Source organism: Klebsiella sp. R445 (assembly GCF_051131755.1).
GTDB classification, from domain to species: Bacteria; Pseudomonadota; Gammaproteobacteria; order Enterobacterales; family Enterobacteriaceae; genus Klebsiella; species Klebsiella lignicola.
In genome coordinates, this window is record NZ_CP180446.1 from 630,841 (window position 1) to 744,711 (window position 113,871).

The following is a 113,871-nucleotide window of genomic DNA, read 5'->3' on the forward strand; positions in this document are numbered from 1 at the left end:
AGTTCAGAGCATCGTCGATCGACACCAGCGCGGCGGTGGTCTGGTATTGCTGTTCCACGTCAGCGGCATCGTCGCCGACAATCACGCTGACGCCCTGGAAGATGTGCAGCTGATCCGCCTGCCGCCCTTGTTCCGCCAGCTGGCGTTTAACATCGCGATAAAATACCTGAGCTTCCGCCAGGGTGGCCTGATGGGTGAAGATGGCATCGGCGTGACTTGCCGCCAGTTTTTTCCCGTCATCCGAAGCGCCTGCCTGAAAGATAATCGGACGTCCCTGCGGCGTGCGGGCAATATTTAACGGACCGGCGACCTGGAAAAAATCACCGTGATGGTCAAGGGTGTGCAGTTTGGTGTTATCAAAAAACTGGCCGGTGGCTTTATTGCGGATAAAAGCGTCCTGTTCCCAGGAGTCCCAGAGCCCTTTAACTACTCGTAAATATTCATCGGCGATACGATAGCGCAGCGCATGGTCAGGATGCTGCGCACGGGAGAAGTTCTTTGCCGAGCCTTCCAGCGGCGAGGTCACCACGTTCCAGCCGGCACGTCCCTGGCTCAAATGGTCGAGACTGGCAAACTGCCGCGCGGTGGTGAAGGGCTCGCTGTAGGAGGTCGATAAGGTACCGACCAGCCCGAGGTGGCGGGTCACCGCCGCCAGCGTCGATAATACCGTCAGGGGTTCGAAACGGTTTAAAAAATGCGGGATAGATTTTTCATTAATATATAAACCGTCGGCGACAAATATAAAGTCCAGCTTTCCCTCTTCCGCTTTTAATGCCGTTTGTTTGACGAAGTCAAAATTAATACTGGCATCGGCCTGAGCGGCCGGATGACGCCACGCGGACATATTTCCTGATGCGCCGTGTAATATGGTTCCCAGGCGCAATTGCCGTTTTTCAGACATAACAACCCCTTTTTTTGAATTTACCGGTCATGTTTCAAATTGCATGAGCCCTGGCTAAATACCCCTGACAGGGCGCGGTATACAACGTTTAACTCTGCTGGAGCGCCCGTTGTGCCAACGCCGCGAAATAACGGGCCGCCGGGGCAATTAAGCGGTCATCCGGGTTATAGGCCGGATGATGAAGTCCATATTCACTGGCGCTGCCGATGCTGACAAAGGCGCCTGGAATATGCTGCAAATAGACGGCGAAATCTTCGCCCCCCATATGCAAATCGGCTTCATGAGTGCGGTAGCCGGTTTCTGCGGCAACCTCGCTGGCAAACGCCGCCCAGCGGTCATCATTGACCAGCGCCGTCGGGCCGGCATACCAGAACACATCAATCTGGGCGCCAAAGGCGCTGGCAAACCCGGCGGCTATCTCGCTGACCCGCGCCTTCACGCGCTGCTGTACCTCGCTGCTGTGGGTCCGTAAGGTACCCTCCAGCTCAACGCTTTCCGGCAGCACGTTCCAGGTATTTCCGCCCTGAATGCGCGTCACGCTGAGCACCACCGAATCGAGGGTATTCACCTCGCGGCTGGCGACGCTTTGCAGCACGGTGACCAGTTGGCTTGCCAGCAAAATCGCGTCTTTGCCTTCATGGGGACGCGCAGCGTGCGCACCTTTGCCGGTCACCTTAAACACAAAACGATCGACGTTGGCGTAGAAGGCGCCGCCGCGGGTGGCAAACTCGCCCAGCGGCAGACCGGGTTCATTGTGCATGCCAAAAATCGCCCGCACGCCTTCCAGCGCTCCGGCACGAATCAGCGTTTTCGCGCCGCCGAAGTTCTCCTCTGCGGGCTGAAACAGGATCCGCACCCGACCTGGCAGCTGCGCTTCTGCCTCTTTCAGCAGAAGCGCGGCGCCGAGCATCACGCTGGTGTGAATGTCGTGGCCGCAGGCGTGCATCACCCCTTCGTGCTGCGAGCGGTAAGGCAACCCGGTGTTCTCCTCAATGGGCAGAGCGTCGATATCGGCCCGCAGGGCAATGATGTTGTCGCCGCTGCCCACCTCCACCACCAGTCCGGTTTTCAGTTCGTAGGGCAGCACCCGCAGGCCGCCGCTTTCCAGCCAGTCGCGAATACGGGCGGTGGTTGCCACCTCTTGCAGCGAGAGTTCCGGGAACTGATGCAGTTCGCGGCGCCAGCCAATCAGTTGTTGTTCAAAACTCATGACAGCACCTCCGCGCGATGGTGGACCTGAGCCAGCAAGCGTAACGAATCCAGTCGCGCCTGCCCTTCACTCACTGGGGTATCGATAATAAATTCGTCGATCTGCCAGGCGGCGTGCAGCGCATCGAGCTGGGCTTTCACCTCGTCGGCGGTGCCGGCCAGCAGCGATGATTCCCGACGGGCAATGTGCGTCGGCGGGCTTCCGGCCTGGCGGGCAAAAGCCAGCGCCTGGGCCTCGCTCCCGACGGTCACCCGTTGGCCGTTTTCCAGCTCCACGCCCCACACTTCAACCTGTTTTGCCAGCGTCAGGGCCGTGGTCCGGTCTGCGGCAACGATCGCCTGCACCGCCACGATAGTCTGGCGACGGCTCAGGGCCCGCCAGCGGGTCAGTACATCGCGCAGCAAGGTTTTATCGCCGTTCAGGTGGGCGGCAAACACGAAATGCCAGTCCAGCCGGGCGGCCAGTTCCGCGCTTTCGAGGCTGGCGCCCAGCAGAAAGCCGTCTGCGCGGCGTGGGGGAACCGGCGTCGCACGCAGGCTCTCTTCGCCGGTGTCCTCCGTCAGCGACAGCCAGTTATCCAGTTGGGCGAGGCTGTCGGCAAAGGTCCCTTTCTCTTCGGCGTGAACGCCTTGCTGCAACGCCCGGGTTGACAGCGGCAGGCCGCCCGGCGCTTTACCCACCCCCAGATCCACACGACCCGGAGCAAGCGAAGCCAGCAGATTAAAGTTTTCCGCTACTTTATACGGGCTGTAGTGTTGCAGCATGACGCCGCCGGATCCGACGCGAATCTGCCGGGTCTGGCCGAGGATCCAGGCGATCACCACTTCCGGTGACGGGCTGGCAAGTTGATCGGTGTTGTGATGTTCGGCAACCCAGAAGCGGTGATAGCCCCAGGTTTCGGCCTGTTGCGCCAACGTTAATGTACGCGTCAGCGCCTGTACGGCAGTTTCCCCCGCCGCCAGCGGACTTTTATCCAGAATACTGATTCGATAAGACATTTCGCAGGCTCGTATTAACTAACATGCCTGCATTATTAGAATCAGCTGCGGTCGTTGAGAAACAATTTATTTACATGTGCTCTGCCGGAAAATAGATATACAGGCTTTGCGCCTGTCTCTGTCGGCCTGTCAGTCTGGCGCCAAGTGCGCGGCAACCTGCTGTTGCAGCTGACGCACGAAGGCCTCGGTCTGCTGCTGGTTGCGCAGACGAATAAAGCGGATGTGCTGCCAGGTCGGGTCGGCCATATCCATTTGATAACGCAGGCGGTTCTTTTTCCAGGTGGTGATGGTCCACCAGAGAATGGATTCGCGGCTAAAAAAGGAGCGGCGGAAGCTTTCGCGGTTGCCGGTACCCGGCCACAGCTCCTGCTGTGAGCGCGCGCGGGAAATGGCGCGGAAAACGGCCTGCCAGAGGGTCCGCCAGAAACCGTAGTCAACCCAGATGACCATGTCGACGTCACGCCACTTCACCGGACGACTGCGGTTGTAGTTGCCGTCCAGCACCCAGTCGGGGCGGTCGATGGCCGCCGCCAGTTTGTCAAAGAAAGCGTCATCCGGCGTGCCCTGCCAGTGCGGCTGCCAGTACAGGGTGTCCATCTCAATACAGGGAACCGATAGCGTCTGCGCCAACCGGCGCGCCAGGGTCGATTTGCCCGAGCCGCTGGTACCCACTATGTTGATTTTCATGGCTGTCTCCCGGCCATTTTTGGGGCCGAATATCTTAGCCTGGAAGGGAAATGCGCGCTATCAGCTCGCCCGCAAAAATGTCGTGCTGGCAGGCCTTCATCGGGCCTTTTCAGGATGCAGAGAGCCGCTGCGAGTAATCTTCATCATCGTTTCTCTCAACATGAGCTGTGTGTTGCAAGTAGCGAAAAACCACGGCGCTGATTAGACTACAAAATAAGAGAGCAACCATGAGCAGAATTCATTAATCTGGAAAACCGATGTTAAAAGATAACGTTAACGACCTGCTGTCGTTTATGGTGGTGGCCCGCGAGCGCAGTTTTACCCGCGCGGCTGCCCAGCTTGGGATATCTCAGTCGGCCCTCAGCCACGCGATGCGCAATCTCGAATCCCGCCTCGACGTGCGTTTGCTGTCCCGAACGACCCGCAGCGTCGCCCCGACGGAAGCGGGAGAAAGGCTGTTCCAGCGTCTGAGCCCGCATCTGATGGAGATTGAGCAGGAACTGGCCACCCTGCGCGATACCCGTGACCAGCCTGCGGGTAACATTCGCCTGACCGCCGGCGAGCATGCCACCAGCGCCCTGCTGTGGCCGGCGCTGAAAACCTTCATGCTGCAATACCCGGATATCAATATCGAAATTACCGTGGATAACGGCCTGACCGATATCGTTGATGGCCGCTTTGACGCCGGGGTTCGCCTCGGCGAACAGGTGGCCAAAGATATGATTGCCGTGCGTATCGCCCCCGATATGCGCATGGCGGTGATCGGCTCCGCGGACTATTTGCAGCGCTATGGTACCCCGCAGACCCCTCACGATCTCGAACAGCATCGCTGCATCAATATGCGTCTGCCGACCCTCGGCGGGCTTTATGCCTGGGAGTTTGAACAGGATGGCCGCGAAGTGCGCGTGCGCGTAGAGGGGCAAATCATCTTAAACAGCCTCCCGCAGCGTATCGACGCCGCTGAATCCGGGCTGGGTCTGGCCTACGTTCCTGAGGATAGCGTCGAGGAGGCGCTGGCGAAGGGACGGCTGGTGCGGGTGCTGGAAAACTGGACCCCGTCTTTCTCCGGATATCACCTCTATTACCCTGGGCGTCGGCAGCATACCACTGCCTTTAGCCTGCTGTTAGCACACCTTCGTCGTTGAACTCATTGATATTTAAGCAAGTGCGGTGCAGTGATGTTTTACGTGCGTGACTATCTCGTTACGTGTAGGATGCTGCGCCATGCTCTGCTTATCTCCTACGTCAGAATGATGGGAAAGCCAGCATAACGCACTGCGTCTACGCAGTGCGCAGAACCACTCATGGACATTGACAGGAAAATGGGTACTACAATGAATACTAAGCACAACACAACGGCGGAACATCACGCCGCCAAGCGTCACTGGCTAAACTCTCAGGAAGCGGGTTATCACAAAGCGATGGGTAACCGTCAGGTACAGATGATCGCCATCGGCGGGGCTATCGGTACCGGTCTGTTTCTCGGCGCTGGTGCGCGTTTACAGATGGCCGGGCCAGCCCTGGCGCTGGTTTATCTGGTCTGCGGCCTGTTCTCATTCTTTATCTTACGCGCCCTCGGCGAGCTGGTATTGCATCGCCCCTCCAGCGGCAGTTTCGTCTCCTATGCCCGCGAATTCTTAGGTGAAAAAGCGGCCTACGTGGCGGGATGGATGTACTTCGTTAACTGGGCGATGACCGGGATTGTCGATATCACCGCCGTGGCGCTGTATATGCACTACTGGGGTGCCTTCGGTGATGTCCCGCAGTGGGTCTTCGCCCTCGGCGCGCTGGCAATCGTCGGCACCATGAACATGATCGGCGTGAAGTGGTTCGCCGAAATGGAGTTCTGGTTTGCGCTGGTCAAAGTGCTGGCGATTGTCGCTTTCCTGGTGGTGGGGACGGTGTTCCTCGGCAGCGGTAAGCCGCTGGACGGCAACGCCACGGGTTTCCATCTGATCACCGATAACGGCGGCCTGTTCCCGCACGGCCTGATGCCGGCGCTGGTGCTGGTTCAGGGCGTGGTGTTCGCCTTTGCCTCTATCGAACTGGTGGGCACCGCCGCTGGTGAGTGTAAAGATCCGCAGACCGTGGTGCCGCGCGCAATCAACAGCGTGATCTGGCGTATCGGCTTGTTCTACGTCGGTTCAGTCGTGCTGCTGGTGCTGCTGCTGCCGTGGAATGCCTATCAGGCCGGACAAAGTCCGTTCGTTACCTTCTTCACTAAGCTGGGCGTGCCGTATATCGGTAGCGTGATGAACATCGTGGTGCTGACCGCCGCGCTGTCCAGCCTGAACTCCGGCCTGTACTGCACCGGGCGTATTCTGCGTTCGATGTCGATGGGCGGTTCTGCACCGAAGTTCATGTCGAAGATGAGCCGTCATCACGTGCCGTACGCCGGGATTCTGGCGACGCTGGTGGTGTATGTCTTCGGGGTGTTTCTGAACTATCTGGTGCCGTCGCAGGTGTTTGAGATCGTGCTGAACGTGGCATCGCTGGGGATTATCGCCTCATGGGCCTTTATCGTGGTGTGCCAGATGAAACTGCGTCAGGCGATTAAGCAAGGGAAAGCGGCGGATGTGAGCTTTAAAATGCCGGGTGCGCCGTTTACCTCCTGGCTGACCCTGCTGTTCCTACTCAGCGTACTGGTACTGATGGCTTTCGATTACCCGAACGGTACCTATACCATCGGTTCGATTCCACTGATTGCGGTATTGCTGGTAGCTGGCTGGTTTGGCGTGCGCAAACGCGTTCATGCTATTCATAGCGAAGCGCCTGGCGTGCAGACGTTACAGAAGTAAACCGGTTGTGGTTTGCCCGGAAACGGGCAAACCACCTGCTGTCACTTAATTATCTTCCACCAGCTGCGATACCTCGCTGCTGTTAATCTGGCGATGGTTGCCAGATTCATCGACATAGCTGGTCATACCGGTGTCTTTATCCAGGCGCGGCTTGCCCTGAGTCACAATGGTCTGCCCACTTTTCGTTGTCATGACGTAGTTTGAACTACAACCTGCGAGCAGTGCCAGCATCGCGCCAGCGCACAGCACCATAAATGGCTTATTCATACTTCCTCCTGAATGATAACCATTGCCCCGCAGCGGCGGGGAAAGTATTGATTGTAATGTCATTACATTCTTCAGGCCAATCGGTGTTTGTAACAGAGGGTGATTCAGGCGGGTGGGAGGGGTTGCCCCCTCCTCAAAAACGATTTACAGCGCAATACGGATAACGTCATCCGGCTGGGTGGCTTCTTTCTGACGGCTGGATTCCTGCTTCACGCTGACGTACAGCGTTTTACCGTCGGCGGAGAGCGCCAGGCTATTCGGGTGAGTCGGGGTTTTAAAGGTTTTGACGACTTTGTAGGTTTTGCCGTCAATCACGCTCACTTCACCGGCTTTACGATGGGTCACATAGGCTTCGTTACGCGTCGGGTTGAACAGCACCGCCAGCGATTCCGGCGCGGCAATTTTCTGCAGCACTTTGCCATCGCGGATATCGACCACCAGAACTTCCGGCTGTTTGCCGTCGGTGATAAAGGCGCGATGACCGGCGGTATCCAGGCTCAGGTTCAGATAGAAGTGCTCTTTGCCGTCATCCTGCAGCTTTTTACGGCTGATGATTTTGTTGCTGTCGCTGTCGATGGTCAGCAGTTCGCCATCGGCATTGGTGGTGTAAATACGCTTGGCATCAGCATCTACCGCCAGGCCAGTAGCCATAGCGCCGGTATTGCTGATGGTATCTTTCAGGGTCAGCTTGTCGCCGTCCACAACCCAGATAACACTCTCTTTACCCAGACCAGTGATGTAGACGGTGTTGGTTTTTTCATTGACCGCCAGTTCACGGGGCGCCAGCGGGCGCACGGTTTCGCTGCGTTTGCGGTCGTCAAGCACCAGACGGCCTTTCACGGCGCCGGTCTTCGCATCAATTGCGGTGACGGTGCTGTCGGTGGTGTTACCAAACCACAGCGTTTGCGTGGTGGTGTTGATGGTCGCGCCGAACGGCTTCAGATCGTTATGAATGATCTGGGTAACTTCGAGGGTGGTGGGATCCAGACGGTAAACAATCCCGCCTTTATCCAGCGCGCGGCTTTGTGACGTAGCGACCCACAGTGCATTTTCCTGCTGGCTGTAAGCCATTTCGTATGCGCCCTTACCCACAGCCTTGCGCAGCATTTCGTCTGCCGCATGAGCGCTAAAGCTCCCCGCCAGCAGTAAAGAGGTTAACAACAGTGAACGGCGCAGACGCGGCGCGGACAGATGACGTAATGACATGACGACTCCCTTTGATAAAACAACTATATGCCTGCTCAACATGGCTTCCGTGATGCAAAGTCATGGCTTTGCGTTATTTTCAAATGCGAATAGTAATCATTATTTGAGGTAAAGTGGAGCGCTATTCTGCATCCACGACGCGAAAATAGCCATTCGGTGCCATTATTTAACTAAAATGCTGTTAATAATTTTCAAATAATTACAAAAGGATTAACATGTGCGTATATGTTCCGTTTGGTTCGTTTTACGAGTAGCTGTCATGAAAACCCTTTCCGTGCGCACGGTTGCGCTTCCTGCCCTCCTGTTACCTCTCTTTGCCCTGGCCGAGAGCGACGAGCAAACCATGGTCGTCACCGCCGCACCGACCACGGTGTCCGAACTTGATACCCCCGCCGCCGTCAGCGTGGTTAACGGGGATGAAATGCGTCAGGCCGCCCCGCGGGTGAACCTTTCCGAGTCGCTGGGTGCGGTGCCGGGGCTGCAGGTGCAGAACCGACAGAACTACGCCCAGGATCTGCAATTATCGATTCGCGGTTTTGGTTCCCGCTCAACCTACGGCGTGCGCGGACTGCGTATCTACGTTGACGGCATTCCGGCCACCATGCCCGACGGCCAGGGGCAAACCTCGAATATTGATATTGGCAGCGTGGAGAGCCTTGAGGTCCTGCGCGGTCCCTTCTCTGCCCTGTACGGGAACTCCTCCGGCGGGGTGATCAATGTGTCGACCCAGACCGGCAGCCAACCGCCGACCATCGAAGCCAGCAGCTATTACGGCAGTTTCGGGACCTGGCACTACGGCCTGAAGGCGACCGGTTCCGTCGGCGACGGAACCCACGCCGGTGACGTCGATTACACCGTCTCGACCAACCGCTTCACCACCCACGGCTATCGCGACCACAGCGGTGCCCGTAAAAACCTGGCCAACGCCAGGCTCGGCGTGCGCATCAATGATGTCAGTAAGCTGACCCTGCTGTTTAACAGCGTGGATATCAAAGCCAATGATGCCGGCGGGCTGAGCTACGATGAGTGGCAGAGTAATCCGCGCCAGTCGCCTCGCGGTGACCAGTACAATACCCGTAAATCGACAAAACAGACCCAGGCGGGGCTGCGCTACGAAAGAGCGCTCAGCGAGCAGGATGACCTGAGCGTCATGATGTACGCCGGGGAACGTGAGACCACGCAATATCAGTCAATTCCCCGGGCGCCACAGCTCAACCCAACCCATGCCGGCGGGGTTATCGATCTGACGCGCCATTATCAGGGCATTGATACCCGCTGGACCCACCGCGGCGAACTGCTGGTGCCGGTCACCTTTACCACCGGGCTCGACTATGAAAACATGAGCGAGCGCCGTAAAGGCTATGAAAACTATGTGATGGTCAACGGCGCGCCGCAGTACGGTGAAGAAGCCAGCCTGCGTCGCAATGAACGTAACCTGATGTGGAACCTCGATCCCTATCTGCAGACCCAGTGGCAGTTGACGGAGAAGCTCTCCCTCGATGCCGGGGTACGCTACAGTTCAGTATGGTTCGACTCCAACGATCAATACATTACGACTGGCAATGGCGATGACAGCGGCGAGGCCAGCTACCACAAATGGCTGCCGGCAGGCTCGTTGAAGTACGCGGTGACCGATGCCTGGAACGTCTATCTCTCCGCCGGTCGCGGCTTTGAAACGCCGACCATTAACGAGTTATCTTACCGTTCGGATAATCAGAGCGGCCTGAACTTCGGCCTGCAACCATCGACCAACGAAACGGTCGAGATCGGCAGCAAGACGCGGATCGGCAACGGCCTGTTTACCGCGGCCCTGTTCCAGACCAATACCGATAACGAGATTGTGGTGGATGCCAGCAGCGGCGGGCGTACCAGCTATAAGAACGCCGGTAAGACGCGCCGTCAGGGGCTGGAGCTGGGGCTGGATCAGCAGTTTGCTGAGAACTGGCGCCTGAAAGCCGCGTGGACGTGGCTGGATGCAACCTACCGCACCAACGTCTGTGACGACAGCAACTGCAATGGTAATCGTATTCCGGGCATCGCGCGCAATATGGGGTACGCCTCATTCGGCTATCAGCCGGACCGCGGCTGGTACGCCGGCAGCGATATCCGCTATATGAGCGATATTATGGCCAACGATGAGAACACCGCCAAAGCGCCATCGTGGACGGTGGTCGGTCTCACCACCGGGTATAAATGGAGCTACGGCAAGATGGATATGGATCTGTTCGGCCGCATCGACAACCTGTTTGACCGCAGTTACGTCGGTTCGGTTATCGTCAACGAGTCCAACGGCCGCTATTACGAGCCAGCACCAGGGCGTAACTACGGCGTCGGCCTGAACCTCGCCTGGCGGTTCGAGTAACGCTTTTGCCATCCCGGTAAGCGCAGGCCACCGGGGAATAACACAAAAAACCCGGATAGCTGGCGTTATCCGGGTTTTCTTATCATCGTTTTGCGAAGCGTGGCGCGAAGTTAATCGTCGGGCGAAACGCGGACCACCACTTTACCGAAGTTCTTGCCCTTCAGCAGGCCGATCAACGCCTCGGGCGCACGCTCCAGCTCATCGATCAGCTGCTCGCGATATTTGATTTTACCTTCCTGCACCCAGCGGCCCATTTCAGCCTGGAACTCGGCAATACGATGGCCGTAGTCCTGGCCGATGATAAAACCCTGCATACGGATGCGTTTTTTCAGCAGCGTCCCCATCAGCAGCGGCAGACGATCCGGCCCTTCCGGCAGGCTGGTGTCGTTATAGCCGCTGACTAAGCCACAGACCGGCACGCGCGCCGAGGTATTGAGCAGCGGCAGAACGGCATCAAACACCTTACCACCGACATTTTCATAATAGATATCAATCCCCTGCGGGCAGGCCGCAGCCAGCTGGGCGGCAAAATCTTGCGCATGGTGATCGAGACAAACATCAAACCCGAGCGTCTCCACCGCGTAGCGACATTTTTCACTGCCCCCGGCGATCCCCACCGTACGGCAGCCTTTGAGCTTAGCAATCTGCCCGACCGTGGCGCCTACTGGCCCGGTCGCGGCAGCCACCACCAGCGTTTCACCGGCCTTCGGCTGACCGATATCCAGTAGCCCCATATAGGCGGTAAACCCAGGCATGCCGAGTACCCCTAGCGCCCAGGAAGGATGCTGCGGGTCGGTGCCCAGTTTTACCAGCCCGCTCCCGTCGGAGAGTTCATAGTCCTGCCAGCCGCTGTAGCCCAGTACCCATTCACCAGCTTTAAAATCAGCGTGATGGGAGACTTCAACACGGCTCACCGTACCGCCGACCATCACCGCGCCAATTTCCACTGGTGGCGAATAGGATGGCGCATCGCTCATACGGCCACGCATATAGGGATCCAATGAGAGATAGACCGTGCGCAACAGCAGCTGACCTGGGCCTGGGGTCGGCACATCGCCCTCTTCCAGACGGAAATTATCCCCGGTCGGTTCACCGTGCGGGCGGGAAGCCAGCACCAGTCGACGATGACGCTGTGGATGAAAAGCCATAGCAAACTCCTCCAGTTAAAAGCCTGTACCAAGGCTAGTCGCAATTGACGCCGCGCACATTGGCATTATGAGGCAGATTGATTTAACCGCACCACCAGGTAGGTACAGGATGCGTTGGATTCATTGATAAACCGGCAGTCGTTTGGCGGCCCCAGTTCGAGGCAGTCGCCGGCCCGCATCTCGTGCCGGGTGGCACCCTCGACAAAAACCAGCTCCCCCTGCTGCAGCCAGATAAGCTGACGCGCCAGCGCATATGACGCCGCCGGCATCGGGACATCGCTGCCGGCCGGCAGCTCCACCTGCACCAGATCGATCGGCAGATCGCTGCGCGGAGAGACGTGACGCCGCAGATAGTGGCTTTGCGGATCGCGCCAGACCGGCTGCTGGGCAAAACGCAGCAGTTTCCCTTCCTGCATTTCCGCTCTGGCAATCAGGGTGGACATACTGATGCCAAAGGCGCCTGAAAGCCGCCCGAGCATCGAGGCCGTCGGGCTGCTTTCGCCGCGTTCGATCTTGTGGATCATCGCGCGGGAGGCTCCGGCGCGCTCGGCCAGGTCGCTAAGCGACCAGCCGCGAGATTCACGTTCGATGCGTATGCGTGCGCTAATGCGCTGATTCATATTGTCTTCAGTCGTGTTCATAGCGTAGTACTATAGTGTATGAATTGACCCGCAACAAGATGATGCCCTACGAAATCCTTAGCCTGTCCCATTGCACGAAAGCCTTTACACTAGCCGGGATGAGAAATTTTTCGCTAAAACAGATGACAGCGTTACGTACAGTATTGTAATAATATCGTACTACTATAGTGTACAGTCACTGAGGTCTGCTATGTCCATTCGTTACGCTGGCAAAGAAGATTGCGCTGCGATCGCCGAAATCTACAACCACGCGGTCCTGCACACCGCCGCTATCTGGAACGACAAAACCGTCGATACCCATAACCGCCTTGCGTGGTTTGAAGCCCGGCAGCTGGCCGGTTTTCCGGTGCTGGTCAGTGAAGAAGATGGCGTGGTTACCGGCTACTCCTCATTTGGCGACTGGCGCGCTTTTGACGGTTTTCGTCATACCGTCGAGCATTCGGTCTATGTACACCCCGACCATCAGGGTAAAGGGCTGGGACGCGCCCTGCTGGTAGCGCTGATCGACGAAGCCCGTCGGCTTAATAAACACGTGATGGTGGCCGGGATCGAAGCGCAAAATCAGGCCTCGCTGCATCTCCATGAAACGCTGGGTTTTGTCACAACCGGGCAGATGCCGCAGGTGGGGACTAAATTTGGTCGCTGGCTGGATCTGACCTTTATGCAGCTACAGCTTGACGATCGCCGCGATCCGGACGGCAGTGCATGAACCAGTCGTTGACCCTCGCCTGCCTGATTGCCGCGGGTATCGGGCTGGTGGTGCAGAATACCCTGATGGTACGCATCACCCAGTCTGCATCCACTATCCTGATCGCCATGCTGCTTAACTCGCTGGTCGGGATTGTTATTTTCGTGACGATCCTGATGCTGCGCCACGGGGCAGCAGGATTTCAGGAGCTGGCGGTCAGCATTAAATGGTGGACCTTGATCCCGGGCCTGCTGGGGTCGTTTTTTGTCTTCGCCAGTATCAGCGGCTATCAAAACGTCGGCGCGGCCACCACCATTGCGGTGCTGATTGCCAGCCAGCTGGTAGGTGGATTAGTCATTGATATTATCCGAGCGCACGGGGTGCCATGGCGGGCGTTGCTGGGGCCGCTGTGCGGCGCGGTGATGCTGGTAGCAGGCGCCTGGCTGGTAGCCAGACGCCAGTTCTGAGGCGGTCGGTCAGAGAATGGCGCCACCCTTATTTAACTGCTCGCGGCGCGCCTCCTGCTCTTCATGGTGCTGACGCCCATGATGTGCAATGGTGGTGCGCAACCGCTGCTGCTGGGTAAAGCGCTCGTCGCGGCTCAGCTCAGCGTCATCGCTAAGAGCGATCAACAGTTCATTCATATGGGTGATGACCCCTTCGGCAATCGCCGCGTCCACGCGGGCGATAACGTCATCCAGATGCGCCATTCTGTTCTCCTTTCGCTTTAATTCAGTTTTACTTTAGAAAAATCGCTGCCCATCAGGCTCACGCTATAGCCCGTGACGTTGCTGCGCGTGGCGTAGAAGGTTTTGCCTGTTGCCAGAGTGATCCATGGTGCCTGCTGGTAAAAGATCTCCTGCGCTTGGCCATACAGTGCGGCTCGCTGCTGCGGGTCGCTGACCAGAATCGCTTTTTTCACCAGCGCGTCGTAGGACTTATCACACCAGCGGGCAACGTTAGAGCCGGTCTTAATATTATCACAGCTCAACAGGGTGCCGGCAAAGTTGTCCGGGTCGCCGTTGTCCGACATCCAGCCAAACAGCGCGCTATCGTGCTCCCCTTTGCGCATGCCGGAAAGGTATTCACCCCATTCATAAGTCACGATGTTGGCCTTGATGCCCACTTTGCTCCAGTCACTCTGGATCATTTCAGCAATGCGCCGCGAATTGGGGTTGTACGGCCGTTGCACCGGCATTGACCACAGGGTCACCTCAGCCCCTTTCTCCAGCCCCGCCTGTTTCAGCAGTGCTTTAGCCTTTTGCGGATCGTAATCGTAATCCGGCAGATCTTTCTTATAGCCGAGCATGTTTGCCGGCAGCGGCGATTTGGCGACGGCGCCAGAATCTAAAAATACCGCGCGGACGATCGCCTGTTTGTCGGTGGCGTAATTCAGTGCCTGACGCACCAGCACGTTATCAAACGGTTTTTTCTCGGTATTAAATGCCAGATAGCCGACGTTCAGTGCTTCAACCGAATGTAGCGCCAGATCCTTATTCCCTTTGATGACCGGGAACTGTACCGGCGACGGCGCCGGGATAATCTGGCATTCGTTGGTTTGCAGCTTCGCCAGACGCGTCTCGACGTTCGGGGTAATAGAGAAGATCAGGTGTTTTGTCGGCACCTCACCGTCCCAGTAATGCGGGTTGGCAATATAACGAATCAGCGAGTCGACTTTATATTGCTGTAACGCGTAAGGCCCGGTGCCAATTGGCCAGGTATCGACGTACTCCGGCGTGCCTTTTTTCAGCATGGCTTCGCCATATTCCGCCGAGAGAATTGAGGCAAAATCCATCCCCCAGTCGGCGAGGAAGGCAGCATTCGGCTCCGCCAGCACAAACTGGACGTGGTAGTCGTCGACCTTTTTCACCTCTTTGATCAGCTTATCCAGCCCGACGTCGTGGAAATACTCGTACTGCCCCTGCGACACGTTGTGGTACGGATGTTTGGCATCCTGCTGGCGCAGCACGGAGAACAGCACGTCATCGGCGTTAAAATCGCGGGTCGGCGTAAAGTATTTGTTGCTGTTGAACTTAACGCCTTGACGCAGGGTGAAGGTCCAGGTTTTGCCATCCGGGGAAACAGTCCACGCGGTCGCCAGCGACGGGACCGGCGTGTTTTTCAGCGGATCGAAGGTAATCAGGCGGTTATACAGCACCTGTGAGCTGGCAACAAAAGAGGGACCGGAGCTGGCAATTTGCGGGTTAAAAGATTCCGGTGAAGCTTCGGAGCAATAAACCAGCGTGTCGTTACCGGCCGCCCACGCGGCACCCGCCGGCAGTAATGCGCTTAACGCCAGCGCAAGTAACGTTTTCCCTGTAGACATGGTTATAAACCTTTTCGATTTGTTATATGTGCTCTAATAACAGCACAGCAGAATCCAACCGGCAAATAATCAATTGGCATCAGGTTATGCGGAAAGCGGTGTTTTCGTTGATTAATTCAGCACCCCGTCCCCCCGGTTCGCAGAAGTTGTGAACTGCCTACAAAACCAGGAAAAAAACGTGCGATAACCGCCCTGCTTTTACCGCACGCTTGCGCCACCCGGTACACTCGGGAAATCGCAGACCAGTGAGGCTTCCCATGACAATTACCTGCACGTTATACACCAACGGCCAATGGCACGATGCCGAAGGTCAGGCCACCTTCAGCCGCCATCATCCGCTAAGCGAAGAGACAGCTTCTGTCGCCTCAGCGGCCAGCCTTGCCGATGCCCGATGCAGCGTCGAGGCCGCAGCGGCGGCCTTCCCGCAATGGCGTGACACGGCGCCAGTTGAGCGACGCCGTCTGCTGTTGGAGGCGGCGGAACAGCTGCTGCTACGTGAGGCGAAGTTTATCGCCGCCATGGCGGCAGAAACCGGCGCCACGGCCCACTGGGCCGGTTTTAACGTCCATCTGGCGGCCGATATTCTGCGTGAAGCCGCCGCCCTCACCACCCAGATCGAGGGCCAGGTCATTGCCTCGAACGTGCCGGACAATCTGGCGATGGCGGTGCGTCAGGGCGCTGGCGTGGTGCTGGGCATGGCGCCGTGGAATGCGCCGTTGATCCTCGCCACCCGCGCTATTGCCACGCCGCTGGCCTGCGGAAACACGGTGATCCTTAAAGGCGCAGAAATATCGCCTGCCAGCCAGGCGCTGATCGTCGACGCGCTGGCGGCGGCTGGGTTACCGGACGGCGTGGTGAACTATCTGACCTGCGCTCCGGCAGATGCCCCGGCGCTGGTCGAAGCGTTGATTGCCCACCCGGCGGTGCGTCGTGTCAACTTCACCGGATCCACTCCCGTAGGCCGTATTATTGCCCGAACCTGCGGTCAGTATCTGAAGCCGGCGGTGCTTGAACTGGGCGGCAAAGCCCCGCTGCTGGTGCTCGACGATGCCGACCTCGACCAGGCGGCGGCCGGGGCAATATTCGGAGCCTTTGCCAATGCCGGGCAGATCTGTATGTCGACCGAGCGGATCATCGTCGATGAGTCTATTGCCGAGGCGTTTATCGCGCGATTAAGTCACCGGGCGGCAACCCTGCCTGCCGGACTGATAGGCCCGGTTGTCGATATGAAAACCGTGGCGCGATGTAATGCACTGATTGACGATGCGCTGGCAAAAGGCGCGCGGCTGTTAACCGGCGGTAAAGCCGACTCTCCACAGATGCAGGCCACCCTGCTTGATGGCGTCACCCGCGAGATGCGCATCTGGCAGGAGGAATCCTTCGGGCCGGTGAAAGCGATAATTCGCGTCAGGAGTGAACAAGAGGCGTTGGATGTTGCTAACGAAAGCGAATACGGGCTCTCCTCTGCAGTCTACAGCCGTGACAGCGCCCGGGCGTGGAACGTGGCTCAGGCACTGCAAACCGGAATCTGCCACATTAACGGCCCCACCGTGCACGATGAGGCCCAGATGCCGTTTGGCGGCTGTAAAGCTTCGGGCTACGGGCGCTTCGGCGGTCGGGCAGGCATTGCTGAGTTTACCGAACTGCGCTGGATAACTCTGCAGACCCGCCCGCGCGAACTGCCGTTTTAATCATTCCGGCTGAGTGTGGTTAGCAAATTCCCATAGGCGGTTATAGGCCACATCATTCAGCTGACGTACTGCGGCGGTATTGCCGCGGAACGGTCGCGATGTGGTTGCGGCAGCACCCCACGGTGCAAGCTTATCGTAGCTGCCGTCAATGGTGCTGTGCGCAATCACCAGTTGGCCATTGGCGGTGTTGCCCGGCAGATAACCGGTCTTCCCTGCACCCTGATCCCAGGCTCGCCCCAGCTTCGCTTTGAACGACCCCTGATAGCCGCTATCGCCGGTAAAGCGGCTGTTCAGCACCAGGAAACCGTAAGGGTTGTCCGGTAAGGTGTTGGGCGCCAGCACATAGGCTTCCGGCGAGTGACGCGTAGAGACGGTATGGAAATGCACCTGATCAAACACCACATTCGCCCGACCAAAAACATAATCAACATCCCCTTCGACGTAGCTGTCTTTGATATAGACCCGGCTGATCCGGTCGGTGACGGCGGCGTTACGTTGATCGCTGGTATTCAGGTAGAGGGTATCCTGACGCCCCAGCAGGCGGACGTTCTGCAGTTGGACCCGGTCGCCATCAGTGCGTAATGCCACTCCCTGGTGGGTTCCACCATCGACGTTGTCGAGCAGGCTGTTCACGATGCTGATATTCGCCAGCTGAAAATCGGCGCTTTGCGCCCACATCACCGCCGCGCAGTTGGTGCCAATCATCGGGGTGGTCCGCTCGGCGCACAGCGCGTACTGGTACCAGGCAGGATCTCCCGGACCGTATTGCTGTTGCGCGTTAACCACCTGACGATAGCGTTGTGGCGAGAATTGTGAATCCAGCGGCAGTTCGATTCTCACCGCTTCGGGAGCGGCCCCGCTGCCGTAGATGGTGACCGGCGGAGCGTCGGCCGGGATATAGACCGTTTCCTGGTAGACGCCCGGCTCCACCCGAATGGTAATGCGCTGGCGATCTCCCGCCTGCTGGCGGAGCGCGGCATTTAACGCCTGCTGAACGCTGGTGTATGGGGCGCCGCTGTGGGCCACCCGCCACGGCGTGTCCTGTGCTTTCAGAACCTCCGGCGACGGCGTCCACGGGCCGTCAGGAGATGCCAATAAGCCGCCGCGCGCAAAATAGTTCGCCTGGGTAAAGGCGCTCGCTTCTGCGGCGGTGAGTAACGGACGCGTTTCACTTCCACGCTCACTTCCGCCAGGCGTCGGGGTTGAACATCCTTGCATAACGAAGGACATGCTAATCAACAGGGAGAGCGCAGGCATCGGGATCTTCGGCATTTATCGGGCACCATATATTATTGGAATGAGTGACCAATATTAATGAAATACCGTTTCTATAATCATGCCAGGATCACGCTTTACGCTTCTGCTTCCACCCGTGCGCAAAAACTGGCAACCCTGTCAGCCAACGCGGCGGGGTTTTCCCAGGCCATCGAATGTCCGGCATCCGGCACCGTCAGCAAGGCAATACCCTCGGCCTGGGCGTCATCGGCTTCCTGCGCGGGTAATGACAGCTCGCCGTAAATCAGGGCCTTACGGCAGGTCAACTGTTGAAAACGGTTGAACCATGACGGCGCCACGCCGGCTACCAGACTGCTGGCCCCCCGCCATACCGCCCAGGGTGCGCTGTTTTGCAGGCACCCGGCCCAGGGAGAGGTCTCTGCTGCCAGCATGTCGGCATAGCCGCTGGCGACAAATTCAGCTTCCGGTTGTGCGGCGATAACCCGGCTGAACATTCCGCCTCCGGCATACAGATTAGGCTCCGCCACCAGCAGGGCCAGAATGCGATCGCCGAGTTGCTCAGCCACTTCAATGGCAATACTGCCGCCCATACTGTGGCCGTACAGATAGCAGCGGCTCAGTTGAAGATGATCGAGTAGCTCCACCACCACCTGCGCCTGCTGATGGGTACTGTAGCCAAACTGCGCGGGCTTATCGCTATAGCCATACCCCGGCAGATCGATAAGCAACGCCCGTCGCCCATGAAACGCCGGGTCGGTCACCACGCGGGGGTAATCGTAGGAAGACGCGCAGCCCAGGCCATGAATAAAGACCACTGGTTCGCCGCGCCCAGGGAGATCGAGCCAGCGCACGGTCGCGCCAGCCAGGGAGGAGAAAAAGCCGTTCATCATATCACTCCATCAGTATAAACTGTATTTTTATACAGTTTATACCCGGCATACTTCAAGCTGCATGAGCGTTGACAATACTCGGCCATCCATGGGCCTCACCACTTCGGGGCCAGCGCAAGCGCTGTTCAATTCGGCTTCGCCTCTTGTCCTGCAACTCGAATTATTTAGGGTATAGATATACCGATTGCCAGCGGCTTTATAAGATCAGAACAGTGATACCATCAGCGCCATTGGGAAACTAAATGGCCATGTTGCACCGATCAACAAGGCCGCCAGCAGGCGGATAAATCGGCTTTCTTTGGTTAAAAACCAGCTTATTATTGCGCAGATACATCCCATAACTGCGTAAAAGACCAGCATTTTCTGGTATAGGGTCATTCTTATTCCTTCCCTGACAAGCGCCATAAAGGTACATACTTTATATACTCAAGCGGTACCAGACTATTCACAACACCACATAAATATTACGGTATTTCACGCCCAATTCATCCTTGTCTGATAGCACTTCCTTTCACCTCGTACTATACCTGTAGAGGCTTACTCATAAAGGTGGCGTTATGGATGTTTCCAGCAAAACCGTAATTCTGATTAATGTCGGTGCAGCGTTTGCGCTTATCAGCCTGTTATCTGTTCGTTTTGGTTGGTTTTACTGATTTACTCAGCAAAGAAACCTAAAAAAGCAGCCTCCATGGGCTGCTTTTTTACGATTTTATCGCGGCTGTTTTATCAACACTGGTCTGAGACTGGGCCTGTTGCACAGCAATAACCCGGTTATAATCAGGGTCATATTTCGGTAGCAAATTAACTTTTTCGCTATCCCACTCCGCTGCAACGCAAACGGCTTCACTGGCCCCTTGCTGTTCACAACCCCGAATATGCTGTGCCGGTAAATGACCGTATAGCAGTGCCGTGGCGCAGGCCACCGACAGGAGAAACACTATCTTTTTCAAAACAAGTTCAACGTTAAAGTAACAAATTATGATAAATGTTCGCATGCGGGTGTGTGCAAAGTCAAACTTCAAACGCTCTCTTTTCCGTGCAGTATCGGACTCGCGAGATATTTTTTAACATTTTCTCTACATTTTCTTTTTTGGACAATGCGCAATCGTCGCCACTATTTCCTGTCGGCTAACCATTTCCGTTTAATTATGAAATGCGAATAATCTGTAAGCCTGAATAAAATTGTGCACAATTGATTCTTTTAGTTTAAAAGCAACAGAGTCAACATCATGCAATATAAAAATGGTTATGTCGCTTCGAAAAACGCCCCATTAAAGCCATGGACGTTGGCAAAAAAACAATAACAATGACAATTGCGTGGGTTATTTTGCGTTCATAATCCCTTGTAACTCATGTTGTTGATGTCGTGACATAAACCAGCACAAAAATCGATGTGGCGCCACGAGTTAGCACTACCTTGTTAATAAACTGTTGTAATAAAAATAGCGAAAAATAGTATTTGCCTTATTCGGCTTGTAAATTTATATTCAGGTGCGATTTTTTTCACTTTTTTATTGTTCATTTAATTTTCGAGGTGGTTCATGTCCGGAACTATTGTGCTGGTTGTGGCGCTAATATTGCTGGTCCTTGCAGTATACAATCTTTATTCATACATTCGCGAACGTCGTCACTCTACCCTGCCGACTAAAAAGAACAAACGCTAGCCTGAAATACCCACAACGTCATCATTGTCTCCCCAGGCTCAATAATATTGCCACGTTCCTTTTATCCATAATGAATCAGACAGTTACCCGGAAAAGTCATTTAATTGCTAGCATCAGCGCCCCCTCAGGGTACGCTAACTCTGTAAAACGAGCTTCCGATAGAGTAAAAAAAACCCTGCAGAATATGCAGGGTTCTTATACAGGTTGCAGCTCTGGCAACCTCAAATTGGGTTACGCGCCCCACCCGGCGCTTATCTCCGGCACTCACTCTGGCTTAGCTCTTGAAGGGGCATAAGAATCATCTCATATCTCTTCATATTTGTTTTAGCAATAACTGCCATTGTGATTATTAGCAAGCTAATGAGCATGATGCGTGATAGTCTCACCCATGACAAGATGTTGGCCCGGAAGACTGTTGTGCGCCTTCAGCACCATTGCTATCCCCTTTTTCGTGGTTTCAGTGACTTTGCTGGTTCTGGGTGCTTTCAGAAGAGAACGAACATGCCTTATCATAGGCAGTGTATTGATGGCTTCTGACGTTGTTAACACGGTCATTGGCCTCTCGCTGTAGCGCGGACCCGGCAGCATAAGCCGTCTGCGAACCATGGATAGTTAAGGTAATTAAATGAGTTTTGTCTGGTATATGACGCTGATCTGTATTCTGATGGCCTACCTGATGATGAGCGTCCTGCCGATGTAAGCCTGTCTCGCCCGCAGGTATGTCGCCCCCTTCCTGCTCAAACACGTTAAAACCAGAACAGGGGTATCACCGGAACCGACGGGTAAAAGTATGACTCGTCGGCCGATACCGCTTACAACCTTTACGCCAAAATCCTGCAACAGCTCTGGCCCTATTAAGTTTTAGGGGCACCAGCAGTGAACTTTCATAGGCATCTAACGTCTGACCGATGAACTCAAGCCAAGCAGGTTTAATCACATGAGATTTATTTTCCCGGTTCTTGCCATGATAGGCATCTCTGGTTGCGATGATGCCAGACAATCCCCGCCGCCGTTTCCAAACGAACAGCACAGTAAATTCGAAAATCAAACAGGCACATGGCAACTCATTGATAAAAAGAAAGGCCCTGGCGGAGATGTCATCGAGGTTCTTTTATTTAATACCGCTGATGGTGAGGTGTGTAAAATAACCACAACATCTGATAAAGACAGGCCATCAGATACATCACCGGTCCGTTGCTACTCTGTAAATGACCATGAAACAGACCGCACACCACCCGCAGAGGATGACGATATCAATAATGACAAGGATCAGTAAGTAAACATAATTAGCCCCCCACTGCACACAAGCCCAGCAACAGACTAACGATCATCGATAAAAATGGCCCGCTAATGCGAGCCATTATAAGTCCTGCTATTCACTTATCTGAATGCCGTGTTAACAGGAACTTCCGCATCAGGTTCATGCGTAATTCTGTTTCGGAGATCCCGACGGATTATCTCAATCGACCAGAACCAAACTAAGTGGCCCAGTATCTCAGAAACGTTTTCATACCATGGAAGGTCGAAAAGAGGTGGAGTTAAGCCCATCAGCGGGAATGAAATCATATGAACGAATAATTGAGCGAGTGCACCGGCTAGTAGCCCCTGCCATAACTTAATTTTAGGGAATACTTCAGCAACAACACAATATCCAACGGCGAACACAATGGAAAATATGATGTGTGTTACGCCCACCCAGTTGAACACATGCCCTGCGAAGGTATAGACCGCTGCGTTAGGATCTGCCAGCCCCAGCCAATCACGTAGAAAAATATATGGCGGGTTGAGAAAGTTCCTGGAGCAGTCAATTTGTCCGGCAGCCCGAATTAATGATTCTGGCCCACACGCACTGGTAAACATGTCCACAGGACTACGCGGAGGAAGAGGTACTTCAGCACCCCATTTTACGAATGCCGATACCACCCCTGAGATAAGCCCAACAAACAATGCAACACCATAACGCCGTCTGCGAGGTTCAGTCTGTACAAAAAAGTCTCTTAACGCCATAAACCCACCACTCATAAGGAATATTTACAGTTCCTTAATCTTCCTTAAGTTGGATGCGTATCATTTTGATTTAGATCACTGTTTGCATTCCACTCCACAAAATTTGTTTTCATAGGCAAAAAACCCGCCAGATGGCTGACAGGTGCACTTCCCGGTTGAACGAGGGATGCGAATTGAGCTTTACTCACCCACTCATACCCCACATAAAACGGCTGAAATATGAATACATCACATTACAGCCGCTTACTTATCGATTAGTGTTTGATCATCACGTGGCGCACCACCGTATAGTCTTCCAGACCATACATCGACATATCCTTGCCGTAGCCGGAGAGTTTCTGCCCGCCATGCGGCATCTCGCTCACCAGCATAAAGTGGGTGTTTACCCAGGTGCAGCCGTACTGTAAACGCGCGCTCAGTCGGTGAGCTCTTCCCACATCCTGAGTCCACACCGATGAGGCCAGGCCATACTGCGAATCATTGGCCCATGCCAGAACCTGATCTTCATCGCTGAACGAGGTCACGCTGACCACCGGGCCAAACACTTCCCGCTGGACGATCGCATCTTCCTGTTTTGCCCCTGCCAGCAGCGTCGGTTGATAGAAGTAGCCTTTGCCATCCACCTTGCTACCGCCCGTGACCACGTTGATGTGTGCCAGGCCACGCGCGGCCTCGACGGCAGCGCTGACCCGCTCCAGATGGGCCTGGGAGCTGAGCGGCCCCAGTTCGGTTGCCGGGTCGTCCGGTTGGCCGACCTTGAGGCTGGCCACCGCGGCGCCCAGTTTCTCGACCAGGCGATCGTAAATCCCCTGCTGGGCGTAAATCCGGCAGGCGGCCGTACAGTCCTGCCCGGCGTTATAGAAGCCAAAGGTGCGAACCCCTTCCACAACCGCGTCGATATCCGCGTCATCGAAGACAATCACCGGTGCTTTGCCGCCCAGCTCCATATGAGTGCGTTTTATCGAGGCAGCGGTATGCCCGATAATATGCGCCCCGGTAGCGATCGAGCCGGTCAACGACACCATGCGCACCTTCGGGTGCGCGGTTAACGGGTCGCCCACGGTTTGTCCGCGGCCGAACAACACGTTCAGCACGCCGGGCGGCAGAATATCTTTCGTCAGCTCGGCCAGCTTCAGCGCCGTTAATGGCGTGATTTCTGAAGGTTTGATCACCACGCAGTTGCCAGCGGCCAGCGCAGGCGCCAGCTTCCACGCCGCCATCATCAGCGGGTAGTTCCACGGTGCGATAGAAGCGACAACGCCAACCGGGTCGCGGCGGATCATTGAGGTATGCCCTTCGAGATATTCCCCGGCCGCCATCCCCGGCAGGCAGCGGGCTGCCCCGGCAAAAAAGCGGAACACATCGGAGACAGCGGGCAGCTCGTCGTTAATCACGCAGTGCAGCGGTTTGCCGCAGTTTAAGGATTCCAGTTTCGCAAGAGTCTCGGCATGGTCGTCGATGGTATCCGCCAGCTTCAGCAGATATTCCGACCGGCTCTTCGGCGTGGTCTGGCTCCAGCTGTCAAAAGCCCGGTCCGCCGCCTCAACCGCTGCATTGACTTGCGCTTCAGTGGCTTCGGCGATCTCGAGGATGGCCTCACCGTTGGCAGGATTGAATACCGGCACCATTTCGCCTTCACCTGCCACTAACTCACCGTTAATCAAAAGGTTATGTTGCATAGTATTATCCTGTACATGAGAATTATTTGCCGTTTTCAGCATTCGTGTCGCCGTCACGGGTGAGCCACCAGGCGCCCAATATAGGGATCATCGTCACCAGCATGACCAACAGCGCAACCACGTTGGTGATCGGTACATCGCGCGGGCGCCCTAGTTGATTGAGCAGCCACAGCGGCAACGTGCGCTCGTGTCCGGCGGTAAAGGTGGTGACGATAATTTCATCAAACGATAAGGCAAACGCCAGCATGCCGCCCGCCAGCAGCGCCGACCCCAGATTGGGGAGCACCACATAGCGAAAGGTCTGCCAGCCCGTAGCGCCTAAATCCATTGACGCCTCCACCAGGCTCCAGGAGGTCCGGCGAAAGCGGGCAATCACATTGTTGAACACCACCACCACGCAGAACGTGGCGTGCCCCACCACGATAGTCAGCAGGCCGGGTTCCAGATTAACGGCCTTAAACGCCGTCAGCAGCGCAAGCCCGGTGATAATGCCCGGTAGCGCAATCGGCAACAGTAGCAACAGCGACACGGCGTTCTTACCAAAAAAGGTGCTGCGCCACAGTGCTCCTGCAGCCAACGTGCCAAGTACCAGCGCAATAGCGGTAGACAGCGCTGCAATTTTTAGTGACAACGTCACCGATTCGATAATATCGCTGCGTCCTGCGGCCTCGCTGAACCAGCGTAGCGTCAGCCCCTGCGGGGGAAAACTAAAGGCCGCATCTTCGGTATTGAAGGCATACAGGGCGATTATCAGCAGCGGGAAATGAAGGAAGATCACCCCGCCCCAGGTGGCTATTTTCAGAAACAACGGTGCGCGTTCAGAGTGCATCAAATGCTCCCAGGCGTTTCACGAACGCCAGATACAGAGCAATCAACACAATTGGTACGAGGGTAAAGGCGGCGGCCATTGGCATATTGCCTATCGCCCCTTGCTGCGAATAGACCATGTTGCCGATGAAGAAGCCCGGCGGCCCCACCAGCTGCGGCACGATAAAGTCCCCCAGCGTCAGCGAGAAGGTAAAAATCGAACCGGCGGCGATGCCGGGGATCGCCAGCGGCAGCACCACGTAACGGAAGGTCTGGCGCGGGCGGGCACCAAGATCGGCGGAGGCCTGCAACAAAGACGGCGGTAAACGCTCCAGCGCCGCCTGTACCGGCAGGATCATAAACGGCAGCCAGATATAGACGAACACCAGGAAACGCCCCAGACCGGAGGTCGATAGCGTATTGCCACCGACTGCCGGGATCGTCAGCACCAGGTTCAGCAGCCCTTCCAGCCCCAGATGCCCGAGAAACCACTGCGCCACGCCATCTTTCGCCAGCAGCAACGTCCAGGCGTAGGCTTTAACAATGTAACTCGCCCACATCGGCAGCATCACCGCGATGTAAAAGAAGGCTTTCATTTTGCCGTGGGTATAGCGGGCCATATACCACGACATCGGCAACGCCAGCACGGCGCTGGCAACGGTCACAGACAGAGCCATCACCAGAGTACGGATAATGATGTCGTAGTTTGCCGGGTTAAATAATGCCTTGAGGTTCGCGAGAGTCAGGTCGCTGGTCACCGACATGGTGAAATCGTCAAAGGTATAGAAGCTTTGCCACAACAGCGTCAACAACGATCCCAGATAGACAATCCCGAACCACATCAGCGGTGCCAGCAGCAGCAAAAACAGGCCGAGCGACGGCTTGCGCCAGAACAGCCCGGAAAGGCGCCCGGACGAGGGGCGCGGAATGACCATCGTCATATCAGCCTCCCCGTTCCAGCGGCACCATCGCCGCCCGCGACCACGAGGCCAGCACCGTTTGCCCGGCCTGCGGAGCGCTGAGCGCCATGCCGCTATCGCTGTTCGCCTGGCTGACCAACAGCTTGCCGCCGCCCGCCAGTTTCAGTTCGATCCGCGTGGCGGCGCCCTGGTACTGCACCGCCTGCACGGTACCCTCCACCTGCACTTCTCCTTCCCGGTTAAGGCAGATATGTTCCGGGCGCAGAGACCAGACGCCATGCATCCCGCACAGGCGTGAAGCCAGATCGCTATCAAACACGTTGGCAGTGCCGACGAAACCGGCAACAAAAGCGGTTTTGGGACGTAGATAAAGGTCGTGCGGGGCATCCACCTGCTCGATGCGCCCGTTATTGAAAACCGCCACCCGGTCAGACATCGACAGCGCTTCGCCCTGATCGTGGGTGACAAAAATAAAGGTAATCCCCAGCGCCTGCTGGAGCTTTTTCAGCTCCAGCTGCATCTGTTCACGCAGTTTTAAATCCAGCGCCCCTAGCGGTTCATCAAGCAGCAGAACCCGTGGTTCGTTGACCAGTGCCCGGGCAATCGCCACCCGCTGGCGCTGGCCGCCGGAGAGTTGTGACGGCTTGCGGGTATGGACGAATCCCAGGGCGACCTTTTCAAGCGCTTCCTGCGCACGAAAATGGCGCTCTTTTTTGCCGATCCCTTTCACCATCAGCCCGTAGGCGACGTTATCGAGGATGGTCATATGGGGAAACAGCGCATAGTCCTGGAAGACGGTATTCACATCGCGCTGCCACGGCGGCAGTTCGCTGGCCTTGTGGCCAAAGATTGAAATCTCCCCGCCGGAGAGCTGTTCGAAACCGGCGATCAGCCGCAGGCAGGTGGTTTTGCCGGAGCCTGACGGCCCCAGCATTGAGAAAAACTCGCCATCACGGATCCCCATGCTGACGCCATCCACCGCGCGGACATCGCCGTAGAAACGCGAGACGTTATGAAACTCTACTGCATAGGTCATGCTCAGCCTCCGGCCAGTCAAATACCGCCCATAATGGCGATATAATCCTGTGTCCAGCGGCTGTAAGGTACGAATTTGCCCCCTTCGGCAACCGGTGTTTTCCAGAAGGCGATTTTCGAAAACTCATTGTAGCCATTGGTTTCACAGCCTTTATCCCCCAATAGCGTGCTGGCTTTGCAGCCCTGCGGCACCACCGGCAGCGAACCAAACCAGGCCGCTACGTCACCCTGCACCTTCGGTGTCAGCGACCAGTTCATCCATTTATAGGCGCACACCGGGTGTTTGGCCTCGCTGTGCAACATGGTGGTATCGGCCCAGCCGGTGACCCCCTCTTTCGGGAAAACGGTGGCGATCGGCTGGCCTTCGCTTTTTAACCCGTTGGCCTGGTACGGCCAGGCGCTAGAGGCAACCACGCCTTCGTTTTTGAAGTCGCTCATCTGCACGGTGGTGTCGTGCCAGTAGCGGTGGATCAGTTTGCGTTGATCGCGCAGAACCTTGAGCACCGCCTGATACTGCGCTTCGGTTAACTGGTAGGGATCGCTGATACCCAGCTGCGGCTGCGTCGCTTTGACGAACAGCGCCGCATCGGCGATATAGATCGGGCCGTCATAGGCCTGAATGCGCCCGCTGTTGCTTTTACCGTCAGAGAGATCCTGTTTGACAAAGACCACGTTCCAGCTGTCCGGCGGGGTCGGGAAGACCCGGGTGTTGTACATCAGCAGGTTCGGCCCCCACTGGTACGGCGTGCCGTAAACTTTTCCGTCGACGTTAAACCAGGCGCCTTTTTCGACTCGCGGGTCGAGGGTGTGCCAGTTAGCGATAAGCGCGGTATTAATCGGCTGCACTCGCTTGCCCATAATCAGGCGCAGGGAGGCGTCACCAGAGGCGGTGACCAGGTCATAACCCCCTTTCGCCATCAGGCTGACCATTTCATCAGAGGTCGCGGCGGTTTTCACATTCACCTGGCAGCCGCTCTCTTTTTCAAACTGGGTCACCCAGTCATAGTTTTTGTCGGTCTGGCCGCGTTCGATATAGCCCGGCCAGGCAATAATATCGAGCCGACCTTCTCCTTTATCCAGCGACGTTGGCGGTTGCGCGGCCTGCACGGTCAGGCAGGCCATACCCAGTGCATAGAGGCTGCCACGGGCTATTTTTTTGCTCATTGGGTGTTACTCCTGTCACAATAAAATTAGCGGCAGCCATGCCGTAAAAATATCTCCCTTAAAAAGGGTAGACGGCGCCCTGTTACCTCCTGGAGAAATTTATTCAGGTTGTGACAAGGGGCGCATTCCGCAAACCCTGGGGAACAATATGGATTATAGACAAGGAGTTAGAGGCTGAATATGACTATGCATATTTCCTATGGCCGGTGCCGGTAAAATATTTACCGACAGGCTTTGATAATAATATTTATACCCGTCGTCTTTCAAAATTCAGGGATGTTGGCTGGGATTCAGCTCAGCAGCTCGCGAATAAGTTCACCGAGCCGTTTCACCCCTTGTTCTTCTCTTTCTCCCCAACCCCACGCGGTATTAAAGCGGAAAAATGAGGCCCAGTTGGCGGTAGTGGAGAACATTTTACCCGGCGCGATGCTGATATTATCCTGCAGCGCACGGGCGCTCAGTTCGCCAGCATCAGCGCCTTCCGGCAGCTCCAGCCACAGAAAATAGCCGCTATCACTATGATGGATTTTGACCTCGGCGGGTAAATGGCGCAGCAGCGCCTGCCAGGCCAGCTGTTTGCGTTCGGCAAGCTGGCGGCGCAGACGGCGAAGATGCGCGTCATAACGCCGGGTAGAGAGATAATCCACCAGCGCCAGCTGCATCGGCGAGCTGGTCGAGAGGGTACTCATGAGCTGCAACTGCTGAATCCGTCGGGCGTGTTTACCTGCCGCCACCCAGCCAATGCGAAAGCCCGGCACCAGACATTTTGAAAATGAGCTGCAGTGCAGCGTCATCTCATTGTGATCCCAGTATTTCGCCGGCAGCGGCTTTTCCCGGCCAAAATAGAGCTCGCTGTAGACATCGTCTTCGATCAGCACCACGTTATAACGCGTCAGCAGCTCCACCAGCCGGGCTTTTTTCTCGGCGCTGAGGGTAAAGCCGAGCGGGTTTTGCCCGTTGGTCATCAGCCAGCAGGCTTTGACCGGGTAGTTCTGTAGCGCCTGCTCCAGGGCGTCTAAATCAATCCCCTCTTTGACGTCTGTCGCCACCGACAGTGCTTTTAAGCGCAATCGCTCCAGCGCCTGCAATGCGCCGTAGAAACAGGGATTCTCCACCACCACCCAGTCGCCCGGTTCGGTCACCGCCTGCAGGCTGAGATTCAGCGCCTCCAGGGCGCCGGCGGTGATCACAATATCATCCGGCGAGATATTCATCCCCTGCAGGGCATAGCGACGGGCGATCGCGTGGCGCAGTTCGCTATTTCCCGGCGGGAGGTTTTCAATGACGCTCATCGCCGTCGCCGTTTTACTCACCTGCGCCAGCGAGCGGTTTAGCTGCTGGAGCGGGAACAGGCGCGGGTCGGGAAAGGCCGAGGCAAACGGCAGCATCGAGGCCCGGCGGCTGGCCTGCAGCACCTCAAAGATGTAGGTATTGATATCCACCGCTTCATCGCGTGTCACCTGCGCGGGCGGTGCCGGCTGGCGTAGCTTGACCGGCTTCGGCGCCACATAGTAACCGGACTGCGGCCGGGCAATAATCCGCCCCTGACTTTCCAGCAACTGGTAAGCATGGCTGACGGTCATAAAACTCATCCCGCTGCTGACCACCTGTTCACGCAGCGACGGCAGGCGGTCGCCGGGTTGCCAGACGCCAAGCGCCATCTGTTCGGTTAACTGCTGCGCAAGCTGCTGGTATTTTTTCATGGCACGATCCGGGAGAGCTGAGATGCCTGACAGTATATCAGCCATAAAAAAATAGTCGTTTATAAAAACTGTTATAGCTCTGACCGTCTCAGCCGCTTCAGCGCCGGGGCCCGGTCTGAAACCATGGCCGCCATTCTCAGCGGGTCATCTGCCAATATGCGCTGGACTATCTCCTGATGCGTCATTATTTTCCCTGGTTAAAAATTCGCTTCCGCCTGCTGAGAGTAACCTGTCGGTATCCTGGCGCCACAATGTCACCAGGCGACCAACAACACGTAGGGTCTGACAAAATAACGCCCTTACACCCGAAAATCATTGGCCTTTTATATAGTTAAGTACCTGAGCGATGGTCGACCTGGCGGGACGATTTATCTCGCCCAAATGTAGCCGCGATAAAGCCGTTATCATCCCAACACCGCCCATTCATCAAAAGACCATGAAGCATGATGACTAAGGGGCCTTCCCCTTCTGCACGATAGAACAACGGTGGCATTCCTGGCACTTCCGACATAGCTGCTCCTGCAAGATTTTATGTGGATGTAAAGCATACATCTCCCAGGTCATCGTACTCAAGATGACCTGGGAGATTCAGACTGCCTTGCCACCAGCGATCGTTCCTGCCGGGTCTTTCTTTTCCACGAGGCTTTTAATTAAGGTTGCAATCATTGAATGATATTGGTAATTATTATCATTTGCATTAATGAGTTATCTGGTACGGTATACTGGCATCGCAGGGGAACACAACATGGCCGGAACGACGATACCACCAGCAGAAAAGGAATAATCATCAGATGTATGCCCGTGAGTATCGTGCAACACGCCCGAGCAAGGCGTTGTTTTCTCTTGTTTCTTGTTTGACCTTAATCGTCAGCACGCAGAGTCTGGCGAGACCGGATATGCAGCCGCTGGGACCAAGCATCGCGGATAAGGGCTCCGCGCTTTACCACTTCAGCGTTAATCAGTTCGATTCTGCCGACGGCTCCCGCCATTACAGGGTCTGGACCGCCGTCCCGAATAAAGCCGCGCCGGCTTCGGGCTACCCGGTGTTGTATATGCTTGACGGCAATGCGGTCATGGACCGGCTGGATGAAGCCCTGCTCCGGCAGCTGGCAGACAAATCACCGCCGGTGATCGTGGCGGTCGGATATCAGACCAACCTCCCCTTCGATCTCAATGCCCGCGCCTATGACTATACGCCAGCAGGCGTACAAAGCGGCAAAGCCAGTACCAGCGGTGAGCGCGCTAATCGTAAAAGCGGCGGTAGCAACGATTTCCGCCAGTTACTCGAAACGCGCATAGCCGTCAAGGCCGAGCAAGGGCTGAACATCGATCCCCAGCGCCGCGGCCTGTGGGGGCACTCCTTCGGCGGTCTGTTCGTCCTGGATGCCTGGCTGTCGTCCTCCCTGTTTCAGCGGTACTACAGCGCCAGCCCGTCATTGGGCAGAGGCAATGACGCACTGCTGAGCCGTATTACGGCGGTCAATCCGTCACAATACTGCGCAAAACACCTGTCGATCATGGAAGGATCGGCGATGCCGAACGATAACCGTGAAAAGCACCTCGACGGGATACTGACGAAAATTCACACCTCGCTCACCACCCTGAAAGAGAAAGGCGTCAATACCGCCTACCGGGATTTCCCCGGTCTGGGCCATGGCCCGATGTTCACTGCCTCTTTCCGCAGCGCGCTGGTGGATATCAGCGATGAGAACATGGTGGGTAGCGCTGGCTGTCAATAATCCAGCGGTTAAATACTGCCCGCAATGTCGCGGGCAGTCGCGTCAACGGCGGTGTTAATTCAACTCTCGCAGAAGCGTATTCTGTTGCCAAACGGATCGTACACCTCGAGAATTTTGCCCCACTCTTGCTGGCCGATTTCGGGCCCGCCATAGCCGTATTGTTTAAGATTTAACTCATCCCTGAATAACGAGAGGTAACTGCTGAGATATTATTTGTGCAGAGCGATCCCTTTTATCACCTTATCGACCTCTTTTTTGGGGCCACGCAGACCAATTCCCACCAGATCCAGATTATCGCCATCTGCCGCGCGGAATACTTCCCGATTAGCCTCATCATGGCCGGTGGAAAACATCGCATGAATGTAAGGAATAAGGGTTACGCCCCGCTCAAGCGCTTTGCGATGCACCGTTTTCAGCTTGTCGAGATTCGCCTCAAATATCAGCATCGGCTGCCCGGACATATTGCCGTAGGTCCGTCCCAGAGAATCAATATAGGGTTGACCCATTATCTCTGGCGCCGCAGATGCGATCCCGGTGGCCAGAAAAGCGACCACATTAAGACGCTGCCAGGTTGGCAAATCGTCGCGCAGAATATAGGCAATCTTGGTATCAAACATGTTTAAAAAGTCCCGTCTGTCATACGAAAAAATATCTTCGCTCAGGGACCGGTGATCAGTATAGAACGTTTGTGCAGTTGCTCTGGAAGGTGGCCGGAGTGATCCGGTAGGCGCGTTTAAACCAGCGTCCCAAATGGCTCTGATCGGCAAAACCGGTTTGCGAGGCAACCAGCACCGGGGAGAGACCGCTCGCTAACAGTTGGCGGGCAGTACGCAAGCGTAGCCGGACGAGATAGGCATGGGGCGATTGACCGAAAGCGGCCTTAAACTGCCTGCTGAGCCGGAAGCGATCGATACCGCTGATGTGGGTCAGTTCATCAAGCCCCGGGTTCCAGGCGAGATGTTCATGCAGATAGTCCCGCACCCGGTTCATCTTCAGCAATGATTCGGTGAGCGCTATGGCCGGTTTCCGTTCGACATGCGGCATAAGGTGCGCCATCAGGCGATCCAGCCCTTCATCACGAGCGAGTCGGCCTTCATTGTGGTGAATGGCGTCAAACGCCTGCGAGATGGCGACGATCAGCTCGCGATCTTCGGTCAGCGTGTGGCGAAATGCGGCCTGAATGACCGAGATATCCCCCATTCCGTATCGGCTCAGACTATCGGCGACGTAGTTCTGGGGGATATACAGCATGGCATAGGTAAACCCTGTCGGCTGTGCCGCATAACCATCATGCACAGCACCCGGCTCAATCAGAATGGCTTTACCGGGGGTACTGGTATGGACGGCCCGATGGCAACTGAATCTTTGCGCTCCCTGCAGCGTCACCCCCAGAAGCAGTTCTTCGTGATCGTGGTCATCGTACGCATGCCCTTTGAAATGGGCGTTGACGCTCTCAATCCCGGTCTCCGAATCACGACGAAAATCTATCCAGTCGCCAGACATCGGGGATTCAGCTATTCCTGACATATTTACTCTCAGACCCATTCATCGAAACCATCACCTGAATAGTATACATTTTCGGGTATAAAGGGATAACCCGGGTAATTCTGTCAGACAGGCCAACGTCACCGCCTCGCCAGAATCGGGTATACTGGCCCTCTTTCACTTCGGTCCATGTTGTTCCGCCCTATGAATCTCAATCGCTTCTGTTATCTTCTGCTGGGCCTCGCGGCGGCTGGCAGCCTGTTCCTGCCCCACCCGCTCATCATGTGGTTCCTGCTGGTCAATATTCTGACGCTGGCGCTCTACGGGATGGATAAAACCGCTGCCCGCAAAGCATGGCGACGCGTCCCTGAATCCACGCTGCTGGTATTTGGCTTCGTCGGTGGATGGCCCGGCGCAATAGTGGGTCAGCAGTGTTTTCGCCATAAAACCCAAAAACAGCCCTTTAAAACCTACTTTATGATCAGCGTGATACTGAACATTATCGTGCTGGCGGGCGGATACTGGCTGTATGCCTGGGGCACCGTCGCGGTGTGATCCCCGACACTCGCTCACGCCCGTCGCGATGTCAATCGCTGACCTGGCGCGGGCGCTGTTCCACCGTTAGCACACGCGTAAAATCATAACAGTCACACAACTGTTATCATAAAAAAGCCCGCTTCTGCCTCTGCAACCTCCTGCTGCCGCCCTTTAAAATTGCGCTGAATCAATTTTCTTGCGGAGTACTGCATGTTCGGTCTTGATGCATTCCACCTTGCGCGAATCCAGTTCGCCTTTACCGTCTCTTTTCACATCATCTTTCCCGCCATCACCATTGGGCTGGCCAGCTATCTGGCGGTGCTGGAAGGATTATGGTTAAAAACCAAAAATCCGGTCTGGCGCTCGCTGTACCACTTCTGGTCGAAGATTTTCGCCGTCAACTTTGGCATGGGCGTGGTGTCAGGCCTCGTGATGGCCTATCAGTTCGGCACCAACTGGAGCGGTTTCTCTGAATTTGCCGGCAGTATTACTGGCCCGCTGCTGACCTATGAAGTCCTGACCGCCTTCTTCCTCGAAGCCGGCTTCCTCGGCGTCATGCTGTTCGGCTGGAACCGGGTCAGCCCCGGAATGCACTTCTTCGCCACCTGCATGGTGGCCCTCGGGACGATCATTTCAACCTTCTGGATCCTCGCCTCTAACAGCTGGATGCAAACCCCCCAGGGCTTCGAGATCGTCAACGGTCAGGTGGTCCCGGTCGACTGGTTTAAGGTTATCTTTAACCCGTCGTTCCCTTATCGCCTTCTGCACATGACGGTCGCCGCCTTTCTCAGCAGCGCGCTTTTTGTCGGCGCCTCGGCGGCGTGGCACCTGCTGCGCGGCAATAACATCCCGGCGATCCGCGCGATGTTCTCCATGGCCCTGTGGATGACGCTTATCGTCGCCCCCATTCAGGCGATGATTGGCGACATGCACGGCCTGAACACCCTGAAGCATCAGCCGGCGAAAATTGCGGCCATCGAAGGCCACTGGGAAAACCGTCCGGGAGAACCCACTCCGCTGCTGCTGTTTGGCCTGCCGGACATGGAGCAGGAACGTACCCGTTACGGCCTGGAAATACCGGCGCTCGGCAGCCTGATCCTGACCCACAGTCTCGATAAACAGGTACCCGCCTTGAAAGAGTTTGCGCCGGAGGATCGCCCGAACTCAACCATCGTCTTCTGGTCATTTCGTCTGATGGCCGGCCTCGGCATGCTGATGATCCTGCTCGGGGTAATAGCACTGTGGCTGCGCTACCGCCATCGTCTGTACCAGTCCAGGCCGTTCCTGCGCTTCGCACTCTGGATGGGGCCATCCGGGCTGATCGCGATTCTGGCCGGCTGGGTCACCACCGAAGTGGGCCGTCAGCCCTGGGTGGTCTATGGCGTACAGCGAACCGCTGATGCCGTCTCCGCTCACGGCGACCTGCATATGACCGTCAGCCTGCTGACCTTTTTCGTGGTCTACAGCGCGGTGTTCGGCGTCGGCTACAGCTATATGTTGCGCCTGATCCGCAAAGGTCCGCAGGCGGTCAATCCACCGCATTCCGGCACCCCTGCTCGCCCGCTCTCCGCCGCAACAGAAGGTTTTCAGCATAAGGAGTCCCGCTAATGGGGATCGATTTATCGGTTATCTGGTTTGTGATCATCGTCTTCGCCACCCTGATGTATATCGTGATGGATGGTTTTGACTTAGGGATCGGCATCCTGTTCAGCACCACCCGTGACGGTGAAGACCGTGACGTGATGGTCAATAGCGTCGCCCCGGTTTGGGACGGCAACGAAACCTGGCTGGTGCTCGGTGGCGCCGCGCTGTTCGGGGCATTTCCGCTGGCCTACGCGGTGATTATCGACGCGCTGGCGATCCCGCTGACGCTGATGCTGATTGGCCTGATTTTCCGCGGCGTGGCGTTTGAGTTTCGCTTCCAGGCCACGCCATCACACCGCCCGTTCTGGGATTCGGCGTTCCTTGGCGGCTCGCTGCTGGCCACCTTTACCCAGGGCATCGTTGTCGGGGCAGTGATCAACGGCTTTTCGGTGAGCGGACGCGCCTTCAGCGGCGGGATGTTCGACTGGCTGACGCCTTTTACCCTGTTCTGCGGCCTGGGGCTGACGGTGGCCTATGCGCTGCTCGGCGCCACGTGGCTGGTGATGAAAAGCGAGAACCCGCTACAGGATAAGATGCGTCGCACCTCGCGCGGCCTGCTGCTGACGCTGCTGGCAACGATCGCCATTATCAGCCTGTGGACCCCGCTGGCGCAGCCGGCCATTGCCGCCCGCTGGTTCAGCCTGCCGGATCTGTTCTTCCTGCTGCCCGTTCCCCTGCTGGTGGCGGTCATCGGATTCTGGTTATGGCAAGTCCTGGGCAACCGCAATAGCCACGCGCGGCCCTTTATCCTGACCCTCGGGCTGGTGTTCCTTGGCTTCAGCGGTCTGGGGATCAGCATCTGGCCCTATATTATTCCACCCAATATTACACTGTGGCAGGCCGCCGCTCCGCCGCAGAGCCAGGGCTTTATGCTGGTGGGCGCCCTGCTTATTATCCCGGTGATCCTTGGCTACACCTTCTGGAGTTATTACGTCTTTCGCGGCAAAGTCCAACATGGTGAGGGGTATCATTGATGAATCAATCCAGGCTCAAACAGTTATTGTGGATGGTCGCGTTGTGGGGAGGGAGCGTGCTGGCGCTGGCGGCAATCAGTATGCTTTTTCGACTGCTGATGACGGCGGCGGGACTGAAAGTTTAATCCTGTACGGATAAGACTATTCTGAATAACAGAACCTCCATTTTGTCTCCACACTTTTTTGCTGAAATCTAAAGGCACATAAAAATAAAGGATGTAGTGATGAAAAAAATTGTTTTGTTATCTGCCGCGATGACGTTTGCGCTCTCTTCTTTTGCGTTTGCGGCCAATAACCCGCCACCACCGCCGGCAAACGCGGCTAACAGTCAGCACCATGACGGTAAGCAACCACCAAAAGACAGCCAGCACAACGGCAAACAGCCACAAAACGGCGGTCAGCACGACGGCAAACAGCCACAAAAAAACGGTCAGCACGACGGCAAGCAGCCACAAAAAAGTGGTCAGCACGACGGCAAGCAGCCACCAAAAGATGGCCAGCATAACGGCAAGCAGCCGTCAAAAGACAACCAGCAGAACGGCAAACCGTTACCGCCGAAAAAATAACGGCCTCAGCCCGGCGATTCATACCGCCGGGCTTTTTTTCGCCTTTCGTCAGGACAACCTGACACAATCTTTGCCCTTCTTTGATAACGCCACAATAAAGCTAAAAAAATCAGAGGCATAGTAGCCTCACTCACCTGCCACTGGTACAGGATATGCTTAAGAGATGCGTTTCGACGTTGGTACTGATGTGCGCGTTATTTTCCGGCCACCTGCTGGCCCGGCAACAGGGACACGAATACTTTCCGGTGCAGAGCCTCGAACAGCAATTGCTGCACGAGGCCGATAGTGATGAGTTGCGCAGCCAGTGTGACGAGGCCGCTGCCGATCTCCGTGAACGTCACCACTGGCAGAACGCGCGAAAGCCGCAAACGTTCTTTCGCCAGTAGCGATCGTCGGCGATCAGGCGCCTTTGCGCTTAGGTAAGGTCTTCAGCAGTTCATCCGGACTGACGGAGGCCACAATGCTTCCCGGCAGCGGCATCTTCAGGATGTGGTTTTTCATCTTGCCGATCACGTGCATTTCGCAAGGACGGCAGTCAAATTTCAGCGTCAGTACTTCATCGCCATGAATTAACTGCATCGGCGTGGCTTTCCAGCTCTTAATCGAACCTTTTGCCTGTTTAGGGCACAGATTGAAGGCGAAACGCAGGCAGTGCTTGGTGATCATCACCGGCACGTCACCCTTCTCTTCATGTGCTTCATAGGCCGCATCGATCAGCTTCACGCCGTAGCGCTGATAGAATTCACGCGCTTTATGGTTATAGACGTTGGCAAGGAACGACAGATGAGTCTCAGGGTACACCGGCGGCGGTACGCAAACCGCTTTACGCTGGCCACGCGGAGCGGCGCTGAGACGCGCTTCGTCGAGCAATTCTACCGTTTCCCGGCGCAGTTGGTTCAACAGGCTGTTTGGCACAAACAGCGCACCAGGCAGATTGACCTGCACATCGCGGGCAAAATAGATGGTCTGCCCCAGCTTCGCAATACCGTCGCGCAGGTTCGCCAGCGCTTTGTCGGCCTGAGTCGCCTCGGCAAACTCGCCGTCCAGGGTGTGGGTCGCGCTGACGCCGTCCTCACAGGTCATGGTCAGCACCAGCTGCTCCTGCCAGCCGCTGAGCGTAATGTCCACCGCAATCCGGCGTTCGCTGGAGGTTTTTTGCAGCGCCTGCTGCCAGTTATGGTCGAGGTTACGGTTCAGCACCTGATGCGGACGCACTTTATACAGATCTGCCGGCATCTCATTCGGCCACACGCGGTAGCGATTTTGACCGGTTTTTTCTACCGTATTGGCGCGGAAACCGACGATTTCGCGCTTAATCATTACGTTCAGGCCATCGCCGTTGGTCAGCGCTTCGCTGACTTCAACGTCGAGATGGTCTTTGCCCACTTTCAACACTTCCCCCACCGGCAGGCCGATAAATTTCGGCGAGTCAAAAGCGCCGATGTCGTCTTTGCGCGCATTGACGAAATAGTCGGTGCTGCCGCGATGGAAGGTCTTATCGGTGGAAGGCACGAAGAAGTGTTCGGTACGCCCGGCAGACGAACGCACCAGATCACCGCGATCTTCAATAATGGCATCGAGCATCTGGCGATAGTGCGCGGTGATATTTTTCACGTAGCTCATATCTTTGTAGCGCCCTTCAATTTTGAAGGAGCGCACTCCGGCGTCAATCAGTTGTGCCAGGTTGGCCGTCTGGTCGTTATCTTTCATCGACAACAGATGTTTTTCATAGGCCACTACCCGCCCCTGATCGTCTTTCAGGGTGTATGGCAAACGACAGGCCTGAGAGCAATCGCCGCGGTTGGCGCTGCGCCCGGTCTGCGCGTGCGAGATATTGCACTGGCCGGAATAGGCCACGCACAACGCGCCGTGAATAAAGAACTCGATGGTCGCATCGGTGTTGTCGTAAATCGCTTTGATCTGCTGCAGATTCAGCTCGCGCGCCAGCACGATCTGGCTGAATCCCACGTCGGAGAGAAACTTCGCTTTCTCCACACTGCGGATATCGCACTGGGTACTGGCATGAAGCTCAATCGGTGGAATATCCAGCTCCATCACCCCCATATCCTGCACGATCAGCGCATCAACGCCGGTTTCATACAGGTCGGTAATCAGGCGCTGCGCCGGTTCCAGTTCATCATCGTGAAGGATCGTGTTCAGGGTCACAAAGATCTTCGCGCCATAGCGATGGGCGAAAGGCACCAGCGCCGCGATATCGCTGAGGCTGTTGCTGGCATTGTGACGCGCGCCGAAGCCTGGCCCGCCGATATAGACCGCGTCCGCACCGTGTAAAATCGCTTCACGGGCGATCCCGACGTCGCGGGCTGGGCTAAGAAGTTCAAGATGATGGTTTTGCAGGCGCATACGCTCGTTGTTATCCGTTATAGGGGGTCGAAATGGCGGCTATTGTAGTCAGAAGTGGCCGGAGACGAAAACATTTTCCACCACCCGCAGTGGGTGAATTTTCACTTCCCGGCAAAGCATTGAAGAAAAAGGTATTTCCCTCTTAAGACTACTGGCGTTACTCTCATCACGTATTCCGGATTTTCCTCGTCACGTTGTGAGTGGTTATTATCGATCGTTTTGATTGGCCGCAGGTTAAACCCCTGCGGCTTTTTCTTTTGGGTAATGGATCAGCGAATGAAAATGAGCGGTTTGCCCACCGCTGTTGCGGTAGGCATGCGCCAGATCCCCGGCAAACCGACGCCCCTCTCCCGGCGCTAAGACGTGCCATTCGCCCTGCAGACACAGATCCAGCACCCCGTCGATCACCACCACGTGTTCAATGACCCCTTTTTCGTGCGGCGTCGATTCGCTCAGCGCGCCGGGGGCGAGGGTTATCGAGAAATGGTCAAAACGTAGCTCCGGGTCCCATGGGAAAACCGGGGTCACCACCATAGCCTGCTGTTGCGGGTCAAAGGCTGACGGCGTGGTTGATGCGTCCGCCACAATAAAGGTCGAGAACGGCACATTCAGGCCGGTGGCGATTTTCCACAACGTGGCGACCGTCGGGCTGGACTCATTCCGCTCTATCTGTCCCAGCATCGCTTTCGATACGCCGGTCTCTTCCGCCAACCGCGACAGGCTCCAGCCGCGCTGTTGGCGCAGTGATTTCAGGGTTGTCGCCAGATGTTGCGCAATATTCATTCCACCTCCAGATTATCTCAGGGGAAATTATACGCGCATTGATATGATTCTACAGGGCATTTAATTGCGAAAACCGTTTGCGGTATTCGCGAGGCCCGACGCCAAACTGCTGATTAAATAAACGTGAAAAATAGAGCGCATCGTCATATCCCACCAGTTGGGCGATGTGCGCTATCGTCAGTTGCGCATGCTGTAAAAGCAGCGAGGCGCGGTTCATTCGCTGTTTTTCCCGCCACGCGAAAATCGTCATGCCGGTCTCCTGGCGGAACAGATGCGCCAACCGGGAAGGCGACAGAAACGCCCGTGCCGCCAGCGTATCAATGGTGATTTTCTCTTCAAGATGCTCATCAAGAAACTGACAGATAGCGATGATCCGCGGGTCGAGCGAGAGGCAGTTACTTCCCGGCTGCAATTTAAAGCAGTGCAGCAGGATCCGCTCCAGGCAATTTACCGCCAGAATGGCATCCAGACGGTCTGACGACGAGTACAGGCGAATGACCTCTTTGAAGTCAGCCTTTAAGCGTTGCAAAAAATCCTCGTCGACGCTTTGCGTTATCCCCACATCATGCCACTGTCGATCCCACTTCAGCCAGTCAATCCAGTAAGGCCGGGGCATAAAATAGATCCACAGATGCTGCCAACTATCGCTCGTAGGCTCGCGGCCATAATGATGAGGGCAGCCTGGAGGAAACAGCAGGACATCGTTGGGGCGACAAATAAAGGTCTCATTATTACGATGCACTACGCCGGCGCCACGGAGCGTAATATTAATGATGTACCCTTTCATGCCCAGCTCTCTCTGGATAAAGGTATCCAGTTTATTGCCCTGTACGATCGGCGTATAGCCTGCCACCAGCCAGGCGTTAAAGGTAAAACTGCGCATCAGCGGCGAATAGATCACCAGATCATCATCCGCCATTTCGCTATTCATTGTCGGCAACCACATTGCTTTCTAGACCATTCTGCCATTTTGCCTGGTTGAGTGGATGGCGCAACCCCAGGATTGCGCCCGCCGGTTATTGCGCCAGCTTCCCTTGAGAAAGATCTTCAGAGACCTGCTCGTACATCGCGTCCAGCCGGTAGAAATACATGATGACCATGTTGATGAGCGCCAGTGCAAAGGGAAAGGCGATAAACAAAAACTCAATCATAGTGATCACCTGCGGTGACTGAACCGCATTGCCGCCGCTGACAAATCCGGCAGCGCCCAGCATCCAGCCAACGCTTGCGCTGCCCAGCCCCATTCCCAGAGTCTGCCCCAGGGTACCCGCGCTAAACAGGATCCCTTCAATCCGCAGACCGGTTTTCCACTCCCCGTAATCGATGGTATCCGCGAGGAAGGCAAACATCGTCGCGCCGATGCCGCAGAAACCGACGCTGCGCACCGCCGTCGCCAGAATGATATACAGCGAGTTGGTTTTATCGAGTAGCGGCAGCAAATAGGCGATGCTGCACACCGTCAGCCCCAGCAACGCCAGGTTACGTTTGCCCAGCCGTCTGATAAGCCACGGGATAATCAACAGCGTGATCAAGCCCGGGGTGTATTGCGCCAGACTGATCCACGACATCAGAGAGACGTCCTGCAGGATATAGCGTGAGTAGTAGACGCTTACCGTGGAAAGCGCGGTCAGGCTGGTAAAGGTGATCAGCAGATAGAAGAAGATCATCAACCAGTACCGATTGCCGACGATCGAGCGGATCACTTCCCGGGTCTGAATATGGTGGCGGTTTTCCTGATTAACCGGCTTGATACGTTCGCGGGTCCAGGCGCCGGTGAGCAACAGACACAGGGCGGTGAAGAAGCCAAAAATAGCGAAGACAATGATCCACGCCGTCTGGCCGTTGCCCAATGCCGCCACCATCGGCAGCGTAAAGACGCCAACGGTCAACGAACCACAGGTCGATAACCCTTTGCGAAAGACGCTGAGCACCCCACGCTGCCAGGTATCACGGGTGATCAGTGCCAGTAATGAGCCATAGGCAATATTGTTGGCGGTGAAGAAAATATTCGCCAGCAGGTAGGTCACGCAGACATAGATTATTTTGCCATTGTCGCCAATGCCAGGAACCGTCGCCATCAAAAACGCCGATAAGCCAAATGGCACCGCCGTCCACAGCACCCACGGCCGCGCTTTACCCAGCCGGGTATCGGTTTTATCAATGCGGATCCCGACAAACACGCAGATCACGCCGTCCACGACGCGAGCAAAAAACATTAACGAGCCGATCAGGGCGGCCGAGATACCGACAATATCGGTATAAAACCAGGCCAGGAATGTCACCATCATGGTATAGGTCAGGTTGGTACCGTAATCCCCTAAACCAAATGCCAACCGTTCACGAAAACCGGGCTGTTCGTTGGTCGACTGCGCCTGCGCTATTGATAAGGAACTCATGCTCTGTTCTCCAGAAGAATAATTTGCACATCCCAATCACTTAAGAGAATGTCATCTCCGGCATGAACCGCATCGCCAGTAAAGAGCATTCGCCCGTGAGGCTGGTTAAAGGTAACGCGTTGTGGTTCGGCACTATAATTAAAGAAATAGATCAGCCCCTTATTATTCTCATCAACGCCATGACGCATAATAATGGGGAAGGTGATATTGTCATCTGGTACTGCCGCTGGCAGCGTTTCTTGCAGTATATAGCGCATCATTTCACGTAATACCTCAGTAGATAAATGACAGCCGATATACGTCGCACTACCCTGCTGATAACGGTTAAATGTGGCAGCAGCATATTTATTCCAGTAAGGATGTTGGTAGCGAGCCAGTACTGTCGCGTTATCTTCTGGCACCAATAATTCCATCCAGTCGTTAACGGCGGTATCCAGTCCGGATAACGATAAACACTCTGAGGTCAGGGTCGTGCGATCCGGTTCAACAAATAATTGATAACTCGCCCCAACGGCCGCGGAGATAATACCTGGCTGCTCGCAGGTTCGCACCTTCATATTTTCATCCGAAAATGCCGATTTAAAGGAGAAGATGGCATGGCCGCCCGCTTTAATATAATCATTAATCTGCTGTAGAATCTCATCGCAGACCGTATAAAGCAGCGGGCAGATCAGCATTTCATAGCTGAATATCCGCGGATCGTCGACCGCCAGAATATCCACTTCGATATTCATGCGATACAGCGTGTCATAATAGAGACGGAAAATATCATTATATTGATGCAGGGTATCCCGGCTAAATTGATGCCCACGCCAGGGATGCCAGTCAATCGCCGTAAGACATTCATTACAGACCACCAGGGCGATACGACTTTTGCGCGCATAGGCCATCACCTGCGGGGCGAAGTCACGTAGCTCTGCCCCTGTCTGGCACACCTCCTGATAAATCGGATTGGGTTTCAGGTCATGGCTCAGAATCCCTTTCCAGTAGGTTTCATACGAATTATGCAGAGAGTGCCAGTGCCAGTACCCCAGCAGGCAGGCGCCGCTGGCGACGTGGCTCCAGGCCTGTAGCCGCAGCTGGCCGGGGAACGGCGTCCAGTCCTTAAATGCCTGAGCCTGAGTTTCCAGCACCATATAACGGCGGTCTTTTGTCACCCGCGCGATATCGCCGCTAAAGGCAATTTCCGCACCCGTCAGGTGAAACTGGCTGGGATGATAAACATCCACGCCGGTAATATCGACCACCGCCGAGGTTTTAAAATGGTCGACTTCTGCGCGGATCCCGTACGACCAGTTGCGCCAGTCAAAATCAAAGTTATGCGTAATAAACTGTTGGTCGTTTTTATATTCTCTGACCAGTTCAGCCTGCCAGCTAAGAAAACGCGTCACCAGCGACCGCTGGAACGTTTTAAAGGCGCTCCCGAGGCTGGCGTTGATGGTGCCGTTCATCGACGGAAAATCTTCCCATGCGCCAATGCGGTTACTCCAGTAATCAAGGCCGAAAGCGGAGTTAAGTTCATCAAGATTATTGTTAAAACGTTTCTTTAATGATTGCACAAATTCAATTTGTACATTCTCCGAGCAGGTATCGTAGTATTTTGTTTCATTATCAATTTGAAAGCCAATAACGGCCGGATGCTGTGCTGTCGCCTGTAATAGCTGGCGTATAATGCGCTCGGCATACCATAAATAAGTCGGGTGGGTGATATCCATCTTTTGTCTGTGGCCATACAGATTTTTTCCCTGCGGGGTCGTGGCCATCACTTCAGGATATTTTTTAGCAAGCCAGGCGGGGATCGCATAGGTCGGCGTACCGATAATCACCGCAATATTATTGTGGTACATTGCATCCAGTACCGTAGTTACCGAACTAAAATCGAACTCGCCTTCCTGCGGTTCAAAGGTGCTCCAGGTACTTTCCGCGATACGCACATAGTTAATACCCGCCTCTTTCATTAAGGCAATATCTTCCTGCAGCCGCTCTTCCGCTAAATATTCTCGATAATACGCAGCACCATACCAAAATTGATTCATTATTCGCTCCTTTGTGTTACCGGAAACATAACGCAGAATCATCGGGAACGGATGAAATTAGCTGCTAGCAACATAGAGCAATCTGCTATCGCCGTGGGGAGTCGATAGCGATCACATTTTTCAGCGGGCCGTATCAGGGTAAGCACAGCCGGCGGAAGACGATTGTGCGTTATAACGGCCAGTGCTACAGTGTGGCGGATGTTATAACGCACAAGAGGTCACTATGCGCTCGTTTTCACTCCCCCTGCCGACGCTGCTCGCCGGATTTATCGCCGTGCTGGTGGGCTATGCCAGCTCTGCCGCCATTATCTGGCAAGCCGCCGCCGCGGCCGGGGCCAACGCACAGCAGATAGCCGGCTGGATGACGGCGCTGGGGCTGGGCATGGGGATCAGCACTCTGGCCCTGACCTTGTGGCGCAAAGTGCCGATCCTCACCGCCTGGTCGACGCCCGGCGCGGCGTTGCTGGTCAGCGGGCTGCAAGGGGTCACGCTGAACCAGGCGGTTGGCGTCTTTATCTTTGCCAATGCTTTGATTGTGCTGTGCGGGGTCACCGGTCTGTTTGCCCGGCTGATGAAAATCATCCCGCATTCGCTGGCGGCAGCGATGCTGGCAGGGATCCTCTTGCGCTTTGGTCTTCAGGCTTTCGCCACCCTCGAGGGACACCTGCTGCTGTGCGGCGGGATGCTCGCCGCCTGGCTGCTGTGTAAAGCCTGCTACCCGCGCTTCGCGGTGATTGCGGCGCTGCTGGTTGGCGGGGCTATCGCCGGGATGTCCGGTGAGATCGTCGGCGGTCATATCACGCAACTGCTGGTCATGCCGGAGTATATCGCGCCGCAGTTTACCCCTTCTCTGCTACTCAGCGTCGGGCTGCCCTTCTTCCTGGTGACTATGGCCTCACAAAACGCCCCCGGTTTCGCCACCATGCAGGCTTCCGGCTATCGGGTGCCGACGTCGGCGCTGATTGTCGCCACCGGCGCGCTGGCGCTGATTCTGTCGCCGTTTGGGGTCTATTCGATCTGTATTGCCGCTATTACCGCGGCCATCTGCCAAAGTCCGGAAGCGCATCCCGATCCGCAGCGGCGCTGGCTGGCTGCGGCGGCGGCAGGCGGTTTTTATCTCCTCGCCGGGCTGTTCGGCGGTTCGATCACCGCGTTGATGGCGGCGCTGCCGACGGCGTGGATCCAGATGCTTGCCGGGCTGGCGCTGCTCGGCACCATTGGCGGGAGCCTGTTTCAGGCATTGAATCAGGAAAATGAACGGGATGCGGCGGTGGTGACGTTTCTGGTGACCGCCAGCGGTATCACCTTAGCAGGGATTGGTTCTGCCTTCTGGGGGCTGGTGCTGGGGGGATTGAGCTTCGCGTTGCTGTCAACGCTGCGCCGCACGTAGCTGCGACGGTGTCAGACCCGTGGCGCTCTTCACCCGATTGCTAAAATGGCTGGCGGAGCTGAACCCACAGGCCATGGCGATATCGGTCAACGACTGAGTGCTGCGGCAGATCAGCTCCTGGGCCTTAATCATTCGCCGCTGCATCACATACTGATGCGGCGCCATATTCATCGACTGGCGGAACATGCGCGCGAAGTGATACTCGCTGAGTGCCGCTTCCTGCGCCAGGTCCGCCAGGGTGAGCGGTTGATCCAACTGCTCTTCAATCCGCGCCAGCAGATTACGCAGCACGTGCGGTGCCAGGCCGCCGGAAACCGTGGGTAAACGCCACTGCACGTTTGAATAGTGCTGAATCAGATGGGTTAGCAGCAGCGTGCTGGCGGAACTTAACGTCAGTTGGTTAGCCTGCTGCTGCCAGTCGTAATCGAGCAGGAACTGGCGATATACAGCGGTAATTTTATCATCCTGGGAGAAGGTCTGTTCCTGCAGGCTGAACGACGCCGGGCTGCGATCCCAGATCTGCTCCCCGACCTTGCGCAGGTGCTCGTCGGTGCAATAGAGATGGACGAAAGAGAGGTCGCCGCGAATATCCCAGGTGCTCTCCGCCCCTTTTGGCATCAGGCAGAAACGATCCGGACCGCCGCCGTTTTTCCAGCCCTGCGGCGTTTTTTGATAGCTTTCGTAGCCGTCGGCCACGTACAGGCTCAGAGTGTGATGGTTGCTGCGAACGGTCACCGTATCGAGATTGTTATACCACGCCGCCAGCTGGATACCGGAGTTCAGCTCCACCGTTTCCCGCAGGACCGCGTTTTGTCGACGTAATGTTTCGAAAGTCCCGTAAGCCATAGCCTTTACACATCCGATTCCGTAAACCCCTAGTCTATGAAGAGTCGGCGCCGGATACCAGATCTCTCCCGCCCCTGGGCAAAAATAAGCGCAAGAATTTGCAAGTTGTGCCCCGGCAGATGACAGCGCCGATGCTCAACCGGTGACACACTACCCGCAGGCGTGTTTACGGGAGAGAGAAGTTGAACGCATTACTGTACGGACTGGTCGTGATTATCTGGGGCACCACGTGGATTGCCATCTTTTTACAACAGGGGCCGGTCGCTGCCCCGGTGTCCATTTTCTGGCGCTTTGCCGTCGCGAGCGTCACGATGCTGGCGATTCTGCTGGTCACCCACCGCCTGCGTCCGCTGGCGCTGCGCGATCATCTGTTCTGTGTGCTGCAGGGCTGTTGCGTGTTCTGCTTCAACTTCTGGTGTTTTTACACCGCGGCGGCGCACATCAATACCGGCCTCGAGTCAGTCATTTTTTCCATGGCGGTGCTGTTTAACGCTATTAACGGTTTTATTTTCTTCCGTCAGCAGCCCCCGGCACGTTTCTGGCTCGCCGCCGCTCTCGGCCTGGCCGGAATTGTAACCCTGTTCTGGGACGATCTCCTGAGTAACGGGCTCAACGCATCGCTGCTGTGGGGTATCGGCCTGAGCGCGTTGGGGACCTACGGCTTTTCGCTGGGGAATATGCTCAGTATGCGCCACCAGCGTCGCGGTCTGGAAACCCTGACCACCAACAGCTGGGCGATGCTGTACGGCACGCTGGTAATGGGCGCTATCGCCCTGCTGCGTGGCGATGATTTTACCCCGCAGTGGACGCTGAGCTATATGGGGGCGCTGCTGTATTTGGCTCTGTTCGGCTCGGTGATTGCTTTTGGTGCGTATTTCACCCTGGTGGGCCGTATCGGCGCCGGCAAGGCCGCCTACAGCACGCTGCTGTTCCCGCTGGTGGCCCTGACCATCTCGACCTTTTACGAAGGCTATGTCTGGCACAGTAACGCAGTTGCCGGCCTGGCGCTGATTCTGGTGGGTAACCTGGTGATGTTTGCCCGCCCCGGGCAATGGTTCCTGCGCCGCAGACTGGCGTAACGCCGCGATGGCTGGCTAACAGAAAAAAGGCGCCCCGAAAGGCACCTTTTTTTGTCAAACAATGAGTGCTACTTCTGGGTCGGATCGAATTTGACGGCGTCGATCGCCATCTCGTCAATCACCTGCTTCAGGGTATCGGCGGTCAGCTGCGTATTTTCGTTCGCCAGATTTTTGCCCTCGCCTTTACGGACCACTTTCATCACCGGCTTGTTGGTCGCCGCGTCGATCAGCTCCGCTTCAAAGTACAGATTGGTGTTCATGGTGCGATGCCCGGTGGCCATTTGCGTGCCTGCCACCACCATCGCCACCGGAATCACTTCATAGAACTGCAGCCCTTCTTTGCTCGAATCCACACCGGTGATAGCACCGCGGAAAATCAGGCTGCGCGGACCAGGGGTTGCCGCCAGCGGTTTGCGCTCGCCAATTGCCTGTTTCAGCTGTTGGTTGGTGTAATTGAGAATATTGTCCAGCGCTTTTTCACCCACCTGAGTCGTCGGTTTTGGCACTGGATAATAGATAACCGGGTTATAAACCACGTTATCGTAATTTTTCGGGTTATAGTCCGCTGAAATCCAGCGCAGTTCCGGTTTTCCCGATGCCGAGGTGGTTTCTTTTAATTTGGAATAATCTTTTAAAAATCCAGAATACTTTTCTGGTGAAGCAATTTTTGAGGCGCAACCCGCGAGTGCTAACAGACCAGCAAGTGCCGCCACTTTAAAAATGAAATGAGTACGCATGAGTGAAACCCTGTAAATTGTAAATGCAGTTGTCGGCGCGATTTATAGCAAACTACCTGACTAAGTTTTGTGACAAAAAATGGGGTTCGTCAAACGTTTGCAAAAATAAATCCGCCACGGTGGGCGGATTCACATTTCAAGATTATTTTATATCGACCTGATAGAAAATATGCTTGCCAAAAGGATCGATTTCGTAGTCAGAAACCGTATTGCGAACGGGTTCAAAAATAGTTGAATGGGCAATCATTACCGCCGGCATTTGATCATGCATCATTTGCTGTGCCTGTTTATACAGCGCCTCTCGTTTCTGCCGATCGGTAATCGATTTTGCTTCGGCAATAATATGGTCAAATGGCGGATAACACCATTTTGCTGAATTCGATCCGCCGTTCGCCGACTGGCAGGTAAACAACGGCCCGAAGAAGTTATCCGGATCGCCGGTAGCGGTGGTCCAGCCCATCAGCGCCGCCTGGTGTTCACCGTCTTTGACACGCTTGAGGTATTCACCCCACTCATAGGTTGTGATTTTGGTCTGCACGCCAATCTTAGCCCAGTCGGCCTGAATCATCTCGGCCATACGTTTGGCGTTGGGGTTATAAGGACGCTGCACCGGCATCGCCCACAGGTCAATGGTGACAGGCCCGGTGAGGCCCGCTTCCTGCAACAGCGCTTTCGCTTTTTGCGGATCGTAATCGTAATCTTTTAACTCGCTGTCGGCGCTCCACACCCCCGGCGGCAGCAGATTTTTCGCGGCGCTGCCGGTACCGTGGAATACCGCTTCAATTATCGCCGGTTTATTAATCGCCAGAGCCAACGCCTGACGAACTTTGACATTATCCAGCGGCGGCTTTTGGGTATTAAACGCCAGGAAACCGGTATTCAGACCCGGCTTACTCATCAAGGTAATGTCTTTGTTTTCTTTCATTCTCGGCAAATCTGCCGGGTTCGGGAACGGCATCACCTGGCATTCGTTCTTCTCCAGTTTGGCGTAACGCACCGATGCATCCGGGGTAATGCTAAATATCAGGCGATCAATTTTTGCTTTCCCCTGCCAGTACTGCGGAAAAGCCGTAAATAAAATTCGGGAATCTTTCTGGTATTGCGCCAGTTTAAACGGCCCGGTGCCAATGGGGTCGGAATCGACACGCTGCGGCGTTCCGGCTTTTAACATTGCGTCAGCATATTCCGCTGACAAAATAGAGGCGAAATACCATGCCAGGTCGGCGACAAACGGCGCTTCGGGACGGGCTAAGGTAAAGCGCACGGTATATTCATCAGGCTTATCAATTGCGGTAATTAACTGACCAAACTCGAGGCTTTCGAAATTCGAGTAGTTACCGTTGGAGACATTATGATAAGGGTGCTGCGGATCTTTTTGCCGCATAAAAGAGAAGATCACGTCATCGGCATTAAAATCGCGAGTGGGCGTGAAATATTTATTGCTTTGAAACTTCACCCCCTTACGCAAATGGAAAGTGTAGACCTTGCCGTCTTCACTCACCTCCCAGCTTTCTGCAAGGCTCGGCTGCAGTTCGGTGGTGCCTACCTTAAAGTCGACCAGGCGGTTATAAACCGGCACCGCACTGGCATCGACGCTGGTTCCGGAGGTATAGAGTTGTGGATTGAAATTCTCCGGCGATCCTTCAGAGCAGTAAACCAGCGTCTTTGCGCTCACGCTGGAACCGAACGTGAGCGCCGTTAATGTCAGAGCAAGCGTGGTGAGTTTGCGTTGCATAACGTTTCCTTTTTTAATTTGCCAGCTAATGAATAGCTTGTTGTTTTCCATCCCATACATAACACTAAAGCCAGATTGCAAACACCTGAAAATATAAATAAAGAAGGAATCACTATGTCATCACCTCTCGCCAGCCAACTGACCCAGCGCTTCTTCCGCTATCTCGCCATCAGCAGCCAGAGCGACGCGCGCGCCACCACGCTGCCCACCACGCCGGGACAGCATGACATGGCACGTGAACTGGCCGATGAGCTTCAGCGTCTCGGCCTGGACGATATCGTGATCGATGAACATGCCACCGTTACGGCGGTGAAAAAAGGCAATGTTCCGGGCGCGCCACGGATTGGTTTTATTACCCATATCGACACCGTTGACGTCGGCCTGTCTCCGGATATTCATCCGCAAATTTTGCGCTTTAGCGGGGAAGACCTGTGCCTGAACAGCGAAAAAGATATCTGGCTGCGCGTGAGTGAACACCCGGAAATCCTCGCCTACCCGAATGAAGAGATTATTTTCAGCGACGGCACCAGCGTGCTGGGCGCCGACAATAAGTCAGCGGTGACGGTGGTAATGACAGTGCTGGAAAACCTGACGGCGGACCATCGCCACGGCGATATTGTGGTGGCCTTTGTACCCGATGAGGAAGTCGGGCTGCGCGGGGCGAAAGCGCTGGATCTCAGCCGCTTTGCCGTCGATTTTGCCTGGACCATCGACTGCTGCGAGCTGGGGGAAATTGTCTATGAAAACTTCAACGCCGCAGCGGCGGAGATCCGCTTTACCGGCGTGACCGCCCATCCGATGTCGGCGAAAGGCGTGCTGGTGAATCCGCTGCTGATGGCCGCCGATTACATCAGCCATTTTGACCGTCAGCAAACGCCGGAGCATACGGCCGGGCGCGAGGGCTACGTGTGGTTCAATGGAATACAGGGCGACCAAAACCGCACCCTGCTACAGGCCAGCATTCGTGATTTCGACCGCGACAGTTTTTTACGCCGCAAACAGCAGATCGGCGAGGTCGCAGAAATCATTGCCGCCCGCTACCCGACCGCCAACGTCGAATTCTCCATCAGCGACACCTACAGCAATATCAGCAACGCCATTGGTGACGACCGCCGGGCCATTGACTTGATGTTTGAAGCGATGGAGAGCATTGGCGTTACGCCGAAGCCAACGCCGATGCGCGGCGGGACCGACGGGGCAGCGTTATCTGCCAAAGGCCTGCTCACGCCAAACTTTTTCACCGGCGCGCATAACTTCCACTCAAAATTTGAGTTTCTGCCGCTGCGCGCCTTTGAAGCGTCATACCAGACCGCGATGCAGCTGTGCCTGCTGGCGGCCCGTTAAGCCGGTTTTTGCGCCAGCATGGTGGCAAACCGCAGTTTGATGCGGTTGCCATCGGCGTCGGTGCGGTGCAGTTCGCCCACCTCTTCGTTATATCTTAGGAACGTCCAGCCAGCGTAATAGCGCCGCAGTTCCTCAGATTTAAAGGCAAACGGGAAGCCAACGGTGCAGGGATAATCCTCAGTATCCATCGCCGCGACGATCAGGTTGTAGCCCCCCGGTTTGGTACAGCGTTGCATGTTGGCGATCAGGCCAGGGATGGTTTCCGCCTGAAGGAACATCAGCACCACGGTGGAGAGAATAAAATCATACTCGCCGTCAAAACTGAGGGTATTAAGATCCTGCACCGCGGTCTGTAAATTGCTCAGCCCTTCCGCCTCGCGGATCCCCTCCAGCGTGCTGATGCTCATGGCGTTTTTATCCCACGCGGTCACGTCGTAGCCGTTAGCCGCCAGGTACAGGCTATTGCGCCCGTTGCCACAGCCCAGATCCAGCGTCTTTCCTGGCGCAACCTGGGTGGCGGCATACAGCACTTCAGAGTGGGTGCGGGTCAGCCCGTATTTGTCAGTAAAGTAGTTTTCGTCACGGATAATCATAATGAGTCCTTGTTTTTTAATAAGGTCGCCCGGTCGACGTAAATCAGCAGTTTACCCTGCACCAGCAGCAGAACGGTGCGAATGATCAGCAGCCCAATCACCAGATTGGTGAAAACAAACAACGGGATCGCCAGGTAATGGAAAAAGCCGTCCGGATGACTATGCCCGAGATGCAGCCCGGTGCTGGCCAGCGCGGAAATACCGAATGAGAAGCTCCAGAAGGAGGCGTTAAACGGCTGTCGGATATACCACGGGATCAACCGCAGCATAAACAGCAACTGCAGCAGGCCGTAACCGAACAACAGTTTGGCGAAGGTATCCGCCTCCCCGCCGTTGACGCTTAGCCAGGCGCTACATGCCACCAGCGCCGGGGCCAGCTGAATACCCAACGAGGTCCGCAGCGCGGCGGGAAGTTCGTTGTGGCTACGCAGTCGTTGCAGGATAACCGGCTCCAGACTGAGCCATGAGAAAACGCCGGCGCCAAGAAAAACCAGCCCGGCGTCGGTAAAGCCCAGCGCGCCGCAGGCCATGGCACTGATGAAATTGTTGGCGACCGTCGGTAAATAGAGTCCTGGCGTCGTCGCCTCTGCCGGGTGCTTGCCCCGCCACAACCCGGCGCTTTGCCAGGCGGCATATCCCAGTTGCAGCACCACGCCGATGGCGAACAGCGCCAGCGAGAGCGGGCGCAACCACGGCACCAAGCCGATCGCCACCAGCATGGTGGTGGCCGGGAACAGGCTGACGAAACTGCCGGCGATAGGGTGCCTGGCCTCCTGCAGGACGCTCCACGGATAGCGGATCGCGCGCAGGATAAACGCCAGCGCCAGTAGCGCCCATATCGTCGCCGCCAGCAGCACCAGCCCGTCGCCAATGCTGCGGCTTACCGGCCACAGGGTGCTGGCGTAACGCCAGGCGAAGCCCATCCCGATAAGACCCAGGACCATCCCGAAATAGCCCGCAGGTAAATTCAGGGCCTGCTGCCCCTGCTGTTTATTATTCATTTTGTTTAATTTTTCAATTTATCTTTAAGGTGTATTTTAAAAGAACCTTATAAAACGCGCTACGGCATTTTTTGCTATGTTTATGTTAACCAAAAGTAAAGAGAAACCTTGATGAACAAATATCGTCTCAGCGAGCACGTTCGCCTGTTTCACTATCAAGAGGACGGGATTAAACATAGCGTAAATCTGCGGCAAATTGTGGCCTTACGTGATTTTGCTGACGTGCAGGCCGGAAGCGAAGGCGGCTGGCTGGACGAAGAGTCGGCGCTCAGCCATGAAGGCGACTGCTGGATCTATGACCCCAACAGCGCGGTATTTGCCGGGGCGCAGGTGGAAGATAACGCGCGGCTCACCGGCACCTGTATCGTCAGCCATGGCGCACGGATCCGCGGCGAGGCCTGGGTCGATAGCGCCGAAGTGAGTCACCACGCTGAAATACGTGACAACGTCACTGTCGAGCACTCCCATATCCGTGGCTACTGCCGTCTGGCAGATCGCGCGCGTATTCTCCCCCACTGCCTGATCGTTGCCGCCCAGGGACTGACCGCCGATCGCGACAAATATCTGCAAATTTATCAGCGGGCCACCGTCAGCGCCTCGCGTATCGTGCATCAGGTGCAAATCTACGGGGATGCCTTCATCGAGCACGCTTTTGTCGAACATCGGGCTGAGATCTTTGACCATGCGCGGTTGGAGGGAAACGAAGACAATGATGTCTGGGTCTGCGATAACGCCCGGGTATACGACCATGCGCGGATCGTCGCCGGACGTGGCGAAGATGCTATCCCGACCCTGCGCTACAGTTCGCAGGTGGCGGAGAACGCGGTGGTCGAGGGAAACTGCGTGCTCAAACATCGGGTGATGGTAGGCGGTCACGCGAGGCTCTGCGGTGGCCCGATCCTGTTGGATGACGAGGTGCTGATTCAGGGCCACGCCTGCATCAGCGGCGATGTGGTGATCGAACACCAGGTTGAAATTGGCGACAGCGCCCACATCGACGCCCGCCATGGCGATGCCATCCATCTGCGCGGCCGCAAGGTGATCAACGGCAACTGCCACATTACCCGCACGCCGCTGCTGGGCTCGCTATAGTCCACGTTCGCATCCCGGCCAAGGCGGAACGCCAATTACCGGGGGGAACCGCCCTCACTCCCCGGCGCTGTCGATAATCCGCCCGTAGATATTCTGGTCGTCATAGCTGCCGTTCAGGTACTCTGCCTGCTTCAGGCACCCTTCCAGGCTGAAACCGTTGCGCAGCGCCACCTGATTGCTCTTGTGGTTCGCCACCCGGCACTTAATCACAAAGCGTCGCACTTCACCGCTGCGCGCATAATGCTGGATAAAGGCCTCTAGCGCCTGCGAAAGCAGTCCCTGACCCTGGTGATGTTCATCAATCCAGTAGCCGATATAGCCGGTCTTATTCAGCGGTTCGATCTGGTTGAACGACAGCACGCCGACCATCTCATCCCCGACAAACAGCAAGAACATTTTGGCGTAGCCGCGCTGATGCAGCATGACGTTCCCCTGCACATGACGGCGGGTTTCATCCTCACTGCTCACCGCCGCCGGCCAGCTTAAGGTGTGCTGTAACCAGTGCTTATTTTTTTCAACCAGCTGATGTAATTCGCTGACGTAGCGTTCATCCACCGCGCGCAGCGTCAACTGGTCAGTTACCGGGATTGCTTCAGGGACGGGAGGGGTTTGGTCAGACATAGCACTCTCTCACGGCAAGGTTCCTCCGCGACGGCATCGCGCCGCCGCGGAGGAATCAGCGATTATTTCATGACCCGGTCATCAACGTAGCGTCGTTCATCCGGCGCCGGCGGGAAATACTGATACAGCCAGGTCTCACTGATCGCCGCGCCCTGACAGCGCAGGAACATGCGCATTTCCACCGGATCGGTGGAATCATTGGTGGGGTACCAGTCAAACTGGATGCGATAGCCGTCGAACGGCTCAACGTACAGAATCTCGACCTGCTTCGCTTCACCGTTAGAGAGGGTAATCACCGGCTCAATGCCACGTGGGGCCGCGGCTTTCAGATCGCCGCCGACAAAGTCGATGGCAAAACGACGCGCCCACTTGTCCGGGTAATGCTCGCCCGGTGCCCAGCCTTCCGGGAAACCGCCCATGCCGGTACGGGTTGCCATCACGCGGGCCAGCGGTGAACGCACCGGCGGCTGCGCGCTCCAGTACAGGCGGTAGCTAAAGTCCAGCTCGTCGCCGGCTTTGATGGCTTTTTCCGGCTGCCAGAAGCAGACGATGTTATCCAGGGTTTCACCAGTGGTCGGGATCTCCATCAGACAAACGGCCCCTTTGCCCCACTGGTTACGCGGCTCGACCCACAGGCTCGGGCGTTTGTTGTACCAGCCCATGATGTCCTGATAATGCGTGAAATCACGGTCAAGCTGCAGCAGACCAAAGCCGCGCGGGTTTTTGTCCTGGAAGGCGTTGAACTGCAGCTTTTGCGGGTTGTTCAGCGGACGACAGACCCACTCGCCGTTGCCACGCCACATCGCGAGGCGATCGGAGTCGTGGATCTGCGGGTGGATGGTGTCGCACATCCGGCGCTCGTTGTTGCCGCAGCTGAACATACTGGTCATCGGCGAAATGCCCAGCTGTTTGATATCTTTGCGGGCGTAGATGTGGTTTTCCACATCCATAATCACCTGTGTTTCCTGGCAGTTGATCACAAACTTATAGGCCCCGGTGACGCTCGGGCTGTCGAGCAGCGCGTAAACGGTAAACACCGTGGCGCCCGGCTTAACCGTTTCGAACCAGAAGGAGGTAAAGTCCGGGAACTCTTCCGGGGTGTCGGTGAAGGTATCAACCGCCAGACCACGCGCGGACAGCCCGTACTGGTAGGTACTGTCAACTGCACGGAAGTAGCTCGCCCCCAGGAAGGCGACGATGTCACGACGCGCCAGCTCCGGCGCTTTAAAGGCACGGAACCCGGCAAAGCCGAGGTCGGTCTGCCCCACCAGCTGCGAGGTATCGACGCCGGCGTCGTTATAGTTAAACAGTTCCGGACGGAAGTGAATTTCCCGCGCCTGTTGGGTCTGCGTATCTAACGAGAACATGCGCACGCGGCGGCGGAAACCCATGCCGACGTGGAAAAACTGGATGTCCAGTTTGCGTTCGTCAATATTGTTCCACAACGAATGTCCCGCATCGTACTGGATGCTGTTGTAAGCCTGCGGGGTCAGGTTCGCCAGAGTCGGCGGCAGCGCGCGCGGCGCACCTCCCCACGGCTGACGAGAGAGATCGTGCGCCATTGATTGCAAAACGGAAAAGTCAAAACGGCGCGTCATCCCATCAGCAATGCCCGAATCTTCGGCAAGCGCGGCGTTAGAGAAAAGTGATGCGACTCCTGACGTGCTGCATACGGCGGCAACAGCCATGGAAGATTTGAGAAAACGTCTGCGATTCATGCCTGAGAAAGCGTCCTTCTGTTATGTCAATTGATACGCAACGCGACAAACAGATGCGTCGTGAATTTCGCCCACTCTAGACAAAAACGATTGATAATCCAATTGTTGTAAGTATAAAAATGATGAATATTTTAACTGACAAAGCCCCCGATGCTTTTACGCCGCGGGGGCTCACGGGTTATTTGACGCTGACGTCAATACCCGGGAAATATTTGGCCGCCAGGCGGGTGATGGTGCCATCGGCGCGCACCTTATCGATCGCCGCATCCAGCTGCTTTTTGGTGACCTCATCACCTTTACGCAAACCGTAGCCAATCCCGCTGCCGAGAATGGTATCGTCAGCCACCGGCTCGCCAATGAAACCGAACCCTTTGCCCTGTGGCTTGCTGAGGAAACCGGCCTGCCCGGCGGCGGACATCACCAGCGAGGCGTCAATACGGCCGTTCAGCAGATCCGCCCACGCCATGTTCTGATCTTTGTACGACACCACCGCCACGCCGTGCTTTTCCCAGTGCTCTTTGGCGAAGGTTTCCTGAATCGACCCCTGCAGAACGCCGATGGTTTTGCCTTTCAGCCCTTCCGGCGTCGCCTGCATGCCGCTATCCGCTTTGCCTACCAGTTGCGAAGGGATACGGTAAATCGGCTGGGTGAAGTCGATGCTTTTGCGCCGCTGCTCGGTGATATTCATCGCCGAGTTAATGGCGTCGAATTTTTTCGCCACCAGCCCCGGGATCAGCGCATCAAACGAGGTCTCTTCCCAGCGGCATTTCAGCCCGGCCGCCTGGCAAATCGCATTCCCGAGCTCAATATCAAAACCGACCAGCTCCCCTGCGGTGTTGCGGCTTTCAAACGGCGGGTATTCAGCTTCCACTCCGTAGCGCAGCTCGCTGGCCGCCAGCGAAGAGAAGGTACAGAACATCCCCAGTGCAAGGGTGAGGGCTTTCAATTTCATCGTGGGGCTCCTTAACGCGGCTTAACGTGACACAGTGCCTGGGCACCGGCCAGCAATGTGGCTTCATCTTTAGCAAAAGAGAGGCGAATCAGTTTGTTATCAGTGCCATCAGTATAAAACGCTGACAGGGGGATCGTCGCCACCCCATAATCGGTGATCAGTCGCTTGACCATCTCGCTGTCGCTTTCATCGCTGAAGTGGCTGTAGTCGGCGAGCATGAAGAACGAGCCCGCGCTCGGCAGCAGGCGGAATGGCGAATCGGCCAGCAGTCGCTGGAGGAGATCACGTTTCTGCTGATAGAACGCCGCCAGCGACAGCCAGCTTTGCGGGTCGGTCATATGCCCGGCAAAAGCGTACTGCATCGGCGTGTCGGCGGAGAACATCAGGAACTGGTGGACTTTGCAGATCTCGTCCATTAGCGCGGCGGGCGCCACGCAGTACCCTACGCGCCAGCCGGTTACGTGGTAGGTTTTGCCAAACGACGAGATGATGACGCTGCGCTCTGCCAGCTGCGGATGGGTCGCCATACCGTGATGTTGCTCGCCGTCAAAGACCACATGTTCGTACACTTCATCGGACAAAATCACGATATCGGTGTTGCGCGTCAGGGCCGCCAGCTGGTTCAAATCCTCCCTGGAGAACACCTGCCCACTGGGGTTATGCGGCGTGTTGACGATAATCATCCGCGTACGCGGGGTGATGGCGGCGCGGACTTCATCCCAGTTGACGCTAAAATCCGGCACCGTCAGCTTGATGGCGACCGGCGTGGCTCCCTGCAGACGAACAATGGGTGCATAGCTGTCAAATGAGGGTTCGAAGTAGATAACCTCATCGCCCGGGTGCACCAGTCCGCCAATCGCCGAGTAGATCCCCTGGCTGGCGCTGGCGGTAATCAACACTTCACTGTCGACATCGTAGCGGGTGCCGTACAGCGTCGCGATTTTTTCGGCAATGCGCTCTTTGAGCACCGGCAGGCCGGTCATCGGCGCATACTGGTTGTGCCCGGCTTCCATCGCCTGGGTGACGCCGGCGATCAGCCCGGTATCACAGGCAAAATTGGGGGCGCCCTGAGAAAGGTTAATGGCCTTATGTTGGGCGGAAAGTTGACCGATTACGGTAAAAATCGTGGTGCCGACATCCGGTAATTTGGAGCGGGTTGTCACCGGGGAGGTAAGACTCATAGTTAATCCTTTCTCATTTTAATTGCATAACCATTCAATCCAAAGCGCTACCCGGCGACAAACGAATTGTTGTCATAGTAGCCATGCATTCTGATCATGCCTTGAGAAAAGAGACGGCCAGCAGAGGCTGGCCGGAGGGGGAAATTACTTGCTGGTTAAGGTGTTAAAGCTGGTCATCAGGTTGCGGTAGTCCGGAATATGGTTGGAGAACAGCGTCCCCAGCCCTTCCACATCATTGCGCCAGTCGCGATGTAGCTCACAGGCGGCACCAAACCATGACATCAGCTGCACCCCGGCCTGCGACATACGATCCCAGGCGGCATCGCGAGTAATCGGGTTAAAAGTGCCGGACGCATCGGTGATAACGAAGACCTCATATCCCTCTTCTATCGCCGACAACGCCGGGAATGCCACGCAAACCTCGGTGACCACCCCGGCGATAATCAACTGTTTCTTGCCGGTGGCTTTTACGGCTTTGACGAAATCTTCGTTATCCCAGGCGTTAATATTCCCCGGACGGGCAATATAGGGGGCATCCGGGAACTGGGCTTTCAGTTCCGGCACCAGCGGACCATTGGGGCCGTTTTCAAAACTGGTGGTCAGGATGGTCGGCAGGCCAAAGTATTTCGCCATGTCCCCCAGCGCCAGCACGTTATTTTTGAATTTATCCGGGTCGATATCGCGCACTAACGATAATAGTCCGGCCTGATGATCCACCAGCAGGACAGCTGCATCATTTTTATCCAGACGAACGTAGGGTTTAGCCATGATCTCTTCCTCATTTAACTATCAGGTTATCCCCGCCAGCGCTCCTGCGCGGACAGATGCTTACAACTCATGGCAAATCATAGTTCAGTTACTGGCGGAGGATTAGCCGTCGAAAGTAGAACGCATTGTCCCATTCTCTGAACGAAGCTGGCATACTGCCTATGATCAAATTGCATAGCTGGAGCAACGATGTCGCGAAGCGCCCTGCCTTTTCATGCCGTGGAAACCTTTCTGGTGACCGCCCGGCATCTTAATTTGACCCATGCCGCGCGTGAGCTGTGCCTGACCCAGGGTGCGGTCAGCCGCCAGATCGCCGCGCTGGAGGCCTGGTTTGGTTTTGCGCTTTTTGCCCGCCACGCCCGCGGGCTGCATCTGACTCCGCAGGCCAGTGCCCTCTACCCGGAACTGCAGTCGGCATTCGGCCAGCTGGTGGCGGTGGCGGAACAGGCGCGTCAGCAGCAGACCGTGGTGCGCCTGAAGGCCCCGACCTGCGCCATTCGCTGGCTGGTTCCCCGGCTGGTGGCTATCGAGCAGCGCCATCCGGAGCTTCAGATTGCGCTCACCACCACCACGGAACATAGCGTGAACTTCAGAACTGAACCCTACGATGCGGCGATTGTATTCGGTAGCCAGCACAGCGCCGGCGATCTGCTGTTTGAAGAGGCGCTGACGCCGGTGAGCAACGGCAGCCTCGCCTGCGACGACACCCTCAGCGACGTCACCTTTTTGCACCCGACGCGGGATAAGACCGACTGGTCGCTGTGGCTGACCACCTTTTCACCGGACACGCCGCTGGCGATGCGTAAAAATCAGCACTTTGACACCATGGATCTGGCGATCACCGCCGCCATGCAGGGGCTGGGGATCGCCATGGCGGATGCCACGCTGGTGGCGGAAGATGTGCGGGCGGGTCGCCTGGCGCGCCCCTTCCCCTTAAGCGTGAAAACCGGCGCCAGCTACCGGCTGGTGCTGCGCCATGTGCCGAGCAAGGCCGAGGGGCTGACGCGCTTTCGCGAAGAGCTGCTTAATCCAGCGTAACGTGGTGGCGCATCACCCGGCGAAATAGCGCCAGCCGCGCGCGCATAAAGCGGTTTTCCAGTTTAAAACCGGCCTGCTTATGCAGCCCAATGCGCAGCAGTCGGTCCCGCCCACGTAGACAGGCCGGCCAGCGCACGACACCCGGTAGTTCGCGGCAGTGGTGCCCCGCCAGGCGCGCAAAACTGACCCAGTAGTTGGCGACTTCGGCGGCAAAGGCGTTATCATCATCGCTGGCATAGGTGCGCACTGGTTCGGAAAGCCTGAGGGTATCAAATACATACGGCACTTCATCGCCGTGCCACGCCCCGTGCGGGCTGGTCTCCTCAGCACCCTGCGGTACATAGTCAAACCAGTAGCGCCAGCACGGTTGTCCCACGCGCTGCTGGGCCTGCATCACCACATAGCCGAGGGTGGTAAACGCCATATCGCGGCACACTTCACGTCCGAGGTTTTCGTCCCCTTTAACCCCCGGATAGAGCAGCTTAATCAGCCCTAATCCCAGGCGCCGTTCGCGACGCAGCTTTTGGATCTGCCCGGCGATATCAACACCGAACACCGCCATCACGCTGGCTTCATCGCTGTTCGAGCCAATCATCACCGGTAGCGGATGCTGACGACCGGCAAAAAAGGCCTCCAGCATCGGCTGGGGCAGCACCGCGTCCCCGGCGATCGGCGCCGGGCCGATGGTCAACGGCGCGGTCAGCGACCAGAAGGCCTCCGCCGGGATCGCCCGCAGCTGTTCCGCGCTGGCTTCAGGGAGCGAAAAGTGTTCGGCTAACCGTTGCCCCTTCTCCAGCGCCTTCTCGCGCGGCAGGTCCGGCAGCGTATAGCCGCTCTGAATAATGGCTTTATGGAACAGACCGCGGGATTTTGGCGACACCATCAGCGACAGCACGCTGCGCGCACCGGCTGATTCACCAAACAGGGTCACGTTGGTGGCGTCGCCGCCGAAGGCATGAATGTTCTCCTGCACCCACTGCAGCGCCGCGATTTGATCAAGCAAGGCAAAATTATAGACGCGCTCGCCATCTTCCCCTTCCAGCGCCGGGTGGGCAAAGAACCCCAGATGGCCAAGCCGGTAGTTAACGGTCACCACCACCACGTCGCGCCCCGCCAGCGCGGCACCATCGTACGGCGGCAGGCTGCCGGCACCGATCGTAAAACCGCCGCCGTGTAGCCAGACCATTACCGGCAGCGGCTGAGAACGCGTCGCCGGCGCCCAGACGTTCAGGTACAGGCAATCTTCTGAGAAACGGCCAGGATCGCCGCCGCCCAGCTCGCGGCAGTATTCAATATCCTGCCAGCTGGCAGCGGAAAAGGTGGTGGCATCGCGCACGCCCTGCCAGCGCGCGGGAGGCTGCGGGGCGCGCCAGCGGAGTGCGCCGACCGGCGGCGCGGCAAAGGGGATCCCGCGCCAGATGTGGATCCCCTGTTCGGTGGTTCCGGATAACGTCCCTTGCCGGGTGGTAACCAGCGGAGTCGACAACGTCTGCATGACCTGATTCCTTTTGCGGTCGTCAATGGTTCATGTCAGCAGAGTACCGGTTTCAGAGCAGACCGCAACGGCGTTTGCTGCGCTCCTCCGCCTGTTGGTATAGGGTGAACTCATCCAGCACCGGGCAACCGAGCGCCGTTTCGAAGGCCTCGCGGCTGGCATTGCCGTGGCTGCGGGCCTGGGTTTGATTGCCGAGATTCGACTGAAAAATCCCGGCGGCGCTCACCGGTAAAAAATCTTCATAAATAATCGGTTGGGCGATAAGCCAGCCACGTTCGATGAGCGGCTGCGGATCGTCGCCGTGACCGAATGCCTGACGGTGGGCTTCCCCCGCCGGTGTCAGACGGTAGCGGAACCACGCCAGCCCCTGCTGACGCAGCAGGAATTCGCTGTCCGGGAACTGGCTGAAGACCTCCTGCAGATGGCGCTGGTGGTTCAGGTTATCTTTGCCAACCCCGGCTTCGTTCAGCAGACGGTCATACAGCGCGCGGCCCTTCGGAGTTAAGGCGATCCCGCGCTGCTCGATTTCGCCAAAGCGCGCGGTGTGGGTGCCTTGCTGCTCCCCGTTAAACTTCACCGGCTCTTCGAGGGCTTTAAAACTGGTCTGCCGCAGTAAAATCGGCACCTCGCGGCGCGGCGGCCCTTCGATTAACGCTTTCGGGACGATCCCGCACTCGGGCATCAGGGACTGTACCCGGTCGATATCGAGAGTACGCGGCGTCAGGTGGTTAATATGGCAGCCGGGGAAGCACACCACATCGGCAATCAGCCGGTGTTCGTTACTCAGCGCGTGATAGCTGTCGGCGTCGACCGTCGCATGGCTGTGCCAGCGGAAGGTCTCCAGCGCCTCGCGGACAAACTCCCGGGCCTCGGCGGGGCTAAAGCTGCCCTGCTCTTCATGCCGGGCGATCAGCTCGCGGCAACGCGGTGTGAAGATGTCGCGTCGGGCCAGGATCTCCGCCGCCCGCTGGCGCAGTTCAGCGCTGGCAATCAGCTCCAGGCGCAGCAGCGAGGTAAAGATACGGAACGGATTACGCGCCAGCGCCGCGTCATCAATCGGGCGAAACGCCGTGGAATGCACCGGCACACCCGCCTGCGATAAATCGTAATAGCTCACGGGGAACATCCCCATGATGGCAAACATCCGGCGCAACGTCGCCAGCTCCTCCGCCGTGCCGACGCGAATTGCGCCGTGGCGCTCCACATTCAGCCGTGATAGCTCGTCCGCATTAGCCAGTTGTTCATGGAGTTTCGGATGCTGCTCCAGCACCGCCAGATTTACGTCCGCCACCAGCTCCAGTAACGTCCCGTACTGTGGAACTTCCTGCTGGTACATCGCCGACATTGCCTGCGAAAAGTGTTCCCGAATCTCATCAGCCGTGATGGTGTTCGCCATGATGCCTTACCTCCAGTGGATACTTCCTGGAGTGTAGAAAAGGCCGATGGAGGCGGCGGGAAGAATTTACAAATTGTGATGAGGATAACCTGCCTCCCGCTTTTCGTCCGTTTGTGACATAACGGAAAGTTATAGAAAACACCCTTTAATTTCACTTTAAATTAACAATGCATTTACACACACTGTTTCTGGCGATAACACAATAAGAAGCCCCTCTACCGATAGATACGGAGTCCGTACCCTATGAACGATAAATGGTCACCGCGCGAGGTTATTCATCGCGACTACAATAACCATCCCCCGGCTTACGCACCGGGCTACAAAACCAGCGTGCTGCGCTCGCCGCGCAATGCCCTGATCTCGCTGCAAAATTCGCTGTCTGAAATCACCGGCCCGGTCTTCAGCCATGACGATCTTGGACCTCTGGATAATGACCTGATCCTCAACTATGCCAAAGAAGGTCTGCCAATTGGCGAGCGTATAATCGTCCATGGCTACGTCCGCGACGGCTTTGGTCGACCGATGAAAAACACCCTGGTGGAGGTCTGGCAGGCGAACGCCGGCGGCCGCTACCGGCATAAAAAAGATCAGTATCTGGCCCCCATCGACCCCAACTTTGGCGGCTGCGGGCGCGTACTGACGGATGAAAACGGTTATTACTGTTTCCGGACCATCAAGCCCGGCCCCTATCCGTGGCGTAACCAGGTCAGCGACTGGCGTCCGGCCCATATCCACTTTTCCCTCTCCGGGGATGCGTGGGCGCAGCGCTTGATTACCCAGATGTACTTTGAAGGCGACCCGCTGATTAAGCAGTGCCCGATCGTCAAAACCATTAATAACGATGACGCGGTGCGCACGCTGATTGCCGAACTCGATACTCATGCCGCAGTGCCGTTGGATTGCCTGGCCTATCGCTTCGACCTTGTGCTGCGCGGCCATCGCGCCACGCTGTTTGAAAACCGTACTCAGGGGGCTGCCCGATGAAAGACTATTTAGCCGAAACCGCCTCGCAGACCGCCGGACCGTACGTGCATATTGGCCTGGCCCCCGAGGCCGCCGGATTCCATATCTTTGAAAAGAACTTCGGCCCGGACCTCACCACCGCCGATACCGAAGGCGAGCGTATTACGCTTGAAGGTCGTGTGATCGACGGTTCCGGAACCCCGGTACGTGACGTGCTGCTGGAGATCTGGCAGGCCAACGCCGCCGGGCGCTATCACCACCCCGACGATCGCCAGCAGAGCAAAAAGGTCGACCCGGCCTTTCGCGGCTGGGGCCGCAGCTGCTCCGACTTCGCCACCGGGATCTGGCGTTTTGAAACCATCAAACCCGGTGCCGTGGTCGGTCGCGATGGCCGCATGATGGCACCCCATATCAATGTCTGGGTGGTGGCGCGCGGGATCAACATCGGTCTCAACACGCGGCTGTACTTCTCTGACGAGCAGGACGCCAACCTCAATGATCCGGTACTCAATCTGATTGAATGGGAAGTACGGCGCCAGACCTTGATTGCCCAGCGCGAAGTGCGCGGCAACGATATCGTCTACCGGTTTGATATTCACCTGCAGGGTGACAACGAAACCGTCTTCTTTGATCTTTGAGTGCTTTCTCGCCTGATTTGCCCCGACCTGGCTCGGGGCGTCTGTTTTTTGTACAAAATGAAAAAACTTGTAATACATTAAGATGAAATGTTAATAATATTTTGCTATCAGGTTATCAAAATTCAATAACTTCGCTTGTCACCTATGCAGCTCTGTTTTTAACATTGAATATGGAAAAAAATGGTCTTTTCAGTCAGCGCATTCGCTTGCGCCATTTACACACCTTCGTGGCCGTCGCTCAACAGGGAACTCTGGGGCGTGCGGCTGAAACCCTCAATCTCAGCCAGCCTGCGTTATCTAAAACGCTCAATGAACTGGAACAGCTGACCGGCACGCGACTGTTTGAACGCGGACGCCTCGGGGCTCAGCTGACGCTGGTCGGCGAACAGTTCCTCACTCATGCGGTAAAAGTCCTCGACGCGCTCAATACGGCGGGCCAGGCGCTCAACCGTAAAGAGGGGTTGAATAATGACGTGGTGCGCATCGGCGCGCTGCCCACCGCCGCGCTGGGGATCCTCCCCACGGTCATTGGCCAGTTCCACCAACAACAAAAAGATATCACTCTGCAGGTCGCCACCATGAATAACACCATGCTGCTGGCGGGCCTGAAATCCGGTGAAATCGACATCGGTATCGGGCGAATGTCTGATCCGGAGCTGATGAGCGGCCTGAACTATGAGTTGCTATTCCTCGAATCCCTGAAGCTGGTGGTTCGTCCCGGACACCCTTTATTGCAGGAGACCGTCACCCTCAGTCGGGTGATGGAGTGGCCGGTGGTGGTGTCACCAAAAGGCACTATCCCGCGCCAGAATGCCGAGACCCTGCTGCAAAGTCAGGGGTGTAAAATCCCTGCCGGCTGTATCGAGACGCTTTCCGCTTCCTTATCGCGCCAGCTGACCGTCAACTATGACTACATCTGGTTCGTTCCGTCCGGTGCGGTTAAAGACGATCTGCGCCGGGGCTTGCTGGCTACCCTCCCGATCCCGACCGAGGGCGCGGGGGAGCCGATTGGTATTCTGACCCGCGTGGACGCGACCTTCTCTTCCGGCGCGCAAACGTTACTGAGCGCCATTCGCAAATCGATGCCTGCCTGACGATCGCCGGATAACGCGCCCTGCGCCTTATCCGGGTTTCTCTTACCCTGACCTTGGGTCTTCCTTACCGCGCCTGACCTCACTCTTCAGCCATGAGCGCGAGTGATGGCGAAACCATCAAAATAATCAATTAATGCGCAATTATTTTTTAACAATTGCATCAAGTTCATTAACAGTCATATCATTGCTTTTATTTCACCATATGGTTCATGCACAATTCAAAAATCATTTCATTAACTGCAACAACGAAGGTTTTACCACCTTCACTCAAAACATAATATTTTATTAATTGATTCATTTGGTTCACATCTGACAACAGATGGTTAAGGAGACAAAATGGCAACTTTCGCTGTACCACGCGGATTCCCCCGGATCCTGCTGTGGCTGCTCGCCGGGCTGATGCTGATCATCGGTCTGGCTATCGGTATTCTTGGGGTTAAACTGGCGACGCTCGGCGGTACGTTCTATTTCGCCATTATGGGGCTGGTGATGGTCATCGCCTCGGTACTGATTTTCCGCCATCGTCGGATCGGGATTGTGCTGTACGCCATCGCTTTCATCGCCTCCATTTTCTGGGCGATCTCTGACGCTGGCTGGACCTACTGGCCGCTGTTCTCGCGCCTGTTCGCTCTCGGCGCGCTGGCCTGCCTTTCGGCGCTGGTCTGGCCCTATCTCTCGCCCCAGCCGGCGAAGAAAGGCCCGGCCTTTGCGCTGGCCGCGGTCCTCGCCGTGGTGCTGGCCGCCAGCTTCGGCTGGATGTTCAAATCACAGCCGCTGGTGAGCGCCACCGAAGCGGTGCCGGTCAAACCGGTCGCCCCTGGCGAGCAGCAGAAGAACTGGGAGCACTGGGGTAACACCACCCACGGCGATCGTTTTGCCGCCCTCGACCAGATTAACAAGCAGAATATCAACCAGCTGCAGGTTGCCTGGGTCGCCCATACCGGCGATATCCCGCAAAGCAACGGCTCCGGCGCGGAAGACCAGAACACCCCGCTACAGATCGGCGATACCCTGTACGTTTGTACGCCATACAGCAAAGTGCTGGCGCTGGATGTCGACAGCGGTAAAGAAAAATGGCGTTACGATCCCAAAGCCACCGCGCCAAACTGGCAGCGCTGCCGGGGTCTGGGCTATGCCGAAGACAGCCTGCAGGCCGCAGCAACCACTGGTGCTCAGCCCGCCGCCTGCGCCCGCCGTCTGTTCCTGCCGACCACCGATGCTCGCCTGATCGCCATCGACGCCGACACCGGTAAAGCCTGTGAAGACTTCGGTGACCACGGTACCGTCGACCTGAGCGTCGGGATGGGTGAAATCAAACCGGGCTACTACCAGCAGACCTCGACACCGTTGGTGGCTGGCAACGTCGTCGTCGTCGGCGGCCGCGTGGCGGATAACTTCTCCACCGGCGAGCCTCCGGGCGTCGTGCGTGCCTATGATGTGCATACCGGCAAGCTGGCATGGGCCTGGGATCCTGGCAACCCTGCGTTGACCGGTCTGCCGCCAGAAGGCCAGACCTATACCCGCGGGACGCCGAACGTCTGGTCTGCCATGTCCTATGACGCCAGGCTTAACCTGATCTATCTGCCAACCGGCAACGCCACCCCGGACTTCTTCGGTGGGGAACGTACCGCGCTGGATGATAAATACAGCTCGTCGATCGTCGCCGTTGACGCCACCACAGGACAGGTGCGCTGGCACTTCCAGACCACCCATCACGATCTGTGGGACTTCGACCTGCCATCACAACCGCTGCTGTATGACCTTCCTGATGGTAAAGGCGGCACCACGCCGGTACTGGTGCAGACCAGTAAACAGGGCATGATCTTTATGCTCAACCGCGCCACCGGGGAACCGGTCGCCAAAGTGGAAGAACGTCCGGTCCCTGCCGGTAATATTAAAGGCGAGCGCTACTCTCCGACGCAGCCTTACTCCGTCGGTATGCCGATGATCGGCAACGATACGCTGAAAGAGTCGGATATGTGGGGCGCCACGCCGGTGGACCTGCTGATGTGCCGGATTGCCTTTAAAGCCATGCGCCATCAGGGCGTCTTCACCCCGCCGGGCGAAGACCGTTCACTGCAATATCCTGGCTCGCTGGGCGGTATGAACTGGGGCAGCGTCTCGGTCGATCCGAACAACAGCCTGATGTTCGTCAACGATATGCGCCTGGGACTGGCGAACTATATGGTTCCGCGCGAAAAAGTGGCCAAAAATGCCAGCGGCATTGAGATGGGGATTGTCCCGATGGAAGGGACACCGTTTGGCGCGATGCGCGAGCGCTTCCTGTCGCCGCTGGGTATTCCGTGCCAGAAACCGCCGTTCGGCACCATGTCCGCGGTGGATCTGAAAACCGGTAAGCTGGTGTGGCAGGTGCCGGTGGGAACCGTGGAAGACACCGGGCCGCTGGGGATCCGTATGCATATGCCAATCCCTATCGGTATGCCAACCCTCGGCGCGTCGCTGTCGACCCAGTCCGGCCTGCTGTTCTTCGCCGGTACTCAGGATTTCTACCTGCGCGCGTTTGATACGGCTAACGGCAAAGAGATCTGGAAATCACGTTTGCCGGTTGGCAGCCAGTCTGGCCCGATGACCTATGTTTCGCCGAAAACCGGCAAACAGTACATTATCATCAACGCCGGTGGCGCCCGTCAGTCTCCGGACCGTGGCGACTACATCATCGCCTACGCCCTGCCTGACCAGAAGTAAAAAAAACCAGCGCAACCTGTAAGAGGGTTGCGCTGGTTTTTGCTCAGCAGGATTGATAACGGTGCTCATCTGCCTGACGGCACTGAGCACCTGTCGCTCACTGGTCGCCGAAGTGGATCACGGTGCGGATGGATTTACCGTCGTGCATCAGATCAAAGGCTTCGTTGATCTGCTCCAGCGGCATGCGGTGAGTGATAAACGGATCGAGGTCAATTTTACCGGCCATCGCATCTTCAACCATCCCCGGCAGCTGGGTACGCCCTTTCACGCCGCCAAACGCCGACCCGCGCCAGACGCGGCCGGTCACCAGCTGGAATGGCCGAGTTTTAATCTCCTGCCCGGCACCAGCAACACCGATAATCACGCTTTCACCCCAGCCTTTATGGCAGCACTCCAGCGCAGCGCGCATGACGTTGACGTTGCCGATACATTCAAAGCTGAAGTCCACGCCGCCGTCGGTCAGTTCGACGATCACATCCTGCACTGGCTTATCGTAATCTTTCGGGTTGATAAAATCGGTCGCGCCCATCTCTTTCGCGAGGGTGAATTTTTCCGGGTTGGTATCAATCGCCAGGATGCGCCCGGCTTTCGCCTGTACCGCGCCCTGAATTACCGCCAGACCAATGCCGCCCAGGCCGAAGACCGCAACGGTATCGCCCTCTTTGACTTTCGCGGTGTTGTGAACGGCACCGATACCGGTCGTCACGCCGCAGCCCAGCAGGCAGACTTTATCCAGCGGCGCCTGCGGGTTGACCTTCGCCAGAGAAATCTCGGCGCACACGGTGTATTCGCTGAAGGTACTGGTACCCATGTAGTGATAGATCGGCTCGCCGTTATAGGAGAAACGGGTGGTGCCGTCCGGCATCAGGCCTTTCCCCTGAGTGGCGCGTACCGCCTGGCACAGGTTGGTTTTGCCGGATTTACAGAATTTGCACTCGCGACACTCGGCGGTGTACAGCGGGATCACGTGGTCACCCGGCTGCAGGCTGGTCACGCCTTCGCCGACTTCCACCACGATACCGCCGCCTTCGTGACCCAGCACCGCCGGGAACACGCCTTCCGGATCGTCACCGGAGAGCGTAAACGCATCCGTATGGCAGACGCCGGTGTGGGTAATTTTGACCAGCACTTCGCCTTTTTTCGGCGGCGCGACATCAATCTCAACAATCTTCAGCGGCTGGCCTGGGCCAAACGCGACAGCTGCACGTGATTTCATAACCGTCTCTTCCTTCATGATGATTTATTTTAAGTAGGATCGTAGCAGATGGCCCACTTCCGCCATTCTGACCGCGCGCTGGTCCGGGGTGGTTTCGCCGTTGACCAGCTCATCCTGGAGATGGATTTCCACCATCTCCCCCATCAGGCCGTTAGTGGCGCCGCGGATAGAAGCAATCTGCTGCAGTATCGACATGCAGGATTCGCCGGACTCCAGCGCCCTTTCCAGGGCTTCAACCTGCCCGCGAATACGACGTACGCGACTTAGCGCGCGTTTTTTGTCTTCAGGTGAATGTGGCACATTGTCGCCCTCGATATCGTATAGGGGGGTATACTATATTTTATTGACCAATGAGGCAAACTGAAACGTCGTCTGACGCCGCGATAAAGCGTCCAGTCACTGAGTTTAGTCGAGCTCCAGCGCCATCTCCACACAACGCAGATCCGCTTGCGCCAGTTTTGACGGCAGCAGCTTTTCGCGCACCGCCACAAAGCCGTGGCGCAGATAAAAACCGGCGGCGTTTGGTGTAGCCTCCAGCGTAATCACCCGAAATTTGCGCCGTCGCGCTTCGGCAATCACTGCATTGATGATCATTCCGGCGCAGCCTTTCCCGCCCCATTCAGGCAGCGTAAAAATGGCTTCGACGCTGGCGGTGTGGATATCGAGATAGCCGGTGGCGACCGGTTTCCCGCCCTCGTCTTCCACCACATAAAAAGGATTGTCCTGCACCGCCTCACGATAACCTTCAGGCATCCGATCCGGCGTCCAGGCATCCACCACGGTGGCACCGTAGCTCTCGCGACAGCCGCTGCGGATGGCCTGATTACGGATGACCCACAGCGCGGGGGCTTCATCGGGTATGGCAAGTCTGATATTCATTGGCGCTCCTTGGGTATCAGTCCATACCAGATGTACCACAGCCCGTGATAAAAGCGATAAAAAAACCCCGCCATGTGGCGGGGTCTGTGCAGCATGAGTGCCGGGGTTAGCGCTTGCGCGGCATCATCCGTAGCAAGGTATTGTCCTTCCACAGATAGTGGTGCAGCAGCGCGGCCAGGGCATGCAAGCCAATAAGAAAGTAACCGGTATTCGCCAGCAGGCCGTGGACGCCCTTCAGGGTATCGACTAGCTCAAAATTGCTTTCCGGAGCAAACGGCATGGTCAGGCCGAAGGCTATCCACGGGTTGCCCCGGTTATACATCATCACCAGGCCGATAATCGGCTGGGCAATAAACAGCAGATAGATAGCCAGGTGCCCGAGGTGGGCAAAGCCGGTCATCATCGGCGAAGGCTTCGGGACAATCGGCGGCGCCGGATATTTCAGCCGCACCAGCAGGCGCGCCACCATCAGCACCAGAATTGAGATGCCGCAGGAGACGTGGATCATGTTGATGAGCGGCCGGTCGCTGCGTGGGAAGAAGCCTTTTAGCTCCATGGTGGCATAGGCGCCAATAACCAATAAAAAGACCAGCCAGTGGATGCCGATTTGCAGGCCAGTGTATTTATCGCGCATGATAAACCCTTAATAAAACTGTGATGTCGACAACATAACGACCTTTTATTAAAAAATCATTAACTTTTACGTACTTATAACAAACAACTACGGCAGGCTGAGTAACAATGTTGACGTCAAACTAATTTTGTCCTGAGGACTCTGATATGACCACCTTTTATCAACTTACCGCCACCAGCCTGCAGGGCCAGCTTATCTCTATGGCCGACTATGCTGGCAAACTGGTCCTGGTAGTGAATACCGCCAGCCATTGTGGCTTCACGCCACAATATGCCGGCCTTGAGGCACTCTACAAGAAGTACGCCGCCCAGGGGCTGGTGGTGCTCGGTTTCCCCTGTAACCAGTTTGGCAAGCAGGAACCCGGCGGTACCGAGGAAATCGCGCAGACCTGTCATATCAACTACGGCGTGAGCTTCCCGATGTTCGAGAAAGTCGAGGTCAACGGCGCTGCTGCCCACCCGCTGTTTCGTTACCTGAAAGACGAATTGCCCGGCGTGCTGGGTGGACGAATCAAATGGAACTTCACGAAGTTCCTGGTCGGACGCGATGGCAGACCGCTTAAGCGGTTCGCACCGTTCACCACCCCAGAGAAAATGGAAACCGCCATCCTTGCTGCACTGAAACTCTAACTGTTCCGCTCATTTGAGCGGTCCAGGCGCGCCTGACGATGGGTACCAGCGCCAACGCAATTCCGCCCTGCAAGGCATGGAACCCGGCTTTTTTATGCCAGCAAAAATAGCACAGAGCACCGAGACCACCGCCTCGGGAGCTAACATTTGCGGTTACTGTGCCAGCCCGACCCTCGGTTGAAGCTGGTACACCCACGCGGTCACCTGCTCGCCTGTCGTGGTGGTCACCGTAGCCTCCACGCGATCGTAGCCCGCTTCGAACGCATCCAGCATCGGCCAGTGCGCCGGGAGTTTATCGGAGAAAAACAGATAGCCGTCAACGGGGGCACCGTCAGGATCGAGCACGATACCGGGGAAATCCGCCGCCTCGCCCCATCCGCGCGCGTAAAAGGTACCCTTCACCTGGCCCGGCAGCCATTCACCGCCGATATTCTCCAGAATAAAGGCATTCTCATGACCCGGACGCAGGGTCCCGTAGACAAATAAACGTTCCATGATCCCTCTTCACCACCACCATCAATGCCGCAAGCGGCCGGAAAGAGTCAAAATACGGGGGAAGCGGGCACTTAGCAAGGCACGCGGCCTCACCCCCGTGACCATCGCCAATATGCGGGCGGCAACTAAAATTTTTTTCCGCCCCGCGACATGGCCTGTTTCCCTGAAAATTCAGCCACTTTTGCCTCACCTGCTTGCCAGCGCTTTGCCAGCCGGGTTGCCGATTCGTCATTCCTGGCGTATGCCTGGTGTGTCTTGTATACCCTCAACCTCACACTCCATCCTGTCAGGAGGCTTTACATGAGCAAACTTGGGATTAATGGCTTTGGTCGTATTGGACGTCTGGTATTGCGCCGTTTGCTGGAAGTTGACAGCCAGCTGGAGGTGGTGGCGATCAACGATCTCACCTCACCGAAAGTGCTGGCCTATTTGTTAAAGCATGATTCGAACTACGGCCCGTTCCCGTGGAGCGTTGATTTTACGGATAACACGCTGATTGTGAACGGCAAAACCATCAATGTCTATGCGGAAAAAGAGGCCAAAAATATTCCGTGGAAAACGGTAGGCGCAGAGCTGATTGTCGAATGCACCGGCTTCTACACCTCGACCGAAAAAGCCCAGGCTCACCTCGACGCGGGTGCCAAAAAAGTGCTGATCTCCGCGCCGGCCGGCGACATGAAAACCATCGTCTTTAACGTCAACGACGACACCATGACCGCCGATGACACCATTATCTCCGTCGCCTCCTGCACCACCAACTGCCTGGCGCCGATGGCTAAAGTGCTCCACGACGCCTTCGGTATCAAGCTCGGCACCATGACCACGATCCACGCCTATACCGGCACCCAGTCTCTGGTGGATGGCCCACGCGGTAAGGATTTACGCGCCTCACGCGCGGCGGCGGAAAACATCATTCCGCACACCACCGGGGCGGCAAAAGCGATTGGCCTGGTGATCCCTGCACTCAGCGGCAAGCTCAAGGGCCACGCCCAGCGCGTACCGACTAAAACCGGTTCGGTCACTGAACTGGTCTCCATCCTTGAGAAAAAAGTCACCGCCGAAGAGGTCAATCAGGCCATGAAGAACGCGGCCGAGAACAACGACGCTTTCGGCTACACCGAAGAAGAGATTGTCTCGTCCGATATTATCGGCAGCCATTTCGGCTCGATCTATGACGCCACCCAACTGGAAATCGCCGAAGCCGGCGACGTCCAGTTGGTTAAAACCGTTGCCTGGTACGATAACGAATACGGTTTTGTCACCCAGTTGATTCGCGTGCTGGATAAATTTGCCCGCTAGCGACGCCCTGAAAGCAAAAAGCGGACAGCCTGGCTGTCCGCTTTTCTTTCCCCACACGGCAATGCTTACGATTGCAGGTAGACCACCTGAGTTTGCAGGTATTCGTTGAGACCATGACGCCCGTCAGCGCCGCCGATCCCCGATTTACGCCAGCCCGCATGGAAGCCCTGCATCGCTTCAAAGTTTTCGCGGTTGATGTAGGTTTCGCCGAATTTCAGCCCTTTAATCGCTTTCATGGCGACATTCAGATCCCGGGTATAAATGGATGAGGTCAGTCCATAATCACTATCATTGGCCATGGTCAGCGCCTCTTCCAGGGTCTCAAACGCTACCACCGGCAGCACCGGGCCAAAGGTCTCCTCGTGAATAATGTCCATCTCCTGGCGTACATCCAGCAGCAGAGTCGGCGGGTAGAAGTAGCCTTGCCCCGCCACCGCTTTACCGCCCAGCGCCAGACGCGCCCCCTGTGACAGGGCTTTCGCCACTTTCTGCTCGACGCGCTCCAGCGCGGCGGCATTGATCAACGGTCCCATCGCGATATCGTTGCGCACGCTCGGGTCGCCAAACGCCACCGCTTTGAGCGCCTCGCCCAGACGATTAACGAAACGATCGTAAATGCCTTTTTGTACATACACCCGCTCAACGCAGTTGCACACCTGCCCGCTGTTAATCACCCGCGAATCGACCACCGCTTTTACCGCCAGCTCAAGGTCGGCGTCATCCATCACGATAGCCGGAGCTTTACCGCCCAGCTCCAGGCATACTTTAGTGATGTTTTTCGCCGCCGCAGCCATGATTTTTTCACCGGCGCCGACGCTGCCGGTCATGCTGACCATCGCCACTTTCGGATTGGCAGCCAGTTCCTGACCAACGGTCTCCCCGCGGCCCAGCACCAGGTTAAAGACCCCTTTCGGCAGGCCGATCTGATCGACAATCTGCGCAAAAGCGATGGCGTTATTGGGGGTAAATTCACTTGGTTTAATGACGATGGTGTTGCCGGTGATCAGCGCCGGCGCCAGCTTGCGGGCAATCAGGAAAAACGGGAAGTTCCACGGCAAAATTCCGGTAGTGACTCCCAATGCGCGTTTGAATACGAGGATGTTTTCACCCGGACGGTCGCTCTGGACTATCTCGCCTTCATAGCGGCGCGCCCACTCTGCCATATACTCAAGGTAATCGGCGGTAAACGACACTTCCACCGCCGCCAGCTGCTGGATTTTGCCCCCTTCCGCGACGATCAGCCCGGCAATGTCGTCGGCGCGTTCACGGATCCCGGCGGCAATTTTACGCAACCAGCCCGCACGCTCAATCGCCGGCAGCGCTTCCCAGGCCGGCTGTGCGCGTTCAGCTGCGTCAATTGCCCGGCGCGCATCGTCAGCCGTGCCGTCAGGGATGCGCGACAGCAGTGTTTCAGTCGCCGGATTGTGCACATCGATCCAGGCGTCGCCGCGCCCGGCAACAAACTGACCATCAATATACATCTGATGCTGAACGGGTGCTGTCATGGCCTGCTCCTGTAGATTTAGTGTTTTTAACAAGTAATTGTTTTGTTAAAAATTTATCCACAAAGCGTAATAAACCCAGCACCTGCGCGCGGTTTTGTGAATCAGTTCATGAAAAATAGCGTTGATCACTGCTGAAAAGTTACATTCTGGCAACAAGAGCTGCCCGTTTGCGAAAAAATGCTCGCAAACGGGCAGTCATCACGCCAGCGTACGCGCCTGCAGAGCTTCCGTCAGCAGGCTGTCTGCGCGCAGACGTTCCCCGGCAGCAACGATCTGCGCCGGGATATCGACGTGAACGATAAAGCCTTTACCACGAGGGCCATAGCCTTGCGGGTTATCCTGCAGGCGCGGCAGCTCTCCGAGGATCAGCGACAAATAGCGCCCGACCGGCCACACGCCGTCAGCCTCATGCCTAAACGCAACCCCCTGCGGCGTGTTGTACAGGCACGGCGTAAAGCCCGGCGTACCGAACCACCGCGGAGCCGTCGCTGCGCCTTGCCAGATGCGGGCAAAAGTCGCCATGGTGCGTCGCTGCATGGTCGGGTCCTGAATCACCACGCCGCAACGAGGCACCATACCGCGCGCCTCGAGGGTCTGACGGGTAAATAGCGCGTTCTCACCGCAGTTGCTGGAACGGTCCTCTACCACCAGCTGTTCCCGGGGTATTTGCCAGAACTGATGGGCGATATCGGCGAGGATATGCGCTTCCGGGCGACCTTCCACCGGCAGCTCGCGATAGCGCGGATCCTGCTGTACTGCCTGATAGAGAAAAGATGTTGAATGGCCGATCCCCCCGCTGATCAGCAGCGGCGCCCCGCTCTGTATCGCTAAGAGACAGGCGGTATCTATCGTTGGGATCACCGCATTACCTGCGAGAACCACTACATCTATAGCGGGCTGCGGTTGCTGCACACTGAAATCGTCCAGCGCCAGCCATTGTCCCACCAGGTTTGCCGCCGCCAGTGTCTCATCCGCGAGGGTTGGAAAATGCTCTGTCATACTCACTCCTTTTTATGACTACTCATCGGGTCACGACGTTTCATCACATCATAACCTCTGCCTGGGGCCATCGTTATATTGACGGCAATTTGTAACAAAAAAGAAATAACAAGAAACATCTAAAAATCATTGGGTTGCACCTGAATAAATCACCATGATAACGCCATTAATCAGCGCAAATGCGTACAGAATATGATAAATGCCGTGTGATATAGGGCGTAATACCGCTGTTTTCACTCAATTAACTCGTCTGATGACTTGCCAAAAATAACACACCACCCTAAGTTGCTTAACAATTACACAACCTTTTCTTGTGCCAGGTTGCACCTCAATCACCACAGGTGCTACCTGGAACGTTATGACCATGGCGGAGTCGAGTGAATAATGACGATACACGATAGTAGTACCACATCCATCCTCAAGAAAAACAAGAAGGTGCTGATTGCCAGCCTTACTGGTAGCGCCATTGAATGGTTCGACTATTTTCTCTACGGCACCGCGGCCGCGCTGGTGTTCAACAAGATCTTCTTTCCGATGGTCGACCCGGTCATCGGGCTAATCCTCTCCTGGCTCTCGTTTTCATTAACCTTTTTTATTCGCCCTATAGGAGGGGTGCTGTTCGCCCACATTGGTGACCGGATTGGGCGTAAAAAAACGCTGGTACTGACGCTGTCATTGATGGGCGGCGCTACGGTGGCCATCGGACTGCTGCCCACCTATGAGATGATCGGCCTGTGGGCGCCGGCGCTGCTGATTACCCTGCGTATCGTCCAGGGGATGGGGATCGGTGGCGAATGGGGCGGCGCGCTGCTGCTGGCTTACGAATATGCCCCGGAAAAGCGCAAAGGCTTTTTCGGCAGTATTCCGCAGGCTGGCGTCACCATCGGCATGCTGATGGCGACCTTTATCGTTTCCCTGATGACGCTGTTTAGCGAAGAGCAGTTCCTCTCCTGGGGCTGGCGTATTCCGTTCCTGTTAAGCTCGGTGTTGGTGCTGCTGGGCCTGTGGATCCGTAAAGATATCGATGAAACACCGGCCTTTAAGCAGGTCAAAAAATCTGGTCAGGTGGCGAAAGCGCCGCTGCGCGATACCCTCAGGTTCCACTGGCGCGAAGTGCTGATTGCCGCCGGTTTGAAAGTTGTCGAAACCGCCCCGTTCTATATCTTCTCGACCTTTATTGTCAGCTATGCCACCAACACCCTGACCTATCAAAAATCTCAGGCGCTGGAGGCCGTGACCCTTGGCGCGCTGGTGGCCACGGTGATGATCCCGCTGATGGGGCTGCTTTCCGATAAAATCGGCCGCCAGAAAATGTATTCCATTAGCGTGTTGCTGCTCGGGTTGTTTATCGTTCCGTGGTTCATGCTGCTGGATACCCAAACCACCTGGGGCATTGTGTTAGCCACGGTGGTTGCTTTCGGCGTGCTGTGGGCACCGGTAACCGCCGTACTGGGAACCCTGTGTTCGGAAATTTTCAGCGCCAACGTACGCTACACCGGGATCACGCTGGGCTATCAGCTTGGCGCGGCACTGGCGGGCGGGACGGCTCCGCTTATCGCCACCGGACTGCTGGCGAAATATGACGGTGACTGGGTGCCGGTGGCGTGGTATCTGAGCGGTACGGTGGTGATTTCGCTGATCGCTATCTTCTGCGCCAGCCGTCTGAAGCAGACCCCGGCAACCCCGGTTGCCGAGGCCGGTCAGCTGTAAAAAATCGATAATCAATAAAACAAACGCCGACAACAGTCCTGCTGTTGTCGGCGTTGTGTTAGGCGTTGAGCCTCTCCAGCTGGCGTTGCCCTTCCCGCTTATTCTTGATCTTCCAGCACAGCCACAACGCGATAAACCACAACGGCGTCGCCAGCAGCGCTTTCAGCGTATCCGGGTCGAAAATCATGATGAAGATGGCGAAGGCGAAAAACAGCAGACTCACCCAGCTCATCACCACGCCCGCCGGCATCTTAAAGGTCGACTGCTGATGCAGATCCGGGCGCTTGTGGCGATACACCAGATAGGCCACCAGAATCATTCCCCAACTGAACACCACCATAATCGCCGCCAGCGTCGACACAATGGTGAACAGGGTCATCACGTTCGGCACCAGGAACAGCAGCAGCGTACCGCTGAGCATGCAGAAGCAGGAGAACAGCAGGCTGCGCACCGGGATCCGCGTGGAACGAGACAGAATGCGGAACTGACCATGGGCATGCTTTTCCACCGACAGACCGTACAGCATGCGGGTACTGGAGTAGACCCCGCTGTTGGCCGACGACATCGCTGAGGTTAGCGCCACAAAGTTGATCACCGCCGCCGCTGCCGGCAGCCCGGCGTTGGCAAACAACGTCACGAAGGGGCTGGCATCCGGCGAGACGCCCGGCCAGGAGGCCACGGCAATAATCACCACCATCGACAGCAGATAAAAAATGATAATGCGCAGCGGCAGCGCGTTGATCGCCTTCGGTAAAATCTTCTGCGGGTCACGGGTTTCGGCGGTCATAGTGCCGAGCAGTTCAATCCCGGTGAAGGAGAAAATGGCTATCTGGAAACCGGCAAAGAACCCGGTGACGCCGTGCGGCATAAACACCGCCGGGTCAGTGATATGGTTCAGCGAGGCTTTCACTCCGTCCGGCGAGGTCCAGCCAATAGCGATCATCCACGCCCCGGTGATAATCAGCGCAATAATCGTAATCACCTTGATCAGCGCAAACCAGAACTCGGCCTCGCCAAACATTTTCACCGACAGCAGGTTAAACAGGAACAGGATCCCAAGGGTACTGAGCGCCGGCATCCAGGCCGACATCTCGGGAAACCAGTACTGCATGTAGCTGCCGCAGACCACCACGTCGGCGATACAGGTCACTACCCAGCTCAGCCAGTAGGTCCAGCCCAGATAGAAGCTGGCCTGCGGACCGAGGTACTCGCCGACGAAATCGGCGAAGGAGCGATAGTCCAGCCGGGTGAGCAGCACCTCGCCCATCGCCCGCATCACCATATAGGTAAAGAAGCCCACCAGCACATAGATGACGAGGATCGACGTCCCCGCTACGGCAATATTTCTTCCCGCGCCCATAAACAGGCCGGTCCCGATAGCCCCGCCCAGCGCAATCATCTGAATGTGCCGGGCGCCAAGGCCGCGTTTGAGCTGCGACGGGCGCTCCCCCTCGATGGCAGACGTGGTCTGCCCCTCGCGTTGATGTTGAGTCATGTCGATTCCTTCAGGCAGGCAAAGAAAGGCATGGCGCGGCAGACTTCAGTAACAAACCGGCACGTTGACCGGTTGCCACTCCCGCATTGGGAAATAAGATGTACGGCGCGTGCGCCTGAACCACCCACGTTTTTTCCGGCTGGCAGGCTATCTCATACCCGGCGGGCAGCGCGGTGAAGTTTTCAATTTTCGGATCCAGGTTGAGCGTGAAATCGCGATCGCTCTTGATGATGCTCTCCTGTACCAGAAAATAGTCCGCCGGCGCTTTCGCCCTCGCAGGCAGCGGTGCATCGGCAATCAGCGCACAGATCGCCGCCTCGGTTGCGGCAAAGAGCGCGAGGTCGTTCTCCCCGAACGGCATGACTTTACCCAGTTCCAGCGTGGCGCTCTGCGCGCCAAAGACCTCGCTGGTGAAATGGGTAAAGGTGCCTCCCGGTTCGGTATGGCGCACAATGGCGTCCATCCCGCTGGCCTGCAACAGCTGGTAAAACTCAGCACTGTAGTCGCCGTCGTGAGCCGGCAGCAGCGCAAACTGCCGGTAGCGTGAGCCGCGAATGGCGGTATGCAAATCCAGATGCCGGCGCGGGACCGCGCCCTGGCTGTCCGCCGTGTTAAAGAAGGCCTCCACGACGGTTTCCAGCTCCTGCGCGCGCCGCGACTCGTTACCCGGCGCCACGGCACGGTGCCGCCCGCCAAACAGGCGGTTCAGGTCGTAATGCCAGTAGCGACGGCTGGCGCGCACCGCCGGCAGATTGCCGAAGATCAGCAGCAGCGCATGCTGTAGCGGCTGCTGGCCTTCGCTCAGGCCGTGCATCACCTGCAGCAGGATCTCAATCGGTGCGGTTTCGTTACCGTGGATCCCCGCCGACACCACCGTGGCCTGGCTCCACGGCTTCACCGGTAGCAGCTGAAGCACGCCATCCGCCAGCCAGCGCGCCTCGATATCCGGCGGAAACGGCCAGCTCGACAGGCGACAGTGATGTAAATCGTTCACCCACGTTTCCATTGCAGGCCCCTTAGCGCTGGAAGTCATAGACCGACCCCAGACCTAAAATTTGCGTCAGTTCATCGAGGGCCTGATACACCTCACCCAGCAGTTGCGGGTCGCCAAGGTCGCGAGCGTGCAGCCGGTCACGGTAGTGTTTTTCAACCCAGCGGGTCAGCTGTTGATAACGCTCATCATTCATCAGGCTCTGGGGGTTAACCGCCGCCAGTTCGCGATGGTTGAGCACCACCCGCAGACGCAAACACGCCGGGCCACCGCCGTTACGCATACTTTCGCGCAGGTCGAATACCGCCACTTCATTAATAGGTGAAGCGCTGTCGCTGACCAGCCCGGTCAGATACTGCCAGACGTTGCTGCGCTGGCGGCACTCTTCCGGCACCACGATCAACATTTTGCCGTCCGCCTTACTGAGGAGCTGGCTATTGAACAGGTAGGAGGCCACGGTATCGTCAAGGCTGACCTGCGCCTGCGGCACTTCAACGCTGGTAAACGGAATATCCAGCTGCGCCGTTTTCTCCCGCAGCTGATCCAGCACCGCCTGCTGATTTAAAAAGGCATGCTGGTGGTGGAACAGCACGTGACGGTTGCTGACCGCGATGACGTCGTTATGGAATACGCCGCGGTCGATAGCCGCCGGGTCCTGCTGGGCGAAAACGGTATAGTCCGGGTTCAACTGATGCAGCCGGGCGATGGCCTGGCTGGCCTCCAGGGTTTGGCGGGCCGGATATTTCACCGGCGCCACGCCGCCGCTGGCGCGCTTACCGTAGACAAAAAACTGGACGCCCTGACGGTCATAGTCGCGGCAAAAACGGTTGTGGTTGGCCGCCCCTTCATCACCCAGATACTCATGCTGCGGCAGAGCGCCGTGGTGGCTGAAGCAGGTTTCATCGGCAAAGGTGGCACGCAGAATTGCAGCGGTGGTCGGCGCTTCCTGTGAGCGATGCAGTTTGTTGTTCAGGTTAGCGACCGTAAAATGCAGCTTGCCGTCGGCGCTGTCGGCGGAAGGCGATACCGTCGCGGCGTTGGCGGTCCACATCGATGACGCAGAGCTAAACGCCGACAGCAGCTGCGGCGCTTGTGCCGCAGCGCTCTGGATAACCTGGGCGTCGCTGCCCTGGAAACCCAGACCGCGCAGCGCGGTCATATTCGGTCGCGGCTGCGGCGGTAAAATCCCCTGAATGAAGCCCTTATCCGCCAGGGTTTTCATTTTAAACAGCCCCTGCAACGCCGCTTTTTTCGGGTTCGACTCCCCGTCACGGTTGTTTTGCGAGGCTTCATTACCGACCGACAGCCCGGCGTAGTGGTGCGTTGGCCCGACCAGGCCATCAAAATTAGCTTCAAAACCAGACATAGTGTCCTCTCAGGATCCGTTATCAGAATGGCAGGCCAGGCGAAGTGGTCGCCGGCAGCGTCAGCGTGTCACTGACCAACGAGGCCATCGGCCAGGCGCAATAATCGGCGGCATACCACGCCGAGGCACGATGGTTGCCCGAGGCGCCCACGCCGCCAAACGGTGCTTTACTGGAGGCACCGGTCAGCGGCTTGTTCCAGTTGACGATCCCGGCCCGCGCCTCATCAGCAAAGCGCTCAAACAGCGCCGGGTCGGCAGAGATCAGCCCCGCCGCCAGCCCGTATCGGGTAGCGTTGGCAATGCGTATCGCCTCATCAAACGCGTCGTAGCGGATAACGGTCAGCAGTGGACCGAAGTACTCTTCATCGGGAACATCAATCCCGGTGACGTCGATAATGCCCGGCGTTAATGCTGTCGATTGCGGATCCGGCTGCTGCATCCGCAGTAACACCGTCCCCCCCAACCCGGCCAGCTTGTCCTGCGCCGCCAGCATCCCCTGCGCTGCGGTCAGCGAGATCACCCCGCCCATAAACGGCTGCGGCTCAGCATCCCATTTGCCAGCCCGGATACGGGCGCTGGCCTCAACCAACCGCTGCAGCAGTGCATCACCCTCGGCACCTCGCGGGACCAGCAGCCGACGCGCGCAGGTGCAGCGCTGCCCGGCAGAGATAAAGGCCGACTGAATAATCACATTCAGCGCCGCGTCGCTGTCGGCCACGTCGGCGACGATCAGCGCGTTATTGCCGCCCATCTCCAGCGCCAGCATTTTCTCCGGCTGGCCGCCGAGGTAACGGTGGAAATGGAACCCGACCGAAGCGCTACCGGTAAACAGCACGCCGTCGATATCCCGGTTTTCCAGCAGCGCCTGGCCGGTCTCTTTGCCACCCTGAATCAGGTTGATCACCCCGTCCGGGATCCCGGCCTGCTGCCACAACTGCACCGTCAGTTCTGCGGTAGCCGGTGTCAGTTCGCTCGGCTTGAAGACCACGGTATTGCCGGCAATCAGCGCCGGAATAATGTGACCGTTTGGCAGATGGCCGGGGAAGTTATAGGGGCCAAACACCGCCATCACGCCGTGCGGTTTATGGCGCAGCAGCGCTTTGCCGTCCGGCATCGCCGTTTCACGTTGGCCGGTACGTTCGTGGTAGGCCTCAATCGAGATTCCGGCCTTGCCGATCATCGCCTGCACTTCGGTGCGGGTTTCCCACAGCGGTTTGCTGGTTTCACGGGAAATCAGCGTCGCCAGCCGCTCTTTTTCGCTCTCCAGCAGTGCCGCAAAGCGCTGAACACAGGCAATACGTTCAGTCACCTGCCGGTGGGACCAGGCGTAAAAGGCACCGCGGGCGGCACTGCAGGCGGCCTGAACATCCGCCGCACCCGCGCTGGTGGCCTGCCACAACAGCGACTGGTCTTCTGGCGCCAGTTTCGTCAGCAGCGCGCCGGCGCCCTGCAACCATTGTCCTGCGATAAACTGTGCATTTAGCGCCATGATGTTCTTGCCTCCGGGAGTAAAGTCACCGCATGGACCCGCTCGGAATCATTGACCGCCAGCGCATCCAGCATGGATTGGTTAAGTTCAGGTTGGTCTTCCGGCGATAGCAGCACCGCGCGGAACTGGGCAAACTGGTTATTGGCGACAATCAGCGGCGACGACCCCGAAGCCTTCAGCTGCAGCGCCGGAATAAACTGGCTCTCGCTGACCGCTCTGATGGCGTCGGTTTCCGCCTCCAGCACCGGGCCGGCATCGAAAATATCCACCGATCCGCGCCAGCTGAATCCCTCTTTTTCCAGAATCGCCCGCGCCGGTGAGGTGTTGGCATGCACTTCACCAATCACCGCCCGGGCGTTTTCCGGCAGCAGCGACACGTAGATCGGGTACGCCGGCATTAGCTCGGCAATAAAGGTCTTCATGCCGGTGCCGGTCAGACGGTCGGCGTCGGCGAACGGAATGTCGAAAAAATGGTGCCCCAGTGCATCCCAGAAGGGCGAGTTACCCTGCTCGTCGCTGCGCCCGCGCAACTCAGCAAACAGATGAGGTGAAAACAGTTCGCGGAAGGCGGCGATAAATAAGAAGCGCGCCTTGGATAAGAACAGCCCATTACGGTTTTTCTGATATTCCGGATCGAGGAACAGCGTACACAGTTCGCTATGACCGGTATGGTCATAGCTAAGGTTGAGCAGCTCCTGGTTTTTATAGACCCCCAGCTCTTTCGAGGCACGTACGGTGCGCTGCAGGCGGAAATTGTAAAACGGCTCATCTAGCCCCACCGCCACTTCGATAGCGCTGACGCCCACCACCCGGCCGGCGTGGGTATCTTCCAGCACAAACAGAAAACCCTGCTGGCCCCGCGACAGCTTGCCGTCAAAGGTTTCCACGCTGCGCTGGATCCGTGCGGCCAGGCGCACGGGATCGTTGGGTAACGAGGTCATACCGACACCCGCCCGCGACGCGAGGCGGATAATATCGTCGAGGTCATTTTCCCGAACGGGACGAAATAGCATCATAAACCGTCTCCCGGATCAGGCTGTCAGGCGGGCGACGGCACGCTCAAGGCGCACAAAAGCCTCCTCAATATCCGCCAGAGGGATATTGAGCGCCGGTGCAAAGCGCAGCACGTCCGGCCCGGCGATCAGCGCAATCAGCCCCTCTTCCGCCGCGAGGTTAGTCAGCGTTTTGGCCTGACCACGCAGGTGGCTGGCAAGCTCGGCACCAATCAACAGCCCCATTCCGCGCACCGCGCTGAAGAGATCGTAACGCGCGTTCAGGGCATTCAGTTTTTCGACGATGAGATCGTGACGAACGCTGACCCCGGCCAGCAGTTCGCCATCCATCTGTGCCAGCACGCCGTTGGCGACCGTTGCCGCCAGCGGGTTACCGCCAAAGGTGGTGCCGTGAGTGCCCGGCTGGAAAACCTGCGCCCACGCCTCTTTGGTCAGCATCGCGCCAATCGGGAAGCCGCCGCCAAGCCCTTTCGCGCTGGTGAGAATATCCGGGATCACATTGTAGTGCTGGTAGGCATAGAGCGACCCGGTACGTCCGGCGCCGGTCTGTACCTCATCAAAAATCAGCGTGACGTCGTGCTGGTCGCACAGCTCGCGCAGCGCCTGCAGGAATGCCGGGTCAGCCGGTCTCACGCCGCCTTCCCCGATAATCGGCTCGACGATCACCGCGCAGGTGCGGTCCGAGATCGCGGCTTTCACGGCGGCAATGTCGTTATACGGCAGATGGGTAATGTCCTGCGGCAGCGGCGCGTAATCACAGGAGTATTTTGGCTGACCGCCGACCGTCACGGTAAACAGGGTGCGGCCATGGAAGGCATTCTGGAAGGCGATGATTTCACTTTTATCGGCGCCAAATTTATCGTGGGCGTATTTACGCGCCAGCTTCAGCGCCGCTTCGTTGGCTTCCGCACCGGAGTTGCAGAAGAACACTTTGTCGGCAAAGGTGGATTCCACCAGCGTTTTGGCCAGCTGCAGTACCGGCTCGTTGGTGTAGCCGTTACCGACGTGCCACAGGTTATCAAGCTGCGACTTCAGCGCCGCCACCAGCGACGGGTTAGCATGACCGAGTGAGTTCACGGCAATCCCGCCCGCCAAATCGATATAGTCTTTCCCCTGCTGATCCCAGACGGTTGAACCCGCCGCCTTCACCGGAATAAAAGGAGCTGGGGCAAAACAGGGCACCATATACGCATTAAAATCTTCACGAGTCATACAGCCTGACATAACAATTCTCCGGAACGATGACTGGCCTGAATTCATTTACCAGTCAGGGGTGGTCGACATTAACAATTCCCCGGCCCTGATTTGATGACGAGCGCGCCCGTTACGATGAATGTAAATTCACCGCAATCAAATAAAGCCTTTATATATTTATGGGTATTTGTTAATTCACAGTTAACACCTTGTGTGTTGCGTGTTCTCATGCTGGACCGGGACACACAATAAAGTCAATACGCCCACCCGCATTTTATTCACTTTTTGATAGCTATCAAGATAATGATAAATATGGAAAAATTATTTGTCCATTCACTTAACTGCATAAAATATGCATATAAATGCACGGCATGGTGGTACTTTCCCGTGCTTATTTATGCAATCAAAAAACCAAAATTCTAACAAAAATGTAAAATTCGCAACGGCGGTCAAATACCGGTTTATAAAATTGGTGATAAGATTCATTGCACAGAGTTTACTGCTGTATGTATTCCACGGTTTTACACGACATATACTCAAAAGAATTCGCGTTGCGTGTAGGCGACAAGGCCGTAAATCCCCAGGAGCTTACTCAGGTAAGTGACTGGGGTGAGCGGGTGCAGCCAATATCCAGGCAACTTGAAGGATGAAGGGTATAAATAACACTAAGAACAGGATTCTTATGGAAAAGTTATCTTACGCATCTGAAAGTACTACATCTCCATGGACAACCTACCTGCGCCAAATCGACCGCGTCGCGCCTTACCTGGGCGATCTCGCCTACTGGGTTGAAACCCTGCGCCACCCGAAACGCGCGCTGATCGTCGATATCCCGGTGCAGATGGATGATGGCTCCATCCGCCATTTCGAAGGTTACCGTGTACAGCACAATCTATCGCGTGGACCGGGTAAAGGTGGTGTTCGCTACCATCCAGATGTAGACCTGAATGAAGTGATGGCACTTTCTGCCTGGATGACCATCAAGTGTGCCGCAGTCAATATTCCGTATGGCGGAGCCAAAGGCGGCGTGCGCGTTGACCCGTTCAGCCTGTCCGAAGGCGAGCTGGAACGCCTGACCCGCCGCTATACCAGCGAGATCGGTTTGATTATCGGGCCGCAGAAAGATATCCCGGCGCCGGACGTCGGCACCAACGGTAAAGTGATGGCGTGGATGATGGACACCTACTCCATGAATCATGGCACCACGATTACCGGCGTGGTCACCGGCAAGCCGATTCACCTCGGTGGTTCGCTGGGTCGTGAAAAAGCCACCGGCCGCGGCGTCTTTATTAGCGGTCGTGAAGTGGCTGGTCGTTTCGGGATTGAAATCGAAGGCGCGAAAGTAGCCCTGCAGGGCTTCGGTAACGTCGGTAGCGAAGCAGCCCGTCTGTTTGCCGGCGTCGGCGCGCGTATCGTTGTGATTCAGGACCATACCGCCACCCTGTATAACGAAGGCGGCATTGATATGGCGGCCCTGACAGCATGGCAGGCCGAGAAGAAACAGATTGCCGGATTCCCGGGCGCCCGTGAAATCGATAAAGATGATTTCTGGACCACCCAGATGGATATTCTTATCCCTGCCGCACTGGAAGGCCAGATCACGCGCGAACGTGCCGAGAAGCTGACCTGTAAGCTGGTGCTGGAAGGGGCAAACGGCCCGACCTATCCGGAAGCCGATGATGTGCTGGCCGAGCGCGGCGTGGTCGTGGTGCCGGACGTTATCTGCAACGCCGGCGGCGTGACCGTCAGCTACTTCGAGTGGGTGCAGGACATGGCGAGCTTCTTCTGGAGCGAAGAAGAGATCAACGCCAAAATGGACCGTATCATGACCGATGCGACCATCCACGTGTGCGAAAAAGCGTCTGAAAAAGAGTGTTCTCTTCGTACGGCGGCCTATATCGTGGCCTGTGAGCGCATCCTGATGGCGCGTAAAGATCGCGGTATCTATCCGGGTTAAGTTCTCCCGTTGATTATCGCCCGGGCCATGGCCCGGGCTTTTTTTTGCCCGCTGTCGTTGTGTATTCCTCTTGCTAAACACACAACGTTAACCATTTTTTAGCATCTCCCTTGAATTTCTCTTTCTATCAGGAATAGAATCATTAGAGCTCTAACTATTTTACAATTACCTGATGTCAAGAAACTATGGATAACCGGCAGCTTACCTTTTCCCATCTCCTGTATCTCACGGCCCACCACTGGCGGCTGGCGGTCAATCGTCGCTTAAAAGACCTCGGTATGAGCCAGGCGAGCTGGGTCGCGGTTGCGGCCATTGCCCGCAACGCAGATCCGCTCTCGCAAATTGAGCTTGCCCAGGAGCTTGGCGTAGAAAGCGCCACAGTGGTCCCGCTGGTCAATCGCCTTGTCGAGCAGGGGCTGGTCGAGCGCGTCATCACCGATCGCGATAAACGCAAGCGTCTGCTGGTCGCCACGGAAAAAGGACTTGAGGTCTATCTCCAGGTCAAGGCCGTTGCGGACGAGTTGCGCGAAGAGATCCTCAGCACCATCACCGCCGAGGAGCGCGAGCAAACCCAGCAGGTGCTGGAAAAACTGCTGCGCGAGGTGGAGAAAAAGTAATGCCACGTCGCAAAAGTAACCCCTATGAGCCTCACGAGTGGGCAGCGCACGAAAAACCCGCCCTGCTCGGTTCGCCGTCAACGCCCGTTCACAGCCCTCCAAAACGTGTTGCCTACGGTATTGTCGGGCTGCTGGTCTGCCTGACCGGCGCGCTAGGTAATGCGGTGGTCACCGCTAACCTGCAAAATCTGCAGGGTACTTTCGCCGCCTGGTCGACGGAAATAGCCTGGCTGCCAGCCGTTTACGTTATGACTAACGTATCGATCAACCTGCTGCTGGTGAAATTTCGCCAGCAGTTCGGCCTGCGCGCCTTTACTGAAGGCTTCCTGGTGCTGTATGTCCTGGTGACCTTTTTCCACCTTTTCGTTAACGATCTCAGCTCGGCTATTATGGTCCGGGCTGCCCACGGCATGGTGGCAGCGGCGCTTAGTTCTTTGGGTATCTACTATCAGGTCCAGGCCTGGCCCGCCCGCCACCGTCTGAAGGCGCTGACCATTGGCATTACCGGATCGTCGCTGGCCATTCCTATTGCTCGCCTGTTCTCCACCGAGTTGCTACAGATCGATGAATGGCGCGGGCTCTACTTTTTTGAGCTGGGGCTGGCGCTGATCTCGCTTGCCTGCGTGATCGCCCTGAAGCTGCCGCCCAGCGATCGCCAAAAAGTGTTTGAGAAAAAGGATTTCATCACCTTTATTCTCCTGGCACCCGGCATGGCACTGGTCTGCGCCGTACTCTCGCTGGGACGACTTGACTGGTGGTTTGAAGCCCCGTGGATTGGCTGGTCGTTAGCCGGCGCGATGGTGCTCATTGTTTCGGCTATCGTCTTTGAGCACAACCGAAGCAACCCACTGCTTAACACACACTGGCTTTCCAGCGGCAGTATCCTGCGCCTGGGGCTGATTATGCTGTTGATCCGTATTGTGCTTGCGGAGCAAAACACCGGGGTTATCGGTTGGCTACAGTATGCAGGCCTGCAAAACGAGCAGATGAACACCCTCGCGTGGTCGATTTTCGCCGGTATTCTCAGTGGGATTGTTGCCAGCTGCCTGACCCTGAATCCGCAGCGGCTCTACTGGCCTATCGCCACCGCGCTGGCGTTTATCATGGTCGCCTCGCTGCTCGACAGCCAGTCCACTATTCTGACACGCCCGGAGCAGCTGATGTTCAGCCAGTTCTTGCTCGGCTTCGGCAGCGCCTTTTTCCTCGCCCCGGCGATGCTGGCGGGGATCGGCGGCGTCATTGCCGACCCGCGTAACCTGGTGAGTTTTTCGGTGCTGTTTGGGATGAGCCAGAACATCGGCGGACTGCTCGGTTCGGCAATACTTGGGACCTTTCAGACCTGGCGGGAGAAATTTCACTCCAGTCAGTTGGCCGACCAGTTGACCACGCTGAACCCGTTGATTACCGAGCGTCTGCAGCAATATAGCCAGCTGTATCAAAACCAGATTGGCGACAGCACCTTGTTGAGCGTACAGGCCAGCACGCTGCTGCAAAATGCCTCAACGCTGCAGGCTAATATTCTTGCCTACAATGATACCTATCTTCTGACCGCGGCGATTTCCGCCGGAACGCTTATCTGGGTGTTCTGGCGGTTGATAAGACTGCGTATTACCGCCCGTATCGCGCTGAAACGCGCAACGGGAAGCAAATAACACTGATAATTTTTACTCTGGAGTCGTTATGAGTCAGCAGGATGCGGCCAGGCAACAGGCCAACACCCGCAACAATATCCGCGTAGTATCCATTTTTACCGCCGCCGCCATCGGCCTCATCGGCGTACTAGTGATTTTATACGCCTGGCAGCTGCCGCCGTTTACCCGGCACAGTCAGTTTACCGATAACGCCTATGTTCGCGGGCAGACTACCTTTATCAGCCCTCAGGTCAGCGGCTATGTGACGGCTGTTAACGTGCAGGATTTTGATTACGTTAAGCCGGGACAGGTACTGTTCCAGATTGATGACCGGATCTACAAACAGCGCGTTCATCAGGCGCAGGCGACGCTGGCGATGAAAGAGGCAGCGTTGAACAACAACCTTCAGCAACGCAAAAGTGCCGAGGCGGTCATTCAGCGCAACGAAGCCGCGCTGCAAAATGCCCGTGCGCAGAACCAGAAAAACCAGGCGGACTTAAAGCGCGTCCAGGATTTGACTGCCGACGGATCGTTATCCATTCGCGAACGCGATTCCGCCAGGGCCAGCGCGGCGCAGGGTACCGCCGATATCGAACAGGCAAAGGCGACGCTGGAGATGTCGCGCCAGGATCGGCAATCGACTATCGTTAACCGCGATGCGCTGGAGGCCGATGTTGCCAGCGCTCATGCCGCGCTGGAACTGGCGGAGATCGACCTGAACAATACCCGGATCGTCGCGCCCACCGCCGGCCAGCTCGGCCAGATTTCAGTGCGCCTCGGCGCCTACGTCAGCTCCGGCACCCACTTAACCTCGCTGGTGCCGCCGCAGCACTGGGTGATTGCTAATCTGAAAGAGACTCAACTGGCGCAAATTCGCATCGGCCAGGCCGCGACCTTTAGCGTTGATGCGCTAAACGGCGAAACTTTCAACGGCACCGTCCAGAGCATCTCCCCGGCGACCGGGGTTGAATTCAGTGCGATTTCCCCGGATAACGCCACCGGTAACTTCGTCAAAATCGCGCAGCGCATTCCGGTGCGTATCGCCGTGAATGAGGGGCAGAAAAACAGCACCCGGCTGCGTCCAGGGATGTCGGTGCAGGTCACTATTGATACTCGTGAGGGAGCGCAGCCATGATTCGCCCGCTCACTCTTGTGCTGGCGCTCACTCTGGTCGGCTGTCAATCAGCGGACGTTCAGCGTGCCGAGCCGTCATTGCAGATCCCGGCCGCCTGGCGCGCTGATATCGGGCCAGCCAGTACGGTTGAAGGTGTGTGGTGGCGCAACTTTCACGACAGCCAGCTTAACCACTATGTTGATCAGGCGCTGCGCTACAACAGCGATGTCCTGATCGCCCGCGAACGGGTCAACGAGTATCAGGCCCGGGCCTATGCCGCCGACAGCTCGCTGTTTCCGTCGCTGGATGCCGGACTGACCGGCACTCGCGCACGCACGCAGTCTGCGGTAACCGGCCTGCCCATACACAGTACGGTCTATAAAGGTGGATTAACCGCCAGCTATGATGTGGATCTCTGGGGGGCTAACCGCAGCGCCGCCAGCGCCGCACAGGCGAGCCTTGAGGCGCAAAAAGCCGCCGCTGCGGCCGCCGATCTCACCGTCGCCACCTCGGTGGCCGTGGGATATCTGACCCTGCTATCGCTGGACGATCAGCTGCAGGTGACGCAGCAGACGCTGAAATCGCGTGAAGATGCCTACAAGCTGGCCAAACGCCAGTTTGAGACCGGCTATACGTCGCGGCTGGAATTGATGCAGGCCGACTCGGAACTGCGTTCGACACGCTCGCAGATCCCGCCGCTACAGCATCAGATTGCGCAACAGGAGAATGCGCTGAGCGTGCTGATCGGCAGTAACCCCGGCAACATTAAGCGGCAAGCGTTCGCCCAACTGACGCCCCTCGTCCTGCCATCGCAGCTGCCGTCTACGCTACTGAACCGTCGACCGGATATCGTCCAGGCCCAGCGGCAGCTGATTGCCGCCGATGCTACGCTCGCCTCATCACAGGCGCAGCTACTGCCGTCGCTCAATTTGACCGCCACCGGGAGCCTGCAGGACCGGACGTTGCCAGACCTGCTCGATAATCCGCTCCGGCTCTGGAGCGTCGGCGGCAGTATTCTCGCCCCGCTGCTCAACCGACAGGCGCTGAATGCGCAGGTTGATGTTTCGATGGCGCAGCGCAACCAGGCACTGTACGGTTATGAGAAAACGGTGCGCGGTGCCTTTCGGGAAGTGAATGACAGCCTTGATGCCATCACCCGCTATGGCGAGCAGTTATCCGAATTGCTCAGCCAGCAGGAGGTCGCGCAGGAAACGCTACGTATCGCGCAGAACCGCTACCGCAACGGCTACTCCTCATATCTTGACGTACTGGACGCCCAGCGGACGCTGTTCGCCACACAGATTAGCGTTGTGCAGGTGAAGAACAACCTGCTGTTGGCGCAGGTGGATTTGTACCGGGCACTGGGAGGTGGCTGGTCTGACTCATCAGGGATGTAACGCAGGAAATCGTTCATGCAACAAAAATGGTCTGCTGTAGATAGCTATCTTGTTAATGCATTAATTCCTGACGACCCGGTGCTCGCTCAGGTGCTGGAAAACAACCAACGCGCCGGACTGCCCGCTTTCGACGTCGCCGCCAACCAGGGACAATTTCTGGCGCTGTTGATCCGTATGGTACGTGCCCGTCGGGTCCTGGAAATTGGTACGCTCGGCGGTTACAGCACCATCTGGATGGCCCGCGAGCTGCCTGAAGATGGCACCTTGCTGACGCTGGAGGCCGATCCACATCATGCGGCGGTGGCGCGGGAAAACCTCCGTCTGGCAGGCGTGGCCGACCGGGTCACGCTGCGGGAAGGTCCGGCGCTGCAAACCCTGGAAGCCCTCGGCGACTGTCCTGCGTTCGATGTGATTTTTATCGATGCGGATAAACCCAGTAACCCCGATTATCTGTGCTGGGCCCTGCACTATTCCCGGCCGGGAACGCTGATTATCGGCGATAACGTGGTGCGTGATGGTGAGGTGGTGAACCCCCACAGCGACGACGATCGCGTGCAGGGGGTACGGCGTTTTATCGAGATGATGGCCAACGACCCGCGCCTGACGGTCACGGCGCTGCAAACCGTCGGCAGCAAAGGCTGGGACGGCTTCACGCTGGCGTGGGTGAACGCGTAGTCCGTTCAGCGCAGCGCCACCGGGGAAAGTGCGCAGGTTTCTGGTACCGCTTACGCGACAATCTGCTCCATCGCCTGCAGCACTCGCTTATCGGAAATCGGATACGGTGTACCGAGCTGTTGGGCGAAGAAGCTGACGCGCAACTCCTCGATCATCCAGCGTATCTCCTGCACATCCTCATCACCACGACGCCCCGGCGGCAGCTTATTCAGCCACTGCTGCCAGGCCTGCTGGACGCTCTCGACTTTCAGCATCTGCGCCCGGTCGCGGTGCGGGTCAATCGCCATTTTCTCCAGCCGCTTTTCAATAGCCTGGAGATAACGCAGAGTATCACCGAGCCGACGGAAACCGTTGCCGGTAACGAAGCCGCGATACACCAGCCCGCTCATCTGCGCTTTAACATCCGACAGCCCCAGCGCCATGCTCATATCCACGCGCCCTTTCAGGCGTTTATTGATGTTGAACACCGCGGTCAGGATCTGCTCGACCTGTTTGGCAATCTCCACCACCGTGTCGTTCAGCTCGGCGCGTACTTTGTCGTGCAGCTTAGCGAACTCTTCTTCGCTCCACACCGGGCCACCCGCTTCGTCAATAAGCTTATCCACGCCGCAGGAGATACAGTCATCAATCAGATCCAGCACTTTGCCATAAGGGTTAAAGTAGAGTCCCAGCTTGGCTTTGTTCGGCAACTTCTCGTGCAGGTACTTGATCGGTGAAGGAATATTCAACAGCAGCAGTCGTCGCAGCCCCTGCCACATCGCCTGCTGCTGCTCCAGCGGATTATCAAACAGCTTGATCGCGACACTGTCACGTTCATCCACCAGCGCCGGCCAGGCCTTCACTTTATAGTTGCCACGTTTCTGCTCATAGCTTTCCGGCAGCTGCCCGAAGCTCCAGATATGCAGCCCGCTCTGCTCGATGCCGTCATCGGCGACCGCCGACAGCGTCTCCTGCACCTTGCCTTTCAGCGAGGCTTTTAACTCCGCCAGCGAACCGCCTTCGGCCAGCTTCTTATTCTTGTCGTCCACCACCCGGAAGGTGATTTTCAGGTGATCGGGCACCTGATCCCAGTGCCAAGCTTCGCGGTCGATGGTCACGCCGCTCATCCGCCGCAGCTCGCGCTCCAGCGAATCCAGCAACGGCATCTCCAGCGGCGTCACGCGGCCTAAAAATGCCTCGGCGTAGTTCGGCGCCGGCACAAAGTTACGGCGCACCGGCTTCGGCAGCGACTTAATCAGCGCGATGATCAGCTCCCGGCGCAGGCCGGGGATCTGCCACTCGAACCCGGCCTCTTCCACCTGATTCAGCAGCGGCAGCGGAATATGCACCGTCACCCCATCGGCGTCGGCGCCCGGTTCAAACTGATAGCTCAGCCGCAGCTTCAGGTTGCCCTGATGCCAGAAGTTCGGGTAGTCCAGCTTGCTAACCTGCTCTGCGCCCTCTTTGATCAACATACTCTTTTCAAAGTTGAGCAGATCCGGGGTCTCGCGGCTGGCCTGTTTCCACCACTTATCGAAGTGGCGCGCCGAGATCACCTCATGGCTGATGCGCTGGTCGTAGAACTCAAACATCGTGTCGTCATCGACGAGAATGTCGCGGCGGCGCGATTTGTGCTCCAGCTCTTCGATTTCCGTGCGCAGCTTGAGGTTGTCGCGGAAGAAGGCATGCCGGGTCTGCCAGTCACCTTCCACCAGCGCGTGGCGGATAAACAGCTCGCGGCACAGCGCCGGGTCAATCTGGCTGTAGTTCACTTTACGGGCGGCGACGATTGGCAAGCCATAAACCGTCACTTTCTCCGTGGCCATGACCGCGCCCTGCGCCCGCTCCCAGTGCGGCTCACTGTAGGAACGTTTGATCAGATGCTGCGCCACCGGCTCGACCCATTCCGGGTCGATACGTGCGGCAATACGTCCCCACAGGCGGCTGGTTTCCACCAGCTCGGCGACCATCGTCCACTTCGGCGGTTTCTTGAACAAACCGGAACCCGGGAAGATCGAGAAACGCGCATTGCGCGCCCCGGTAAACTCCTGCTTGTCGGTATCTTTCATGCCGATATGCGACAGCAGCCCGGTCAGCAGCGCGGTATGGATCTCGCGATACTCCGCCGGTTCGCTGTTAATCGGCAGCCCGAGCTCTTTCACCACCTGGCGCAGCTGGGTGTAGATGTCCTGCCATTCGCGTACCCGCAAATAGTTGAGGAAATCGGTACGGCACTGGCGGCGGAACTGGTTCGATGACAGCGCTTTTTGCTGCTCGCCGAGGTAGTTCCACAGGTTCACAAACGCCAGGAAGTCCGACTCTTTATCGTGGAAGCGGCGGTGTTTCTCGTCGGAAGCCTGCTGTTTGTCCATCGGACGCTCACGCGGATCCTGAATCGACAGCGCCGAGGTGATAATCATCGCTTCGCGCACGCAGCCATGTTTTTGCGCTTCCAGCACCATTCGGGCCAGACGCGGATCCACCGGGAGCTGGCTCAGTTGGCGGCCCATCGGCGTCAGCTTGTAGGCGGTTTGCTGTTCATCGGTGGTGATGGCACCGAGCTCTTCCAGCAGCCGCACGCCGTCCTGGATATTGCGCTTGTCCGGCGCTTCGACAAACGGAAACGCGGCGATGTCGCCCAGCCCCAGGGCGGTCATCTGCAAAATGACCGACGCCAGGTTGGTGCGCAGAATTTCCGGGTCGGTGAATTCCGGCCGTGACAGGAAATCATCTTCGGAATAGAGGCGAATACAGATCCCTTCCGACACGCGGCCGCAGCGGCCTTTACGCTGGTTGGCAGAGGCCTGAGACACCGGCTCAATCGGCAGGCGCTGGACTTTGGTACGGAAGCTGTAGCGGCTGATACGCGCGGTACCGGGGTCGATAACGTACTTGATGCCCGGCACGGTCAGTGAGGTTTCGGCGACGTTGGTCGCCAGCACGATGCGCCGCCCGCTATGGGACTGGAAAACGCGGTTTTGCTCGCTGTTCGACAGCCGGGCATACAGCGGCAGCACTTCGGTATGACGCAGATTGAGCTTATTGAGCGCGTCGGCGGTGTCGCGAATTTCGCGCTCGCCGCTCATAAAGATCAGGATATCGCCCGGGCTTTCACGACCCAGCTCATCCACCGCGTCAAAAATTGCCTGCAGCTGATCGCGGTCGGTATCGTCCGCCTCTTCGACAATCGGCCGGTAGCGAACTTCCACCGGATAGGTCCGCCCGGAGACTTCGATAATCGGCGCATTGTTAAAGTGGCGCGAGAAGCGTTCCGGGTCGATGGTCGCCGAGGTGATGATCACTTTCAGATCCGGGCGACGCGGCAGCAGTTCCCGCAGGTAGCCGAGCAGGAAGTCGATATTGAGGCTGCGTTCGTGCGCTTCATCGATGATGATGGTGTCGTACTGCATCAGCATCCGGTCCTGCTGGATTTCCGCCAGCAAAATACCGTCGGTCATCAGCTTCACCATGGTGTTGTCGCTGACGTGATCGCTAAAGCGGACTTTATAGCCGATGCAGCCGCCCGGCTCGCTTTGCAGCTCTTCGGCAATACGGTTGGCGACGGTACGCGCCGCCAGACGACGCGGCTGGGTATGGCCAATCAGCCCTTTTACCCCGCGCCCCAGCTCCATGCAGATTTTCGGCAACTGGGTGGTTTTACCGGAACCGGTCTCCCCGGCAACAATCACCACCTGATGGTCGCGAACCGCCTGCAGGATCTCCTGTTTTTTCTGGCTGACCGGCAGGTTTTCCGGGTAGGTAATCGCCGGACGCGACGCTTCGCGCAGCAGGACTCTCCCTGTGGCTTGTTCAATCTCTTGCGCCATCTCCTGAAGAATGGCCTGTTGGGATTCAGGATTTTTAACCTTTTTCACGCCGTGCAGGCGACGGGAGAAGCGTGATCTGTCACGCAGCATCAGGCCATCAAGCTGCTGGAATAGCTGAGAGAAGGTGAACTTTTGTCGTTCTGTCATAGCGTTATCGGGCAGTGCACTGCCGGGCAAAATCTCTTTTGATGTATTGCTGTATATTACCACATCTGTCATTCCCATGCCTTGTTCAAAAAAACTGAATACAGGGTTCGATTTATTGCGCTATCTCTGTGGCATGATTGTGAATAAAGTGTCAGCAAGCACCAGGGCATTGACCCGTCAATCTCATATAAGGAAACACCCATGAGCAAAGTACTCGTTCTGAAATCCAGTATTCTGGCAGGCTACTCGCAATCTGGTCAGCTGTCCGACTATTTTGTTGAACAATGGCGTGAACAGCACGCTGATGACGTTATCACCGTGCGTGACCTGGCAGCGAACCCAATCCCGGTACTGGATGGCGAACTGGTTGGTGCGCTGCGTCCGAGCGACACCCCGCTGACCCCGCGTCAGCAGGAAGCGCTGACGCTGTCTGACGAGTTGATTGCTGAACTGCAGGCAAATGACGTGATCGTGATTGCCGCCCCGATGTACAACTTCAACATCCCGACGCAGCTGAAAAACTACTTCGACCTGGTAGCGCGCGCTGGTGTGACCTTCCGCTACACCGAAAAAGGGCCGGAAGGTCTGGTGACCGGTAAACGTGCAGTGGTTCTGACCAGCCGCGGCGGTATCCATAAAGATACCCCGACCGACCTGGTGACCCCGTACCTGTCTACCTTCCTCGGCTTCATCGGCATCACCGACGTGAACTTTGTCTTCGCAGAAGGCATCGCGTACGGTCCGGACGTGGCAGCGAAAGCCCAGACCGACGCCAAAGCAGCAATCGACAGCGTCGTTGCCGCATAAGATTTCACTCCCACCGCCCGGTGGGAGTTTTTTTATCCGGCCGGAATGCTAATCCCGGCTGGCGTGTTGCTTCGCCGGGCTACAGGGCGATATGACAAGACGGGCTTAGTGCATTAACTCTGTGATTTCGGCCGCAGGTTATCGTCAAATTCCAGCCGTTTGCGGTCTGGCTCCGCCTGTTTTAACGGCTCCACCTGATGCATTGTCTGCTGGCAGCGTTCCACCAGCACCTGATACTCCCGGGTCCCCTGCTTTTTCCACGCGATTTCCTGCTCGCTCAGGGTACGAATGGCTTTGGCCGGGCTGCCGACAATCAGATGGTTCGCCGGCATTTCCGCGCGGGCTTTGACAAACGCCGACGCGCCGACAATGCTGTTTTCGCCGATCGTCGCCCCGTCGATAATTACTGCGCTCATGCCGACCAACGCATTGCGGCCAATCACGCAGCCGTGAAGAATCGCCCCGTGGCCGATATGCCCGTCCTCTTCGACGATCGTATCCTGACCGGGGAAGCCGTGCATCACGCAGTTATCCTGAATGTTGGCGCCATCTTTAACCACGATACGGCCAAAATCACCGCGCAGGCTGGCATTCGGACCGATGTAAACCCCTTTACCGAGGATCACATCGCCAATCAGAACCGCCGTGGGATGGACATAGCTCTCATCCGGTACGACAGGGGTCATACCGTCAATCTGATAAATCGGCATTGAGCCTCCTTAGGCGCCTGGCAAACCGCCAAAACGCTGAAAATAGAGCGGTCCCGGCGCGGGCAGTTCCCCCACCGAGCTTTCACCTTTTTCGCCGACGAAAGTCAGCGCCCCCGGCGCAACCCGCTGATAAATATTGATACACAGCTGACGGGCGGTTTGCCCGGCCCAGTGGGCAGGCAGCAGCTCTTCCGGCAGCAGCGGATCTTTCAGCACCACCCGGCGATAGAAATGAATGAGCAGCAGTTGGATCTGGAAACAGCGCGCTGGCGTCAGCTCTTCGGCATCGGCCTCACGCAGCAGCGGCAATAGCGGACGGAACAGCGCAATAAAGGTCTCATACATCGCGTTTTGTTCGGTTAAGTGCCAGCACTCTTCGACCCGGGCGCGCAGCGCCGCCTGGGAGAGCGCCAGCGGTGAATGAGCCTCAAAGCAAATCACATTCTCCGCCACGCCGGCTTCGTGTAACAACGACTGTACATCGGCCATTTTTTGCGATGGAGACGCCAGCAGGCTCGGCGCCAGTGCGCCAAAGCCTTGCCACAGCAGCTGTTTTTTGACTTCCGCCAGCTGGGTTTTCTCCAGCCCTTCCGACAGCAACAACAGCCAGGTGCCGTCCCATTCCGGGGCGCTAGCGCGATAAATTTTATGTTCCGCCCGGCGCGTCAGGCGCAGCCCTTTGTCGCTCAGCCGGTAGAAGCTACGGCGGCCGATGCGCACCACATCCAGCCACTCCTCTTTGTTCAGGCGAAACAATGCGGTACGCACAAAGCGTTCGCCAAAACCCAGCCCCTCCAGCAACGTTGCCAGGCTCCCCAGCCACACTTCGCCCCCGCGTTGCAGCAGCGAATCCCCGTACAGCGAGGCAATCAGCGAGGTTCCGCTAATCGGCATCGCCGTCACCGCCTGTTGAATAAAGGTGTCGAGTTTACTCATCTGATTCATTCTGTTGTTGTTTTTGTCCTTTTCGAATCATAGCACAGGAAATCCCGGAGGCGGTGCTCCGCACCTGACCGGGCTACCGCGAACCTGTAGCCCGGTCAGCGAAGCGCCACAAGGAACAACGCTGCAAACCGGGGTAAAATATTAACCGTTGGCGGCCACCTTACGCAGATCGAAGACACGGCAGGCTTTGCCTTCTGAGCGCGGAATGCTGCCGCAGTTGACGATGCTGATGTCGGTCGAGATCCCTACCATCGACTTAATGCGGTGGCGCAGATGATGGCAGATCTGACAGCGTTGCTCGTGGCTCAGCGATAAGCTGCTCTCTTTTAGCTCAACGCGCACCGAAAGCGAATCAAGATGACCACGACGATTGACCTCCAGCTGATAATGCGGCGACAGATGCTCCACTTTGAGGATCTCTTCTTCCAGCTGTGACGGGAAGACGTTGACCCCGCGGATAATCAGCATATCGTCGCTGCGACCGCTGATGCGATCCATCCGGCGCATGGTGCGCGCGGTCCCCGGCAGCAGACGGGTCAGGTCGCGGGTGCGGTAGCGGATCACCGGCAGCGCCTCTTTGGTCAGAGTGGTAAAAAGCAGCTCTCCGTGTTGCCCGTCCGCTAGCGGCGTGCCGTCGTTCGGGTTCACCACTTCCGGGAAGAAGTGATCTTCCCAGATAGTCGGGCCATCGGCGGTTTCCAGACACTCCATCGCCACCCCCGGCCCCATCACTTCCGACAGGCCGTAGATATCCAGCGCGGAGATCCCCAGACGACGCTCGATCTCCGCCCGCATTGCCAGCGTCCACGGCTCGGCACCAAACACGCCCACCCGCAGGGAGCAGCCGCTGGCGTCACCGCCCATCTGGCGCTCGAGCTCTTCAATCAGATTGAGGCAGTAAGACGGCGTTACCATAATCATATCTGGCTTAAAATCACGGATCAGCTGGGCCTGTTTCTCCGTCTGGCCGCCGGACATCGGGATCACCGTCGCCCCCAGACGCTCCGCGCCGTAGTGCGCCCCAAGGCCGCCGGTGAACAGGCCGTAGCCGTAGGCAACGTGAATTTTATCTTTTGCCGTCCCGCCTGCGGCACGCAGGGAACGGGCAACAATATTGGCCCAGGTGTCGATATCATTTTGCGTGTAGCCCACCACCGTCGGTTTACCGGTGGTACCCGAGGAGGCGTGGATACGCACAATTTGCTCCATCGGCACCGCAAAGGTATCAAACGGATAGTTATCGCGCAGATCCTGCTTGGTGGTGCACGGGAACTTGCTCAGGTCGCTCAGTTCACGAAAATCGTCGGGGTGAACACCCGTCGCATCAAATTTACGGCGGTACATTGGCACATTGTCGTAGGCGTGTTTCAGCGTCCACTTCAGACGCTGGGTCTGCAGAGCCTGTAATTCGTCACGAGAAGCAGTTTCAATCGGATCTAATTTTGTAGTAGTTATCATTTTAGGGTACTCGCAGGTAAATTAGCTCACACTCGCTCGAGGATCATGGCAATGCCCTGACCCACGCCAATACACATCGTACACAGCGCGTAGCGCCCGTTGCGACGCTGCAACTCCAGAGTGGCGCTCAGCGCCAGCCGCGCACCGCTCATGCCCAACGGATGGCCTAAGGCGATGGCGCCGCCGTTGGGGTTAACATGCGAGGCATCGTCCGCCACGCCCAGCTGCCTGAGCACGCCCAACGCCTGGGCCGCAAAGGCTTCATTCAGTTCGATGACGTCCATATCGTTGATGTTCAGACCCGCGCGCTCCAGCACTTTACGTACCGCAGGCACCGGCCCAAGCCCCATGTACTTCGGCTCAACACCTGCAGTCGCCATCGCCACAATGCGTGCCCGCGGGGTTAACCCCTGGGCCTCGGCCTGCTGCTGGCTGGCGATAATCAGCGCCGCCGCGCCGTCGTTCACCCCGGAGGCGTTACCGGCGGTCACCACCCCGCCTTTACGAAAAGGCGTCTTGAGCTGCGACAGTTGCTCCAGGGTGGTCTCCGCGCGCGGGTGCTCGTCGTCGCGCACCGCGCTTACCATCCCCTTCTTGCCGATAATCTGCACCGGGACGATCTCCTGCGCCAGGATCCCCGCCCGCTGCGCTTTCGCCGTCAGCTGCTGGCTGCGCAGGGCAAAGGCATCCTGATCGGCCCGGCTTACATTTAACAATTCAGCTACATTCTCTGCTGTTTCCGGCATGCTGTCAGTGCCAAATTGTTGCTGCATGAGCGGGTTCACAAAACGCCAGCCAATAGTGGTATCAAACAGTTCAGCCTGACGCTGGAACGGCGTGCTGGCTTTGCCCATCACAAACGGCGCCCGCGACATCGATTCGACACCGCCGGCGATCATCAGGTCGGCATCGCCGGCTTTGATGGCCCGTGCGGCAAAGCCAATCGCATCGAGGCCGGACCCGCACAGTCGGTTGATGGTGGTCCCGGAGACCGACGTCGGGTATCCCGCCAGCAAGGTCGCCATATGCGCGACATTGCGATTATCTTCCCCGGCCTGGTTAGCACAGCCGAATATCACGTCATCGATGCACGATGGATCCAGCCCCGGGTTACGGCTCAGCAACTCACGCAGCGGGATGGCGGCTAGGTCGTCGGCACGCACGCTGGCGAGTGCCCCGCCGTAGCGGCCAATCGGGGTACGAATCCCATCACAGATAAAGGCGTCACGCATCAGACTTCTCCCGTGATTGTGCCGCCGATGCGGTGCGATTTGCCGCGAAACAGGGCCACAATCTTTTGTTGTTGGTTAACGATTTCAATGTCGTAGACGCCGGTCAGTTTCCCCTGCTGCTTGACCCTTGCGGTCGCGACCAGACGGTCACCGGCGAAAGCCGGGCGCAGGAAGTCGATGCTGGCCCCTGACGCGACCGCCGCCAGCCCCTGGCTGTTGCAGGCGTAGGCGAAGGCGGTATCGGCCAGCGAGAACAGCTGCCCGCCGTGGCAGGTCTGATGCCCGTTGAGCATCGCTGGCGACACGGTCATGCTCATCTGCGCGTAGCCGTCATCCATCTCGATAATCTCGATGCCAAGGGTTCTGGCACAGCTGTCGTGTTCATACATCGCGCGCGCATTGCGCCAGGCCTCATTGCTCATGAGCACTCTCCAGCGCCTTCTGGCGCAGCAAGGAACAGGGGCGATAACGCTCTTCGCCATAATGCTGTTGCAGGTTCTCCAGCAGGCGCAGCACGCGCGGCCAGCCTAGTGTTTTGCCCCACGCCAACGGGCCATGCGGGTAGTTGACCCCGAGACGCATTGCGGTATCGATATCTGCCGCACTGGCGACCCCTTTCTGTACCGCGTCCAACGCTTCATTGACCAGCATGGCGACGGTGCGCCAGACCAGCAGACCGGGATAGTCGGCAATCTGCAGCACGTTCTTGCCTTGCAGCTGGAAATAGCGTACTGCTTTGTCGGTAGCCGATGACGGGTTGGTGGCCGCCGCGGCCAGCACCACCGTCTCGCCGGCACAGTAGTCGTAAACCACCACCGGGCAGCCATGCTGTACGCTCAGGGCCTGGGCGGTCGCGCCGGTGGTTTCCACCAGCCGCAGGTCGTCAAGCTCAATGAGCACTTCACCAGTGACACTGTCACCTTTCGTGCATATCGTCTGCGCCCCGGATGCGGCGGGTACGGCGGCCAGCGCCACGTCTGACTGGGGTTCAACGGGCCAGCGATAAACGCCCTGCCCGCTCTTTTTACCCAGCCGTCCGGCCAGCGCCAGCTCCTGCTGAAGCAGTGACGGCAGATAGCGCCGATCCTGCCAGAATGCGTTAAACACGGAGCAGGTCACGGCAAAGTTGACGTCCTGACCAATCAGGTCAGTCAGGGCCAGCGGCCCCATCGGAAAACCGCCGCCGTCGCGCAGCGCCGCGTCAATTACCGTGGCGCTCGCCACCTGCTCTTCCAGCGCTCGCCACGCCTCGGCGTAGAACGGACGCGCCACCCGGTTGACGATAAAGCCCGGCGTTGACCGGCAGCGTACCGGCTGTTTGCCCCAGGCGCTGACGCACTGGCACAGTTGTTCAACCACCTCCGGCGAGGTGGCCAGCCCGCTGACCACCTCCACCAGTTTCATCACCGGCGCCGGGTTAAAGAAATGCAGTCCGGCCACGCGCTCAGGATGTTTCACATCGGCGGCAATGGCGGTAATCGAGATCGACGAGGTGTTGCTGGTCAGCAGCGTCGACGGGGAGCAGATCTCCGCCAGCTGGCTGAACAGCGCTTTTTTGACGTCCGGACGTTCCGACGCGGCTTCGATCACCAGCCAGGCGTCAGACAGCGCCGTTAAGGACGTTACCGGCACAATCCGCGCGATCAACGCCTCGGCCTGCTCCGACGCCAGCTTGCCGCGTGCCACCCGGGACGCCAGGCGCTGGCGAATACCGTCAACGGCGCGGGTCAGCGCTTCGGTGGCGATATCGTAGAGCAGAACCTGATGTCCGGCGGCTGCAGCCACTTCCGCAATCCCCGCCCCCATCGTGCCGCCGCCAATCACGGCGACGGTGTGCTGTGCGTTTCCCATAATTTATTTCCCGCTGAACTGTGGTGGACGTTTGGCGAGGAAGGCGCTGACCCCTTCGCGATAATCATCGCTGCGTCCCGCCAGGCGCTGATAATCGCGTTCCAGGTCCAGCTGCGCATCAAGACCTTGCGTTTCCGATGCCAGCAACGCTTTCTTGATAAGCCCGAGGCCAAAGGTAGGCTGCGTCGCCAGATGGCGCGCCAGCTGACGGCTGGTGTCTGCCAGTTCGGCATCTTCCACCAGCTGCCAGATCATCCCCCATTGCGCGGCCTGTTCGGCACTGAGCTTTTCGCCCAGCAGCGCCAGCCCCATTGCCCGGGCGCGCCCGGCCACCCGCGGCAGGAACCAGCTACCGCCGCAGTCGGGCACCAGCCCCAGTTTGCTGAAGGCCATCACAAAGTTGGCCGAGCGGGCGGCGAGTACCAGATCGCACCCCAGCGCCAGCGTCGCCCCCGCCCCGGCCGCTACCCCGTTCACGGCGGCAATAACCGGCTTCGGCAGCGCCGTCAGACGGCGCACCAGCGGGTTATAGAAACGCTCAACGGAGAGACCGAGATCCGGCGCCGGCCCGCTGGGGTCGACGTTGCGGTCATTGAGATCCTGACCGGCGCAAAAACCGCGTCCGGCACCGGTAATCAGCAGGCAGCGCACGGCATCGTCGCGCTCGGCCTGAGTCAGACAGGCCGCCAGTTGCTGATGCATCAGGTCGTTAAAGCTATTCAGACGATCCGGGCGGTTAAGGGTAATCGTCATCACACCCTGTTCAACTTCGCTGAGAATAAATGCGTCCACGATTAGCGTCCTTTAAATTCCGGGGTTCGTTTTTGTAAGAAGGCGGCGATCCCTTCGCGGCGGTCGTCAGTGGCGCTCAGCAGCGTAAACAGCTGGCGTTCTTGCTGAAGTCCGGCCTGAAGGCTCACTTCCAGGGCCTGCCGCAGTGCCTGTTTGGCGGCACGCAGCGCCAGCGGTGCATGGTTCGCCATTGTCGTTGCCAGCGTCAGGGCGTATTCGTCGGTTAACAGCGCTGGCGTGATGTCACTCACCAGACCGGCCTGCTGCGCCCGTTGGGCATCAATACTTTCGCCGCTCAGCACCATGCGGTTAGCCAGCGCTTTGCCGACGCTGCGGATCAGTCGCTGGGTGCCACCGGCTCCCGGCATCAGCCCGAGGGTGATTTCCGGCAGGCCGAAACGGGCGTTATCTCCCGCCACGACGACATCGCACAGCAGAGCCAGTTCGCAGCCCGCGCCGAGGGCATAGCCGTTAACGGCGGCAATCAGCGGCTTCGGGAAGGCATCGATGCGCGCCCACAGACGAGGGCGAATATCGTCCAGCGTGGCGGGGAGATCTTTCTCCGCCATTTCGTTAAGATCGGCGCCCGCGGCAAAGAAACGCGTGTTGCCGCTGATTACGCAGGCGTTGATCTGCGGATCAACGGCCGCCGCGTCCAGCGCATCGGCAATCTGGGTAAGCAGTGCGTTATTCAGGGCATTACGCGCCTGTGGACGGTTAAGAGTCAGGTGCAACACCTGCTTGTGGCGGGCTATCAGCAGATCGCTCATGCCATCCCCCTCGCGTCAAAATCGACCACCACATCGCCGCTGGTGGGCAGCGCCTGGCAGCTCAGCACATACCCGGCCGCCAGTTCGTCGGCTTCAAGGCTGTAGTTCGCCGCCATCGCCACTTCACCGCGCAGCACTTTGCATTTGCAGGTAGCGCAGACGCCGCCTTTGCAGGCGAAGGGTAAATCCGCTCCCTGGCGCAGCGCCGCATCGAGAATGCTGTCATCATCCGCCCCGAGGGAAATCAGCCGGTCGCGGCCGTCCTGACGAATCGTCACCGTGCGGCCTTCGGCCTGTACGCCGGTAGCACGCTTAACGCTGCTCCCCGGAGTGTTAAAGCGTTCGAGGTGGATATGGTCATCCGCCATTCCCAGCGCGCGCAGCGCGGCTTCCGCCTCGTCCATCATCACCGCCGGACCGCAAATAAATGCTTCGTCGAAGCGGCTGAAGTCGAGCAGTTTTGCTGAGAGCGCGTGCAGCTTGTCGCCGTCGATCCGCCCCTGCAGCAGATCGCTGTCCATCGACTCCTGGCTGAACAGGTGCACCACCTGCAGCCGCTGCGGATAGCGGTCTTTCAGGTCCGCCAGCGCCTGGCGAAACATCATGCTGCTACTGCTGCGGTTGCCGTAGATCAGGGTGAAGCGGCTGTGCGCTTCGGTGGCGAGGGTAGCGGCAATAATCGCCATCATTGGCGTAATCCCGGAACCAGCGGCAATCGCCAGGTAGTCGGCTTCGCGCCCGGCCTGCGGCTGGTAGCCGAAGTGTCCCTGCGGCACCATCACCTCCAGCGCCATCCCCTGGCAGATATCGCTCTGCGCATACCGGGAGAATCGTCCGCCGTCGATGGCTTTGACCGCCACGCTGATTTCCGCCGGCGAGCGGCTGCGGCATATGGAGTAGCAACGTCTGAGCTCTTCCCCGCCGAGGCGGGTTTTAACCGTCAGATGCTGGCCCGGACGGAAGGCATACGCGGCCTGCAGCGCGTCGGGGATCGCGAAGGTAATGGTCACCGCATCGCGGGTTTCCGGCTCCACTTTCGCCACGGTAAGCGAATGAAACGTCGTCATGGCAACCTCAAATACATTTAAAGTAATCAAAAGGTTCACGGCAGTTGTCGCAGCGATAGAGCGCTTTGCAGGCCGTTGAACCGAATTCACTGATCGGCGTGGTGTGGACGCTGCCGCAACGGGGGCAAACCACCTCACCCGGCAGCCCGGCATGGCAGGCGTGTCCCTGAGGCGGGCTGATGCCGTACTGGCGCAGACGCTCACGCGCGTCCTGATTCATCCAGTCGGTGGTCCACGGCGGATCCAGCTGAAGGACGATATGCACCGGGGTGTAGCCATGTCGGGTCATCGCCGCGCGGATCTCCCCCAGCAGATGCTCGGTCGCCGGGCAGCCTGAGTAGGTCGGCGTGAAGCCGATAACCCAGCCTTCCCCCTGCGGCGTAACGTTGCGCACCATGCCAAGGTCGGTAATGGTCAGCACCGGTACTTCCGGGTCGGGGATCTCACTGAGCAACGCCCAAATCGCATGGACTTCGGCGGGAGCAATATCGGCGAGACGTTGCATAGTCACCTCCAGTTACCACTGCTGACCGGGATACGCGCGCTGCAGATACTGCATTTCTGCCAGCAGCGGCCCGAGATGTTCGCTGTGCAACCCCTGCTTGCCGCCGTGACGAAACGCAGCTTCCTGCGGGATCTGCAGACCAGCTTCGAGCAGCGCGGTGTGGATCGTGCTTTGCCACTCTTCCTGCAGGTCGCGCGGGTCAACGGCAATGCCTTGTTCAACCAGCGCCAGCTCTAACTCATCGGCATGGAACAGTTCGCCGGTAAAGCGCCACAGGTCATCCACCGCCTGCTGCATTTTCTGCGCCGATACCGCCGTACCGTTGCCCAGACGCTCCAGCCAGCCGCGGCTAAAGCGCAAGTGATAGCGCACCTCTTTCAGCCCTTTGGCGGCAATGGCGCCCAGTTGTACATCGCGACTCGCCGTCAGACGGCTAAACAGCGCCACGTGCCAGGCATCGATAAAGCACTGTCGGGCAATGGTGTCGGCGAAGTTGCCGTTGGGTTGTTCCACCAGCAGCAGATTGTGGTATTGCCGTTCATCACGACCGAAGGCCAGGGTGTCTTCGTCACCGCTGCCCGCCAGCTCCGCCGCATAGCTGAGGAAATTGCGGGACTGACCCAGCAGGTCGAGGCCGATATTAGCCAGCGCGAGGTCGATTTCCAGCTCCGGCGCATGACCACACCACGCACCTAAGCGCTGGGCCAGCACCAGGCCGTTATCGCCGAGACGTAGGGCATAAGTTGCAACAGGATTCAGCTTATTCATCGTTGCCTCACATATGTTCCATGCCGTCCGGCACGTTGTAGAAAGTAGGATGGCGGTAGACTTTGCTCTCCGCCGGGTCAAAAAACTCGCCGCTCTCGTCCGGCTGGGAGGCGATGATCTGGCTGGCTTTCACCACCCACAGCGAGCAGCCTTCGCTGCGACGGGTGTACACGTCGCGGGCGTTTTCCAGCGCCATCCGATCGTCGGCGGCATGCAGGCTGCCCACGTGACGGTGGGATAACCCCTGTTTGCTGCGGACAAATACTTCATATAACGGCCAGTAAACGTTGCTCATCATGCTTCTCCTTATGCCGCGTCGCGGGAGTGTTGTTTTTGGGCATGCGCCAGCGCGGCTTCGCGCACCCATGCGCCCTCTTCCCAGGCTTTACGCTTGGCGGCCAGACGTTCGTGGTTACAGATACCACGCCCGTTAATCACTTCATTGAGTTCCTGCCAGTTGATAGCGCCAAAGCGGTAGTGCCCGGTGGCCTCATCAAGCTGTAAATCGGCATCCGGCACGGTCATGCCGAGGATCGCGACCTGCGGTACGGTGTTATCGACAAAGCGCTGACGCAGTTCGTCGTTGGAGTGCAGTTTGATTTTCCACGCCATGCTGCGGGCGCTGTTCGGCGAGTTATCGTCGCTCGGGCCAAACATCATCAGCGCCGGCCACCAGAAACGGTTGATGGCATCCTGCAGCATCTGGCGTTGCGCCTCGCTGCCCTCGGCCAGCGCCATGCAGGCTTCAAAACCCTGGCGCTGATGGAAGCTCTCTTCTTTGCAGATTTTGACCATCGCCCGGGCGTAGGGGCCGTAGGAGGTGCGGCACAGCGCGACCTGATTGACGATCGCCGCGCCGTCGACCAGCCAGCCGATCACCCCGATATCGGCCCAGCTCAGGGTCGGGTAGTTAAAGATCGAGGAGTACTTCATCTGGCCATCCAGCATTTTCTGATACAGATCTTCCCGGGCACAGCCGAGGGTTTCCGCCGCGCTGTAGAGATACAGGCCATGCCCGGCCTCATCCTGCACCTTGGCCAGCAGAATGGCCTTACGGCGCAGCGTTGGCGCACGGGTAATCCAGTTGCCTTCTGGCAGCATGCCGACAATTTCAGAGTGCGCGTGCTGGCCAATCTGGCGGATCAGCGTTTTACGGTAGGCCTCCGGCATCCAGTCCTGCGGCTCGATGGCCGTATCCTGCGCGATGCGCTGGTCAAAGCATTGTTCTTGTGTCACGCCATCACCTTTATGATTCCGATAAATTCAACAAATCATCATTTGTGAATCACTTCGTTTTATAAAAGTTACATGTAGGTTAAATAAAACCACAAATTTTGTTTGTTCTTTTTGTGATAGCCACCGCAAAATATTGCGTAAACTCGCCGAAACACAACGACATAGCGCCACACCGTCTCGCGCACACGATCACAATGTTAATAAATTATTAAATATAAGCTTGCGTTTTATGATTCATAAAATAACTATTTATAGAGATTTCACGTAACACATTGGAGAGTCGCAATGCAGCAGTTAGCCAGCTTCTTATCCGGCACCTGGCAGACCGGCCGGGGCCGCGCCCGCACTATTCGCCACGCCATCAGCGGTGACGCGCTTTGGGAAGTCACCAGCGACGGGCTGGATATGGCGCAGGCGCGCCGGTTTGCCATCGACCGCGGCGGCAAGGCGTTGCAGGCCATGACCTTTATCGAACGCAGCGCGATGCTGAAAGCGGTGGCGAGACACCTGCTGGAAGAGAAAGCGTCCTTCTATGCGATTTCGGCGCAGACCGGGGCGACCAAGGCCGATAGCTGGGTGGATATCGAGGGCGGGATTGGTACGCTGTTCACCTACGCCAGCCTCGGCAGCCGCGAGCTGCCGGACGACACTCTGTGGCCGGAAGATGAACTGATCCCCCTGTCGAAACAGGGTGGCTTCGCGGCCCGTCACCTGCTGACGTCAAAATCCGGCGTCGCGGTACACATCAACGCCTTTAACTTCCCCTGCTGGGGGATGCTGGAAAAACTGGCGCCCACCTGGCTTGCGGGTATGCCGGCGATCGTCAAGCCGGGCACCGCCACGGCCCAACTGACCCAGGCGATGGTCAAATCCATTGTCGACAGCGGGCTGGTACCGCCGGGCGCCATCAGCCTGATTTGCGGCGGCGCGGGGGATCTGCTCGAACAGCTTGATAGCCAGGACGTGGTGACTTTTACCGGTTCGGCACAAACCGGCCAGCAGCTGCGCGTACACCCGAATCTGGTGGCAAAATCGATCCCCTTCACCATGGAGGCGGACTCACTAAACTGCTGCGTGCTCGGGGATGACATCACCCCGGAACAACCGGAGTTTGCACTGTTTATCCGCGAGGTCGTGCGCGAAATGACCACCAAAGCGGGACAGAAATGTACCGCTATCCGCCGGATTATCGTGCCACAAGCTCAGGTGAAAGCCGTCAGCGAGGCGCTGATCTCCCGTCTGCAAAAAGTGGTGGTCGGCGACCCGGCGCAGGAAGGGGTCAAGATGGGCGCGCTGGTCAGCCACGACCAGCGACAGGACGTTCAGGACAAGGTCAACACCCTGGTTCAGGCCGGGTGCGAAGTCCTGCTTGGCGGTCAGGCCGATCTCAACGCCAGCGGCGCATTTTTCCCACCGACCCTGCTGTATTGCCCGCAGCCGGATGAAACCCCGGCGGTGCATGCCGTCGAAGCGTTTGGCCCGGTGGCAACCCTGATGCCCTATCAGCATCGCGACCACGCGCTGGCGCTGGCCCGCGCCGGTGAAGGCAGTCTGGTCGGCACGCTGGTCACCGCCAGCGGTGAACTGGCGCGGGAATTTATTCTCGGGGCCGCCCGTTGTCACGGCCGTATCCAGGTCCTCGACCAGGTGTCAGCGGTGGAGTCCACCGGCCACGGCTCACCGCTTCCGCAACTGGTCCATGGCGGACCGGGCCGCGCCGGCGGCGGTGAAGAGCTGGGAGGGCTACGCGCGGTGAAGCACTACATGCAGCGCACCGCGGTCCAGGGCAGCCCGACGATGCTGGCGACCATAGGTCAACAGTGGGTGCGCGGCGCTCAGGTGAGCGAAGACCGGGTCCACCCGTTCCGCAAATATTTCGAAGAGATCCAGCCCGGCGATAGCCTGTTGACGCCGCGCCGGACCCTGACCGAAGCGGATATCGTCAACTTTGCCTGTCTGAGCGGGGATCACTTCTACGCCCACATGGATAAAATTGCCGCCGCCGAGTCGATCTTCGGCGAACGCGTGGTGCATGGTTATTTCCTGATCTCTGCCGCCGCCGGGCTGTTTGTCGATGCAGGTGTCGGGCCGGTCATCGCCAACTACGGCATGGAAAATCTGCGCTTTATCGAACCGGTCAAACCGGGCGATACCATCCAGGTTCGCCTGACCTGTAAACGCAAGACGGTGAAGCGTCAGCGCAACGCCGATGAGAAAGCGACCGGCGTCGTGGAGTGGGCGGTTGAGATTGCGAACCAGCATCAGCAGCCGGTAGCGCTCTACTCGATTCTGACGCTGGTAGCCCGTCAGCACGGTGATTTCCCGGCCTAAGACTCGCCGATACAGCCATGATCCACAGCACCACAATGCCTCTGCGGAGGCATTTTTTATAACTGGCAAAACTGACAAACAACCTGGCATACGCAGGCAAACACCTGGTCATCGCACACTGCTAGGTTAACGATACACAAGCCGACTTTCGCAGCGGCAAAGCACAACACAACAATTAGGTGAGGTCACAATGGCGATTCGTTCCCCCCGCAAAACGGCTCTGGCGCTGGCTGTTGCCCTGTTCTGCGCCTGGCAAAGCCCGGTTTCCGCCCATGGCGGTGAAGCGCATATGGTTCCGATGGATAAAACGCTGCAGGAATTTGGTGCCGATGTGCAGTGGGATGATTATGCCCAGATGTTTACCCTGATGAAGGACGGGGCCTACGTCAAAGTGAAGCCCGGCGCTAAAACCGCAATCGTCAACGGCAAAACGTTGAATCTGCAGGTGCCGGTGGTGATGAAAAACGGCAAGGCGTGGGTCTCCGAGACCTTTATCAACGATGTCTTCCAGTCCGGGCTTGACCAGACCTTCCAGGTCGAGAAGCGCCCGCACCCGCTCAACTCCTTAACCGCGGCGGAAATCAGCGAAGCCGTCACCATCGTCAAAGCGTCGCCAGAGTTCCGCCCCAATACCCGCTTCACCGAAATCTCGCTGCACGAGCCGGATAAAGCAGCGGTGTGGGCCTTTGCGTTGCAGGGCACCGCCGTGTCTGCCCCGCGCACCGCTGACGTCATCATGCTCGATGGCAAGCACGTTATTGAAAGCGTGGTCGACTTACAGAACAAAAAAATCCTCTCCTGGCAGCCGATTAAAGATGCCCACGGCATGGTACTGATTGACGATTTCGTCAGCGTGCAGAACATCATTAACGCCAGCGACGAATTTGCCGCGGTCCTCAAAAAGCACGGCATCACCGATACCAAAAAGGTGATCACCACCCCGCTGACCGTGGGCTACTTCGACGGCAAAGATGGCCTGAAGCAGGACTCGCGCCTGCTGAAAGTGGTGAGCTATCTGGATACCGGCGACGGCAACTACTGGGCGCACCCAATTGAAAACCTGGTGGCGGTGGTCGACCTTGAGCAGAAGAAGATCATCAAAATTGAAGAAGGCCCGGTGATCCCGGTGCCGATGGAAGCGCGCCCGTATGATGGCCGCGACCGCGTCGCCTCCGCGGTGAAACCGCTGGATATCACCGAGCCGGAAGGCAAAAACTACACCATCACCGGCGACACCATTCACTGGCAGAACTGGGATTTCCACCTGCGTCTTAACTCCCGCGTCGGGCCGATCCTCTCGACGGTCACCTACAACGACAACGGGAAGAAACGCCAGGTGATGTATGAAGGTTCGCTGGGCGGCATGATCGTGCCTTACGGTGACCCGGACGTGGGCTGGTACTTTAAAGCCTATCTCGACTCCGGCGATTACGGTATGGGAACCCTGACCTCGCCTATCGTGCGCGGCAAAGATGCGCCAGCGAACTCGGTGCTGCTGGATGAAACCATCGCCGATTACACCGGTAAACCCACCACGATCCCGCACGCGATTGCAATTTTTGAACGCTACGCCGGACCGGAGTACAAACACCAGGAAATGGGGCAGCCGAACGTCAGCACCGAGCGCCGCGAACTGGTGGTCCGCTGGATCAGTACCGTAGGCAACTACGACTATATCTTTGACTGGGTATTCCACGAGAACGGCACCATCGGCATCGATGCTGGTGCCACCGGGATTGAAGCGGTGAAAGGCGTGATGGCGAAAACCATGCACGATCCGAGCGCCAAAGATGATACCCGCTACGGGACGTTGATCGACCATAACATCGTCGGCACCACCCACCAGCACATCTACAACTTCCGTCTGGATCTTGATGTCGATGGCGAGAACAACAGCCTGGTGGCTATGGACCCGGAAGTGAAGCCCAACACCGCCGGTGGCCCGCGGACCAGCACCATGCAGGTGAATCAGTACACCATCGACAATGAGCAGAAGGCGGCGCAGAAGTTCGACCCAGGCACCATTCGCCTGTTGAGCAACACCACCAAAGAGAACCGGATGGGCAACCCGGTGTCGTATCAGATAATCCCGTATGCTGGCGGGACTCACCCGGCAGCAACCGGTGCCAAGTTCGCCCCGGATGAGTGGATCTACCACCGTCTGAGCTTTATGGATAAGCAGCTGTGGGTCACCCGCTATCA

Annotated in this window: 105 protein-coding genes and 1 pseudogene (2 of these 106 cut by a window edge); 38 read left to right on the forward strand and 68 right to left on the reverse strand. The window is 57.3% G+C overall.

Annotated elements, in window-relative coordinates:
* From ACMYSN_RS02910 to ACMYSN_RS02925, 4 genes and pseudogenes are all read right to left on the reverse strand, one after another.
* A pseudogene (locus tag ACMYSN_RS02910) lies at positions 1-901 on the reverse strand (NtaA/DmoA family FMN-dependent monooxygenase) (it extends 1,363 nt beyond the left edge of the window).
* A gap of 88 nt (positions 902-989) precedes the next feature.
* Entirely contained in the window at positions 990-2,111 is a 1,122-nt protein-coding gene (locus tag ACMYSN_RS02915) for a M20 peptidase aminoacylase family protein (protein ID WP_462496948.1), read from the reverse strand.
* Entirely contained in the window at positions 2,108-3,109 is a 1,002-nt protein-coding gene (locus ACMYSN_RS02920) for an LLM class flavin-dependent oxidoreductase (protein WP_462496949.1), read from the reverse strand. The genes ACMYSN_RS02915 and ACMYSN_RS02920 overlap by 4 nt, the downstream gene beginning before the upstream one ends.
* A 129-nt stretch (positions 3,110-3,238) precedes the next feature.
* Entirely contained in the window at positions 3,239-3,796 is a 558-nt protein-coding gene (locus ACMYSN_RS02925) for a P-loop NTPase family protein (RefSeq protein WP_462496950.1), read from the reverse strand.
* Here ACMYSN_RS02925 and ACMYSN_RS02930 point away from each other — a divergent pair.
* The 3 genes from ACMYSN_RS02930 to ansP all read left to right on the forward strand — a co-directional run bounded on the left by ACMYSN_RS02930 (position 3,783) and on the right by ansP (position 6,594).
* Positions 3,783-4,001, forward strand: coding sequence for a hypothetical protein (locus ACMYSN_RS02930; RefSeq protein ID WP_462496951.1), 219 nt, complete (start codon positions 3,783-3,785; stop codon positions 3,999-4,001). The two genes, ACMYSN_RS02925 and ACMYSN_RS02930, sit on opposite strands and share 14 nt — an antisense overlap.
* A 52-nt stretch (positions 4,002-4,053) precedes the next feature.
* Positions 4,054-4,941: a LysR family transcriptional regulator gene (locus ACMYSN_RS02935; protein WP_462496952.1), complete on the forward strand. Its 888-nt coding sequence runs from the start codon at positions 4,054-4,056 to the stop codon at positions 4,939-4,941.
* 189 nt (positions 4,942-5,130) lie between these two features.
* A complete protein-coding gene (ansP, locus tag ACMYSN_RS02940) occupies positions 5,131-6,594 on the forward strand; it encodes an L-asparagine permease (protein WP_462496953.1) in 1,464 nt (487 codons plus the stop codon).
* Positions 6,595-6,639: 45 nt separating this feature from the next.
* Here the strand turns inward: ansP and ACMYSN_RS02945 are convergent, their stop codons facing one another.
* Together ACMYSN_RS02945 and yncE are read right to left on the reverse strand one after the other, a co-directional pair.
* A complete protein-coding gene (locus ACMYSN_RS02945) occupies positions 6,640-6,861 on the reverse strand; it encodes a YgdI/YgdR family lipoprotein (protein WP_123754206.1) in 222 nt (73 codons plus the stop codon).
* Between the two features lie 144 nt (positions 6,862-7,005).
* Positions 7,006-8,067, reverse strand: a complete 1,062-nt coding sequence (yncE, locus tag ACMYSN_RS02950) for a YncE family protein (protein ID WP_462496954.1) — start codon at positions 8,065-8,067, stop codon at positions 7,006-7,008.
* Between the two features lie 259 nt (positions 8,068-8,326).
* On the opposite strand from yncE, the gene pqqU reads away from it, so the two are divergent.
* Positions 8,327-10,429 carry a TonB-dependent receptor PqqU gene (pqqU, locus tag ACMYSN_RS02955; RefSeq protein WP_462496955.1) on the forward strand — a complete coding sequence of 701 codons (2,103 nt, stop codon included), beginning with the start codon at positions 8,327-8,329 and terminating at the stop codon, positions 10,427-10,429.
* Between the two features lie 110 nt (positions 10,430-10,539).
* Here the strand turns inward: pqqU and ACMYSN_RS02960 are convergent, their stop codons facing one another.
* Positions 10,540-11,577 (reverse strand): NADP-dependent oxidoreductase, encoded by a 1,038-nt coding sequence (locus ACMYSN_RS02960; RefSeq protein WP_462496956.1) that lies wholly within the window; start codon positions 11,575-11,577, stop codon positions 10,540-10,542.
* A gap of 65 nt (positions 11,578-11,642) precedes the next feature.
* On the reverse strand, positions 11,643-12,218 hold the full coding sequence (locus ACMYSN_RS02965) for a helix-turn-helix domain-containing protein (protein ID WP_123754203.1): 576 nt from the start codon (positions 12,216-12,218) through the stop codon (positions 11,643-11,645).
* Positions 12,219-12,408: 190 nt separating this feature from the next.
* On the opposite strand from ACMYSN_RS02965, the gene ACMYSN_RS02970 reads away from it, so the two are divergent.
* Together ACMYSN_RS02970 and ACMYSN_RS02975 are read left to right on the forward strand one after the other, a co-directional pair.
* Positions 12,409-12,927: a GNAT family N-acetyltransferase gene (locus tag ACMYSN_RS02970; protein WP_462496957.1), complete on the forward strand. Its 519-nt coding sequence runs from the start codon at positions 12,409-12,411 to the stop codon at positions 12,925-12,927.
* On the forward strand, positions 12,924-13,373 hold the full coding sequence (locus tag ACMYSN_RS02975; RefSeq protein WP_123754201.1) for a DMT family transporter: 450 nt from the start codon (positions 12,924-12,926) through the stop codon (positions 13,371-13,373). Before ACMYSN_RS02970 ends, ACMYSN_RS02975 begins: the two co-directional genes overlap by 4 nt.
* A gap of 9 nt (positions 13,374-13,382) precedes the next feature.
* Here ACMYSN_RS02975 and ACMYSN_RS02980 read toward each other — a convergent pair whose 3' ends face one another.
* Together ACMYSN_RS02980 and ACMYSN_RS02985 are read right to left on the reverse strand one after the other, a co-directional pair.
* On the reverse strand, positions 13,383-13,616 hold the full coding sequence (locus tag ACMYSN_RS02980; protein WP_123754200.1) for a YdcY family protein: 234 nt from the start codon (positions 13,614-13,616) through the stop codon (positions 13,383-13,385).
* A 17-nt stretch (positions 13,617-13,633) separates the two neighbouring features.
* The gene (locus tag ACMYSN_RS02985; protein WP_462496958.1) at positions 13,634-15,232 is read right to left on the reverse strand and encodes an ABC transporter substrate-binding protein; all 1,599 of its coding nucleotides are present in this window, start codon (positions 15,230-15,232) and stop codon (positions 13,634-13,636) included.
* 257 nt (positions 15,233-15,489) lie between these two features.
* Here ACMYSN_RS02985 and ACMYSN_RS02990 point away from each other — a divergent pair, with 257 nt between their 5' ends.
* Positions 15,490-16,923 (forward strand): aldehyde dehydrogenase, encoded by a 1,434-nt coding sequence (locus ACMYSN_RS02990; protein ID WP_462496959.1) that lies wholly within the window; start codon positions 15,490-15,492, stop codon positions 16,921-16,923.
* On the opposite strand, the gene ACMYSN_RS02995 is transcribed toward ACMYSN_RS02990, so the two are convergent.
* The 3 genes from ACMYSN_RS02995 to ACMYSN_RS03005 form a co-directional block, all read right to left on the reverse strand.
* Complete coding sequence (locus ACMYSN_RS02995; protein ID WP_462496960.1) at positions 16,924-18,195, reverse strand: pectinesterase family protein; 1,272 nt, start codon at positions 18,193-18,195, stop codon at positions 16,924-16,926. It lies immediately after the preceding gene.
* A gap of 80 nt (positions 18,196-18,275) precedes the next feature.
* Entirely contained in the window at positions 18,276-19,046 is a 771-nt protein-coding gene (locus ACMYSN_RS03000) for an alpha/beta fold hydrolase (protein ID WP_462498188.1), read from the reverse strand.
* Positions 19,047-19,253: 207 nt separating this feature from the next.
* Entirely contained in the window at positions 19,254-19,427 is a 174-nt protein-coding gene (locus ACMYSN_RS03005; protein WP_462496961.1) for a GhoT/OrtT family toxin, read from the reverse strand.
* A gap of 179 nt (positions 19,428-19,606) precedes the next feature.
* On the opposite strand from ACMYSN_RS03005, the gene yncL reads away from it, so the two are divergent.
* Entirely contained in the window at positions 19,607-19,702 is a 96-nt protein-coding gene (gene yncL, locus ACMYSN_RS03010; RefSeq protein ID WP_071844919.1) for a stress response membrane protein YncL, read from the forward strand.
* A 48-nt stretch (positions 19,703-19,750) separates the two neighbouring features.
* Here the strand turns inward: yncL and ACMYSN_RS03015 are convergent, their stop codons facing one another.
* Positions 19,751-20,071, reverse strand: a complete 321-nt coding sequence (locus ACMYSN_RS03015; RefSeq protein ID WP_462496962.1) for a hypothetical protein — start codon at positions 20,069-20,071, stop codon at positions 19,751-19,753.
* A gap of 519 nt (positions 20,072-20,590) precedes the next feature.
* On the opposite strand from ACMYSN_RS03015, the gene ACMYSN_RS03020 reads away from it, so the two are divergent.
* Both ACMYSN_RS03020 and ACMYSN_RS03025 read left to right on the forward strand, forming a co-directional pair.
* Positions 20,591-20,713, forward strand: a complete 123-nt coding sequence (locus ACMYSN_RS03020; RefSeq protein WP_462496963.1) for a small membrane protein — start codon at positions 20,591-20,593, stop codon at positions 20,711-20,713.
* A 937-nt stretch (positions 20,714-21,650) separates the two neighbouring features.
* The gene (locus ACMYSN_RS03025; protein ID WP_462496964.1) at positions 21,651-21,989 is read left to right on the forward strand and encodes a hypothetical protein; all 339 of its coding nucleotides are present in this window, start codon (positions 21,651-21,653) and stop codon (positions 21,987-21,989) included.
* 104 nt (positions 21,990-22,093) lie between these two features.
* Here ACMYSN_RS03025 and ACMYSN_RS03030 read toward each other — a convergent pair whose 3' ends face one another.
* The 7 genes from ACMYSN_RS03030 to ACMYSN_RS03060 form a co-directional block, all read right to left on the reverse strand.
* Positions 22,094-22,720 carry a YagU family protein gene (locus tag ACMYSN_RS03030; protein WP_123755465.1) on the reverse strand — a complete coding sequence of 209 codons (627 nt, stop codon included), beginning with the start codon at positions 22,718-22,720 and terminating at the stop codon, positions 22,094-22,096.
* Positions 22,721-22,974: 254 nt separating this feature from the next.
* The gene (patD, locus tag ACMYSN_RS03035) at positions 22,975-24,399 is read right to left on the reverse strand and encodes a gamma-aminobutyraldehyde dehydrogenase (RefSeq protein ID WP_462496965.1); all 1,425 of its coding nucleotides are present in this window, start codon (positions 24,397-24,399) and stop codon (positions 22,975-22,977) included.
* A 22-nt stretch (positions 24,400-24,421) separates the two neighbouring features.
* Positions 24,422-25,228, reverse strand: coding sequence for an ABC transporter permease (locus tag ACMYSN_RS03040; RefSeq protein ID WP_462496966.1), 807 nt, complete (start codon positions 25,226-25,228; stop codon positions 24,422-24,424).
* Positions 25,218-26,147, reverse strand: coding sequence for an ABC transporter permease (locus tag ACMYSN_RS03045; RefSeq protein WP_462496967.1), 930 nt, complete (start codon positions 26,145-26,147; stop codon positions 25,218-25,220). Before ACMYSN_RS03045 ends, ACMYSN_RS03040 begins: the two co-directional genes overlap by 11 nt.
* Position 26,148: 1 nt before the next feature.
* On the reverse strand, positions 26,149-27,162 hold the full coding sequence (locus ACMYSN_RS03050) for an ABC transporter ATP-binding protein (RefSeq protein ID WP_462496968.1): 1,014 nt from the start codon (positions 27,160-27,162) through the stop codon (positions 26,149-26,151).
* 17 nt (positions 27,163-27,179) lie between these two features.
* On the reverse strand, positions 27,180-28,325 hold the full coding sequence (ydcS, locus tag ACMYSN_RS03055) for a putative ABC transporter substrate-binding protein YdcS (protein ID WP_123754189.1): 1,146 nt from the start codon (positions 28,323-28,325) through the stop codon (positions 27,180-27,182).
* Between the two features lie 290 nt (positions 28,326-28,615).
* Complete coding sequence (locus tag ACMYSN_RS03060; protein WP_462496969.1) at positions 28,616-30,028, reverse strand: aminotransferase-like domain-containing protein; 1,413 nt, start codon at positions 30,026-30,028, stop codon at positions 28,616-28,618.
* Between the two features lie 791 nt (positions 30,029-30,819).
* Between ACMYSN_RS03060 and ACMYSN_RS03065 the strand changes: the two genes are divergently transcribed.
* Entirely contained in the window at positions 30,820-31,767 is a 948-nt protein-coding gene (locus ACMYSN_RS03065) for an alpha/beta hydrolase (protein WP_462496970.1), read from the forward strand.
* A gap of 59 nt (positions 31,768-31,826) precedes the next feature.
* Here the strand turns inward: ACMYSN_RS03065 and ACMYSN_RS03070 are convergent, their stop codons facing one another.
* From ACMYSN_RS03070 to ACMYSN_RS03080, 3 genes are all read right to left on the reverse strand, one after another.
* Positions 31,827-31,904: a glyoxalase superfamily protein gene (locus tag ACMYSN_RS03070; protein ID WP_462498189.1), complete on the reverse strand. Its 78-nt coding sequence runs from the start codon at positions 31,902-31,904 to the stop codon at positions 31,827-31,829.
* A 72-nt stretch (positions 31,905-31,976) separates the two neighbouring features.
* On the reverse strand, positions 31,977-32,384 hold the full coding sequence (locus ACMYSN_RS03075) for a DUF2000 domain-containing protein (protein WP_123754182.1): 408 nt from the start codon (positions 32,382-32,384) through the stop codon (positions 31,977-31,979).
* A gap of 55 nt (positions 32,385-32,439) precedes the next feature.
* On the reverse strand, positions 32,440-33,294 hold the full coding sequence (locus ACMYSN_RS03080; protein WP_462496971.1) for an AraC family transcriptional regulator: 855 nt from the start codon (positions 33,292-33,294) through the stop codon (positions 32,440-32,442).
* A gap of 162 nt (positions 33,295-33,456) precedes the next feature.
* Between ACMYSN_RS03080 and ACMYSN_RS03085 the strand changes: the two genes are divergently transcribed.
* The 6 genes from ACMYSN_RS03085 to ACMYSN_RS03110 all read left to right on the forward strand — a co-directional run bounded on the left by ACMYSN_RS03085 (position 33,457) and on the right by ACMYSN_RS03110 (position 37,359).
* Complete coding sequence (locus ACMYSN_RS03085; RefSeq protein ID WP_462496972.1) at positions 33,457-33,807, forward strand: DUF1294 domain-containing protein; 351 nt, start codon at positions 33,457-33,459, stop codon at positions 33,805-33,807.
* Positions 33,808-33,999: 192 nt separating this feature from the next.
* Entirely contained in the window at positions 34,000-35,397 is a 1,398-nt protein-coding gene (locus ACMYSN_RS03090) for a cytochrome ubiquinol oxidase subunit I (protein ID WP_462496973.1), read from the forward strand.
* Entirely contained in the window at positions 35,397-36,407 is a 1,011-nt protein-coding gene (cydB, locus tag ACMYSN_RS03095) for a cytochrome d ubiquinol oxidase subunit II (protein ID WP_462496974.1), read from the forward strand. Before ACMYSN_RS03090 ends, cydB begins: the two co-directional genes overlap by 1 nt.
* Positions 36,407-36,532: a DUF2474 domain-containing protein gene (locus ACMYSN_RS03100; protein ID WP_123754177.1), complete on the forward strand. Its 126-nt coding sequence runs from the start codon at positions 36,407-36,409 to the stop codon at positions 36,530-36,532. Before cydB ends, ACMYSN_RS03100 begins: the two co-directional genes overlap by 1 nt.
* A gap of 99 nt (positions 36,533-36,631) precedes the next feature.
* On the forward strand, positions 36,632-36,973 hold the full coding sequence (locus ACMYSN_RS03105; RefSeq protein ID WP_462496975.1) for a hypothetical protein: 342 nt from the start codon (positions 36,632-36,634) through the stop codon (positions 36,971-36,973).
* 152 nt (positions 36,974-37,125) lie between these two features.
* Positions 37,126-37,359, forward strand: coding sequence for a DUF2554 family protein (locus tag ACMYSN_RS03110; RefSeq protein ID WP_123754175.1), 234 nt, complete (start codon positions 37,126-37,128; stop codon positions 37,357-37,359).
* 13 nt (positions 37,360-37,372) lie between these two features.
* On the opposite strand, the gene ACMYSN_RS03115 is transcribed toward ACMYSN_RS03110, so the two are convergent.
* The 5 genes from ACMYSN_RS03115 to ACMYSN_RS03135 form a co-directional block, all read right to left on the reverse strand.
* On the reverse strand, positions 37,373-39,337 hold the full coding sequence (locus ACMYSN_RS03115; RefSeq protein WP_462496976.1) for a peptidase U32 family protein: 1,965 nt from the start codon (positions 39,335-39,337) through the stop codon (positions 37,373-37,375).
* 234 nt (positions 39,338-39,571) lie between these two features.
* Positions 39,572-40,120 carry a helix-turn-helix domain-containing protein gene (locus ACMYSN_RS03120; RefSeq protein ID WP_174508805.1) on the reverse strand — a complete coding sequence of 183 codons (549 nt, stop codon included), beginning with the start codon at positions 40,118-40,120 and terminating at the stop codon, positions 39,572-39,574.
* 49 nt (positions 40,121-40,169) lie between these two features.
* The gene (gene araC, locus ACMYSN_RS03125; protein ID WP_462496977.1) at positions 40,170-41,039 is read right to left on the reverse strand and encodes a DNA-binding transcriptional regulator AraC; all 870 of its coding nucleotides are present in this window, start codon (positions 41,037-41,039) and stop codon (positions 40,170-40,172) included.
* 97 nt (positions 41,040-41,136) lie between these two features.
* Positions 41,137-42,516 carry an MFS transporter gene (locus ACMYSN_RS03130; RefSeq protein ID WP_123754171.1) on the reverse strand — a complete coding sequence of 460 codons (1,380 nt, stop codon included), beginning with the start codon at positions 42,514-42,516 and terminating at the stop codon, positions 41,137-41,139.
* The gene (locus ACMYSN_RS03135) at positions 42,513-44,552 is read right to left on the reverse strand and encodes a beta-galactosidase (RefSeq protein ID WP_462496978.1); all 2,040 of its coding nucleotides are present in this window, start codon (positions 44,550-44,552) and stop codon (positions 42,513-42,515) included. The genes ACMYSN_RS03130 and ACMYSN_RS03135 overlap by 4 nt, the downstream gene beginning before the upstream one ends.
* A 223-nt stretch (positions 44,553-44,775) precedes the next feature.
* On the opposite strand from ACMYSN_RS03135, the gene ACMYSN_RS03140 reads away from it, so the two are divergent.
* Positions 44,776-45,942 (forward strand): benzoate/H(+) symporter BenE family transporter, encoded by a 1,167-nt coding sequence (locus tag ACMYSN_RS03140; RefSeq protein ID WP_462496979.1) that lies wholly within the window; start codon positions 44,776-44,778, stop codon positions 45,940-45,942.
* Here the strand turns inward: ACMYSN_RS03140 and ACMYSN_RS03145 are convergent.
* Positions 45,922-46,788, reverse strand: coding sequence for a helix-turn-helix domain-containing protein (locus tag ACMYSN_RS03145; RefSeq protein WP_174508808.1), 867 nt, complete (start codon positions 46,786-46,788; stop codon positions 45,922-45,924). The two genes, ACMYSN_RS03140 and ACMYSN_RS03145, sit on opposite strands and share 21 nt — an antisense overlap.
* Positions 46,789-46,970: 182 nt before the next feature.
* Between ACMYSN_RS03145 and ACMYSN_RS03150 the strand changes: the two genes are divergently transcribed.
* Entirely contained in the window at positions 46,971-47,867 is an 897-nt protein-coding gene (locus ACMYSN_RS03150; protein WP_462496980.1) for a DMT family transporter, read from the forward strand.
* 68 nt (positions 47,868-47,935) lie between these two features.
* Here the strand turns inward: ACMYSN_RS03150 and ACMYSN_RS03155 are convergent, their stop codons facing one another.
* Together ACMYSN_RS03155 and ACMYSN_RS03160 are read right to left on the reverse strand one after the other, a co-directional pair.
* The gene (locus ACMYSN_RS03155) at positions 47,936-48,604 is read right to left on the reverse strand and encodes a DUF3313 domain-containing protein (RefSeq protein WP_462496981.1); all 669 of its coding nucleotides are present in this window, start codon (positions 48,602-48,604) and stop codon (positions 47,936-47,938) included.
* Positions 48,605-48,746: 142 nt separating this feature from the next.
* Entirely contained in the window at positions 48,747-50,339 is a 1,593-nt protein-coding gene (locus tag ACMYSN_RS03160; RefSeq protein ID WP_462496982.1) for an ABC transporter substrate-binding protein, read from the reverse strand.
* A gap of 114 nt (positions 50,340-50,453) precedes the next feature.
* Here ACMYSN_RS03160 and pepT point away from each other — a divergent pair, with 114 nt between their 5' ends.
* Positions 50,454-51,683 (forward strand): peptidase T, encoded by a 1,230-nt coding sequence (gene pepT / locus ACMYSN_RS03165; RefSeq protein ID WP_123754165.1) that lies wholly within the window; start codon positions 50,454-50,456, stop codon positions 51,681-51,683.
* Here pepT and tehB read toward each other — a convergent pair.
* Both tehB and tehA read right to left on the reverse strand, forming a co-directional pair.
* Positions 51,680-52,276, reverse strand: coding sequence for an SAM-dependent methyltransferase TehB (gene tehB / locus ACMYSN_RS03170; protein ID WP_462496983.1), 597 nt, complete (start codon positions 52,274-52,276; stop codon positions 51,680-51,682). The genes pepT and tehB overlap by 4 nt on opposite strands.
* Complete coding sequence (tehA, locus tag ACMYSN_RS03175; protein ID WP_462496984.1) at positions 52,273-53,277, reverse strand: TDT family transporter; 1,005 nt, start codon at positions 53,275-53,277, stop codon at positions 52,273-52,275. Before tehA ends, tehB begins: the two co-directional genes overlap by 4 nt.
* A gap of 111 nt (positions 53,278-53,388) precedes the next feature.
* Here tehA and ydcK point away from each other — a divergent pair, with 111 nt between their 5' ends.
* Positions 53,389-54,369, forward strand: a complete 981-nt coding sequence (gene ydcK, locus ACMYSN_RS03180; RefSeq protein ID WP_462496985.1) for a YdcK family protein — start codon at positions 53,389-53,391, stop codon at positions 54,367-54,369.
* Positions 54,370-54,423: 54 nt separating this feature from the next.
* Here ydcK and rimL read toward each other — a convergent pair whose 3' ends face one another.
* The 5 genes from rimL to ycaC form a co-directional block, all read right to left on the reverse strand.
* Positions 54,424-54,990, reverse strand: a complete 567-nt coding sequence (rimL, locus tag ACMYSN_RS03185; RefSeq protein WP_462496986.1) for a 50S ribosomal protein L7/L12-serine acetyltransferase — start codon at positions 54,988-54,990, stop codon at positions 54,424-54,426.
* A 62-nt stretch (positions 54,991-55,052) separates the two neighbouring features.
* A complete protein-coding gene (locus ACMYSN_RS03190) occupies positions 55,053-56,708 on the reverse strand; it encodes a glucan biosynthesis protein D (RefSeq protein WP_123754160.1) in 1,656 nt (551 codons plus the stop codon).
* A gap of 178 nt (positions 56,709-56,886) precedes the next feature.
* Positions 56,887-57,660 (reverse strand): type 2 periplasmic-binding domain-containing protein, encoded by a 774-nt coding sequence (locus ACMYSN_RS03195; protein ID WP_462496987.1) that lies wholly within the window; start codon positions 57,658-57,660, stop codon positions 56,887-56,889.
* Positions 57,661-57,671: 11 nt separating this feature from the next.
* A complete protein-coding gene (locus ACMYSN_RS03200) occupies positions 57,672-58,841 on the reverse strand; it encodes a pyridoxal phosphate-dependent aminotransferase (RefSeq protein WP_462496988.1) in 1,170 nt (389 codons plus the stop codon).
* A 144-nt stretch (positions 58,842-58,985) separates the two neighbouring features.
* A complete protein-coding gene (gene ycaC, locus ACMYSN_RS03205) occupies positions 58,986-59,609 on the reverse strand; it encodes an isochorismate family cysteine hydrolase YcaC (protein ID WP_123754157.1) in 624 nt (207 codons plus the stop codon).
* Positions 59,610-59,798: 189 nt separating this feature from the next.
* On the opposite strand from ycaC, the gene ACMYSN_RS03210 reads away from it, so the two are divergent.
* Positions 59,799-60,647: a LysR family transcriptional regulator gene (locus tag ACMYSN_RS03210; RefSeq protein ID WP_462496989.1), complete on the forward strand. Its 849-nt coding sequence runs from the start codon at positions 59,799-59,801 to the stop codon at positions 60,645-60,647.
* Here ACMYSN_RS03210 and ACMYSN_RS03215 read toward each other — a convergent pair.
* Positions 60,634-62,142 (reverse strand): carboxylesterase/lipase family protein, encoded by a 1,509-nt coding sequence (locus tag ACMYSN_RS03215; protein WP_462496990.1) that lies wholly within the window; start codon positions 62,140-62,142, stop codon positions 60,634-60,636. The two genes, ACMYSN_RS03210 and ACMYSN_RS03215, sit on opposite strands and share 14 nt — an antisense overlap.
* Positions 62,143-62,194: 52 nt before the next feature.
* Positions 62,195-63,538, reverse strand: coding sequence for a VOC family protein (hglS, locus tag ACMYSN_RS03220; protein WP_462496991.1), 1,344 nt, complete (start codon positions 63,536-63,538; stop codon positions 62,195-62,197).
* Between the two features lie 243 nt (positions 63,539-63,781).
* On the opposite strand from hglS, the gene pcaH reads away from it, so the two are divergent.
* The 4 genes from pcaH (at position 63,782) to ACMYSN_RS03240 (ending at position 68,939) form a co-directional block, all read left to right on the forward strand.
* On the forward strand, positions 63,782-64,522 hold the full coding sequence (gene pcaH, locus ACMYSN_RS03225) for a protocatechuate 3,4-dioxygenase subunit beta (protein WP_174508820.1): 741 nt from the start codon (positions 63,782-63,784) through the stop codon (positions 64,520-64,522).
* Positions 64,519-65,139 (forward strand): protocatechuate 3,4-dioxygenase subunit alpha, encoded by a 621-nt coding sequence (pcaG, locus tag ACMYSN_RS03230; RefSeq protein ID WP_462496992.1) that lies wholly within the window; start codon positions 64,519-64,521, stop codon positions 65,137-65,139. Before pcaH ends, pcaG begins: the two co-directional genes overlap by 4 nt.
* A 170-nt stretch (positions 65,140-65,309) precedes the next feature.
* A complete protein-coding gene (locus ACMYSN_RS03235) occupies positions 65,310-66,233 on the forward strand; it encodes a LysR substrate-binding domain-containing protein (protein ID WP_123754151.1) in 924 nt (307 codons plus the stop codon).
* A 336-nt stretch (positions 66,234-66,569) separates the two neighbouring features.
* Positions 66,570-68,939, forward strand: coding sequence for a PQQ-binding-like beta-propeller repeat protein (locus ACMYSN_RS03240; protein WP_462496993.1), 2,370 nt, complete (start codon positions 66,570-66,572; stop codon positions 68,937-68,939).
* Positions 68,940-69,036: 97 nt separating this feature from the next.
* On the opposite strand, the gene ACMYSN_RS03245 is transcribed toward ACMYSN_RS03240, so the two are convergent.
* The 4 genes from ACMYSN_RS03245 to cybB form a co-directional block, all read right to left on the reverse strand.
* Positions 69,037-70,155: an S-(hydroxymethyl)glutathione dehydrogenase/class III alcohol dehydrogenase gene (locus ACMYSN_RS03245; protein WP_123754149.1), complete on the reverse strand. Its 1,119-nt coding sequence runs from the start codon at positions 70,153-70,155 to the stop codon at positions 69,037-69,039.
* 24 nt (positions 70,156-70,179) lie between these two features.
* Positions 70,180-70,455 (reverse strand): metal/formaldehyde-sensitive transcriptional repressor, encoded by a 276-nt coding sequence (locus ACMYSN_RS03250; RefSeq protein WP_123754148.1) that lies wholly within the window; start codon positions 70,453-70,455, stop codon positions 70,180-70,182.
* A 105-nt stretch (positions 70,456-70,560) separates the two neighbouring features.
* Positions 70,561-71,034, reverse strand: a complete 474-nt coding sequence (locus tag ACMYSN_RS03255) for a GNAT family N-acetyltransferase (protein WP_462496994.1) — start codon at positions 71,032-71,034, stop codon at positions 70,561-70,563.
* Positions 71,035-71,140: 106 nt separating this feature from the next.
* Positions 71,141-71,668, reverse strand: coding sequence for a cytochrome b561 (gene cybB / locus ACMYSN_RS03260; RefSeq protein WP_462496995.1), 528 nt, complete (start codon positions 71,666-71,668; stop codon positions 71,141-71,143).
* Between the two features lie 146 nt (positions 71,669-71,814).
* Here cybB and ACMYSN_RS03265 point away from each other — a divergent pair, with 146 nt between their 5' ends.
* Positions 71,815-72,297: a glutathione peroxidase gene (locus ACMYSN_RS03265; RefSeq protein WP_462496996.1), complete on the forward strand. Its 483-nt coding sequence runs from the start codon at positions 71,815-71,817 to the stop codon at positions 72,295-72,297.
* Between the two features lie 153 nt (positions 72,298-72,450).
* Here the strand turns inward: ACMYSN_RS03265 and ACMYSN_RS03270 are convergent, their stop codons facing one another.
* Positions 72,451-72,792, reverse strand: a complete 342-nt coding sequence (locus ACMYSN_RS03270; protein WP_462496997.1) for a gamma-glutamylcyclotransferase family protein — start codon at positions 72,790-72,792, stop codon at positions 72,451-72,453.
* 300 nt (positions 72,793-73,092) lie between these two features.
* On the opposite strand from ACMYSN_RS03270, the gene gap reads away from it, so the two are divergent.
* Positions 73,093-74,091 (forward strand): type I glyceraldehyde-3-phosphate dehydrogenase, encoded by a 999-nt coding sequence (gene gap / locus ACMYSN_RS03275; RefSeq protein ID WP_462496998.1) that lies wholly within the window; start codon positions 73,093-73,095, stop codon positions 74,089-74,091.
* Between the two features lie 65 nt (positions 74,092-74,156).
* Here gap and aldA read toward each other — a convergent pair whose 3' ends face one another.
* Positions 74,157-75,596 (reverse strand): aldehyde dehydrogenase, encoded by a 1,440-nt coding sequence (aldA, locus tag ACMYSN_RS03280; protein WP_462496999.1) that lies wholly within the window; start codon positions 75,594-75,596, stop codon positions 74,157-74,159.
* 198 nt (positions 75,597-75,794) lie between these two features.
* The gene (locus ACMYSN_RS03285) at positions 75,795-76,595 is read right to left on the reverse strand and encodes a YdcF family protein (protein WP_462497000.1); all 801 of its coding nucleotides are present in this window, start codon (positions 76,593-76,595) and stop codon (positions 75,795-75,797) included.
* Between the two features lie 384 nt (positions 76,596-76,979).
* Here ACMYSN_RS03285 and ACMYSN_RS03290 point away from each other — a divergent pair, with 384 nt between their 5' ends.
* The gene (locus ACMYSN_RS03290; protein WP_462497001.1) at positions 76,980-78,305 is read left to right on the forward strand and encodes an MFS transporter; all 1,326 of its coding nucleotides are present in this window, start codon (positions 76,980-76,982) and stop codon (positions 78,303-78,305) included.
* Between the two features lie 58 nt (positions 78,306-78,363).
* Here ACMYSN_RS03290 and ACMYSN_RS03295 read toward each other — a convergent pair whose 3' ends face one another.
* Genes ACMYSN_RS03295 through ACMYSN_RS03320 form a run of 6 tightly spaced genes read right to left on the reverse strand, consistent with a single transcriptional unit; the run spans position 78,364 to position 85,883 of the window.
* Positions 78,364-79,800, reverse strand: a complete 1,437-nt coding sequence (locus tag ACMYSN_RS03295; RefSeq protein WP_462497002.1) for an APC family permease — start codon at positions 79,798-79,800, stop codon at positions 78,364-78,366.
* 10 nt (positions 79,801-79,810) lie between these two features.
* Positions 79,811-80,806: a succinylglutamate desuccinylase gene (gene astE / locus ACMYSN_RS03300; protein ID WP_462497003.1), complete on the reverse strand. Its 996-nt coding sequence runs from the start codon at positions 80,804-80,806 to the stop codon at positions 79,811-79,813.
* 10 nt (positions 80,807-80,816) lie between these two features.
* Positions 80,817-82,157: an N-succinylarginine dihydrolase gene (gene astB, locus ACMYSN_RS03305; protein ID WP_462497004.1), complete on the reverse strand. Its 1,341-nt coding sequence runs from the start codon at positions 82,155-82,157 to the stop codon at positions 80,817-80,819.
* Between the two features lie 22 nt (positions 82,158-82,179).
* Positions 82,180-83,646, reverse strand: coding sequence for a succinylglutamate-semialdehyde dehydrogenase (gene astD, locus ACMYSN_RS03310; RefSeq protein ID WP_462497005.1), 1,467 nt, complete (start codon positions 83,644-83,646; stop codon positions 82,180-82,182).
* Complete coding sequence (gene astA / locus ACMYSN_RS03315) at positions 83,637-84,659, reverse strand: arginine N-succinyltransferase (protein WP_462498190.1); 1,023 nt, start codon at positions 84,657-84,659, stop codon at positions 83,637-83,639. The genes astD and astA overlap by 10 nt, the downstream gene beginning before the upstream one ends.
* Before the next feature lie 18 nt (positions 84,660-84,677).
* Entirely contained in the window at positions 84,678-85,883 is a 1,206-nt protein-coding gene (locus ACMYSN_RS03320; protein WP_462497006.1) for a PLP-dependent aminotransferase family protein, read from the reverse strand.
* A gap of 652 nt (positions 85,884-86,535) precedes the next feature.
* Here ACMYSN_RS03320 and ACMYSN_RS03325 point away from each other — a divergent pair.
* The 6 genes from ACMYSN_RS03325 to ACMYSN_RS03350 all read left to right on the forward strand — a co-directional run bounded on the left by ACMYSN_RS03325 (position 86,536) and on the right by ACMYSN_RS03350 (position 93,244).
* A complete protein-coding gene (locus tag ACMYSN_RS03325) occupies positions 86,536-87,810 on the forward strand; it encodes a Glu/Leu/Phe/Val family dehydrogenase (RefSeq protein ID WP_123754130.1) in 1,275 nt (424 codons plus the stop codon).
* A gap of 185 nt (positions 87,811-87,995) precedes the next feature.
* On the forward strand, positions 87,996-88,427 hold the full coding sequence (locus ACMYSN_RS03330) for a MarR family winged helix-turn-helix transcriptional regulator (protein WP_462497007.1): 432 nt from the start codon (positions 87,996-87,998) through the stop codon (positions 88,425-88,427).
* On the forward strand, positions 88,427-90,079 hold the full coding sequence (locus ACMYSN_RS03335; RefSeq protein WP_462497008.1) for an efflux MFS transporter permease: 1,653 nt from the start codon (positions 88,427-88,429) through the stop codon (positions 90,077-90,079). The genes ACMYSN_RS03330 and ACMYSN_RS03335 overlap by 1 nt, the downstream gene beginning before the upstream one ends.
* 28 nt (positions 90,080-90,107) lie before the next feature.
* Entirely contained in the window at positions 90,108-91,193 is a 1,086-nt protein-coding gene (locus ACMYSN_RS03340; RefSeq protein ID WP_462497009.1) for an HlyD family secretion protein, read from the forward strand.
* Positions 91,190-92,569 (forward strand): outer membrane factor lipoprotein domain-containing protein, encoded by a 1,380-nt coding sequence (locus ACMYSN_RS03345; RefSeq protein WP_462497010.1) that lies wholly within the window; start codon positions 91,190-91,192, stop codon positions 92,567-92,569. The genes ACMYSN_RS03340 and ACMYSN_RS03345 overlap by 4 nt, the downstream gene beginning before the upstream one ends.
* A gap of 15 nt (positions 92,570-92,584) precedes the next feature.
* Positions 92,585-93,244: an O-methyltransferase gene (locus ACMYSN_RS03350; RefSeq protein WP_462497011.1), complete on the forward strand. Its 660-nt coding sequence runs from the start codon at positions 92,585-92,587 to the stop codon at positions 93,242-93,244.
* Positions 93,245-93,294: 50 nt separating this feature from the next.
* Here ACMYSN_RS03350 and hrpA read toward each other — a convergent pair whose 3' ends face one another.
* Positions 93,295-97,140: an ATP-dependent RNA helicase gene (gene hrpA, locus ACMYSN_RS03355; protein WP_462498191.1), complete on the reverse strand. Its 3,846-nt coding sequence runs from the start codon at positions 97,138-97,140 to the stop codon at positions 93,295-93,297.
* A gap of 258 nt (positions 97,141-97,398) precedes the next feature.
* On the opposite strand from hrpA, the gene azoR reads away from it, so the two are divergent.
* Positions 97,399-98,004 carry an FMN-dependent NADH-azoreductase gene (gene azoR / locus ACMYSN_RS03360; RefSeq protein WP_462497012.1) on the forward strand — a complete coding sequence of 202 codons (606 nt, stop codon included), beginning with the start codon at positions 97,399-97,401 and terminating at the stop codon, positions 98,002-98,004.
* Positions 98,005-98,117: 113 nt separating this feature from the next.
* Here azoR and paaY read toward each other — a convergent pair whose 3' ends face one another.
* The 13 genes from paaY to paaA all read right to left on the reverse strand — a co-directional run bounded on the left by paaY (position 98,118) and on the right by paaA (position 109,338).
* Positions 98,118-98,714: a phenylacetic acid degradation protein PaaY gene (gene paaY, locus ACMYSN_RS03365; protein WP_123754120.1), complete on the reverse strand. Its 597-nt coding sequence runs from the start codon at positions 98,712-98,714 to the stop codon at positions 98,118-98,120.
* Positions 98,715-98,723: 9 nt separating this feature from the next.
* Positions 98,724-99,650, reverse strand: coding sequence for a phenylacetic acid degradation operon negative regulatory protein PaaX (gene paaX / locus ACMYSN_RS03370; RefSeq protein WP_174508843.1), 927 nt, complete (start codon positions 99,648-99,650; stop codon positions 98,724-98,726).
* A 150-nt stretch (positions 99,651-99,800) separates the two neighbouring features.
* Positions 99,801-101,117 carry a phenylacetate--CoA ligase gene (gene paaK, locus ACMYSN_RS03375; RefSeq protein ID WP_462497013.1) on the reverse strand — a complete coding sequence of 439 codons (1,317 nt, stop codon included), beginning with the start codon at positions 101,115-101,117 and terminating at the stop codon, positions 99,801-99,803.
* A gap of 26 nt (positions 101,118-101,143) precedes the next feature.
* On the reverse strand, positions 101,144-102,349 hold the full coding sequence (gene pcaF, locus ACMYSN_RS03380) for a thiolase family protein (protein WP_462497014.1): 1,206 nt from the start codon (positions 102,347-102,349) through the stop codon (positions 101,144-101,146).
* Entirely contained in the window at positions 102,349-102,771 is a 423-nt protein-coding gene (paaI, locus tag ACMYSN_RS03385) for a hydroxyphenylacetyl-CoA thioesterase PaaI (RefSeq protein WP_462497015.1), read from the reverse strand. Before paaI ends, pcaF begins: the two co-directional genes overlap by 1 nt.
* Positions 102,761-104,200: a 3-hydroxyacyl-CoA dehydrogenase gene (gene paaH, locus ACMYSN_RS03390; RefSeq protein ID WP_462497016.1), complete on the reverse strand. Its 1,440-nt coding sequence runs from the start codon at positions 104,198-104,200 to the stop codon at positions 102,761-102,763. The genes paaI and paaH overlap by 11 nt, the downstream gene beginning before the upstream one ends.
* 3 nt (positions 104,201-104,203) lie before the next feature.
* On the reverse strand, positions 104,204-104,992 hold the full coding sequence (gene paaG / locus ACMYSN_RS03395) for an enoyl-CoA hydratase (protein ID WP_462497017.1): 789 nt from the start codon (positions 104,990-104,992) through the stop codon (positions 104,204-104,206).
* Positions 104,993-104,994: 2 nt separating this feature from the next.
* Entirely contained in the window at positions 104,995-105,762 is a 768-nt protein-coding gene (gene paaF / locus ACMYSN_RS03400; RefSeq protein ID WP_462497018.1) for a Clp protease/crotonase-like domain-containing protein, read from the reverse strand.
* Positions 105,759-106,829 (reverse strand): 1,2-phenylacetyl-CoA epoxidase subunit PaaE, encoded by a 1,071-nt coding sequence (gene paaE, locus ACMYSN_RS03405; protein WP_462497019.1) that lies wholly within the window; start codon positions 106,827-106,829, stop codon positions 105,759-105,761. The genes paaF and paaE overlap by 4 nt, the downstream gene beginning before the upstream one ends.
* A gap of 7 nt (positions 106,830-106,836) precedes the next feature.
* Positions 106,837-107,334, reverse strand: a complete 498-nt coding sequence (gene paaD, locus ACMYSN_RS03410) for a PaaD family protein (protein ID WP_462497020.1) — start codon at positions 107,332-107,334, stop codon at positions 106,837-106,839.
* 12 nt (positions 107,335-107,346) lie between these two features.
* The gene (paaC, locus tag ACMYSN_RS03415; RefSeq protein WP_462497021.1) at positions 107,347-108,102 is read right to left on the reverse strand and encodes a 1,2-phenylacetyl-CoA epoxidase subunit PaaC; all 756 of its coding nucleotides are present in this window, start codon (positions 108,100-108,102) and stop codon (positions 107,347-107,349) included.
* Between the two features lie 7 nt (positions 108,103-108,109).
* Positions 108,110-108,397: a 1,2-phenylacetyl-CoA epoxidase subunit PaaB gene (gene paaB, locus ACMYSN_RS03420; RefSeq protein ID WP_123754109.1), complete on the reverse strand. Its 288-nt coding sequence runs from the start codon at positions 108,395-108,397 to the stop codon at positions 108,110-108,112.
* A gap of 11 nt (positions 108,398-108,408) precedes the next feature.
* Positions 108,409-109,338: a 1,2-phenylacetyl-CoA epoxidase subunit PaaA gene (gene paaA / locus ACMYSN_RS03425; protein ID WP_462497022.1), complete on the reverse strand. Its 930-nt coding sequence runs from the start codon at positions 109,336-109,338 to the stop codon at positions 108,409-108,411.
* Between the two features lie 285 nt (positions 109,339-109,623).
* Here paaA and paaZ point away from each other — a divergent pair, with 285 nt between their 5' ends.
* Both paaZ and tynA read left to right on the forward strand, forming a co-directional pair.
* Complete coding sequence (gene paaZ / locus ACMYSN_RS03430; RefSeq protein WP_462497023.1) at positions 109,624-111,669, forward strand: phenylacetic acid degradation bifunctional protein PaaZ; 2,046 nt, start codon at positions 109,624-109,626, stop codon at positions 111,667-111,669.
* A gap of 190 nt (positions 111,670-111,859) precedes the next feature.
* On the forward strand, positions 111,860-113,871 hold the 5' portion of the coding sequence (tynA, locus tag ACMYSN_RS03435) for a primary-amine oxidase (protein WP_462497024.1). It continues 247 nt past the right edge of the window; 2,012 of the gene's 2,259 nt are visible here — the first part of the coding sequence; its start codon is at positions 111,860-111,862; its stop codon lies beyond the right edge, outside the window.

What these genes read in the sequence shown, in the direction of transcription:
- ACMYSN_RS02915 (WP_462496948.1), bottom strand. Translation starts at nt 2,111, where the DNA reads ATGAGTTTTGAACAACAACTGATTGGCTGGCGCCGCGAACTGCATCAG.
- ACMYSN_RS02920 (WP_462496949.1), bottom strand. Translation starts at nt 3,109, where the DNA reads ATGTCTTATCGAATCAGTATTCTGGATAAAAGTCCGCTGGCGGCGGGG.
- ACMYSN_RS02930 (WP_462496951.1), top strand. Translation starts at nt 3,783, where the DNA reads ATGTTGATTTTCATGGCTGTCTCCCGGCCATTTTTGGGGCCGAATATC.
- ACMYSN_RS02925 (WP_462496950.1), bottom strand. Translation starts at nt 3,796, where the DNA reads ATGAAAATCAACATAGTGGGTACCAGCGGCTCGGGCAAATCGACCCTG.
- ACMYSN_RS02935 (WP_462496952.1), top strand. Translation starts at nt 4,054, where the DNA reads ATGTTAAAAGATAACGTTAACGACCTGCTGTCGTTTATGGTGGTGGCC.
- ansP (WP_462496953.1), top strand. Translation starts at nt 5,131, where the DNA reads ATGAATACTAAGCACAACACAACGGCGGAACATCACGCCGCCAAGCGT.
- ACMYSN_RS02945 (WP_123754206.1), bottom strand. Translation starts at nt 6,861, where the DNA reads ATGAATAAGCCATTTATGGTGCTGTGCGCTGGCGCGATGCTGGCACTG.
- yncE (WP_462496954.1), bottom strand. Translation starts at nt 8,067, where the DNA reads ATGTCATTACGTCATCTGTCCGCGCCGCGTCTGCGCCGTTCACTGTTG.
- pqqU (WP_462496955.1), top strand. Translation starts at nt 8,327, where the DNA reads ATGAAAACCCTTTCCGTGCGCACGGTTGCGCTTCCTGCCCTCCTGTTA.
- ACMYSN_RS02960 (WP_462496956.1), bottom strand. Translation starts at nt 11,577, where the DNA reads ATGGCTTTTCATCCACAGCGTCATCGTCGACTGGTGCTGGCTTCCCGC.
- ACMYSN_RS02965 (WP_123754203.1), bottom strand. Translation starts at nt 12,218, where the DNA reads ATGAACACGACTGAAGACAATATGAATCAGCGCATTAGCGCACGCATA.
- ACMYSN_RS02970 (WP_462496957.1), top strand. Translation starts at nt 12,409, where the DNA reads ATGTCCATTCGTTACGCTGGCAAAGAAGATTGCGCTGCGATCGCCGAA.
- ACMYSN_RS02975 (WP_123754201.1), top strand. Translation starts at nt 12,924, where the DNA reads ATGAACCAGTCGTTGACCCTCGCCTGCCTGATTGCCGCGGGTATCGGG.
- ACMYSN_RS02980 (WP_123754200.1), bottom strand. Translation starts at nt 13,616, where the DNA reads ATGGCGCATCTGGATGACGTTATCGCCCGCGTGGACGCGGCGATTGCC.
- ACMYSN_RS02985 (WP_462496958.1), bottom strand. Translation starts at nt 15,232, where the DNA reads ATGTCTACAGGGAAAACGTTACTTGCGCTGGCGTTAAGCGCATTACTG.
- ACMYSN_RS02990 (WP_462496959.1), top strand. Translation starts at nt 15,490, where the DNA reads ATGACAATTACCTGCACGTTATACACCAACGGCCAATGGCACGATGCC.
- ACMYSN_RS02995 (WP_462496960.1), bottom strand. Translation starts at nt 18,195, where the DNA reads ATGCCGAAGATCCCGATGCCTGCGCTCTCCCTGTTGATTAGCATGTCC.
- ACMYSN_RS03000 (WP_462498188.1), bottom strand. Translation starts at nt 19,046, where the DNA reads ATGAACGGCTTTTTCTCCTCCCTGGCTGGCGCGACCGTGCGCTGGCTC.
- ACMYSN_RS03005 (WP_462496961.1), bottom strand. Translation starts at nt 19,427, where the DNA reads ATGACCCTATACCAGAAAATGCTGGTCTTTTACGCAGTTATGGGATGT.
- yncL (WP_071844919.1), top strand. Translation starts at nt 19,607, where the DNA reads ATGGATGTTTCCAGCAAAACCGTAATTCTGATTAATGTCGGTGCAGCG.
- ACMYSN_RS03020 (WP_462496963.1), top strand. Translation starts at nt 20,591, where the DNA reads ATGTCCGGAACTATTGTGCTGGTTGTGGCGCTAATATTGCTGGTCCTT.
- ACMYSN_RS03025 (WP_462496964.1), top strand. Translation starts at nt 21,651, where the DNA reads ATGAGATTTATTTTCCCGGTTCTTGCCATGATAGGCATCTCTGGTTGC.
- ACMYSN_RS03030 (WP_123755465.1), bottom strand. Translation starts at nt 22,720, where the DNA reads ATGGCGTTAAGAGACTTTTTTGTACAGACTGAACCTCGCAGACGGCGT.
- patD (WP_462496965.1), bottom strand. Translation starts at nt 24,399, where the DNA reads ATGCAACATAACCTTTTGATTAACGGTGAGTTAGTGGCAGGTGAAGGC.
- ACMYSN_RS03040 (WP_462496966.1), bottom strand. Translation starts at nt 25,228, where the DNA reads ATGCACTCTGAACGCGCACCGTTGTTTCTGAAAATAGCCACCTGGGGC.
- ACMYSN_RS03045 (WP_462496967.1), bottom strand. Translation starts at nt 26,147, where the DNA reads ATGACGATGGTCATTCCGCGCCCCTCGTCCGGGCGCCTTTCCGGGCTG.
- ACMYSN_RS03050 (WP_462496968.1), bottom strand. Translation starts at nt 27,162, where the DNA reads ATGACCTATGCAGTAGAGTTTCATAACGTCTCGCGTTTCTACGGCGAT.
- ydcS (WP_123754189.1), bottom strand. Translation starts at nt 28,325, where the DNA reads ATGAGCAAAAAAATAGCCCGTGGCAGCCTCTATGCACTGGGTATGGCC.
- ACMYSN_RS03060 (WP_462496969.1), bottom strand. Translation starts at nt 30,028, where the DNA reads ATGAAAAAATACCAGCAGCTTGCGCAGCAGTTAACCGAACAGATGGCG.
- ACMYSN_RS03065 (WP_462496970.1), top strand. Translation starts at nt 30,820, where the DNA reads ATGTATGCCCGTGAGTATCGTGCAACACGCCCGAGCAAGGCGTTGTTT.
- ACMYSN_RS03075 (WP_123754182.1), bottom strand. Translation starts at nt 32,384, where the DNA reads ATGTTTGATACCAAGATTGCCTATATTCTGCGCGACGATTTGCCAACC.
- ACMYSN_RS03080 (WP_462496971.1), bottom strand. Translation starts at nt 33,294, where the DNA reads ATGTCAGGAATAGCTGAATCCCCGATGTCTGGCGACTGGATAGATTTT.
- ACMYSN_RS03085 (WP_462496972.1), top strand. Translation starts at nt 33,457, where the DNA reads ATGAATCTCAATCGCTTCTGTTATCTTCTGCTGGGCCTCGCGGCGGCT.
- ACMYSN_RS03090 (WP_462496973.1), top strand. Translation starts at nt 34,000, where the DNA reads ATGTTCGGTCTTGATGCATTCCACCTTGCGCGAATCCAGTTCGCCTTT.
- cydB (WP_462496974.1), top strand. Translation starts at nt 35,397, where the DNA reads ATGGGGATCGATTTATCGGTTATCTGGTTTGTGATCATCGTCTTCGCC.
- ACMYSN_RS03100 (WP_123754177.1), top strand. Translation starts at nt 36,407, where the DNA reads ATGAATCAATCCAGGCTCAAACAGTTATTGTGGATGGTCGCGTTGTGG.
- ACMYSN_RS03105 (WP_462496975.1), top strand. Translation starts at nt 36,632, where the DNA reads ATGAAAAAAATTGTTTTGTTATCTGCCGCGATGACGTTTGCGCTCTCT.
- ACMYSN_RS03110 (WP_123754175.1), top strand. Translation starts at nt 37,126, where the DNA reads ATGCTTAAGAGATGCGTTTCGACGTTGGTACTGATGTGCGCGTTATTT.
- ACMYSN_RS03115 (WP_462496976.1), bottom strand. Translation starts at nt 39,337, where the DNA reads ATGCGCCTGCAAAACCATCATCTTGAACTTCTTAGCCCAGCCCGCGAC.
- ACMYSN_RS03120 (WP_174508805.1), bottom strand. Translation starts at nt 40,120, where the DNA reads ATGAATATTGCGCAACATCTGGCGACAACCCTGAAATCACTGCGCCAA.
- araC (WP_462496977.1), bottom strand. Translation starts at nt 41,039, where the DNA reads ATGGCGGATGATGATCTGGTGATCTATTCGCCGCTGATGCGCAGTTTT.
- ACMYSN_RS03130 (WP_123754171.1), bottom strand. Translation starts at nt 42,516, where the DNA reads ATGAGTTCCTTATCAATAGCGCAGGCGCAGTCGACCAACGAACAGCCC.
- ACMYSN_RS03135 (WP_462496978.1), bottom strand. Translation starts at nt 44,552, where the DNA reads ATGAATCAATTTTGGTATGGTGCTGCGTATTATCGAGAATATTTAGCG.
- ACMYSN_RS03140 (WP_462496979.1), top strand. Translation starts at nt 44,776, where the DNA reads ATGCGCTCGTTTTCACTCCCCCTGCCGACGCTGCTCGCCGGATTTATC.
- ACMYSN_RS03145 (WP_174508808.1), bottom strand. Translation starts at nt 46,788, where the DNA reads ATGGCTTACGGGACTTTCGAAACATTACGTCGACAAAACGCGGTCCTG.
- ACMYSN_RS03155 (WP_462496981.1), bottom strand. Translation starts at nt 48,604, where the DNA reads ATGCGTACTCATTTCATTTTTAAAGTGGCGGCACTTGCTGGTCTGTTA.
- ACMYSN_RS03160 (WP_462496982.1), bottom strand. Translation starts at nt 50,339, where the DNA reads ATGCAACGCAAACTCACCACGCTTGCTCTGACATTAACGGCGCTCACG.
- pepT (WP_123754165.1), top strand. Translation starts at nt 50,454, where the DNA reads ATGTCATCACCTCTCGCCAGCCAACTGACCCAGCGCTTCTTCCGCTAT.
- tehB (WP_462496983.1), bottom strand. Translation starts at nt 52,276, where the DNA reads ATGATTATCCGTGACGAAAACTACTTTACTGACAAATACGGGCTGACC.
- tehA (WP_462496984.1), bottom strand. Translation starts at nt 53,277, where the DNA reads ATGAATAATAAACAGCAGGGGCAGCAGGCCCTGAATTTACCTGCGGGC.
- ydcK (WP_462496985.1), top strand. Translation starts at nt 53,389, where the DNA reads ATGAACAAATATCGTCTCAGCGAGCACGTTCGCCTGTTTCACTATCAA.
- rimL (WP_462496986.1), bottom strand. Translation starts at nt 54,990, where the DNA reads ATGTCTGACCAAACCCCTCCCGTCCCTGAAGCAATCCCGGTAACTGAC.
- ACMYSN_RS03190 (WP_123754160.1), bottom strand. Translation starts at nt 56,708, where the DNA reads ATGAATCGCAGACGTTTTCTCAAATCTTCCATGGCTGTTGCCGCCGTA.
- ACMYSN_RS03195 (WP_462496987.1), bottom strand. Translation starts at nt 57,660, where the DNA reads ATGAAATTGAAAGCCCTCACCCTTGCACTGGGGATGTTCTGTACCTTC.
- ACMYSN_RS03200 (WP_462496988.1), bottom strand. Translation starts at nt 58,841, where the DNA reads ATGAGTCTTACCTCCCCGGTGACAACCCGCTCCAAATTACCGGATGTC.
- ycaC (WP_123754157.1), bottom strand. Translation starts at nt 59,609, where the DNA reads ATGGCTAAACCCTACGTTCGTCTGGATAAAAATGATGCAGCTGTCCTG.
- ACMYSN_RS03210 (WP_462496989.1), top strand. Translation starts at nt 59,799, where the DNA reads ATGTCGCGAAGCGCCCTGCCTTTTCATGCCGTGGAAACCTTTCTGGTG.
- ACMYSN_RS03215 (WP_462496990.1), bottom strand. Translation starts at nt 62,142, where the DNA reads ATGCAGACGTTGTCGACTCCGCTGGTTACCACCCGGCAAGGGACGTTA.
- hglS (WP_462496991.1), bottom strand. Translation starts at nt 63,538, where the DNA reads ATGGCGAACACCATCACGGCTGATGAGATTCGGGAACACTTTTCGCAG.
- pcaH (WP_174508820.1), top strand. Translation starts at nt 63,782, where the DNA reads ATGAACGATAAATGGTCACCGCGCGAGGTTATTCATCGCGACTACAAT.
- pcaG (WP_462496992.1), top strand. Translation starts at nt 64,519, where the DNA reads ATGAAAGACTATTTAGCCGAAACCGCCTCGCAGACCGCCGGACCGTAC.
- ACMYSN_RS03235 (WP_123754151.1), top strand. Translation starts at nt 65,310, where the DNA reads ATGGAAAAAAATGGTCTTTTCAGTCAGCGCATTCGCTTGCGCCATTTA.
- ACMYSN_RS03240 (WP_462496993.1), top strand. Translation starts at nt 66,570, where the DNA reads ATGGCAACTTTCGCTGTACCACGCGGATTCCCCCGGATCCTGCTGTGG.
- ACMYSN_RS03245 (WP_123754149.1), bottom strand. Translation starts at nt 70,155, where the DNA reads ATGAAATCACGTGCAGCTGTCGCGTTTGGCCCAGGCCAGCCGCTGAAG.
- ACMYSN_RS03255 (WP_462496994.1), bottom strand. Translation starts at nt 71,034, where the DNA reads ATGAATATCAGACTTGCCATACCCGATGAAGCCCCCGCGCTGTGGGTC.
- cybB (WP_462496995.1), bottom strand. Translation starts at nt 71,668, where the DNA reads ATGCGCGATAAATACACTGGCCTGCAAATCGGCATCCACTGGCTGGTC.
- ACMYSN_RS03265 (WP_462496996.1), top strand. Translation starts at nt 71,815, where the DNA reads ATGACCACCTTTTATCAACTTACCGCCACCAGCCTGCAGGGCCAGCTT.
- ACMYSN_RS03270 (WP_462496997.1), bottom strand. Translation starts at nt 72,792, where the DNA reads ATGGAACGTTTATTTGTCTACGGGACCCTGCGTCCGGGTCATGAGAAT.
- gap (WP_462496998.1), top strand. Translation starts at nt 73,093, where the DNA reads ATGAGCAAACTTGGGATTAATGGCTTTGGTCGTATTGGACGTCTGGTA.
- aldA (WP_462496999.1), bottom strand. Translation starts at nt 75,596, where the DNA reads ATGACAGCACCCGTTCAGCATCAGATGTATATTGATGGTCAGTTTGTT.
- ACMYSN_RS03285 (WP_462497000.1), bottom strand. Translation starts at nt 76,595, where the DNA reads ATGACAGAGCATTTTCCAACCCTCGCGGATGAGACACTGGCGGCGGCA.
- ACMYSN_RS03290 (WP_462497001.1), top strand. Translation starts at nt 76,980, where the DNA reads ATGACGATACACGATAGTAGTACCACATCCATCCTCAAGAAAAACAAG.
- ACMYSN_RS03295 (WP_462497002.1), bottom strand. Translation starts at nt 79,800, where the DNA reads ATGACTCAACATCAACGCGAGGGGCAGACCACGTCTGCCATCGAGGGG.
- astE (WP_462497003.1), bottom strand. Translation starts at nt 80,806, where the DNA reads ATGGAAACGTGGGTGAACGATTTACATCACTGTCGCCTGTCGAGCTGG.
- astB (WP_462497004.1), bottom strand. Translation starts at nt 82,157, where the DNA reads ATGTCTGGTTTTGAAGCTAATTTTGATGGCCTGGTCGGGCCAACGCAC.
- astD (WP_462497005.1), bottom strand. Translation starts at nt 83,646, where the DNA reads ATGGCGCTAAATGCACAGTTTATCGCAGGACAATGGTTGCAGGGCGCC.
- astA (WP_462498190.1), bottom strand. Translation starts at nt 84,659, where the DNA reads ATGCTATTTCGTCCCGTTCGGGAAAATGACCTCGACGATATTATCCGC.
- ACMYSN_RS03320 (WP_462497006.1), bottom strand. Translation starts at nt 85,883, where the DNA reads ATGTCAGGCTGTATGACTCGTGAAGATTTTAATGCGTATATGGTGCCC.
- ACMYSN_RS03325 (WP_123754130.1), top strand. Translation starts at nt 86,536, where the DNA reads ATGGAAAAGTTATCTTACGCATCTGAAAGTACTACATCTCCATGGACA.
- ACMYSN_RS03330 (WP_462497007.1), top strand. Translation starts at nt 87,996, where the DNA reads ATGGATAACCGGCAGCTTACCTTTTCCCATCTCCTGTATCTCACGGCC.
- ACMYSN_RS03335 (WP_462497008.1), top strand. Translation starts at nt 88,427, where the DNA reads ATGCCACGTCGCAAAAGTAACCCCTATGAGCCTCACGAGTGGGCAGCG.
- ACMYSN_RS03340 (WP_462497009.1), top strand. Translation starts at nt 90,108, where the DNA reads ATGAGTCAGCAGGATGCGGCCAGGCAACAGGCCAACACCCGCAACAAT.
- ACMYSN_RS03345 (WP_462497010.1), top strand. Translation starts at nt 91,190, where the DNA reads ATGATTCGCCCGCTCACTCTTGTGCTGGCGCTCACTCTGGTCGGCTGT.
- ACMYSN_RS03350 (WP_462497011.1), top strand. Translation starts at nt 92,585, where the DNA reads ATGCAACAAAAATGGTCTGCTGTAGATAGCTATCTTGTTAATGCATTA.
- hrpA (WP_462498191.1), bottom strand. Translation starts at nt 97,140, where the DNA reads ATGCTGCGTGACAGATCACGCTTCTCCCGTCGCCTGCACGGCGTGAAA.
- azoR (WP_462497012.1), top strand. Translation starts at nt 97,399, where the DNA reads ATGAGCAAAGTACTCGTTCTGAAATCCAGTATTCTGGCAGGCTACTCG.
- paaY (WP_123754120.1), bottom strand. Translation starts at nt 98,714, where the DNA reads ATGCCGATTTATCAGATTGACGGTATGACCCCTGTCGTACCGGATGAG.
- paaX (WP_174508843.1), bottom strand. Translation starts at nt 99,650, where the DNA reads ATGAGTAAACTCGACACCTTTATTCAACAGGCGGTGACGGCGATGCCG.
- paaK (WP_462497013.1), bottom strand. Translation starts at nt 101,117, where the DNA reads ATGATAACTACTACAAAATTAGATCCGATTGAAACTGCTTCTCGTGAC.
- pcaF (WP_462497014.1), bottom strand. Translation starts at nt 102,349, where the DNA reads ATGCGTGACGCCTTTATCTGTGATGGGATTCGTACCCCGATTGGCCGC.
- paaI (WP_462497015.1), bottom strand. Translation starts at nt 102,771, where the DNA reads ATGAGCAATGAGGCCTGGCGCAATGCGCGCGCGATGTATGAACACGAC.
- paaH (WP_462497016.1), bottom strand. Translation starts at nt 104,200, where the DNA reads ATGGGAAACGCACAGCACACCGTCGCCGTGATTGGCGGCGGCACGATG.
- paaF (WP_462497018.1), bottom strand. Translation starts at nt 105,762, where the DNA reads ATGAGCGATCTGCTGATAGCCCGCCACAAGCAGGTGTTGCACCTGACT.
- paaE (WP_462497019.1), bottom strand. Translation starts at nt 106,829, where the DNA reads ATGACGACGTTTCATTCGCTTACCGTGGCGAAAGTGGAGCCGGAAACC.
- paaD (WP_462497020.1), bottom strand. Translation starts at nt 107,334, where the DNA reads ATGCAACGTCTCGCCGATATTGCTCCCGCCGAAGTCCATGCGATTTGG.
- paaC (WP_462497021.1), bottom strand. Translation starts at nt 108,102, where the DNA reads ATGAATAAGCTGAATCCTGTTGCAACTTATGCCCTACGTCTCGGCGAT.
- paaB (WP_123754109.1), bottom strand. Translation starts at nt 108,397, where the DNA reads ATGAGCAACGTTTACTGGCCGTTATATGAAGTATTTGTCCGCAGCAAA.
- paaZ (WP_462497023.1), top strand. Translation starts at nt 109,624, where the DNA reads ATGCAGCAGTTAGCCAGCTTCTTATCCGGCACCTGGCAGACCGGCCGG.